Below are 115343 nucleotides of genomic sequence, written 5' to 3'. Positions count from 1 at the left end.
ACCTGGGCAGTCCAGGTGACCTTCTCGGAGGCCTCGGACGGCTTGGTGCCGACCTTGATGACCTGATCGACAGGCTGCTCGGTGATCTTCTCCTCCACGGTGGCCTCGCCATCCGGCTGGGAGTTGGTGACCTTCTGGGTCACCGTGGTGGTCTTCTTACCTGGCTTGCCCTCGGTCACAACCTCAGACGTACCGGCCGGCAAGTTCGGATCGAACTCGACCTTCACACCGAACGGAACCTCAGACGTAACTGTCTCGGTGGTAGTACCGGTGGTCTTGGTGCCCACACGAATGATCTGCTTGGTCGGCTCCTTGGTGCGCTCAGTCGTCACCGTCGGGTCACCAGAAGGTTTCCCGTCCACGATCTTCTGAATCGAGGTTTCAACCTCAGTACCAACTTCACCCTTCTGGTCAACAACCTGCTCGCCTGCCTCGAGAGTGTCGTCGAAGACAACCTTGGTCTCGAACGGAATTGGCTTCTCAGTCTTGGTCACCAGCTCGCTCGGAGCAAGGCCCGGGCCGTACTCTACGATCCTCTTGACAGGATCCTTGGTGGTCTCTTCCTTAGCGACCTGTGCCTCGGAGCCCGTGGCGGTGAACTTGGCGGTGTAGGTCTTCTCGCCGTTCTCGCCTTCCTGAACAACCCGGGTCTCGCCAGGTGCCAGGTCCGGGTTCTCGCGAACCTCGGTCGGGTACGGGATCGGGACCTTCCAAGTGACATCCTCGGCGGCCTCAGCGGGCTTCGTGCCGACGAGGACGACCTCGTTAATCGGTGCCTTGGTCTGTTTCCAAGTGCCATCCTCGTTCATCTTCTCCGAGCCCGGCTCGCCCTTGGTTTCAACCTTGTACTCGCCAGCAGGAATGGTGGGATCGTACTTGTACTCGACGTCGAACGGCATCTCACGCGTCGGCACGTCAACAACGTTCACTACTGCGTAAGCGGTGTCGGTAGAGCCGTCCTCGTAGGTCACGGTGACCGGAAGCTTGACCTGGTCGCCCGGCTTCGCATCCGCAGGTGCGGTTGCGGTGATCTGGCCATTGTCGTCGATGGTCACGGTCCAGCCATCGGGAATGGTGCCCAACTTGTAGGGGCTATCCTTTGCGACGTGGACGTTCTCCGGCTTTTCGAGAGTCACCGGCAACTTCGCGGTTCCACCCGGGTAAACCGTTTCCTTAGGATAGGTCGGATCGGCTTCCCAATTGTTGGTCAGGTTCACCACGGTGGTGACAGGCGCCAGCGGGGTGGAGCCGTCCGGCGTCGTCACAGTAACGTTGATGGTCTTCTTGTCACCCGGCTTGGCATCTGCTGGCGGGGTGGAAGAAACGACACCCGTGTTCGGGTCGACCGTGTACTTCCAGCCGTCGACTTCCTGTTCGGTGATCGGTGCGCCGTTCTCATCATTGCCGAAAGAGAACTTCGAACCCTTAGGGGCGTCCTGGACGTTGTGGTTCACAGCCTGATTCGGGCCGGTGGACTCAACGGAGTACGTCGGAGAGATGTCGCTCTTCAGAACAACGACGGTGCCCTTCACCTGCTGCGGCTTGTCAACGTTGTCGTAGTACGCGAGGACTGGGACGTCCAGGATGTAGCCCTCGGGTGCGGTCTTCGGAATGGTCGTGGAGATTTCACCAGTGTTCTCGTTGATCTTGACGGTCCACGTGCCGCTGTCATCCGTGTGGGTGTACTCCGTCTTGCCTTCCGGGAAGGTGTAACGCTTCGGAGCTTCATCGGCCGTGTTGCCGCTCAGGCCACGCTCGGGAATCGCGGGCTTGAGAGTGACCTTGGCGGTCGGCTTATTGGTGACGGTGTCGTAGTCAGGGATCTTAATGTCGACGATCGCCTGGAACTGGGTCTCGATCTCGTCCGTGGTCTTGTCCGGGTAGGTCGCCTTCACCTTCGGGGTGATGATGGTGCCCGGTGAAACGGTGTCGTCAGCCTTCGCGGTGACCTTGCCGGTCTCATCGACGGTGACGGTCCACCCTTCAGGAACAGTGGACGGGTCGATCTCAAACTTGGCTGGGTGGACTGGGGAATGCCCCTTCATGATGGGCTTCGTGCCCACCTGCGCGGTCAGGTCATCGCCAATCTTTCCCTTCGTCAGATCCGGGCGCACCAGGTCGGTGACCTGGGTGTTGTTCGGGTCGACAACGACGAGCAGTTCGAGCTTGTCTGTGGAGCCGTTGGAGTACTCCACTGTTACGACAGGGCGGGCGAAGGTGCCTGGGCGCGGAGTATCCGGAGCGGTGACGGTGACGTTGTAGTCCTCGTCCATCTCCACGGACCAGCCCTCGTAAACGTACTTCTCGTCGAGGGTCACCTCAGCTTCAAAGCCGCCCTCGCTCTTCTTCTTCGCCAGTTCCTTGATCAGATCTGGTACCTGGGTGAAGGTGACCTTCTGTGGCTCGGTAGCCAGCGGGCCGGTAGCACTATCGACGCCCGAGATGATCGAAGCGTCTGTTTTGTCGTACTTCGGATCGTGGTACTCGGTATCGTCCAGGGAGAACGCTTTTGAGTCGATGACGTTCGCCGTGTTGTAGCGCGTCAGCGAGTTCGAGCTGTCGAATGCGCGACCAAATTCGCTGTTGTGCGTAGCGGCTGTCTGGAGCTGGTCCACGGTACGTGGCTTCGCCAGAACGGAGAAATTCACGTTTTTGTCGGTAGCCAGGTCGGTACCGCGGTACTCTGGCCAGGTGAAGTAGATGTCACCGGTCGTTTCGTCGATACGCAGGAGCTGCTCACCACCGGACGCTGCTGGGTCTGAGGTGCCGATGAACTTGCGGTTGCCGTCATAGGCTTCTACGACCATGCGGGACAACGAGTCGTCCGTGGGCAACGAGTCCTCGTGGTTGCTCTTAGACAGCTTGGGGACGTTGACGGTGCCGACCTTCGTCTCCTCTCCAGGCACGATCACATGCTTCTCGAAAGACTCCCACGACACCGTGATGGGGTTACATTCGATGTTCTCGCTCGGCCACGGGTTGAACGAGACTGAAGCATCAGCCACATTGAAAATTTGCTTGTCTTTTACATCATTGTCCTCCGTATAGTAATCCTTCCAACCGTAGGACACACCACTCTCAGAAGCAGCTGCGGCGATGTCATCATCGTTTAAATCTGCTGCAATAGTTGCAGTTTTAGGTTGTCGCCCTGCTTTGTTAATAGACATCACTGACGAGGTCGAATCGGTGATGTTCTCACCGCCAACTTCATCGCCCGGCGCCATCGCAGCAACGTCATGAAGAGTCACCGGAGCTTTATTATTTGAGCCCGTAACTACAAAATCGGTCCAAGTTCTATCTTTAGAACTATCCATTTTGACGTTTACGCCGAATTCTCGCTTGTTAGGGGAAGTATTGCTCGGTTCCTGAACGGAGAAACTAAAGCCACCCTTGCTTCCTTGCTGGCCACTGAAACCGACCGTACAGCTGCCGGCACCGATATCGGAGGCTAACTGCTCCGCACGCTCGATGGCCCCGCTGCCATCGGTTCCTCGGATACCGCCGGTGAACTGCGCGTCCGCTACCTGCTGGATGTCTGAAACCTCAGCTTTGTTTCCTTGGCTGTACACGCCGGGAATAATGGCGGCGGTGCCCAACGCAACGGCGATCGCGGAGACCACTGCGATGCCGGATGTGGAGCGGTGACGGGCCGCGTCCTTCTGACGGTCTGATGCCATGTGAGAGAGTCCTTCCTGAATGGAATATGGGTGCACTGTGCCGTAATCCCTACTGAAATATCTGGCAAAAGTAGAGGTCAGAAGCTATTTTAGCCGCGAAGATCCACTTAACCAAACATGCATACAAGCAATGCCACGTAGTTGGGACACAGACAGCACTTAATTCACACCGACATTCTAGTGAAGTTCCCCCAAGGTTGCAGTCAGTTCGCGGGAAATCCCCATCCCCCCATACGCTGGAATTATACCTAATGTATAAACGGATAATTGTGCTATTTGTCGTTCACCAAGTCTGAACCACCAGACGAGTCGGAATCGCCCGATTCATTGAGGTTTTGCATAAGGTTGGCTTCCATCCAGGCACGAACGGCACCTTCGAAATCATCGGAGGCCTTGACTTCTTCGACCACTTCATCAAGGTCCTGTTCCGTCAGGAATTTAGTGAAAGAAGCGATTTCCAGCTTTTCGTCGCGGTTGAAGAGTCCATCTTGGTACACCACAACGTAATTTTGCGGCAGCTCTGGCCGCGCGTTAGGGCACCCCTGAGCACCGGCGGGCTCCACCACAGAGAGCTCCGGCGGAAGTGAGGCCATCAGAGCGATGTGAGAACGCTCCAGAAAATCCTCACCGGAAGGGTCACCTTCCTGGTCTGTGACATAGTCCTTGGACACCGCGCGGGCAGCCACGGGATCAAACGCGTCGAGAAAAACTCCGGTGCAGCCAACAAAGAAGTTTCCGCTCCGACTCATGCCATCGTCATGATCCCCATGCTGAACAAGCATTGGTTCTTGGGAAACAGTAGCGGCGCGGCCTTCGTCACGGAGCGTCTGCCGGTAGATTTCCGCCAACACACGCTGTTCGTGCGAGGTCGGATCAATCCTGATGGTGATAGGGGCTGAGGCTACTGGTTTCGGGTCCGGAGTTGGCTCGAACCCAGAGCAGGCGCTTATCGACGCCCCCATGACCACCGTCGCCATAACCCCACCGAAACGCGTGGCGGTGCGGGCAGAGGGCATAAGACGAGGCATCAAATCGAGGGCGTTCTTTCTATTCAACACTGTTTAAGCATGACGAGGCGTCGTGCTGAATCTTACACACTCGGTCAGCTGTAGCGGTGTAGCTCACCGATACAGCAGTTGATTAGACTGGGACGGGTTATGACTAGCGCAATTACTGAATCAGCAGTTCGCGACGCGCTCGGCCGCGTCGACGACCCCGAAATCGGCCGCCCCATCACTGAGCTCGGCATGGTCAAGGACGTCACCATTAATGGTGCGGACGTCGACATCGAGCTGTATCTCACCATCGCGGGTTGCCCTATGAAGAGCACTATTGAGTCCAATACTCGCGCGGCGGTAGCAGAGCTCGATGGCGTCGGTGATATTGCCATCTCTATGACGCCCATGAGTGATCAGCAGCGCCAGGAGCTCAAGCAGAAGCTACGCGGTGGCCAGGCCGAACCGGAGATTCCCTTCGCCAAGCCGGAGTCCACCACACGCGTCTTCGCCGTGGCCTCTGGTAAGGGCGGCGTGGGCAAGTCCTCCGTCACGGTGAACTTGGCAGCAGCCCTCGTGGAAAAGGGCCTCAAGGTCGGCATTGTGGACGCCGATATCTACGGACACTCCGTTCCCAGCCTGTTGGGCTCCACCGATGGCCCGACAGTGCTGGATGATGAAATGCTGCTCCCGCCCATTTCACATGGCATCAAGCACATTTCCATTGCCCAGTTCGTCGAGGGCAATGCACCCGTCGTCTGGCGCGGCCCCATGCTGCACCGCGCACTCCAGCAATTCCTCGCGGACGTCTTTTGGGGCGACCTCGATGTCCTCCTCCTTGACCTCCCGCCCGGCACCGGTGACGTGGCACTGTCTGTAGCCCAGCTCATCCCCAACGCCGAGCTACTCATCGTCACCACCCCGCAAGCTGCTGCCGCCGAGGTAGCCGAGCGCGCCGGTTCCATCTCTCAGCAAACTCGCCAGCGTGTCGCCGGCGTGATCGAGAACATGGGTGCCATGGTCTTGCCGGATGGCTCCACCATGGACATCTTCGGTGAGGGCGGCGGAAAGGTTGTCGCTGAACGCCTCAGCGTTCTTCTCGGCCACGACGTTCCCCTCATGGCAACTATCCCCCTCGATCCGGCCCTGCGCGCGGCTGGCGATGAAGGAACCCCCATCGTCATCAAGGCTCCCGAATCCCCTGCGACGAAGGCTATCAACTCCGTGGCAGAGTCAATCGCCGTGCGCTCCGATTCCCTTGTGGGCAAGAAGCTTGGCCTCGGCGTGACCCGCAAGGGCTAACTAGGTCACATCCTCCCACGACACGCTGCCCCCGCCGGTGGATGAATTCCCGCCGTGTGGGGGTTGCGTGTTTTCTGTGGTTTGGCCGGCCGACTCTGCCGTGGCGTGCCCCGGTGTCTGCCCTGTTGCCGGTTGTCCGGTTGCCGGTTGTGTGTGGTGCGCTGCCCCGACGGTGCCAGCGTTGGGGTCAGCGTAGATCTTCGAATAATCGAAGGTCGGTCGCCCCGGCTGCTGCTCCTGCGATGTTACTGGCGCCGCGGGCGCACCGGTCTGGTGTGGGCGCTGCCCCGGCTGCACCGCCGGGGTGGCCGTATCCTGCAATGAGGGGTCAGTGCTGTGTTTGATGTCCTCCGCCATCTTCTTGGGGTTGAAGTCATCCCAGGCTGAGTCGTCGCCGTCGAAAAGCGCCTTTGTAATCACCCCGCGCGGTCCTAAGCGCGACCACTGTGCTGCCTGGCTCAGCGGAACGCGGAGGTCATCGAACTCCGCACCCAACCCGGTCATTTCACCACTGAGCTCAGCCTTTGCGTTATTAATAGCCTTGCGTGCGGCATAGACCGCTGCGCGAACGTCCATAATAACGCCGGGAAGGCGCTCTGGGCCGATGATGACGAGGCCGAGGAGAACAATGACGAGGATCTCCAGCCAACCAATTGAGGAAAACACGAAACTATCTTAACCACGTCGTGGTCTCACTCGGGGGACGAGCGTGCCCCAACCTAGGAGCGCTGGTTGTGCTTGATGGCACGCACCACCATCTCCACCTTGTCCAAGAAATCCTGGCGTGGCTGATGCGCAGGCTCTTCCGCGTCCGGCCCCGGCCCAGCACCGTCGTGAGCGATTCCCGCCAACTTGGCCATGAGGGAATCAGGGGCCTTCACATGAGATTCCACACTGCATTCGCGAACCCACTCGGCGGCATTGCGTTGATGCTGAATCTCCGCGCGGCACTCGGCGCAGTGCACAAGATGAATACGAACACGGTGCGCATACTTTGCGGGCATCTCGCCATCAACAAAGGCTACAACGGCCTCAGGGCCCAAATGTCCAATGGTGTCCGCGCGCTGCGCGCGTGCTTTGGCCTTGTCACGGACTTTTGCTTGAGCTTCAGTAAAGATGCTGGTCAAAGTGAGAGGACGCCCGTGATTCTTATCATCTAAAGATCTCACAGCACATGCTCCTCTCACCTCAGTTCAGCGTGCACACCGCAATTCAGGCTCACACTCTTCCGGCCAGTCTAGCGCGTGCGGAGGAGGCTGCGAGCGTCCGCGTTGGTCTGCGCTTCCTTTTCCAGCGCGGCGCGCAGCTGGGAGCGGCCGCGGTGAATGCGGGAGCGAACAGTGCCCATCTTCACACCGAGGGTCTCCGCAATCTCGTCATAGGTCATGCCCACGACATCACACAGAACAACCGCGACACGGAAATCCGGTGCCAGATTATCCAGCGCGGACTGCAACGCCGGATCCAGGTTGGCCACGGAGTAGGCCTGCTCTGGGGTCATGTCCGTACCGGGCACCCGCTCATAGTCCTCGGGCAGAGCTTCCATACGAATCTTCGAGCGGTGGCGCACCATGTCCAAGAAGAGGTTAGTGGTGATGCGGTGCAGCCAGCCCTGGAAAGTGCCGGCCTGGTACTTGTCCAAGGAACGGAAGACGCGCATAAAGGTTTCCTGCGTCAGATCTTCGGCATCGTGCTGGTTACCAGAAAGGCGGTAGGCCAAGCGGTACACGCCATCGGCGTGCTCAGCCACGAGCTCGCCCCATGAAGGCATATCCGCTTCACCGGCATCGAAGGCAGCGGTACCGGTCAGCTCTTCAGTCTCAACGCCGTGTTCTTCCACGGCACTAATCTGATCCTCGGAGCTGAGCGGGGTAGTGTTCTCGCGCTGCTTTTTCGTCATGAAACACATCATTCTATAGACGGCAACAGATCTCCAGCCACAGCACTGTGAGCAGCCTGTGAATCCATCCCACCGCTTTCATGCGCTACTCACGCCACACAGGGCACGGCATCCGTGGGCTTCCCTCGCGATTCTTAACCCACGGCGGCGGTGATTTCACTATGGTTTTCTCTGTGACTACTACGGCTTATGACGCAATGCGATCCTTCATCGAATCCACCAGCGAGGCTTCCGAGGCTCTGACCAGTGCCCGTGCCCACGCTGAGGAGTACGGACTACCGGTCCCGGATGAATCCACCGGCCAGCTTCTGAGCACTCTGGCGGCGATCTCCTCCGGAACCTCCTCGCGCCCACAGGCGGTGGCGATTACCCCGGCAGCCTCCGTGGTGGGCCTGTACTTGCTCGCAGGCATGCCCGAGAACGGCATCCTCACCTGCATCGATCCGGAGGCCGAGCACCAAGCAAGCGCGAAGAACACCTTCCGTGAGGCCGGCTACTCCCCCAGCCGCGGCCGCTTCTTGCCCTCCCGTCCGCTTGACATTATGGGCCGCCTAGCCAATGACACCTACCAGGTAATCTATGCCGAGGTTCCGGCCCTCGACATGCCGGCGCTGGTGAAGGCCGCGTGGCCGTTGCTGCATCAGCACGGCACGCTGGTGCTGGCCAATTCTTTGCTGGACGGCACGGTGGCTGATGCCTCCCGTACCGACCGTGACACCGCCGCTGCGCGCGAGACCGACGAGCTTGCTCGTTCGCTGGAGGGCGCAGCCGTCACTCGCCTGCCCTATGGCGCGGGCCTCACGCTCATTACCAAGCTGTAGAAGCAACGCTGTAGAAAAGCCGGGCACCACAAATAAAAATCCCGGCTTCCTCACCCCCGGTGGGATGAAGGAGCCGGGATTTCCTGTCCTTGGAGTTCACTCGTGAGAGAAAACCGGGGGCGTTTTAGACCGTCTGATTCTTGCCCACGACCACGACGCCGCCATCGGAGACCTTAAAGCGCTGTTCATCGCGCTCACGGTCCACACCGATAATGGCGCCGTCGCTCACGACGACGTTCTTGTCCAAGATCGCGCGGCGCACCACGGCACCGCGTCCGATGCGAACGCCAGGCAGAATGACGGAGCCTTCCACCGTCGCACCATCGGCCACGTGAACATCCGAGGCCAACACGGAATTGCGGACCGTGCCGCCCGAAACGATGCAGCCTGGGGCCACCATCGAGGACTGGGCAATGCCGTTCTGCACAAACTTCGCCGGCGGGAAGTTGGAATCATCGGTGGAGTGAATTGGCCACGCACGATTGTAGAGGTTGAAAATCGGGTGCACCGAAATCATGTCCATGTGTGCTTCATAGAAGGAGTCGATGGTACCGACGTCACGCCAGTATCCGCGGTCACGCTCCGTGGCGCCAGGGACCTCATTGGCCATGAAGTCATAGACGTGTGCTTGCTGACGTTTGACGAAGTACGGGATGATGTCACCGCCCATGTCATGGTCCGAGTCCTCGTTCTTCTCATCCTGCAGGAGGGCCTCAATAAGTGCCTCGGTGGTGAAGACGTAGTTACCCATCGACGCATAGGTCATATTCGGGTCATCCGGGGTTGCTGGCGGGTCGGCTGGCTTCTCCACGAACTCGGTGATCGTGCCCATGCCATCAGCCTGGATGCAGCCAAAAGCGGAGGCTTCCGAGCGGGGAACGCGAATGCCAGCGACCGAGCAGTCGAGGCCGGTGGCGATGTGCTCCTCCACCATCTGGGCCGGATCCATGCGGTATACGTGGTCGGCGCCGAAGACGATGACGTAATCCGGCTTCTCGTCATAAATGAGGTTGAGGGACTGCACGATGGCATCGGCCGAGCCGTTGTACCAGCGCTTACCACGGCGTTGCTGAGCTGGGACAGAGGCGATGAACTGCGGAGTCGGGCCCGACAGGTTCCACGCCTGAGAAATGTGACGGTCCAGGGAGTGGGACTTGTACTGCGTCAGGACAGCAATCTTGAGGAAACCGGCATTAACGAGGTTGGACAACACGAAGTCGATGAGGCGGTAGGAACCACCAAATGGAACGGCGGGCTTAGCGCGATCTTCCGTCAGCGGAAAAAGACGCTTACCCTCGCCGCCGGCGAGGACAATGGCAAGGACATTAGGTAGGCTTCTCACGACACCTAATTTAACTTCTTTCTCGTCATTCCGCAGGGAAAACTTGCACGCTTTCACCCCCGTCACGCCCGCACCACCGCCGCCGTGCTCAACCTTCTGCGCGTGCGATGGAAGATACGTATTCTGGGCGAGTATGAGAGCCGGAATTTTTTCTAAGGAGTACCCGCCGGAGATTTACGGCGGAGCGGGCGTCCACGTTGCGGAGCTGACCCGCTTCATGCGCGAGATCATTGATGTGTCCGTTCACTGCACGGGGTCCCCACGCGATGAAAAGGATGTTTTCGTTCATGGTGTGGATCCGCAGCTGAAGGAGACCGAGGCCAACGCTGCACTGCAGACGCTGTCCACTGGCCTGCGCATGGCCAACGCGGCCTCTGATATCGACGTGGCCCACTCCCACACGTGGTACACCGGCCTCGGCGGCCACCTGGCTGGCCGCCTCTACGGCATCCCCCATGTCGTGACTGCCCACTCGCTGGAGCCGCACCGCCCATGGAAGCGTGAGCAGCTGGGCGGCGGCTATGACATTTCCTCGTGGTCAGAGAAAAACGCCATGGAATACGCCGATGCCGTCATTGCCGTATCTGCCGGTATGAAGGACTCTATCTTGGATGCGTACCCGCGCGTTGACGCCGACAAGGTCCATGTGGTCCTCAACGGCATTGACACCGAGGTCTGGCAACCGGGAGAGGCGCCGGTGCTGGACAAGCTGGGCGTCGACAAGCAGCGCCCCATCGCCGCTTTCGTCGGCCGCATCACCCGCCAGAAAGGTGTAAAGCACCTGCTCAAGGCCGCACAGAGCTTTGATGAGGACATTCAACTTGTGCTGTGTGCCGGCGCACCTGACACCCCGGAGATAGCCGCGGAAACCGAGGCGCTCGTGGAGGAGCTGCGCGCCCAGCGCGATGGCGTGTTCTGGGTTAAGGAAATGCTCTCCCGCGAGGAGATTAAGCAGGTCTATTCCGGCGCCGATGTGTTTGTGTGCCCGTCCATTTATGAGCCGCTGGGAATCGTCAACCTAGAAGCCATGGCCTGCAGTACCGCGGTGGTGGCCTCCGATGTCGGTGGCATTCCGGAGGTTGTCGTGGATGGTGAAACCGGCGTCCTCGTGCATTATGACGAGGACGATGAGGCCTCATTTGAGGCTGACCTTGCCGCTGCGGTCAACCGCGTGGCTGCGGACTCTGAACTGGCACAACGCTTCGGTACCGCCGGACGCGAACGCGCCATTAGTGAGTTCTCCTGGGCCACCATTGCGCAACAGACCGTGGACATTTACCGCTCGTTGATGTAGGAAGGACTGCCGTGACGCAATCCCAACAGCAACACCGACCAGAACTCCACTTCGTCCCCGAAACGGGTGTCCTCGACGCCCCAGCGGGCATCGTCCGTGACGGCGATACGTGGCACCTGTTCCATCAGTACCGCCCAGAGCCTGACCAACCGGCTCGCTGGGGACACAGCTACTCCGCGGAAACGCCGTTCGCGTGGCTCGACTGCGATGACGTCCTCGCGCCCGTGGGAGGCGAACTTTCGCTGCGCGCTGGCTCCGTGGCTGAGGGCAGGGACGCTCTCAACCTGTACTTCACCTCAGTAACGTCGGTCGGCACCAACGTCCGCTTGGCGCGCTACACCGACTTCGCCGACGAATGCGTTGTGTCGGATGACCCGAACGCGCTCGATCCTGATGTGGTCCGCTTTGGCGAGGCCGTGAGTGCCCATACCGACTTTGACCGTTTCCGCTCCCCGTCGGTGGTCCCCGACTGGGCTAAGGAAGACCGTGATGAGGGCCACGACGGCTGGCTCATGCTCGCGCTCACCGGGCACTCCGATGCCCCCGTGCCCGTCATCTTGGATAGCCCGGATGGTGAGACGTGGTCCGTCCTGGGCAAGCTGAGCTTTAACGGCGATCCCGGCTTCAACGAGGATGAGGTGCCCGCAACCTCCCCGATCCCACCAGTTGTCTCACCGCGCCTCGTACGCCTGCGCGATGAGGTGGATGAGGAGATCTACGACGTCCTCTTCGTCACCTTGGAGCGAGCCGGGCGCGATGTCTCCGGCTACATTGTGGGCCGCCTCGACGGCACGGAGTTCACCGTGTCCAAGGGTTTCCAGCTCGTGGACTTTGGCCATGATTTCTCCCGCCCGCGCAATACCAACACCACCACGGGAACCATTCCTCAGGAACACCGCTATGACCGCGCCGTCATCCTGGGCCTGCTCAACGGCAATGGCCGCGGCGATGACGCCACAAAGCACCCCACGTGGGAGGCCGAAGGATGGGCCAACAGCCTGTCGCTGCCACGTGCCGTCACGCTGCAGGGCGGGGTGCTGTACCAGACCCCGGCGCAGGGGTTGCCGGATGCGGTCAAGCTGTCTGATTATGCGCAGTCGTGGACCGGTGTACTCGAGGTTCCGGAGGGCTCCAGCGTCTCGGTGAGGCTGCTCGATGGCTCTGGTGATCCCGCAGCGGTCATCCGCCACACCGGTGAGGAGATCAGCCTGGACCGTTCCATGTCCAAGGCCTTCGATCACTACTTCAAGGACTCTGCGCCTGCCGTTGCCCCGCTGGCAGAAGGCGACTCAGACACGCTCACCATCATTCAGGATGGCGCCAGCGTGGAGGTATTCGTCGACGGCGGATTGGTCGCCATGAGCTCCCGCGTGTACTTCGAGGGCGGCTGCTCCGCCATCGAGGTCTCCACCGAGGGCGAGGCTGTCATCGAACAGTGCTGGAGCCGCACAGGCTCCAAGCGCTCCTGACGCTGAAGGACGACCGCACGGCTCAGCGCTCGGACGGTTCAGGGTTCGGACGCTGGAGCCGTGCGGGGAGACGCTGAGCGGTGTTTAGGACGCCGAACGCAGACGGTCAAGGCGCGCGTGTGCAGTCACGGTGAGCGCCTGCGGAAGGGAGGCCATGCGCTCGGCGAGCTCCTCGGCGCTGATGTGACGTGCCGAGGGGCTCATCCCCACCTGGGCGGCAATGGAGGCCTTATCCAGTGTGATGGGGAAAGAGATATCGACCGGCTCTGCGGCCTGCTCCAGGAAACCCTCGGCCTGGGCGTAGAGGCGTTCTACCTTGCCCTCTTCCACTCCGAGGATGCCGAGCGGCTCGCGCAACTCATCCAGGTGGCCTGCTTGCGGGGTCAAAACGATGACCTCGCCGCCGGGCGCCAACACGCGCTGGAACTCCGCCGGGTTACGTGGTGCAAAGACCACGGAAATGGCGTGAATAGAGTTATCACGAATGGGCAGGCGCTCCCACACGTCCGCTACCACGGCGCCGACGCGCTCATGGGACTTAGCCAGATGCTTGGCTGCGTGCGTAGAGATATCGAGACCCACGCCACGTGCCCCCTCGATGGAATCAAGGGTGTGGGCTAGATAATAGCCGGTACCAGCGCCAACCTCGAGGAGTGCCGGAGCAGTGTGCTCATCCAAGCCCGCAGCATGCTCAGCTGCATCCTGCGTTTCAAGGGCGTCCTGCACCGCGCCAGTCACCGCCTCCACAAAGGGCGCGAAGTGGCCCATAGCCAGGTAGGTCTCGCGCGCAGTGACCATGGAGGCGTCATCGCCCTGATGCTTCAGGCCTGCGCCGGCTGCCAGCGTGACATAGCCCTGCTTGGCCACATCATAGGAATGGCCGGTCTCCGACACGAGGCGAGCAAAGTCATCCGCGCCCTGCAGGGCGCTGCCATCGGCAGGATCGGCCAGAATATCGACGATATGTGAAAGCATGCTCCTAGACTAGCTAGAAACCTCAACAAGGAGTGAACCGAGCTGGGCTGCTTCCTCTTTACTGAGCTCGATGACGATACGGCCACCCCCGTCAGAAGGAATGCGCATCACGATCTTGCGGGACTCCTCTACTGCTTCCATTTCTCCACCCGTAGTGCGGGGCTTCATCGCTGCCATAGTGAGTCTCCTTCGACTATTTTTTAACTTCCTTCTAGTCTAGCCCTTTTTCGCCTTCAGCCGGCGCGCTATCACCAACCGGCACCGCGGCGCCGCCCTCCGGGGCGCTCATGCGACGTTCCACGGCGGCAATAAGCGCGTCCACCTGGTCCTGGCGGTAACCACGCGGGACGACGTCAAAGCGCAGGTCGTCGAAGCGCCCATCGTCAAGGGCGCGAAGGTTCTCTAAGTCGACGTCAACGGGCTCGTCAGGAGTATCCATGACGGTGCCACGGCCGACAATGCTGCCCCATGCCCACGTACCGATAATGACGAGAGCGATAAGCACGACGATGAGAAGAATCCAGGACATCATGCGCTAAATCCTACCCACGAATGGCGGACGTTGTGGCACCGGGCCACGTACCCCGGCGCGCGACAGGATGGTTTGTGCCACCACATCTGCCATGGGCGCCAGTTCGACAAGTGGGCGGTTGCGATGCGCACGGGTGCCCAGGTCCACCTCCGAGAGGGCGTGGGGGCCATAGCGCTTAGCGACGTCCACCAGCAGCCCCGCTTCCACCCCATAACCGTCCACGAATGGCAGTTCCAGCGCGGCCGCGCGGCGGAGCGCATATTCGCCGCCCAAGGGCTGGTCAATGTGCGCAAGCTCCGGGAAAAACTCGCGCAGCAGGGGCTTAGCGGTCAGTTCCGTCACGCGGCCGCCGCCAGTGGGCGTGCCCTTGTAGCTGCGCTGATAGCGTGCTTTCACCATCTGGATGTGGGGATCAACGAAGGGCTCGGTCAGGGCGTTCACCATGCCGGGGGCGGCGGATTCGAGGTCGGCGTCGATAAACACAACGATGTCACCCTCTGCCGCAGCCACGCCGCGCCAGAGAGATTCACCCTTGCCGGGCCGCGGCGCCTCCTCCAGGATTTCCCGCCAGTTCAGGACTGTCGCCCCAGCCGCCGCAGCTTCCGCTGCGGTTTCATCACTGGAATCGGCGTCGATGACGAGGACCTCGTGCGGCACATCGGCCAGACAGGAGCGCACCACATGCGCCACGGTGCGCTCTTCATTGAGCGCCGGAATGACGACGGAGACTCTCATGCCAACCCACGCGTTGTGGCCAGAGGCTGCATCTCCCCGCGGATCGCAGCGGTCATGCGGATGACATCCAGGGTGGGCCCAACCTCGTGCACACGGAAGGCCGCCACACCGCGCGCAGCCGACCACGCCGTAGCCGCCAAGGTGCCCGCTACGCGCTCATCCACCGCACGGTCGAGTGTCTCACCCACAAAGTCTTTATTCGACAAAGCCATGAGCACCGGCCACCCCGTAGCCACCACCTCGTCGATGCGGCGCAACAGCTCCAAGCCATGAAAGGTGTTCTTGCCAAAGTCGTGCGTGGGATCGATGAAGGTCAACTCCTCCGGGCATCCGAGGTCCGCGGCTTTCTCCGCCAGCCGTGTCGTTTCGGAGATAACGTCCGCCACCACGTCATCAAAGTGCACGCGGTGCGGGCGGGTACGCGGAACCACCCCGCCGGTGTGCGAGCACACATAGCCCACCTTCTTCTGCCCCGCGACTTCGATGAGCTCCGGGTCCCAGCCCGCCCACGTGTCGTTGACTAGGCGAGCACCGGCGTCAATCGCGGCCTCGGCAACCTCGGCACGCCACGTGTCCACGGAGATCAGCGCTTCCGGGTGGCGGCGGTGAAGCTGGGCGATGGTCGGCACCACACGCTCTATTTCTTCGGCAGCGTCGACGTGCTGGCCCGGGCCGGCCTTGACGCCGCCGATGTCGATGATGGAGGCGCCGTCGGCAAGCGCCTGCTCCCCTCGCTCCACTGCCGGATCAAGCTGAAAGGTAGCGCCCTGGTCATAAAAGGAATCTGGCGTGCGATTCACAATCGCCATAACCTGGGCAAGACCACGGTTTGGGCTCACTTGCCCTCCTGCTCCCGCACGCGCTTGTCCGACATCACCTTGTGCGCCGCCACGATGTGGGCTAGGGCCTCGTCCGGATCATCGGTCACTAGGAACAGATCCAAGTCCTCGGGGCTGATGAAGCCGCCCTCCGACAGGGTGTTCTTCATCCACTCAACCAGGCCGGACCAATACTCCGTACCCATGAGCACGATGGGATAGTTGGTCACCTTGCCGGTCTGGACCATGCACATGACCTCAAAGAATTCATCCATGGTGCCCATGCCGCCCGGCAGGCAGATAAAGGCCTGGGAGTACTTGAGGAACATGGTCTTGCGCGCGAAGAAGTAGCGGAAGTTGAGGCCCAGATCCACGTACGGGTTGAGGCCCTGCTCGTGAGGCAGTTCAATGCCCAGGCCTACCGAGAGCCCGCCGGCCTCGTGAGCGCCACGGTTGGCTGCTTCCATGATGCCGGGGCCACCGCCGGTAATAACGGCGTACTTTGCCTCCGCAAGGCGCTTGCCCACAGTGACACCGAGTTCGTAATTCGGGTCATCCTCCTTCGTGCGTGCCGAGCCAAAGACGGTGACGGCCTTGGGCAGCTTGGCCAGGGCATCGAAACCGTCGACAAATTCGCCCTGGATGCGCAGGACACGCCATGGATCTGCATGCTGCCACTCGTGGTCCGCGCCGGATTCAAGCAGGCGCTGGTCGAAGGTGGAGGACTGCTCACCGGCAGTCCGCACGAGAAGAGGTCCGCGCAGGGTACGCAGTTGCTCAGGAGTCATGGTGTGTTATCCCTTCAGGTAGTTCAAAAGTGCATGAGACACGGCGCTAATCTGCTCGACGGGGACTTGTTCATCTTTCTTGTGAGCAAAGCCCGGATCGCCGGAGCCAAAGTTGACGGCCGGGGTTCCCATCTCGGAGAAGCGGGCGACGTCGGTCCATCCGTATTTGGCGCGGACGTTGCCCCCGACGGCGTCGACAAGCGCACGCGCCGCCGCCTGCCCCAGCCCCGGCATGGCGGCACTGGCGATGTCATCGACCTCGATGCTGACGTTGTCATGCTCACCAATGACTTCCTTCATATGCGCCAGGGCCTCCTCAGAGGTGCGGTCAGGAGCAAAGCGGAAGTTGACGAACATCCACGCCTCATCCGGAATGGTATTGGTGGCCACCCCCGATTCAAGGTGGACGATGTTAAGGCCCTCCTTGTACGTGCAGCCATCAATCTCCACATCGCGCGGCTGGTAGTTCGCTACGTTGAGCATGACTGGGGCCAAGGTGTGGGCGGCGTTGGCGCCGAGCCAGGCGCGGGCAGAATGCGCGCGGGTGCCGTGTGCCGTGACGCGCAGGCGGATCGTGCCCTGGCAGCCAGCCTCAATCATCGCGCCAGAAGGTTCACCGAGGAGCGCAAGGTCTCCCTCCAGCCAGTCCGGATGGTCATTCTGCAGGTGTCCCAGGCCGTTAAATTCGGTGGCGACCTCCTCCCCCTCATAGGCGATGACCGTCAAATCGTGTTTCAACTCGTCCGAGTCATAAAGCTGCGCGAAGGCATTGAGATAAATGGCCATCCCGGACTTCATGTCCACGGTGCCGCAGCCATACATGGTGCAGCCATCCTCCGACATCGCGTGGGGCACATTATCCGCCAGCGGCACCGTATCGATATGGCCCGCCAGCACCACTCGGGTGTCAAAGCCACGGTTGGTGCGGGCACACACGGTGTTGCCGTAGCGCTGAACCTCCACCACGTTCGGGTCAAGGCTGCGCAGCGCGTCCTCAACGGCAGTGGCGATCTCCTCCTCATGATGGGAGGGGCTGGGGATGTCCACCAGCGCCTTGGTGAGATCGATGGGGTCGGCGAAAAGATTTAAAGTCACAACCCGCCATGCTAGCGTCCCCCGCCAGTTAGTGCATTGCGTAAAGTACATCCCATTGCAAACAATCAACGTTGCTGAAGGTGATGTCCCATGGCTGCGGCCACACAACTCAAAACCCGACACCTCACCATGATGGGGCTCGGCTCCGCAGTCGGTGCGGGGCTTTTTCTGGGGGTCGGCCTAGGAATCCAAATGTCCGGCACGTCCGTTCTCGTGTCCTACGCGGTAGCCGGCCTCCTTATCGCACTGGTGATGTGGATGCTGGGAGAGATGGCTTCCGCCCGGCCTTCTCTAGGTGCTTTCTCCACGTACGCCGGCCAGGCCTTCGGCCCCTGGGCCCGATTTACGCTGGGCTGGCTGTACTGGTTCATGCTGGTTATGGTGATGGGCGCGGAGATTACCGGCGCCGCGGCCATTATTTCCAGCTGGTGGGGCGTGGAACCGTGGATTCCCGCGTTCGTGGCCGTGGTGTTCTTCGCGGTGGTCAACCTTGCCGCCGTGGGTGGTTTCGGCGAGTTCGAATTCTGGTTCGCCATCATCAAGGTGGGCACCATCTTCGCCTTCCTAGGCGTCGGTGTGCTCATGGCTGTCGGCGTCTTGCCCGGCATGTCCCTGGAACAGGCGGGCACGAACTTCACCGATAACTTCCTGCCGCACGGCGGGCCAGGTTTTGCCGCTGGCCTGTTGGCGGTGGCCTTTGCCTTCGGCGGCATCGAGATGGTGACGATCGCCGCAGCCGAATCCGAGAATCCCGCCCGCAACGTGGCCACCGCAGTGCGCGCCATCATCGTGCGCATCATGATTTTCTACATCGGCTCCATCATCGTCATCACCATGGCGCTGCCTTTCAGCGCCATCCAAGACGCTGATGTAGCGGCCGATTCTCCGTTTACCTTGGTACTCAAAGCCGCGCAGATTCCTTTCGCGGCGGGCTTCATGGAAACCATCATTGCGCTAGCGCTGCTCTCAGCATTTAATGCGCAGATGTACGCCACCTCCCGCCTGGTTTATGACATGGCCAAGGACCACAGCGCCCACCATGTCTTCCTCAAGCTCAACACGTCAGGCGCCCCCATCTTTGCTGTGCTCCTGTCCATCATGTGCGCCTTTACGTCAGTCATCCTCCAGTACTGGAACCCGCCGGGGCTGCTGGCTTTTCTTTTCAACGCCGTGGGCGGTTGCCTCCTCGTCATTTGGTCTTTCATCGTGGCCTCCTTCATCAAGTTGCACCCCGAACTGAAAGCCAACGGTGAGCTCACCACTCTGCGCGTGCCCGGTTATCCGTGGTTGCCGTGGCTAACCGTGCTGGCCTTGGTGGGGCTGACGGTGCTGATGCTTTTCGACGCCTCCGCCCGCCAGCAAGTCTCCGCCGTCCTCATCATGACGGCTGGGCTGATTGTGATCTTCCACCTACTGCCCGGTAGGAAAAAGCGACACGTCGTTGAGTAGCTGCTAGGGTGTGACGCTATGACTACTGCTTCCGCACGCGGCCTGGCAACCATTACCCACGACGGCACCGTCCTGGATGTCTGGTTCCCCGCAGTCCACATCGATACCCCTGTAGACGCCAGCGGCACCCAACGCTTGGAGGAGGCTCCGCAGCAATTCGCTGCCCTTGTCGGCCCTGACGAGGAGCGCGGCGTAGCCCGCATCGCCGTGGAGACCTCCATCAAGGATCTGGATGAGGCACCGGCCGATACCTACGATGCCTACCTTCGCCTCCACTTGCTCTCCCACCGTGCGGTCAAGCCTCACGGCCTGAACGTCGAGGGCATCTTTGGCAAGCTGGCCAATGTCGTGTGGACCAACTACGGTCCCTGCGCTGTTGCTGACTTCCAGATGGTTCGTGGCCGCCTCGCCTCCCGCGGCCCGGTCGTGGTCTACTCCGTGGACAAGTTCCCGCGCATGGTGGACTACGTTGTCCCGTCCGGCGTGCGCATCGGTGATGCCGACCGTGTCCGCCTCGGCGCCCACCTGGCTGAGGGCACCACCGTCATGCACGAGGGCTTCGTCAACTTCAACGCCGGCACCCTGGGCGCCTCCATGGTGGAGGGCCGCATCTCGGCGGGCGTTGTCGTGGGCGATGGCTCCGATATCGGCGGCGGCGCATCCATCATGGGCACCCTCTCCGGTGGCGGCAAGGAGGTCATTTCCATCGGTGAGCGTTGCCTGCTCGGCGCAAACTCCGGCGTGGGCATTTCGCTTGGAGACGACGCCGTCGTCGAAGCCGGCCTCTACGTCACCGCAGGTACCAAGATCGCAGTCTTTGGCAAGATTGCGCAGGCCCTCGAGCTTTCCGAGGGCGACACCGTCAAGGGCTCCGAGCTCTCCGGTGTCTCCGGCGTGCTGCTGCGCCGCAACTCCACTACTGGTGCCGTTGAAGCCGTGGACTGGAAGTCCGATGCCGTGGCCCTCAACGAGGACCTGCACAACAACTAAGCGAGTTCGCTTCAGGCCTCCCGGGAATAAACCCGCGGAGGCTTTTTGTGTGCCGCGCGCTGCGGCTGCCTAGAATGCTAAAGGTGACTGCTCAAAACGATTCCTCTCCTCGCTCGCTCGGCAGCGGCCTCAAGGTCCGCCACCTCACCATGATGGGGCTCGGCTCCACCATTGGCGCGGGCCTCTTCCTAGGCACCGGTGTGGGCATCTCCGCAGCCGGTCCAGCTGTTCTTTTGGCTTATCTCATCGCCGGTTTCCTCGCCATCCTCGTCATGCAGATGCTGGGTGAAATGGGCACCGTCATCCCGGCCTCCGGCTCTTTCTCCGAGTACGCCGAACACGGCATCGGCCGCTGGGCCGGCTTTACCCAGGGCTGGATCTATTGGCTGGCCACCGTGGCTGTCCTCGGCGCCGAAATCACCGGCGCGGCCGGCTTCATCGGCGCGTGGTTCGACTGCCCGCCGTGGATCCCCGCCGCCATCTGTGTTGCGCTCTTCGGCGTCATCAACCTGCTGCGCGTGCGCATGTTTGGCGAGTTCGAGTACTGGTTCGCCTTCATCAAGGTCGCCGTCATCGTCCTCTTCCTCATCATCGGTGCTCTGCTGATCTTCGGCCTCTTGCCCGGCCACTCCTTCATCGGCACCTCGGTCTTCCTCGAGGACGGCTTCATGCCGAACGGTCTCGGCGGCGTCGCGGCCGGCCTGCTGGCCGTGGCTTTCGCCTTCGGCGGCATCGAGGTTGTCGCCATCGCCGCCGCCGAATCCGAGGACCCGGAGAAGTCCCTCGTCAACGCCGTGCGCACCACCATCACGCGTATCTCCGTGTTCTACTTGGGCTCCGTCCTCGTCATTACCTTCCTCCTGCCATACTCCTCTCTCGGCTCCGCGCAATCTGCTGCCGAGTCGCCGTTCACCATGGTGCTCGACCGCGCCGGCATCCCTGGCGCCGCCGTCATCATGGAGGTCGTCATCGTCCTGGCGTTGTTGTCTGCCTTCAATGCGCAGATTTACGCCTCCTCCCGCATGATGCACTCGCTGGCCTCTCGTGGTGAGGCGCCGAAGGTCTTCGCGTCCACCGACCGCCGCGGCGTCCCCACCGCTGCCATCGCGCTCTCTGTGGCGCTGTCCGTGGTCATGGTTATCCTCAACTACGCCGATACCGGCTGGCTGCTGTCCTTTATGCTCAACGCCGCTGGCGCATCACTGCTCATCGTGTGGGTCTTCATCGCTGTGAGCCAGCTGCGTCTGCGCCCACACCTCGAGGCCATTCACCCACTGCCCGTGCGCATGTGGGCCTACCCCTACCTCACGTGGTGTGCCCTGGCACTGTTCGCGGCTATTGCGGTGCTCATGCTTACCGACGCCTCCGCCCGCATCCAACTCATCTCAGCCGCCATCATGTTTGCTGTGCTTGCCGTAGCCGGCGTCATCAATGCCAAGGCGCGCGGCATCTCTCCCACGGCCCGCCTGCCGCTACCCACTGCCGCCGACCTCGAGACCCGCTAGCTTCCCGCTCCCGCTCGCACGCCCCGCCCCTCCTCACGCGCCGCCCCTCTTCTCACCCCGACCCTCCTCACGCCCTGCCCTTCGCGCTCACCGTGAACAGCTCACGCCACTGAAACCGCTCTCCCGTGAGCGCAAAAGGCTAGGCGGTAAGCGTGGCAGCTGTCTCCTGCCCTTCGCGCTCACTGGCGGAGGGCGGAGCGTCGTCAAGCAGCTGCCCGTGAGCGCGACGGGCGCGGTGCTTCAGTCCTTTTGGCCCCGCGCCCCTCCTCCTGCCCTACACCCCTCTTATTTCCTTCGCGCCACCTCCTTCCTTCGCATCTCTTCCTGCTCTTCGCGCCACCTCCTTCCTTCGCGCTCACCGTGGACAGCTCACGCCACTGAAGCCTTTCCCCAGTGAGCGCGAGAGGCTAGAGCTCATGCTCGGTAACCACAGCTTCCGGTCTGGCTCTCCCGCGTGAGCGCAAGAGGCTAGAAGGCTGCGTTGCAGCTGTCTCCTGCCCTTCGCGCTCACTGGCGGAGGGCGGAGCGTCGTCAAGCAGCTGCCCGTGAGCGCGAGGGGCGCGGTGCTGAAATCCTGCATGGCCCTGCGCCCCTCCTCCCTACGCGCTCACCCGCAATCTTCACTACCACAACGGCCCTTCCGCAGTGAGCGCTAAAGGTGGTTATCCACAGAAGACACTGATTCGGAGCCCTGGGGGCCGGTCACGATGGGAAGTTATCCACAGGCTGAGATGATGGTTGCGGCGGCGTCGTCACGCAGTGCTTATTTTCGGCGTTATGAGGGCATGGACGACCGCTGAACTCCGGGAACAAGGGATGAGCAAGGAAGCTATAAGACGCAAGCTTCGCGAGCGTCGTCTCTTCCGCGTGCATCGGGGAATTTATACCGATGAATGGACACCTCTCGCTGTAGCGCGGGCCCTGGCGCATGGGCTCAGCCGCATTCATTTCACAGGAAAGACTGCACGGGAGATTCACCTCGGGCGCGCATTGACGTTCCCATTGGAAGCGGAGGGGCCGCGAACGCTTAGGGGGAAAAAGTTTCGTGTCACGCATTCACGACTTTCAGCGACGACCAAGGTGAACGGCCTGCCCGTGGTGCAGGCCTTGTGGTCGGCTCGGCGGATAGCTAGTGCCTGCGGTGACTTGTTGGAGCATCATTATCGCGGTAAAGAAGGGCCTAGTCGCCTGGAGAAGGACCGCCAGAGGATGGGGCGCGTGCCGCGAAAGCTGAAAGAGGCGATTCGGAACACCCCCATCGGTACGGATAGCCAGTCCGAAAGGAAGCTCAGCAGGAGTTTGCGATCGCAGGGCATATTCCCGGATCACAACGTGCTCATCGCTGGGTATCGGTTCGACTTTTTGATAGGCAAGCTGATTATCGAAGTCGACGGCTGGGAGTACCACAAACGCAGCGAAATATTTCAGGCGGATAGATCGAAACAGAATGCGGCTGTCGCTCACGGTTACACAGTTTTGCGCTTTACTGCTGACGATATCCACTACCACCTCGACGATGCCCTCCGCCTTATTAAGGCGACGCTTGATCTGATTAAGGGGCGGGAGCCTACGCTGCCAGCGTGTGTGACGCAGCCGTATTGGACGTGGCACTTATGCCTGCAGAACTTGCTGTTTTGACAATTATTCTTTACACTTAGACATGTAAGGACGACAGACCGTAAAGGAGTATGAATGCCTGAGCAACCCAACATGGTCCGCAAATGGCGCCGCTGGCTTGAGCTATCCCAAACTGAGCTCGCTGAACGCGCAGGCGTCTCCCGTCAGACAATCGCCAATATCGAACGCGGCAATTACTCCCCGTCCGTACACCTCGCACTAGACATATGCCGCGAACTCGGAAAAACCGTCGAAGAAGTATTTGGAGATGAACAACATGATTAACGCCATTGCTAACTACGCCCTCAATGAAATCGAGCGCGCATCGCAGGATGAATTCGAACGTGAGACTTTTTACAAAGCGTATGCCATCAGCGCTACCCCGACCCGATTCCTCGAGATCGTCGCCGCAGCCATCCTCGCTTGGGTTCTTCCTGGGAATATGAGCATGCTGTGCTTTCTCGCCATTGCGCCGCCTATGATCGGCAATCTCTTCGGCACGGCGTGGCTGCGCAAGCGAGTCGCCACCCCACCTGTTGGCCGTATTTGGCCTGCAATGACCGTCTACCTCATCCCGCTCATTGTGATGTTCGCCGGAATTGCCCATAACGCTTACGCATCGGACTCCACCTCTTACTTGGTTGGCGCTGGGGCCGGCGTGACCGCCGCCATCATCTTCACACCGTTTCTCCGACGCCGCCAGCACCAACGCGACCAGGCCCGCCTCGACGCCGAACTCGACGACTAGACCACACTACCCGGCCTATCCCCATCCATCCCGCCCTTCGCGCTCACCGCGGATGGCGGGTTCGGCTTCTTACAGGCGCCGGTGAGCGCGAAGGGAGAATAAGGCGCCTACCGCGCTAACCCCCCAGCCATGCCCCCTCATCTACCGAGCCACTAGACCTACTGCACCGCTGGCACCGGTTCCGCCGGTACTGCCCTTTACGCTCACCGTGTGCGGGAACTAGCGATTCTTTTCGATGCCGGTGAGCGCGAAGGGCGGGTTTCCGGTTTCCATCCCTAAGCGCTCACCGGCACGATGGAGCGCTTCCACGCTAGGTTCTCGGTGAGCGCGAAGGGAACATTGCTTGCCGATGCCCCCTTCCCGCTCACCGCAGCATCGAAAAGACCCCGACGGCCGACGCCGGTGAGCGCGAAGGGTCGGCGGGAAGGGCCGCAATTAAGCTGGCTCGGAATGATGGACCACGACCGGCTTCTTAGGCGTCGAGCGGAAGGTCCACAATTTGTTGAACACGAAATTGATGGGCATGGCCACAACGATGGAAATGGCGTTAGCCCAGTAATACATCGTGCGGAAACCAGTGGTGTCGTCAAAGATGTGCGGTGGCAGCTGCAGCGGCGACGTCGGATTCATCAGCAAGTACTGGACCGCAAGTGTGACCAGGTAGGCGCCGATACCGGTGATGAGGAACGGGAAGAAGCCTCGCAACCAGGACACCTTGTTGACGGACTTGAACGTCCACATGCGGTTGAGCTGGTAGTTCCATGTGTTTGCCACGAGAAACGCGATCGTGGAAAAGAGCATGAACCAGCGGACATGGAACTGGGTGCCAAAGAGGTTAAACATTGCGTCATGCGGAGTAGCCCCGAACCACGCGAGGCCACACTTTGCTGCCACGATGGAGACTAGGATGTTGACCACCGCGCCTGAGCCGCCGACCAGGCCAAACTTAATGAACTGACCTAGATTCGAGGCAAAGCGAGCAACGCTCAGATCCGCCATGAACACGCCCCTCGTACAAAATTCTCAAGATTAATGAATAAAACTTCGTACGAGTTTAGTCCTTGGCCAAGCACGAACTAAAAACGCGCGCCGCAGAAGCACGCAAATTCACAGAGTGAACACACGTTCGTGGCTGGTGAGGGGGTCGTCAAACTGCATCGCTACGTGCGCGAGCTGCAGCGGAGCAGAGAAATCGTAGAGGTCTAGACCGCGGTCCACGGGATACGTGTCATCGCCCACAATCGGATGGCCGAGGTAGTTGAGGGCGACGCGAATTTGGTGAGTATGGCCGGTCAGTGGCCACACATTAACAATGGAGCCGTGCGCACTCAGGCGAGTGATCGTGGGTGTCCCAGCGGGGTCAACAATCACCTGACGCTGGCCGCGCACGCGGCGCATCCCCAGCCGCAGCGTGTCTTCAAACGTTAAGGGCGTGGTCACTGTTGCGCGATAGTGCTTGCTCACCGCTTGGTCTTGGAAAAGCCGCTGGTAGGCAGGTCGTGTGCGCGGATTGCGCGAGCATAACACCAGACCAGACGTGAGTCGGTCCAGGCGGTGCAAAGGAACAATGCCCTCCTCACCAAAGTCCACGCGCAGGCGAGTCTGCAGCGTCTCACGCACGATGCGCCCATTCGATGTCGTGGGCAAGAAATGCGGCTTGTCGGCGACTATGAGATCCCCGTCCTGATACACCACCCGATAATCAAACGGAATCGGCTCTTCATGAGGTACCGAGGGGTGATACCACGCCAACGTCGGACCAGGCAGCCGAGTGCCAGGTTCCAAACGAGTGCCGGGTGAAAACGCGGAATCGCCCGCCTGACCTGCCCAATAGGCAGGAGAAGCGGGCACGATGCCGGTGAGCATCACCTTGCGCGGGCTAATCCCCTCCCGCGCCGGTGGGCGGAAAGCCACTTAGGCAACCAACCGCGACACCGCCGCCGCGATGCGCTCATCGGTGCCGTTGAGACCAATGCGGACGAACTGCTCGCCGGCCGGACCATAGAAGTCACCTGGGGCAACGAGGATGCCGCGCTCTGCCAGCCAATCGACGGTCGCGCGACAGTTCTCGCCGCGCGTGGCCCACAGGTACATGCCGGCTTCCGAGTGCTCGATAGTGAAACCAGCTGACGTCAATGCGCGCATGAGCTCTGCACGGCGGGTGGCGTAGCGCTGACGCTGGAGGGCTTCGGAGGGGTCGTCGTCAAGCGCGGCGACCATCGCTGCCTGAATCGGACCCGGCACGATGAGGCCGGCGTGTTTGCGCAGCTCCAGTAGTTCGGCGATGAGCTTGCTATCGCCGGCAAAGAACCCAGCGCGGTAGGACGCCATGTTCGCGGTCTTGGACAGCGAATGCATGGCAATGAGCCCGGTGTTGTCACCGTCGGTGACGCGCGGATCCAAGATGGAAACCGGCGGGTTCTTATCGTCCCACCCCAGACTCATGTAGCATTCATCGGACGCCACAATGGCGCCCTTCTCACGGGCCCAGGCTACGATCTCGCGCAGCTTCTCGACGCCCAACACCTTGCCCGTCGGATTCGACGGCGAGTTGATGAACACCAGGGACGCATCCCCGAAGTCCTCGTCCGCGCGCAGTGGCTTGGCGCCTGCCAGCAGGGCACCAACCTCGTAGGTCGGGTACGCCACGGAAGGAAAGGCAACTGTTTCACCACGCATGCCCAGCAGGGTGGGCAGCCAGGCGATAGCTTCCTTAGTACCGATCACCGGTAGGACAGCATCCACCTGCATGTGGTAGCGGCGCTCCAAGGCCTTCGCGATGGCCTCGCGCAACTCCGGGGTGCCCTGAGTCTGCGGATAGCCCGGGGCTTCTGCGGCGGAAGAAAGCGCCAGCTGCACGCCGGGGGCCACCGGATCGGCCGGGTTGCCCACAGAAAGGTCCACAATCCCATCGGGGTGAGCTTGGGCCTTCTTCTTAGCACCAGCGAGGGAGTTCCACGGGAAATCCGGAAGCGTATCTCCTAGCGGCGTGCGGCTCATGTTTTACTCCTGGTTCTGGGGCGGGAGGGCCGCGATCATCGGGACATCGAAGTCCTGCGGGCCGAGGGCGGCTGCGCCTCCCGGGGAGCCGAGGTCATCGAAGAACGCGGCGTTGGCGTCGTTGTAGTCCAGCCACTCATCCGGGACGTCATCCTCGTAGAAGATGGCCTCAACCGGGCAGGCAGGCTCGCAGGCGCCACAGTCCACGCACTCGTCCGGGTGGATGTAGAGCATGCGCTTGCCCTCGTAAATGCAGTCAACAGGGCATTCCTCAACGCAGCTGCGGTCCATTATGTCAACGCAAGGCTGTGCGATGGTGTAAGTCATAAGACGTTCAAACTCCTGTGTGTCACGGGTTTTCTACGACTAACAGTATGCTACTCCTGCGTGAAAAATGGCCAAACGCTGCCTGCGATTCCCGCGACGAACAGGAGCAGGCTGAGAATATTATTGGCCAGCAGTGAACCATCACCAATAGCGCCTCCCAGCATGAACGCTAGAAATCCCGTGACCCACGCTAGCCCGGGAAGGCCCGCGATGTAGGGATTCTCACTCCACAACCGCGCTGTGCGAGTAAGCACCCCGTTGAACCAGAAGGCAATGAGAATGGTGATGGGAAAAGAGACGCTGGCCCCGTCGAACCACGGCAGGCGCGCGGTCAGGTAGACCACCTCGAGGGTCAACGAACACAGGGCGCCTAGCGCTAACCAGACCAAGCCACCAATTTGCTCGCCGCGGGAAAAGTCGGTGCGGATAACTCGCTCGCTCACTATTCCCCCACCAGGGTCTCGCTCGGCTCTCCCCTGCCGAGCTGATAGAACTCGTGGCGCAGCAGGGGCATGGTGAGCAGATTGGACAGCGCATAGGCAGCGGGCACCTCGGCGGGGTTGCTCAGGCCTGCCTGTGCGGCATGCGGGTTAACGGTGGTGAGGGAACCATCGGCCAGCCAAATCTGGGTGGCGTGGGCGAGCATGGCGGAGCGCTTGGCGGCGAGGGGGACGTCACCAAGCGCATAGGCCACGTCGTAGCCTTCAGTGGTGAAGTTGTCCAGGTAGTCCTTGTCCGGCAGGCTCCAGCCCTGCGGCGGGGTCACGGATTCCAGGGCGCGGTAGTGCGCGGCGCGCTCAAAGATCGCCCACCAAATGCGCTGCTCAGGAGCGGCAGCCGCATGAACAGCCTGGTGCACAGCGATGTGGTCTGGGTGGCCATAGCCGCCGTCGGGGCCGTAGGTCAACACCGCATGGGGCTCAAGCGCTACGAAATGCTCCTTGAGCAAGGATGCCGCTTCATCGACTCGGTTGACCAGCGCACTCGGGTTGTCGTGCGCTGGCGAGCCGGCCATACCGGAATCGCGGAAGTGTCCGAAACCACCCAGCTGAATGCCGCTGACCCCCAGGGCGTCGAGGGCACGCTTCAGCTCCCAGGCACGAAAGCCACCAAGGCGGTCACTTTCCGCCAGTCCTTGGTAAGGCGAACCGATGACTTCGCCTTCCTCCCCCAGCGTTGCGGTGATCACGGTGACCTCAGCGCCGCGGGCGGCCACATCCGCGAGCGTTCCGCCGGTGAAGAGCACCTCATCATCGGGGTGTGCATGCACGGCCACGACGCGGTAGCCGGTGAGATCTTTAGTCATCATCTTTCCTCCACTGTGGGGCACTGACCAGGCCCGAATCCCAGTCCGTAATACTTTGTCCGGGGCCCACGATACCCTTGCCTAAAGCATGGATGCGCACCTCGTTGAGCAGCGACACAAACAGCACTTGCTCGGAGTTGAGCTGGTGAACCTTGTCTCGAGCAGCCGCAGAATCCAAGGTTCCATCGAGGATATCGGCTGCTGTCTCCTCGGCATGCTCAGGGCAGAAACCATTGAGCTTAGCGGCTGGGCTGCCGGGAGTGGCACAAGTGAAGTAATTGGCCATGCTCAGTGAGTCCATGCCATTGTCATCCCAGGCCACGACGGCATCCACCTTGCCCGCTGGCAGTAGATCCGCGGTGATGGTGGTCAGGCGCTCGGTCACCACCGTGGCGTCGATAGCTTTGGACTGCAGGACATCAACAATCGTATGGGCGGCGGCAAGGGCCGTGGGGCTTTGTGGATCGACTGCAATCCGCAGCGGTTTATGCCCCGCACGCTCGCGCAACGGGGCCAGTTCCACAGGATCACCGAACGGATTGTGGGCAGGGTCCAGCTCGGAGGCCCTGCCGGTGGCGAGACGGGCAATCTGATCGGAATCCAACAGAGAGGCCAAAGCGCGGCGTTGCGGCTCTTCTGGAAGGGCCTCCTCCAGCGTGGATATCTCTAGGCGCAGCTGGCGCGAGCGTTTCACTACCCCGGTGTTGACGTCGCTGAGTAGGCTCAGCCGCTCGAGGGTGGTCTGCTGCGGGCTAAAGTCCGCAAACCCGATCTGTCGCGAGCGCAGCATGTTGACGGCCTGGGTGGTGTCACGGAGGGCGCGGAGCTGAATGACATCAATCATTGCGGGGTTTTCGCCCCAGAAGCGGTCGTTGCGGTTGAGCGTAATCACGCCGCGGCTGCGGTCCATACCCGCCACCAAGTAGCGTCCAGCCGAGGCCGGAATCCCCTCCGCGAGGGCGGATGAGAAATCCTGGTCCACGAGCAGGTGCGACGGCAGCAGGTGGGCAAAGAGCTTGCGCCAGTCCTCGACGCGGTGCTTAAAATCTACCGTGACAACGCGCCCGCTTCCCGACGTCCGCACCGCCGAAATCGCTTGATACCCCGAGGCCGCATTCGCCCCTGGTGTGCGGATGATCTGTGACCAGAGATAATTGAAGTCCGAACCGCTGATCGGTGTGCCATCAGACCATTGGGCCGGACTAGCAATGGTGTAGCGCACGCGCATGGCAATGCTGCCGGGGGCCTCGATTTCCTCCGCCGACTCGAGCACATCCGTATCCAACTCTTCACCGTGGAACGCGGAGGGCAGGACGAGCTCTGCAATCTGGCTAACCAGCTCGGAATTGTTAGCGCTTAAGTGTGGGTTAAGGCCTCCCCGCAGCGGATCGACGCCAATGGCCACCGTGCTGCGCTCCGGCAGTAGGTCCTCTTCCGGAACCACCTCCGGGGTGGGGCTTTCCGTGGTCGACTTGGTGGGTGACGCGCTCTGCTCTTCAGCCTCGACCACTGGCGGCGGGCCAGGGTTGGCCTGGCAGGCGCTCAACACACTCACTGCAGCGAGCGCTGCCAGCAGCTTGGAGAAACGGTCCACGCCATCACACCTTTGGAGCTCGGGGTACTTGTCGGCCTCATTTTAATACCCGCACCGGACAGAGCCCATTTCCAACCGCACCGCCTGTCCCATACATAACGAAAACGTTCCGCCCCCTCCAGCAGGATTGGGGCGGAACGTTGAAGATTACGTCAGGAAGCGCTGCTTACTTGTTGAGCTGCTTAGCGCGGGCAGCCGCACGCTTTCGGTCGGTGGCGGACAGCTCCACCTTGCGCACGCGCAGCACCTTGGGGCCCACCTCAACGCATTCGTCGTTGCCACAGAACTCCAGTGCCTCATCGAGGGATAGAGTCTTGGCCTTGGCCAAGGTGACGGTGGCATCCGCGGTGGCGGAGCGCATATTGGTGAGCTTCTTTTCCTTCGTGATGTTGATGTCCATATCCTCATCACGGTTGTTGGCACCCACAACCATGCCTTCGTAGGCCTCCATGCCCGGCTCCACGAAGAAGTCGCCACGGTCAGCAAGCTGCATAAGGGCGTAGGCCGTGATCTGGCCGGAGCGGTCAGCCACCAGGGAACCGGTGGCGCGAGCCTTGATCTCACCAGCCCAGACGTCCAGCCCGTCGGAGATGGAGTTCGCGATACCGGAGCCACGGGTCTCCGTCAGGAACTGGGTACGGAAGCCGATGAGACCGCGGGCCGGGATGCGGAAGACCATGCGAACCCAGTCGCCCTCGCGGACGTCCATGGACTGCATCTGGCCCTTACGGCTAGCCAGCAGCTGAGTAATAGCGCCCTGGTACTCCGACGGGGAATCGATGGTGAGCATCTCATAGGGCTCCATAGTCTTGCCGTCGATGACCTGGGTCACCACCTGTGGCTTACCCACGGTCAGCTCGAAGCCCTCGCGGCGCATGTTCTCAATGAGAACGGAGAGCGCCATCTCGCCACGGCCCTGAACTTCCCACGCATCCGGGCGCTCGGTTGGCAGAACCTTGATGGACACGTTACCGATGAGCTCTTGGTCCAGACGGGCCTTAACCATACGTGCGGTGAGCTTGTCACCGCCGCCCTGGCCTGCCATCGGCGAGGTGTTCACGCCAATGGTCATCGAGATAGCCGGCTCGTCCACCTTGATGCGCGGCAGCGGCTTCGGATCCTCAACATCAGCGATGGTGTCACCGATCATGATGTCGGAGATACCGGAGATGGCAACGATGTCACCGGCGATAGCCTCGGTATCCGGCTGACGCTGGAAGCCGACGGTACGCAGCAGCTCAGCCACCTTGACGGTCTTGGTGTGCATCTCGCCTTCATCGTCGTAGTGCATCCAGGCCACCTGCTGGCCCTTCTTGATGGTGCCGGAGTAGATGCGCAGCAGGGCAATACGTCCCAGGAAGTCATCGGAGTCGAGGTTGGTGACGTGCGCCTGGAGCGGGCCATCGACGGAGGCGGAAGGCTCGGGGAGGACGTCATAGATGACGTCGAAAAGCGCCTGCAGGTCCGCAGCGTCGGGGACGTTACCGTCACCCGGGTTCTCGGTGGAGGCCTTGCCCTCGCGGCCGGAAGCGTAGAGAACCGGCAGGTCCAGCAGCTCTTCGGCGGCAGCGGCGGCCTCCTCATCCTCAAGGCCGGCCGCGATTTCCAGCAGCAGGTCCTGCGCCTCGGTGACAACCTCGTCGATGCGGGCATCCGGACGGTCGGTCTTGTTGACACAGATGATGACCGGCAGCTTGGCTTCCAGAGCCTTGGTGAGGACGAAACGGGTCTGCGGGAGGGGGCCTTCGGAGGCGTCGACAAGCAGCACGACGCCATCCACCATGGAGATACCGCGCTCGACCTCGCCACCGAAGTCGGCGTGGCCCGGGGTATCAATAACGTTGATGATGAGGTCCTGGCCATCCTTGCCCAGACCCTTGCGGTGAATGGCGGTGTTCTTGGCCAGAATGGTGATGCCGCGCTCACGCTCCTGGTCATTGGAGTCCATGACGCGGTCCGAGTGTTCGCCATGGTCGCCGAAAGCGCCGGACTGCTCCAGCATGCCGTTGACGAGGGTGGTTTTACCGTGGTCAACGTGTGCGACGATGGCTACGTTACGGAACTCAGTAGTACTCACGTGTGGGGTGCTCCTTAAAGCATGATGCGTTAGCGGTGTGAACGGCCCTTAAATATACTCGCTCCCCCACATCCGTGCAGCATCGCGCCCGTGTGTAACGAAATGGTATCGAGCGCCGACATACCCCACAGTAGAACTCGTTTCGAGTTGACTACGCCGAAAAAGTGAATATTGTGACAGCAGATACTGTTGTGGCGCGTGTGACTAATGTTGTACACGCGCCGACCTACACACAAGGATGTCCATGGCTCTCGATGAACAGCACTCCACCGGCAGCGCCGCACACCGCGGCCTCGCCGGTATCACTGCTGCTGTGATGCTGGGCCTGCTCAGCGTCACCCCCGCACATGCCGACGCCCCCGATCTCTCCTCTTTGGTCACTGCCCAGCAGAGCAGCAACCCGCTCGACAACCTCGGCCGTCCCACCCCGGAGACTCAGGAACGCGTTCGCGCTTTCGCGGCACAGCCATGGATCCCGCAGGAAGCCCGAAACGCTATCCTCACTGCCCTCAACTTCACCAGCGGTGAGGACGGCGATGGTGGCGTGGCCATGCCGGAGGGAGATAACCCTTCCTTCCGCCAGTTCTACTGGCCCACGGTCTCCGCGCAGTGCATTGGCGGGCAGGGTGATTCGGTCGGCTCGGCTATCGCCGTACCCGGCCCCACCGAAATCCCTGCGCCAGGAGCCGGGGAAGGCGAAACCGTCTTCCTCTTCACCGCTCTCGGCACGCCAACCGCTGCTGAGCAGCAGGGCGCGATGCACGTTCAATGGTTCAACCTGGACACCTTCCAGTTTGGAACAACCCCGCTGTTCAACAACGGCATCAACACCGATGGCCCCACCACGGTCTCCGGCCGCGCTACCACCGGCAAAGGTACGGTCGTCGCGGTTCTGTCGGGCTCGGTCAACACTGCTGATTCCTCATGTTCCTTCCCACCCACCGCGGCCTTCCTCGAGGTGAACTAATGAGTACCGAACTGCACCCAGTCAAGCAAGAAACCTTTAATACGGCGGATAACATCAACGTGGATCCAAAAGGTTTCCTGCGGGAGGTAGACACCTACCGCGTCACCGACTTCGGCCTCTACATGGCCCGCGGCGCCAACCATCCGCGCTTTGGCTACCTCGAGTCGTGGCTGCTGCCAGATCTAGGTCTTCGCGCCAACATTTTCCACTTCCGCGAGGGCGTCGACGTCGAGCAGGATTTCTACTTCGATGTCGCCGATATCACCGTTGAAGGTGACGTGTGGACCACCCGCGATCTGTATATCGACCTCGTCTCTACCTCTGGCGAACCTGTTGATGTGCTCGACATCGACGAGCTCGCCGCCGCCACCTCCACCGGTCTCATCAGCGCCGAGGAGGCCGAGCGCGCCATGGAGCGTACCCTCACCGCTGTCGAAGGCATTACGCGCTACGGCGATGACGCCATGGCGTGGCTGCGCACGCTTGGGATGGAACTTACGTGGGCTGACACTGTGGAACTCGTCCCAGCCGAGTAACCTTGGAAGGGCAATTTTCCCCTACCGTGAAGGATGTGAGCAATGGCCGGTGGCTTGTTCGCCCTGCTTGACGACGTCGCCCTCATCGCCCGATCCGCCGCCTCCAGCATCGACGACGTGGCTGCCCTGGCAGGCAAAACGTCTATGAAATCCGTCGGTGTTGTTGTCGACGACGCCGCCGTCACCCCCCAGTTTGTTGATGGTGTAAAACCACAACGCGAGCTGCCCATGATCTGGCGCATCACCAAAGGCTCGCTCATCAACAAACTCATCATCATCCTGCCGATCGCGCTCATCCTCTCATGGATTGCACCGTGGGCGCTGACCCCCATCCTGATGTGCGGCGGTACCTACCTCTGCTTCGAAGGCGCGGAGAAAATTCTCCACTTCCTTTTCCACCGCGGTGAGGAGGAAAAGCAACCGGTCCGGGAAAAAGGTGCGGACGCCGAAGACTCATTGGTGCGTTCCGCTATCACGACCGACCTCATCCTGTCCGCGGAAATCATGGTCATTTCCCTCAACGAGGTCATCGACCAACCTTTTTGGATGCGCCTAGGCTCCCTCATTCTCGTCGGCATTATCCTCACCCTCGGCGTGTACGGCGCGGTTGCCGTACTGGTGAAGATGGATGACATCGGCATGGGTCTACTCAAGCGCAACGATGGCGACTCCGCCCTCGGTACCGCCCTGGTCAAGGGCATGCCCGTGGTCCTCGACATTATTGGCGTCATCGGCACCGCCGCGATGCTGTGGGTCGGCGGCCACATCGTTATCAAGGGCCTCCACGAATTCGGCGCTGAACAGCCCTATGGCTTCATCCACGGGGTCACCGAGAACATCAGCAACGGCGCACTGACCTGGCTGGCTGATACCGGTATGTCCATGGTCTTCGGCTTAATTCTGGGCACCGTCGTGGCCACCGTCATCATGGCGGTCAAGGCCACCGCTGAGCGCGTGAAGTAAACCCCCTCTTACATAAAGAGCATCAACGACACCGCCATAATGGCCATACCTGCGATGACACCATAGATGGCGAAGTGATGTTTGCCGGTCTCCTCCGCGGTGGGCAGCAGCTCATCGAGGGAGATGAAGACCATAATGCCAGCAATGGCGGCGAAGCTAATGCCCATCGTCACCGGCCCAATAAAAGGCATAAGGATGGCAAAGCCGATGAGCGCGCCCACCGGCTCCGCAAGCCCCGACACCGTGGCCCACCAGAAGGCTTTCGTGCGGGAGCCTGTCGCCGCCCGTAAGGGCACCGCCACGGCAATCCCCTCCGGAATGTTGTGAATGGCAATCGCCACTGCAATGGGAATGGCGATTTCTGGAGCTTCGAGCCCCGACAAGAACGTGGCGAAACCTTCTGGGAAATTGTGGAGCGCCAGGGCAAAGGCAGTGAACACGCCGGTCTTCATGAGCCTTTTGCGGCGCGCCTCCTCCTCCGTGGTTGCCGGCTCGTGCGGGTTAATCTCCGCCGGCACGGCGCGGTCAATAATGGCGATGAGGGCAATCCCCGCAAAGAAAGCGATAATGCCTGCCCACGTGGCGGACTTTTCGGTTCCGAAGGCTTTTCCTAGCTTGCTGATGCCCTCCGGGAGGATCTCCATAAAGGAGACATAGAGCATCACGCCCGCAGAAAGCCCCAAGGCGGCGGCCATGAATCCCGGCCCCGGCTCTTTCTTGCCCACGGCGAGGGCGCCTCCGATGGACGTCGATAAGCCGGAGAAGAGCACGAGGCTGAATGCGAACGCGACGGTGGTTAAATCCATAGTGGCAAACTATAGCGCGTCTGAATCATCCTCCGTGGATGTGGCCAATGACTCGCCATCTTTCACGGTGGGATCGTCGTCCGTGTACTCGCCGGTTTCGTAGTCATAGCCCACCGCATGGCCTTCTTCGTCCGTGCGGGCATACCACTCGGTGACCTCGGCAGCGGTGGAATCGAACTCCGCACCGGTGGCGTACTTGGAATCATCGTCCGTGGGTTGGATGGCGAGGGCGAAATTATCGCCATGCTCGCGCACGCCGTGGAGGATGGCGTTGGACACGGCTTGGTCCTCGTAGAACGTGCGAATGGCCGCCGGGTCATGGCGCAGCTCCCGGACAAGGGCGATACACATGAGCACGATGATGACCGCGAACGGCAAGGCCGTGACCGTAATGAGGTTCTGCAGGCCCTGCAGCGCATTACGGCCGCCCGCCAGCAGAATCACCACGGCGATACCGGCCATGCAGATGACCCAAAAGATGGTCACGGCCGGCTTCGGCGCCGGATTGCCGCGCTGCGTGAGCTGGGAATTGACCACGGAAGCAGAATCAGCCGTCGTGATGAAGAAGACAATGAGCATGACCAGAACCAACGGCGCCATGATCTGTGCGCCGGGAAGGTGGTCAAGAACGGTGAAGAAGATGTCCTCGGCCGGCGGCATGGAATCGATGGTGCCGTCAGGGGCAATGTCACCGTCGCGACGCTGCAGCCAAATCGTCGTGCCGCCCAAGATGGTGAAGGCGCACACGATGATGGCCGAAGGGATGAGCAGCACGCCGAGGATGTACTGGCGAATGGTGCGGCCGCGGGAAATCTTGGCCACGAACACGCCGACGAACGGCGCCCAGGACACCCACCAGGCCCAATAGAACGTGGTCCACGAGGACAGGAAGGAAACCATGTCCTCCCCCTGGCCCATGTTGGCGGAGAGCATGTTCGGCATCTCGTCCAGGTACTCAATGATGACCGAGGGCAGCATGTTGGCCAAAAAGGCCGTGGGGCCCACCACGAAGAAGAAGATAGCCAAGCCCAGTGCCAGGACCAGGTTAATGTTGGAGAGCCAACGGATGCCCCTGGATACACCGGAGACGGCGGAGAAGATTGTGGCGATGGACAGCACGATGATGATCACCATCGCCGCCGTATTACCCGTGGCGGACCAACCGCTGACAATCTCGACACCCCGCCCAATCTGTAGGGCGCCAATGCCTAGCGTGGCCGCCGTTCCACCCAGGTGACGGCCCTGCGTAAGATTGGGGAAGTCCATCCACTCCAACCAGACGCATGAGGTGACTTCACACAACTATGGCGCTCTACCCGCTAGCCCCCTCATACTTTGGTGTTGAGCACGTGGCCGTCCTTGACCACGTCAACCTCGGCACCGCGTTGAGCATCCCCGGGTTGGCCACGGCGCCTACGCTTATCGATGTCTCCCTCATCCCCGACCCCGCCAGCCGCGGCTGGCGCATTCGCTCACCCTTCGGCTTTATCGGCGCGCTCGATGCAGAGGAGTCCGCGGACTACCCCTCGCTCGCCCGCCTTCGCGCGGCCGGGCTTAGCCCCTCGACGCATGCCACGGTCGAGGTTGCTGAGGGCGATGTCGAGGTCGCCGTTGCCCTCGGCCTCGATCCCTGGATGATTCCCTCCACGAACCAGCCGGAAGGTTCTGCTCTTCTCGCAGGTGGGCATGGCGCGCTTGTCGACGTCTCCGCTGGCCAGCTCACCACACACCAATTGCGCGGCATGGGCACCCAACAACTCATCGTCTCCCTCGTCATCCTTGACAACACCGTCCTTGCTACCCATGGCGACCTCGTCCTTGGGCCCTGTGCCTCCCTCACAGACTCCCCTGTCCTCGCCTCAGCCATCGAGGCTGCCGCTTCCTCGGGAGTGGCCCTGGCTGCCCGCGCTTATGCCGCTGCTGGCCGCATCGCCGTGGACCTTCCCGACTCAGCTGACGCTCTCTTTTCGCCGGCCGTCCCGCCGCTACCGCTCTCGTCCGAGCACCCCGCCATTCCCCCAGCGCTTGACCTCACAGCGGATTGGGAGGTCACCACCGACGCCGCTCCGCTAGCCTCCCCGCTGACCACTGGCTCACGCACCTTCACCTCCCCTAGTTCGTAGCCTCAGCACTTTTCTGCCACGTCTTCCCCTACCCCAGGAAGCAAAGGCACCTTTTAACAAGTACCTTATGCACATATACTCATGCTTCGACCTGGGGTTTCTCCGGAACCACCCCACAGATGGTTCCCTTACTTTGGTTCCTTTGCTGTCCCTCTCGAGTTCAAGGCAATATCTCGCTGGCTAATGTAGAGTTACCCATCACATATATGCAGCCACTCGCCAGAAGCGATACGCCGATGGTGATTTTGCAATATGGGCTGAAGATTCATGGGGAAGCGACGACCCCGATGTCGGCGGCCGGCGTTCCGTTCACTCACACTCCGGCGGCCGCGTGCAGTCGAACCGTTCGCGTTACTGAATCTTGCACTCAGGCCACTTCGAGCGGCTCAATACTGTTGATTTCTTCGGCGATAGAGTCCTCAGCTACCTCGAGTTCGTATCTTCCTTGCAAGTTCAGCCAGAACTGCGGTTCTACCCCGAAATACTTTCCTAGCCGCAACGCAGTATCTGCGGTGATTCCGCGCTTGCCGTGGACAATCTCATTAATCCTGCGTGGCGGGACCCCAATGGCCATGGCCAGCTTATGTTGTGTGATCCCGAATGCCTTAATGAAATCCTCATTGAGCACTTCTCCGGGATGAATTGGCGGATACAGCTTGGTACTCATCTCGCTCCTTAGTGATAATCCTCTATCGCCACGTCTGCCGGACCTGCTTCAGTCCAGCGAAAAGTAATCCTCCATTGCTGATTGACACGAATGCTGTATGTTCCCCGTCGGTCGCCTTTCAAAGCTTCCAACCGGTTGCCCGGCGGTATTCGCAGCGATTGCAGGGAAACCGCCGCATCAAGCTGATGAAGTTTTCTATTTGCGGTCTTGTGGATTCTCGAATCGATCCGCGGTGACGCTCGGCGCAACCAGACAAGCTCGGTGTCTCGGTCAGCAAAGGACTGGATCATGACCTCAATCTACAAACCATAACGGAATCCGTCAATAACGATCTCCGTTAAGTTTCTGACACTGAATCCTGGAGAACTTTCTGGAGCTTAAGACTGCCTTGATTCCCCCATGACAATGATATTCTAGAAGGCACCTTTTAATTAGTACCTTATGCGCTTATCCTCATACGCTGACCTGGACTTTCTCCGACACCACCCCACAGATGGTTCCCTTACTTTGGTCCCTTTGCTCCTAGCACCGCGCTCGTTCATTTCGGCAGCCGCCCACTAGGACTTAGCGCACCGTTCGCTGCCCATCCACTAGGCGAGTCACTCCGATCGAGTCGAGGTGTTCCAAGAGCGGAATGGCAACACGGCGCGTCGTGCCCATTACTTTGCGCGCTGCCGAGAGCGTAAACGGCTGCTCCAGCTGGGCGACCAGCGCCTGCGCCTCGCGAGGCGCAGAAGGCAATAGCACGACTCCTCCCTGCAGCCGAAGCAGACGCCCGGCGCGCTCAGCGGCGGCTAGTTCTTTGGCCCCAAGGCCTAGCTCCTTCAGGTCCGCGGCCTCGGGTGCAGCGAAAGGCTCCTCACGCAGGCGCCGTTCAAGCTCTGCCACACCCTTTTCCGCCGGCCCCAAGTCCACGGTCTGGCCCGGCACGCGCAGCACACCATCGGCCGATTCAACCTTGGCCGCGGCCACCGCCAGGCCGAGCAGGGCGGGGTCATCAATTCCCAGCGAATCCATAGCGGCCGCGCGCGGCAGACCCGGTGAGAGCGGATTCGCCGCTGCGTGGTCCCTGACCGCTCGCAGCAGTCTCTCCTTCCATGTGACTATCTGGCTAGCGGCAATCCACCAGTCACGGAACTCGATGATCCCTGCGGGGACCTCCTCCACGGCGAATCCATCGCGCACCAGATTCTCCTGGCGGTCATAGCCACAGCGGCGCAACCACTCAGTTGGATTCAGGACATCGGTGTCCGCCAATTCTTCAGCGCGCTTCTGTGCATCGCCTCGGCGGGTGAGCTCCGCTGGGTGCATATCGACGATTTCTAAGCCCGCCGCAACGTGCCGGCCGCCGGGCGTGCGCACCACAAACTTATCGAGCAGGGTCAGTGGCAGCGGCTCCTCTAGTGTCAGCCGGGCGAAATCGCCTCCCAGCGGGCGCAGCCGCGCGCCTAGGCCTGCGGTGCCGATATGGACTACCAGATTCTGCGGCAGATCAGCCAGCTCGGTGCCGAAAGTGCGTCGCACGTCCACTGCCTCGAGGACACGCCACTTTCCAGGGCTGAGCAGTGCAGCTCCGCGATGTATCTGGTCCGCATCCACTCCACGCAAATTGACCGCCACGCGGGAGACCGGCCCTACCGATGGCGCACTGACGTTCTCGCTTTGTAGCCCCCGGACCGTGACCTTCTTCTCCCCCAGCACCAGCTCATCGCCCACCGCAAGTGTTCCTGCCGCCAGGGTTCCCGTCACTACGGTGCCGGCACCTTTCACGCTGAAGGCTCTGTCTACCCATAGCCGCACCCGCGCTGTCGCGTCGGGAGCGGGCATCCCCGCCAGCACAGCATCCAGCTCTGCGCGCAGTGCGTCCAAGCCCTCCCCGGTTATGGCGGAGACGGGGACGAGGGGGGCGTCGACAAGCACGGTTCCTGCCAGCTCCGCCCGTACCTGCGCGGCAACCTCCGCGCGGCGCGCATCATCCGCTCTATCGGCCCGGGTGAGTGCGACGATGCCGTGCCGCACGTCGAGCGCTCTTAAAGCATCGCGATGGTCAGTGGACTGCGCTTGCCAGCCTTCGTCGGCAGCAACGACAAAAAGCACCACCGGGGCTGGCCCCACCCCGGCGAGCATGTTACCCAGGAACTTCTCGTGGCCTGGCACGTCCACGAAGGCCACGTTTGCGCCCGAGTCCAGCATGGTCCACACGAATCCTAGGTCAATGGTGAGCCCGCGGCGCTGTTCTTCCTCCCAGCGGTCCGGCTCCATTCCAGTCAGAGCTTTGACCAAGCTGGATTTGCCGTGATCCACATGGCCCGCGGTGGCAACAACGTACACCTACATCACCGCCTGAATCGCTGCGATAAGCTCCGCATCCTGGTTCTCCGGAACGCAGCGCACGTCTACCAGGCAGCGTCCATTGCTCACCCGTGCCACAACGGGCGTAGACCCCTGCCGCAGCACACTCGCGATCCTTTCCGGCAGCGCCACCGCCCAACCCGGCAGCGGCACCTCCGGGGCGCCACCGCCGCCCACGCGGCCGTGATGCTCGACGACCTCGCCGCCCACTGCGAACGCTATGTGTTCGGTGCGCTGTTTATGACGTTCTGCCGACAGGTGCAATGCATCATGGACGGCGTTCGCTGAGGTGGAGATAGCCGCTTCCAGTGCGTTGAGCCGCAACTTGTCAATGCGCACTGCCCGCGCCAGAGGATGCTTCTTACATGCGGCAATGGCGTCCTTCGTTCCCACGAGCACGCCCGCTTGGGGTCCGCCCAGCAGTTTATCCCCGGAGAACAACACGATATCGGCGCCGTCGCGGAGTGCTTCGCTGGCAGAGGGCTCGTCCGGCAGCTGCGCATCCGGGGTGAGCAGGCCGGAGCCGATATCCACGATGAGCGGCAAATCCGTAAGCTGACGCAGCTGCGCCACCGACACCGAGGACGTGAAACCGCTGATGAGGAAGTTTGAGGGATGGACCTTGAGAATCGCGCCCGTCTCCTCCCCCAGGGCGCGTTCATAATCCGCCGCATGAGTGCGGTTGGTCGCGCCTACTTCGTGCAGGCGAGTAGCGGTCGACTCGATGAGCTCCGGCAGGCGGAAACCTGCACCAATCTCAATGAGCTCTCCGCGGGAGATGATGACTTCTTTACCGGGCGCCAACGCCGCAGTAGCCAGCAACAGCGCGGAAGCACCGTTGTTGACCACGAGCGCATCCTCCGCACCGGGGCACGCTGCTAGCACAGCGTCTACAGCCGCGCGCCCCCTATCGCGCGAGCGTAGGCCGCTCTCCAAATCCATCTCCACGTCCGTATAGGACGCCGCGGCTACCAATGCGTCCACCGCCGCTGGCGGCAAAGGTGCACGGCCCAAGTTCGTGTGGACAATAACGCCTGTGGCGTTGATGACAGGGCGCAGAGAATACGGACGGGTTCGATCCAAGCGTGCCGCCAGCTCTGCCTCAACGAGGGAGGGCGCGAGGGCGCCGGAGCGGGCGTCGGCCAGCACGGCGTCGATGACGGCGCGCACGCTATGGGGCGCTAGGCGTTCTTGTGCTGCGCGCACCGCCGGGTACTGGAGGATTTCATCCATCTTCGGGATAAAGCGGCGGGGATCTGTCATCGTGGTTCCTCCTAGCTGCGCGTATGGCGGAGACGGACAGGAATCGAACCTGCCAGACCGAGATGCTCGGCCTCACCGGTTTTGAAGACCGGGGCGCCCACCAGGACACGTACGCCTCCGCCTGCTCACCTTACACGTGGCTAAAGTAGTACTTATGACTGACATTAAACTAACGTCCTTTGCCGCCGGTGGCGGCTGTGCATGCAAGATTCCCCCGGGCGAACTCGAGTCTGCCGTGGAAGGACTCGTGGGCACCGCGGACCCCAACGTGTTGGTTGGGCTTGACGACGGCGACGATGCCTCCGCCGTGCGCATCCCAGATGGTCTCGCGGTCATCTCTACCGCGGACTTCTTCACGCCGATGCTCAACGATCCGTATGACTGGGGCCGCGTCGCCGCTGCCAATGCGCTTTCCGACGTCTACGCCATGGGCGGCACCCCCATCACCGCCATCAACCTCGTGGGCTGGCCGCGCGAAGTGCTTGGCCTCGACATTTTGCGCGAGGTTCTGCGCGGCGGCATGGATATCGCCAGTGAGGCCGGCATTTCCATTACTGGCGGTCACTCCATCACTGCTCCGGAACCCACCTATGGTTTGGCGGCCACGGGCATCGTCCACCCGGACAAAATCTTGCGCAACGACGCCGCCGAGGCCGGGCTTCCCATCACGCTGACCAAGCCGATTGGCGTGGGCATCCTCAACAATAAACACAAGGCCACCGGCGAGGTCTCCCAGGCCGCGGTGGACTCTATGACCACGCTTAACCGCGATGCGGCCGCTGCCGCGGTAGCAGCCGGGGTACGTGCCGCCACCGACGTCACCGGCTTCGGACTGTTGGGCCACCTCTATAAGATGTGCCGCGCCTCCGGAATCGGTGCGGAGCTAGACTTCTCCGCTGTTCCTGCCATTGAGGGCGCGAAGGAAGCCCTGGCAGAAGGGTTCATCCCGGGCGGCTCGCGCCGCAACCTCGACTGGGTACACCCCCACCTGAACGCCGACCTGAGTGAAGAAGACCTCGTCTTCCTTGCTGATGCCCAGACCTCCGGCGGCCTCCTCGTCATCGGTGAGGTTCCCGGCTATCCGGTCATTGGCCGAACCGTCCCAGGTGAGGCGCGGATTACTATCCGCTCGTAACCGTCGAGGTTCCGAGGCCTTCCGCACGGCGGCGGGCCTCCGCGCGGCGCTTTTGCGGTCCGATGGTGGTTGAGGGATCCTTGACGGCCTCGCGCCCGGCGTTGAGAACTCCGAAACGTGTGCAGGCTGAGCCCGCCATCAGTGCCAGCCCCGAGACCACCGACACCGCCCGTGACTTCGTCAGCGCTGCCACGACGGTACCCACGCCACCTGTGGCGATAAGTGCTTCGGAGGCCTTCATGAGCTTTCCGGGCACGCCCTCATGCAGCGGGCGCTTGGGCTCCGGCTCCATGTTTTCTTCCATGATGCGGGTCGCGGCGAGGTCGCTCGCTGCGGCCGCCATGCCCAAGGCGCGTGCAGGACCTGCGCTTTCCACGGGAGTGAACACCATCGCGGCACCTGATGCGGCTGCCGACGCCGACGATACGAAGACATACGGCAAGTGCTTCCTTGCGTCATTCCATGTCGGATTCGAGGTATTCGCTAGCAAGACGGCTGTGTATCCGGCCAGCGGACCGCCCAACACGCCGGCGACACCACCCGCTGGGCCAGCGGCCTTGTCAAGAAGAGCCCGAACGGGCGCAGGCACTACCCCGCCAACCAGCTCATCGGCTTCCACAAGAGCTGGCAGAGCTGCTGCGCCAGCGAAGCTACCCAAGATCCACGAACCAACGGACATCGGCGAGGTCACCTTGAACACTCGGAACATGTTGAGCAGGCGTTCCGGGCGGCCCAAGTCCAGCACGAGAAAAACTGATCCTACCGAGGCCGCCGAGAAGGCGGTCAAGCGCGTCGACCGCTTCAGCTCCCTATTGCCGGTCGCCTGCGCACCTGCGCCGAGCAGCGCCGAGCCACCAGCCAGACCACCGAGGAACAGGTAGCCGCCAATGGGCCACTCCCACGGCGGGGCTTTGACCACGGGCTTGCCGTAATAGGAAGAGAACTCAAAGTCCTCCGCCATGCGCTGCTCTTTGGAACCGTCTTGGGCACCCGCGCCTAGACGCTTGCGCTTCTTTCCACCCTTCTTGCCTCCGAAGCGCCTAGGCTCCTGCGGCGGGCGGTACTCATCAAATTCGCTCACTTGCGGCCTCCCATCACGAATGCTCCGGCAACCGCCAGCGCCATACCTCCAATAGCCTTCGCCGCGGTCTTGTACATCTGCGGCAAATCCGCCGTGGGCACGCGCGGATCCGGCGGCAAGCCGTAGACCTCAGGAGAGTCCAGAAGCAAGAAGATGGAGCCAGTGCCACCCACACCGTCCTCACGGTTCGCACCATACAGGCGAGCCTCAGTCAGGCCCTGCTCGTGCAAAACACGTACACGTTCCTGAGCTGCGGCCAGCATCTCTTCGTACGGACCAAACTGGATGGAGTCCGTGGGGCAGGTCTTGGCACAGGCCGGCTGCTCACCAATCTTGAGGCGGTCGTAGCACATGGTGCACTTCTGAGCCACGCCCAAGTTCTTGATGGGCATGGACTGTCCCGGCACATGATCTTGGCCTTGCGGCTTGAGCTGCTTAAGCTTGGCAAGCACGTTGATGCCCGCGTGGTCTGGGACTTCATAATCCACGGTCGCGGTCTTATCGGCTTTGAGCGTCACACCGCCATCGTCGCGGCGCTCAATGACGCCAAAGGGACAACCCGCCACACAGGTACCACAACCATTGCATACATCGTCTTGCACCACCACGGTGCCGTACTCCGAGCGGAACAACGCGCCCGTCGGGCACACATCGAGGCATCCCGCGTTGGTGCAGTGTTTGCACACATCGGAGGACATGAGCCAGCGGAAGTCATCGGTGTCGGGCGGCGTCGTGGACGGCTGAACAGTAGGCATACCCAGCGAAATGAGCTGTCGACCCTCTTCACGAGCGCGTTCAATGCGCTCGTTGTTTTGTTCAATGAAGGCCACATGGCGCCACGTGTTGGCGCCAAGCGAGCCGGTGTTGTCATAGGAGTTTCCAGTCACCGCATAGCCTTCAACCGGGTTGCGGTTCCACTCCTTACACGCCACCTCGCAGGCCTTACAACCGATACAAATGGAGGTATCGGTGAAGAACGCCATGCGCTGGTAGGACTCGTAGCCGTGCTTGTCGGCTTTCTCCGTCAATGCATTCGCCACGGTTATTAGCCCTCCTTGCCTTCATAATCAGCCACGTTGCCCGCTGTGGAGTCATTACCAGTGTTCTCGTCGGTGGCCTGAGCCTCCGTGGTGAACGCGTCGCTCACATCAAGAACTTGGTTTCCTGACTCCACCGTCAGCTTCGCGCGCTCCTGGTATTCACGCAGCAAATCCAGTCGAGCCTCACCGCGTGGGCGGCGTCCCGGCTGAATATCACACGCGCCCACCTTAGAGTTCTGGATGAACACGTTCGGCTCCAGCGTCAGACCCAGCAGGTCGTTCGCTCCATCGCCGGCCACATCGGTGGTTTCAGACTCGCCGTAGTGATACGGTAGACCGATCTGGTGGAACTCCTCGCCGTTGATGGTGAGCATCTCCATGCGGTCGGTCACCAAAACCTGGGCCTCGATAACGCCGCGCGGCGAGACAATGGTGGCCCACTCGCCGTTGACCAGCCCGCGCTTTTCCGCCAAGTCCTTATCCACCTCACAGAACAAGCCGGGTTGCAGCTCCGCCAGGAACGGCAGCCGGCGTGACATAGCACCTGAGGTATACATCTCCGTCAGGCGATAGGTGGAGAAGACAAACGGGAACACGTCCGCGCCGACCTCCCCTGGCTCGGGGCGGGAAAGGTTGTCCTCACGCTTAATGGTCAAGCGCGTTGGCGACTGCTGCTGCTTGTACAGCGCGTTCGTCACCGGAGACTCTTGTGGCTCGTAGTGGGTGGGCAGGGGGCCGTCGGAAAGCCCCTGCGGCGCAAAGAGCCAGCCCAGGCCGTCTGCCTGCATGATGAAGGGATCATCACCATCGAGGGCGTCTGGTCCCACGGCATCGACGGGCGCCACGTAATCCGGACGCTTCGTTGCTGGGAAGTCAGGCACGTCGTCACCGACCCACATGCCCTGGGATTCATCCCACCACACGTACTTCTTGCGCTCCGACCATGGAGTTCCATCGGGCTTTGCCGAGGCTCGGTTGTAGAGAATGCGGCGGTTAGCTGGCCATACCCAGCCCCAGTCCAAGGCAACCTCGTTCTGTTCCGAACCCGGCACCTTCTTTGCTGCATGGTTGATGCCGTCCTTGTAGATACCGGTGTAAATCCAGCAACCACCGGACGTCGTGCCATCCGCACGCATTTCCGTAAAGGCAGGCAGGAGCTGCCCTTTCTTTGGTCCGTCGAGGTAGTAGCCGTTGATTTCACGCAAGATCTCGTCTGAGCTCGGATCGCCATGCTCGTCCTCAGTGTAATCCCATGTTATGGACTTGATGGGGAGGTCACGTGGGTCAGTTGAATCAGCAAGACGCTCACGGATTTTCTTTCCCAGCTGGTAGAAGAACCATGCCTCACTGCGGGCTTGGCCCGGCGGCGGAACCGCCTGGAAGCGCCACTGCACCATGCGCTGGGTTTGAGTAAACGTGCCGGATTTCTCCACGTGGGTAGCTGCCGGCATAAGGAAGACTTCGGTGCCAATCTCTTCGGTCTTAAGCTCACCGTTCTTGATTTCCGGAGAGTCCTTCCAGAAGCTGGCGGTTTCAATCTCCTGGAAATCGCGCACAACCAGCCACTTCAGTGCCGCCAGGCCACGGCGTTGCATGCCGCCGTTGGACTGCGCCACCGCTGGGTTCTGGCCAAAGACGAAGTAGCCTTCAACCTCGTGGCGGAGCATTGCCAACAAGGTTTCATACGTTGAATGCGCGCCGGACAGGCGCGGCATGAGGTTGAATCCCCACTCATTCTCTTCGGTGGCGGCGTCACCCCAGTAAGACTTCATCAGTGAGACCGCATAGTTCTCACCCAACTGCCAGAAGCCCTTCTGGTCTTCCTTGCGGAAGGAGTTAAGGTACTCACTCCAGTTCGCCTGCTCCACGTGCGGCATGGGCAGGTACCCCGGCAGGGAGTTGAACAGCGTCGGGATATCCGTCGACCCCTGAATCGAGGCATGGCCGCGCAGGGCCATGATGCCGGAGCCAGGGCGGCCCACATTGCCCATGAGCAGCTGCAAGATCGCCGCCGTACGGATGAACTGTGCTCCTAGAGTGTGCTGGGTAAAGCCCAGTGCGTAGGCGAAGCAGGTAGTGCGGTCCGGCTTGGAATTATCCGCGATGGAATCCGCCAGGTAGTAGAAGTCCTCCTGTGAAATACCGCAGGTCTCCTCCACCATCTCAGGCGTATAGCGCGAGTAGTGGCGCTTGAGAATCTGGAACACCGTGTTCGGGTTCTCTAGGGTCGGATCCTTCTCCACGTTCCACGACGAGCCCTCAGGCTTGCGCACGTACTGCCACGAATCCGTGACGTACTTGCCCGTTTCCGCATCGTATCCCGAGAACAGGCCCTCGAGGTCCTCGGTGTCCTGGAAATCGGGCGAGATGATGGACGCAGCGTTCGTGTAATTCACCACGTAATCGTGGAAATACAGGTCATTGTCCAGCACGTACTTAATGATGGCGCCCAACAGCACCACATCCGTACCACCGCGAATGCCAATGTGGCGGTTCGCAAACGCGGACGTGCGTGTGTAGCGCGGATCAACGTGGATGATGCGTGCACCACGCTTCTTGGCTTCAACGACCCACTGGAAACCCACGGGGTGGCATTCCGCCATGTTAGAACCCTCAATGACGATGCAGTCCGCATTCGCCATATCCTGCAGCGGTTGGGTTGCGCCGCCGCGGCCAAACGAAGTTCCTAGACTAGGAACGGTGGCGGAGTGTCATATGCGCGCCTGGTTCTCAACCTGAATCGCACCGGTTGCCGTAAACAGCTTCTTAATGAGGTAATTCTCCTCATTGTCCAGTGTTGCACCACCCAATCCGGCGATGCCCATAGTGCGGTTGAGGGGACGCCCCTGCTTATCGACGTCCTCCCAATGCTTCTTACGCGACTCCACAAAGCGATCCGCGATCATGTTCATCGCGGTTTCTTCATCCAAGTCCTGCCACTCAGTGGCATAAGGTGCACGGTACTTAATTGTGGTGACGCGCGACGAGGAGTTAATGAGCTGCTCAGAGGCCGAGCCCTTGGGGCACAGGCGTCCGCGCGAAATCGGGGAATCCGGGTCACCCTCGATCTGGATGACGCGGTCATCCTTGACGTACACGCGCTGGGAGCAGCCCACCGCGCAATAGGGGCAGACGGATTGGACCACGCGGTCGGCGTCCACGGTGCGGCCACGCAGCTCCTCGCTCTTGGCCGACTGCGTAGACAAGTCACGGCCGAAGGCATCCTTATTGCGAATCTGGCGGACGACCGGCCAGTTCAGCGGACTAAAACGAGACATGCCTCAAATCTACTGCCTGGAGTCCATATTTTCTAGACCGACCGCACAGCGGCCTAAAAGGGGTAGAAAACAGCATCAAGGGCTTGGAGCCTTAAAGCTCCAAGCCCTTGCGTTTAGCCCGAATTACTTGCGGGTCTCAGTGATACCGTCGGTATCGATCTGCTCCTTGCGCAGCTCCTCGGTGTGGGTCTCGGTGTCCTGGATGGTCTCCTTGGACAGGTTGACCTTTTCAACCGGGACGGTCTTCTTGTCAACGTTCACGCGCTCCTCGTGCAGGGTGACGGAAGCCTCTGCGGTGTCGTTGTCACCGATGGTGCCGTTGAAGTTAGCGGCGTCAGCCTCGGAGATCGGGGTGCGCTCGACGCGAACCTCTTCGCGCTCAACCGGGACCTCAACGGTCTCGGTGTCGGTCACGACGTACTTGCGCAGACGTGCCTCGCCGGTAGCAACGCGCTCCTTGTTGACGTCCAGACGCTCCTCGGAACGGATGAGCTCGTTGTCGTTGTCGGTCAGGTTGTGACCAGCAGCGCGGTCGGTGGCAGCAGCGCGGTCGGTGGTTTCGGTGCGCTCGGTGGTCACGGTCTCATCGTTTGCGTGAGCGCCTGCGCCTGCACCGGCAACGCCAGCGCCTGCAGCACCTGCGCCAGCAACGCCAGCACCGGTGGTGGTGTCAGTGCGCTCGTCACGGTAGGTGGTGACGTCCTGGGCGTTCTCCAGGTTGTAGTGCTTGAAGATGTCAGACTGTGCCTCCGGGGTCAGCGGCTTATCGGAGTCGAAGTCCGGGGCGCCCTCAATACGATCCTTGGAGAAAGCCAGCTTGAGGTCATCACCATTGAAGTCGTGGCCGCGGAGCGGGACCAGGCTGGAGTTCATGCCGAACAGGCCGTGGTTGACCTCAACGAAGGTCGGCTGACCGGTCTGCTCATCAACGAAGACCTCCTTGACAGAGCCGAGCTTCTCGCCAGCGTTGTCGTAAGCGGTTGCGTCGAAAAGATCCTTGATGTTCTTGCCCATTGTTTCTCTGAACCTTCCTATAATTGGTCTATTTATCGGCGGCAAACAGTGAAACTCAGTCGCTACCCCCGAATCCAACGTTCAGGAGAGCGCGATTTGCTATTTCGTTTGCTCTGCCATCCACGATACGGACAAATCAACATCTCGCCACCACTGCGACCGCTTTTTTCAACTTTTCATGGCTTTGCCGCAGGTCACACAATCTATAACGATTGGGTAACGGAGCTGTCATTGCATCACACCGACCAGTTTCTTACCTCTCGGGTTTCAACTAGACCTCACCGAGGCCGCACAGTAGCCATCACAGGAGAAAGCTCTTTCCCCCCACCGGCAACCACGCCACATCACCCCACAGCGCGACTTTCCACGCAAACCCCTACACCCTCCACAGGAAATTCCAATCATGCCCCGCTACCCCCCCACACATCAGATCAAATCTGAATTGGTCTAGTGCACAGAGTATGTCCAAGCCACACCATCGGTACCCTCAACATCATGAGTACTCATAAACACTTCGAACTCAAGGTCCCGGGCGGCAAGCTTCTCGTCGTCGACATCGCCCTGGACGCGAACAACACCATCACCACCGCCAAGATCTCCGGTGATTTTTTCCTAGAGCCCGAGGAAGCCTACGACGCACTCGGTCCTGCTTTGACCGGCGTCACCACGGCCACCAGCACCTCCGATATCCAGTCCCGCCTCGATGCCGCGCTCGCCCGAATCGAGGAGGAAGAACCCGTCGCCCTCCATGGCTTCGACACCCATCACCTCGCCGTTACGGTCAAGCGCGCACTGTCCGACGGCACCGATTTCACTGATCACAGCTGGGAGATCCTGCGCCCAGGTATCCTCCCCACCCCGGTCAACGTCGCACTTGACGAGGTCCTCCTCAACGAAGTCGCGGAAGGACAGCGCGGCCCCACCCTGCGCTTCTGGGAGTGGGAGGACAAGGCAGTTGTCTTCGGCTCCTACCAGTCCTATGCCAATGAGTTGGATCAGGAGGGCGTCGACAAGCACGGCATTATTCCCGTGCGCCGCATCTCGGGCGGCGGCGCCATGTTCATGGAGGGCGGCAACTGCGTCACCTACTCCCTCTATGCCCCCGAGTCCCTCGTCGCCGGCTATTCCTATGAGGCCAGCTACGAATATCTTGACCAGTGGGTTCTCGCAGCACTGGGCAAACTCGGTGTTAACGCCTGGTATGTCCCTATTAATGACATTACTTCCGACGGCGGCAAGATCGGCGGCGCTGCACAGAAGCGCCGTAAAGGCGCGGTTTTGCACCACACGACAATGAGCTATGACATCGACGCCGACAAGATGATGGAAGTTCTGCGCATCGGCAAGGTTAAGGTCTCGTCCAAGGGTCTGGCCAGCGCGAAGAAGCGCGTCGATCCGCTGCGCCGCCAGACTGGTGTACCCCGCGAGGAGATCATCGACACGATGGCGCGTGAGTTCGCTACTCGCTACGGGGCCGTGGAGGCCGAGCTTTCCGACGCCACGCTTAGCCGCGCCCGCCACCTCGTCGACACCAAGTTCCTCACCGACGATTGGACGAAACGCATTCCCTAAACTTGCACGGGAATTTAAAGGCAGCGTACTGTGTTGTGGTCTTTAGTGAACCGATCGGTTCGCCCCTAGCGAACTGGCTGGTCTTTTTCTATACAACACTGTCTAGAAGGAATTACTCGTGTCTGACACCTCCTCCCGCACGCTGCCCTCATGGGCCACCGGCTTTGGCGCCCAAGTCATCGCCGGCCTCATCATTGGCCTCATCCTCGGATTCATTGCATCCGGCATGGAATCCACGTGGCTCGCCGATACCCTCACCGGCATCGGCGGCGCCTACGTTCAGCTACTCAAGATTATGGTGCCGCCGCTCATCTTTGCCGCGGTCGTCACTTCGGTGGCTAACCTGCGCAAAGTGGCAAACGCTGCTTCTCTCGCGATTTCGACTCTCGTGTGGTTCGCCATCACCGCTTTCTTCTCGGTTCTCGCAGGCATCCTCGTTGCACTCGTCATGAAGCCAGGAGTCGGCACGACTGTCGACGCCTCCACCGCCGCCGATCCCTCCCACGTCGGTTCGTGGACCGCCTTCCTCCAGCAGCTCGTCCCCTCAAATTTCTTTGGCCTCAATGCTTCCTTCAGCGACGACACTGTCTCCCTCAGCTTCGGCGCCCTTCAGCTGCTTGTTATTTCCCTGGCCTTGGGCATCGCCGCGGTCAAGGCTGGCAAGGCTGCCGATCCGTTCCTGCGCTTTACCGAATCCTTCTTGAAGGTTATTCAGGTTGTCTTGTGGTGGATCATCCGTCTCGCCCCCATCGGCACCGCAGCCCTCATCGGTAAGGCCGTAGCCACCTACGGCTGGGATGCCATGAGCTCTCTGGGCAAGTTCGTCCTTGCCATGTACGTTGGCCTCGCCCTCGTTATCCTCGTGGTCTACCCTGCCGCCCTCGTATTCAACCGCATTCCTGTCATGGGCTTCTACAAGCGTGTCTGGCCGGTCTTCTCTCTCGGCTTTGTCACCCGCTCCTCCATGGGTGTCATGCCCGTCACCGAACGCTTCACGGAGAAGGCAATGGGCGTCCCGCGCGAATACTCTTCCTTTGCCATCCCACTGGGCGCCACCACCAAGATGGACGGCTGCGCTTCCGTGTACCCCGCAATCGCCGCTATCTTCATCGCTCAGTTCTACGGCATTGACCTATCCTTCACCCAGTACCTGCTCATCATCTTCGTTTCCGTGATCGGCTCCGCAGCCACAGCAGGCACGACGGGCGCTACCGTCATGCTGACACTGACCCTGTCCACCCTGGGCCTGCCCCTCGCTGGCGTAGGCCTCCTCCTAGCCATCGAGCCCATCATCGACATGGGCCGCACCGCGGTCAACGTCACCGGCCAGTCCGTCTGCGCCACTATTGTGGCGAAGCGCGCGGGTATCCAAGACCAGGAGGTCTGGGACGCCGCCGAGGACGGTGTCACCCACATCATGAACGATGACGAAAAGAAGCATGTAGGCATCTCTGCCTAGCTTCCTCCCCCTCCACTAACCAGCCTCCCCAGCCCAGGAGCAATCGCCGAAGTCTTACCCCTGTAGCTCCCAGTAGGGAGGCTCTTCTCTGTCTCGAGTCCCCCACGTACCTGACCGCCGTCGTCTCAAACGACGATACCTTCATAATCCGTGGCCGCTACCTCTACTTCGTCGTTTTAAACGACGGAGTCCTGGTTCTTACGTTTCGTCGTGTGGGTCGACGGGGGTTGGTGGTTGGGGGTGTGGTTAGAAGGGAATATCTTCTGTGGTGTTGGCGTGTGATTCTGTTTCAGCTTGAGCTGTGGTTTGTTGTTCGGCGTGATAGTCATCGAGTTCTTGTTTGAGTTGTTGGGCTTGTTCGCGGGTGCGTTGGCGGGTGGTGGTGATGTGTTGGCCGATGGTTTGTGCCCAGCGTTTTTCGCGGGGTGCGAGGGGGCCTTGGGCTTCTGTTACGGCCCAGGTGCCGTTGTCGTAGAGCCAGATGATGTCGCCGGTGGCGGGGTCGAGCAAGTAGTAGGCGCTGCCATCGGTTTTGAGGTTGTGATGTTTTTGGCATAGGCAGGCCAGGTTGTCTGGGTGGGTTGCCCCACCGTCGGCGTAGTTGTGGCGGTGGTCGAGTTGTGAGTGGTAGGCCGGTTCATCACATCCGCTCATGCGGCAGGTGCCGTCGCGTCCTTCGACGTGTTTACGCATGATGATTCCTGGCCGGTAACCGTCGGTTTCTTTGACGGGGGTGGTCAAGTCGCGGTGGTGGTCGTAAGGCATATCTGCCAGCCGCCAGCCAAAGCCTTCGATGTAGGTCGGAGCGTTGTCGACATCGCAGGCTTTATAGGTGTGCAGGATGACGGTGGCTGGTGGGGTGATCTCACCGCTTAGTAGTTGTTTGATTGCATCGGTGATGCTGATGCCGTGACTGCTAGCGGTTCGGCGGATGAACGCATCGAGTTTGATGCCGGTGTCTTCATCAACTCCGAGCTCAAGCCAGGCTTTAGTTCCGTTGCTTGAGAAGGTATAGGAGTCTTGGGGGCGGGTGTCACGGTAGGCGATAGTGTCATCGAGGGTTTTACAGAGGTCGCGGACTTTGCGTCTGATTTGGCTACGGGTGGGAAAGACCTGGTTGGGTTTGGTGGGGGTGAAATACTCTGCCAAAAGGCAATCGATCACTGCGAGTGTGGCGGGGTTGTGGGTTGTGAGGGCGGCCATGGGTTGGTCGATAGCAATGAGAGATTCTATATCCAGCAGGCAGTGGGTATCTTGGAGGAGTTTGACGGCGGGTAGTTCATTCAGGCGGTGGATGGCGCGCAGGCCTGCTTTGATGTGGCCTTCAGTTAACGCCCAGGCGTTAACGAGGGATAGTGCGGTGGTGTCAATATCGGCTTCAAGATCAGGTGTTGCCGCTACCCAAGCGCTATAGGTTGCTTTCCGGGCAATGCTGCGGGCTACAGCATGGGGATTACCGGGGTTGGTGATGGCAAAGAAGGCAGCCGGAGATGGTGATGATGGTGGCGGTGGTGTGATGGTCATGATCGTCCCCGAGAAAATTAGCAATTAGAAGAAGTGTTCTAACTATGATTCTACCGGAAACCCACCTATAGGTCTATGGCCTGCACAAACAAAGCGGATACGGAAGGATGATCGGGGGTGTCAAGCCCATCTTTAGACTGTGTGTTTGACTCTTGTCGAACAGGTTGTATAACCGGGGCCTATCCACAACCACGGGGGTACAACGCACACAGGGCGGCCGGCATTCCAGCCGACCGCCCTTCTAAAAAGGAAGCTTTTACTCGTACCGCACGTCACCACGCGCGACGTCCTTGCGGCCATGCACAAAGAAGTACACAACCGAAGCCACGAGCATGAGCGCCGCCAATATCCAGTACATGGTGGTATATCCCGTGGCGGAGATAACCTGCCCCAGCAGGATTGGGCCGAAGCCGATTCCGATATCAAGGAGCAGGAAGAAGGTGGAAATACCGGCACCCATCTCGTGCAACGGAACCAGACGCACAGCGATTGCCTGGCCAGCTGGAAGAATGGAGCCATAGCCTAGGCCAACGAGCGCACCGGCCAGAATGACCTGCCAGTCGGACGAGGCCGAAGCTAACACGGCAAGACCCGCGATAAAGAAAACCAGCGACGTGTAAATAATGATGTTATCGCCACGGCGATCCTGCAACTTACCCAGAACAAAGCGCAAAATAAGGCTCACCACGGCATAGGCGAGGAAGAAGTAGCTTGCGCCTTGTTCGAGGCCCGCATCGGAAGAGTAACCGTTCAAGAAGGTGATGATTCCGGTGTAGGCAACACCCACGAACAGAATGAAGACACCGAAGGGTGCCACTGCTGGGTGGACGATGTTGCCTAAGGAGAAGGTCACGCTGCGCTGCTCCTGCGCCGGAGCCTTCACCACCAGTCCCAGCGCCAAAGCAACGACGGTCAGCGTCAGCGCCACAACAAAGACGGCGTTGTAGCCGGCATTATGCACGATGGCCAAGCCTGCGGCGGGGCCGAAAGCCGTCGCCAGCGTGGTTCCTAGCGCGAAGTAACCAGTGCCCTCAGCTCGGCGGTGATCAGGGATCACAGACTGCGCCACGGCCATCACTGCAGTCGAGGCGATCGCGTAGCCCAAACCGTGCAAGATTCGCACCACAAAGAGCAGCGGCAACGATTGTGCCGGGAAGTACAGTGCCATTGCAATGGCCACAGCAATGAGCGAGACCACGAGCGTGCGCTTTCGCCCCATTGCATCGACGATATAACCGGAGAAAAGTCGCGCGATTGTCGCACCCACCACGAAGGCACTCGATGCAAATCCGCCCGCTGTATCGGACGCCTGGAACTGCTCGATGGCGTACATCGCCATAATGGTGACAAGCAGGTAGAAGACCGTAAATTGTGCAAAGTTCACCAACCACGCAAAAACGAAGGTTGGAGTAATGAGGGGGGTGGATTTAGCAGACGTTTGAGACACCTTCTTCGATAGCGTTATGGAGTTAAGACTCCCAAACGCTACCAAAGATCAGAGATACTTTCGAATTCTGGATTATGCCTGCACCATGCTTGACGACGCCCCTATCCGAACAGTTTCCGCAGGTACGGAGAGCCGAACCGCCACTGTGGGTCCATCTTTTCGCGCAACTCGCAGAACTCGTTAAATCTTGCATAAAGTTGAGCAAAGTCTTCGCGGCCGAGCGTGTTCATCTTGCCCCAGTGCGGCCGGCCGCCGGCTGCGCGCAAGATGGGTTCGAGCTTTGGCATGTAATCCTGGGGATTTAAGAACCGCGGAATGTGGAAGGCAATGTACATCGATTCGCGTCCAGAAGCCGTGGACAGTGCGACGTCGTCAGCCGCTGTCGTGCGCAACTCCAAAGGGAAACCAATGCGCCAGTCACGATCCTCGATAAAGCGGCGTATTTCACGGACGGCGGCGGGGCCGGCGGCAAGCGGCACGGCGTACTCCATTTCGTGGAAACGCACCCGACGCGGACTCACGAACACCTCGTGGGCAGCGGCGCGATAGCGGTTATGGGAGATTACCGCAGTGGAGAAGCGATTAAGCGCTGGAATCGTTGCCGGGACCATCCGCCCCAGCGCGAGAGTGACTGCAAAGGCACCATTTCCCACCACTTCATCATCAATAAACTGCTTGATGCGTGAACGGTGCTCTCCATTCGGTGCGAGTCGCGTATTAGCTTTGACCATGGCGCGGTCCGTGTGCGGGAACCAATAGGACTCGAAGTGGTCGACGCTGCGAGACAGCTCCTCCCAGTTATCCATAAGCTCGTTGAAACCGATTCCCGTCTCTTCTGCCTGCAGGTCAAAGGCGTCAACGCACTGCATCTCCACCTCAACGACCACTCCGAGCGCCCCGATGCTCACCACGATGAGTCTGAGCAGGTCTGGATCCTCATCGAGAGAGTAGGTGCGGGTGTTGCCGTCGGCGTCGATAAGCGTGAGGCCCGTGACCGTGCCCGCAAAGCCTGTGTAATCGATGCCGGTGCCGTGCGTCGACGTCGAAATTGCGCCGGCGAGGGACTGTGGGTCTACGTCGCCCTGATTCGTCAGAGCCAGCCCGAAGGGGCGCAGAAGTCCCGGCACGTCACGGAGACGAGTGCCAGCCAGGAATCGGACGCGCTTGCGCTGCTTATCGACGCCCACCAGGCCACTCAGCTTATCCAGATTCATCATCGTCCCCTCCCCTGCTGCCACCGGCGAGAAGGAATGACCTGCTCCAACGGTGCGCACGCTTCGCGAACGCGTGATGATGTCAGGAATCTCGTCAATGCGGGAAGGCTGCAGAAACTCTGCAGGTTTCGTAGTGACCGACCCAGCCCAGTTGCTAAAAGTACTCATCGGAGTGTCCATCCTTGTCCTCTATACGTGTCCCAGTGCTCGACACAGCCCTCCCCCACAGCAAGGAGGCAATCGACGTTTTCTGTCATCTCTCCGGCCTTGGCGTGGCGAAACCACACTGGGTCCTCGACCTTCAGGGAGGCGCCGTGCAACGGAGTCTGCACTTCTCCGGCACCCTCGGTGGTGGAATAACTTAGCCCTTGCGGCCACACCGGAACCGGCACGCGATCTTTAGCGGGCGGGCCTGATGCAATCCACCCGCCGGAGTTGACCGTTGCCCACCCGGGCGCAGGCACGCGGGAGACCTGGCAGACGAAAAACGCCGCCGCCTTGTGATTGATGTCGGTGAAATCGTCGAAGATGGCCGGCGTGTAGAACCCAGAACCTGCGGCGAGTTCGGTCAATGTGCCTTCCGCCGCAGATTCCTGCAGGCTGCCGGTTCCACCGCCGTTGACAAACTCGATGTCAGCCACCTCCCGCGCAGCGGCCACACAGGCTCGGCGTCGCGGCGCGAGATCCACCATGGACCGGGATCGCAGCCAGCGCTTGACTGCCCCAACCGGGCCGGGAAGACCATCCGCCACGGACGCCACCTGACCTTCATAGGCCATGAGCCCCACGAGACGATGCCTTCGCCGCAGAATCTCCTGGGCCAGCACCGCCACCTGCTCCGGTTCCCGGATGGGCGAGCGACGCGGACCCACCACTACGCCAGGCAAGTGCAGAGTGCAGTCAATATCGATGGCCACACGCAGTGGACTGGGAAGCAGATCAAGCAACTCGATACTGTCCACCATCACCGTCACGGTGTCGCGCGCGGCCGCGGAGCTTGCCAGCTCTCGCAGTGCCTTTCGGTTCACACTCGGGTAGGCCACGACAATGTCCCGGAACCCTTCTGCAACGAGATGGAGCGCCTCCGGCACCGAATACGCAAGGATACCGTGGTAGCCGTCATGTTCCAGCGCGCGGCGCAACGCCGACACGCTGCGGACCGACTTGGAGGCGACCCGAATGGGCAATCCCCCGGCGCGTGTGGACATCTGCTGGGCGTTGTAGTCGAAAGCCGCAAGGTCAATAACCCCAACGGGTGCTGGATGCTCGCCGGAGCGCACGAGAGGTTCGATAGCCTCTCGCACCTTCGTTCGCGGGATGGTGGATAGGGTGGGCATAACGTAATCCTAGCCACCCGTAGTTAGGTTTGTGAGACAAATCTCAAAAAATGTGTAGCGGAGCCAAATATTTTTGGGACAATGGACGTCATGAAAACCTTTACTCAGACCCGTCTCCCCCACCGTGTGCAGAGTTTCCTGGACACCGATCCCGCCCACGACGTATGCGGCACCGGCGAGGAACACCATGCTCACGCGCCTTTTACCGGCGAGGAACTCTTTCGCTTCCCCGTTGCCACCGCCCACGATGTAGAACGCGCCGTTGAATATGCCCGCGTCGGCGTGGGTCAGGGGAATCGCGCGGCGATCTTGCTGCGCCTCCACGACCTCGTCCAGGACAACGAGGAGCTCATCCTCGACCTTATCCAGGCGGAGAACGGCAAGTCCCGCGCGCATGCCTATGACGAGCTCATGGATCTCTATAACTGCGCGCGCTTCTACGCGGTTAATATCCGCAAAGCCTTCGGCACGCAACGCCACCCCGGCGCGCTTCCTGTGCTGACAAAGACCCGCACGCAGCATTATCCGCTAGGCGTGGTGGGGCTTATTTCGCCTTGGAATTATCCGCTCTCGTTAGGCGTCGGCGATGTCTTGGCAGCGCTTTCTGCGGACAACGCTGTTGTGCACAAGCCGGACTCCCAGACCACGCTGACGGCCATCCTGCTCAGGCGTCTAGCCATTGAAGCAGGTCTTCCGGAGGCCGCCTGGCAACTTGTACCGGGAAACGGCGCGGAGGTGGGTGATGCCCTCATCCCGCTCGTGGACGGACTCTCCTTCACCGGCTCTACCCAGGCCGGTAAGTCCATCGCCGCGCAGGCTGCCGGGCGCCTCATCCCCACCATGCTGGAGCTGGGCGGCAAGAATCCAATGCTGGTGCTTGACGACGCCCCCTTGAAACCCACCGCCCAAGGCGCCGTGCGCACCGCGTTCTCCTCATCTGGCCAGCTGTGCATGTCTGCCGAGCGCGCGTATGTTCACGAGAGCATTGTTGAGGGGTTTCTCAAAGAACTCACAATGGCATTGGACCAGCAAGTACTCGGCGCGGCCTTCTCCGATGCCGCCACCATCGGCTCCCTTACCTCGCAGCGCCAACTCGATACGGTAGAAGCCCACGTCGAAGACGCAGTATCCAAAGGAGCCACTGTGGTCTACGGTGGGAAGGCCCGCCCAGACCTGGGGCCGTTTTTCTATGAACCCACCGTGCTGACCGGTGTTACCCCTGAGATGGATCTCTATGCCGCGGAGACCTTTGGACCTGTCCTAGCCGTGTACCCGGTGCACTCCGATGCGGAGGCCATTCAGCGCGCCAATGACACGAACTACGGTCTATCCGCCTCCGTGTGGTCCGGCAATTCGCGCCGCGCCTGGAAGGTTGCTTCTCAACTCGAGGCGGGCATGGTCAACATCAACGAAGGCTTCGCTGCCGCCTATGGTTCCATCGCCGCGCCCGGAGGTGGCGTCAAGGAGTCCGGACTGAACCACCGCCACGGCATTACCGGCATGCGTCTATGGGCCAACGAGCGCACCGTGGCTGAACAGCGACTGCACCCGCTCGCCCCCTCAGAGCACATCACACCGGAACGTTTTCGCCAGCTCGTGTCCACTGGCATGCGGCTGATGAAGACCTTCCGGCTTTAAAGGAGAAACCATGCACGAGCTATCCCGTGATGAACTCCTAGCGCACCGGCTCATTGCCCAAGGGCTAGCGCCGTCGGCCGCGCGGCCATCGCTCACCTCGGCGCTGGACGTCGCTGAGCATCTCCTTGCTCTACAGGGGCAGACCTACGATGCTGGTGTTCGTGCACTTTCCCTGCGCGCCGGGTGTGACGATGACAAGGTTCTGAAAGAGATAGAAAGCTACCGCGTGGTGCGCTGCTGGCCCCAGCGAGGGACGTTGCACTTCATGCCGGCTGCCGACGTCCGCTGGATGTCCTGCCTCCTCTATCCACGCATCGCCGCAAGCCAGAAGTCTCGGCGCCCCAGTCTAGGGCTCAGCGAAGAGATGTTTGAAGCGTGCTCAGAGGCCCTCCACAGCGCAGCCACCACACCATTAACCCGCGCGCAGGTCTATGAGCTTTTCGCCGAGACGGGCGTGGATCCCACAGAAGGTCGCGGCTCCCACTTACTGCGTGCCTTCGGCGGAGCAGGTGACCTCGTCCAAGGCCCCAAGGACGGCAACCAGGAAACCATTCTTCACGTTGATGCACTTCCCGTTGCCCAACACGAGCCAGCGCATCCCCTTCACGAACTTGGTCAACGGTATATCTCAGGTCATGGTCCGATCTCGGTAGAAGACCTCCAAGCGTGGTCAAAGCTCAGCAAGACTCAAGCCACCACAGCTTTGAAGTCGGCAGACGCTCGACGCACTCGCCACGATGGCCAAGACTTTTGGATGGCCACTTGGCAGGAAGATGTTTCTGCAGAGGAAATCCGTACTGCCCTAGAACTACGACTCGAGCTGCCTGCGTTCGACGAATACTTGCTGGGCTACGCCAACAAGGACTGGATTGTCCCCGATGAGATCCGCGTCAATGTCCTCACCAAGAACGGTCTGAGTTGGCCGTGGGTAATGGAAGGCGGACGCGGCGTGGCCAGCCTGCGCTAGCTACAAGCATTACGGCATGCGCAGGATGCGGCGATGAACCGTGCCGGCAGGTTCAACGTGGATGAAGACCTCAGCGCCGGGGAAAAGCTCATCGATGGCGTCCTCGATGCGGTCAGCGATGGTGTGCGAGTGCAGTACCGTCCACTGTCCGGGCACGTCCATGGTGAGGTAGACCAGCCGGTTGCGGCCGGAGGCTACGGTGCGGCGAGACGTAAACTCCACGTCGTGACGCTCTTCGAGTTCGTTGAGGAGGGTGTCGAGCTGCGCATGTTCTTCCTTGGGCAAAGACTCAGAGAGCAAAGAGCTCAGAGATTCCTTGAGCAGCTTGTACCCAGTCCACAAAATATTGAGGCCCACCGCAAACGCGATGACTGGGTCGAGCCACAACCAATCCGTGAGGCTGACCGCGCCGATGCCGAGGAGGACGCCGACGGACGTCCAGACGTCGGTAAGCAAGTGCTTTCCGTCCGCCTGCAAAGTAGCCGAACGGTGCTGCTTACCCGCGCGCACCAGCAAAAGGCCCACGCCTAGGTTGAGCAAGGAAGCCACGAGCGATAGGAGAAGACCTAGCCCAGGCTGCTCCAGCGGCTGCGGCTCCATGAGGCGGCGAATAGCGGTGTAGATGATCATCGCCGCGGCGACGAAAATCATTGCACCCTCCACCAGCGCCGAGACATACTCAGCCTTGCCGTGCCCGAACTGGTGGTTCGCATCCGCGGGTTTGGCTGCAATCTTGATAGCCACGAATCCCACGACAGCGGCAACAAGGTTGACGCCGGACTCGAGGGCGTCGGAAAGAAAGCCCACCGATCCCGTCACGGCAGCAGCAATAACCTTGAGAACAATGGTGGCCACCGCAGTGGCGATAGAGAGCTTCATGAAGCGTTCGAGCACCAACTGCTCGCTAGGAAGAGACATATCCCGACCTTCGTGGAGAGATTTTTTACAATCCCTCAGACTACCAAAGCCGGATGTGCACGCACTGTTCACTGAATGTTTACCGCGTGCGGTCGCGAAGTACATAACCCACCATTAGTTTGTACTTTATGTCCATAGACATACCTCGCCCAGTCCTACTCTTCGATTTTGACGGGACCGTCAGCCTTGGCCACGGTCCCGTGCTGGCCTATGCGCACCATATTGCTGAGAAGGCCGGGCACCCGTCCATTGCTCATGACGCTGAAGCGCTGCTGAACTCCAATGACGTCGGCTCAGCGCGCGACGGCTACCACCTCGTCCACACTCTCGCCGCCGAACTCGACGTGCCGGAGGAGACTTGCCAGGAGGCATACATGGCCTCGCGGGAGAACCTCGCCGACACCGGCATCAACGCCCCTGAGGGGCTTGCCGAGTTCCTTACTTCCTACCCCGGCCGCGCCATTCTGGCGACGAACTCTCCAGAGATTGGCCTCCGCGCTGCCCTTCATACGCTTGGCCTCAAAGAGTCCTTCGACGCCGTGTACACCGGGGTGGGTAAACCTCAAGGGCTCACCCGCATCCTGGACACCGATCTTGCCGGCACGGATCCGACTCGCCTCATCTCCTTCGGAGATATTTGGGAGTACGACCTTGCACCCGTGGCCGCCATGGGTGGACGCACCGTGCTCGTTGACTCCCCCTTCGCCGTCCCCTGTGAGGCTAACCCGACCTGGCGCGTCACCCGCGTCACCGACATCTTTCCCCAACTGACCTCTGCTCTTTAAACCACACGCACAGAAAGACACTCATCATGCGCCGTTTCACCGCTCTTGCCGCCACTGCTCTTACTCTGTCCCTCTCCCTTACCGCTTGCTCCTCTGACTCCGATAGCGGTTCTGACTCCGCTAAAGGCGCTGATGAGAAGCTCACCCTCGCACTCATCCCGAACGAAAAGGTCAATGATTTGGTGACCACTGCGAAGCCGTTGACTGATTACCTCTCTGAGGAGCTCGGCGTTGAGGTTGAGGGTGTTGTTACCAAGGACTACCAGGCCGCCGTCGAAGCCATCGGCTCCGGCCAGGCTGACATCGCTATCGCCTCTGCAGCACAGCTGGCCTCCGCTGAGGATATGTACGGCGCCCACGCTGTTCTGCAGGATGAGCGCTTCGGTGCAGATTCCTACGCCGGCCAGTTTGTCACCAACAATCCTGACAAGTACTGCGAGGATGAGCCAGTCAAGGCCACCTACGCAGCAAGCGGCGATGACTACCTCTACTGCAACGGCACCGCCACCGCAGACAAAAATGAGGGACAGGGCCCGAAGGGACTCGAGGCACTGAAGAAGATTGATGCCAAAACTACCGTCGCCATGCTCGGTGCTACCTCGCCGGCCGGCTACCAGCTGCCGGTCATGGCTATGGAGTCCCAAGGCATTGATGTTGATAGTCTCAAGAAGGTCCCTGTGACCTCTAACGATGCGTCCATCATGGCCGTCTACAACGGTGACGCCGAAGTGGGCTTCAGCTTCTGGGACGCACGCTCCACCATTGACTCATCAGAGGCTCCTGACTTGGCTGAGAAGCTTGTCGTCTTCGGTTATACCGACATGTACCCCAATGGCGGCGTCGTCATTTCTGATGATGTCCCAGAGGAGCGCCGCAAGGAAATCACCGACCTTATGGACGGCTTCTCTGAGGTGGACCCGGACACCATGTCCGCCATCTTCGACATCACCGACTGGGTTCCGGCTAAGAAAGAGTCCATCGACATGGCGCGCAAGGTCAACGAACGCTTCGCACAGTAGATTCGCACTCCTCCACTGCCCATTTCCCACTTAGAAAGGTTCCCCATGACGGAGGAGAAGGCGTGGGGCATTCGGTTCGAGAATGTCTCAGTGCGCTACCCCAACGGAACGTTGGCGCTTGACGACGTCTCCGTGGACATCGCCCCCGGCGAATTCGTCGCCATCGTCGGTCTTTCGGGCTCCGGTAAGTCCACCTTCATCCGCAGCATTAACGGGCTCGTGCAGCCGACCTCGGGAAAGATCTTCGTTGGTCCGCACGAAATATCCGCCGCGAAAGGTTCCCAACTGCGCACACTCCGTGGCCGCATCGGCATGATTTTCCAGGAGTTCAACCTGGCAGATCGCGCAAGTGTATTCGCTAACGTGCTCGTTGGCCGTTTCTCCCACAACCCAGGTTGGCGCACGTTGCTGGGCATCTCAACTTCGGCGGACAAAACGATTATCGCCGAAGCTTTGGAGTCCGTGGGCATCCTCGACAAGGCGTGGAACAAGGCCGGCGCTTTGTCTGGTGGCCAAAAGCAGCGCGTGGCCATTGCCCGCGCCCTCTCCCAGAAGCCCGCCATCATGTTGGCCGATGAACCCGTAGCGTCCCTCGACCCGCCTACCGCGCACTCTGTCATGAAGGATCTACGCCGCATCAATACCGAGCGTGACCTCACCACTTTGGTAAACCTGCACCTTGTGGACTTAGCCCAAGACTACGCGACCCGCATCATCGGCATTCGCCATGGAAAGATCGTCTTCGATGGCCCCGCGCAAGGGTCCTCTGTGGAGGATTTCGAGACCATCTACGGCCGCCGCATCCGAGAGGAAGACCAGCTGGGAAGTCAAGGGAGCACAGTATGACAGCCGTGCTTCCTCCCCGGCAGCGGAATTGGCCCGGCATTCTCGGTGGGCTGGCCGCGTTCATCGCGCTGACCATCGCCACGTGCATCCCCGCCTGGGGCGGTATCGAGATCGACTTGGGGCAGATTGCGCGCAATTGGCGCAACGGTGCCGACCGTTTAGCGCTGATGCTCAGCCCCGATTGGTCCATCCTTCCGCGCACGTGGCAACCTCTGCTCGAGACCCTAGCCATGGCCGTGGTGGGTGCCGCCATATCCGCGGTGATTGCCCTTCCGCTGTCGTTGTGGGCGGCACGCCCCACGAATCCCTCGACACCATGGCGCACGCTCGTACGCGGCGTCGTCAACGTTGTCCGCGCGGTGCCCGATCTCGTTTACGCCACCATTCTCGTCGCCATGCTCGGCGTCGGCGCCCTACCGGGCGTCGTTACGCTAGTGCTTTTCGATGTCGGCATCGTGGTCAAGCTAGTCTCTGAAGCAATTGACTCCGCTGATGACTCCTACATGGAGGCCGGCCGCGCCACTGGTGGTACGCAGACTCAAATCAATCGCGTGACTGCTCTCCCCCAAACCTGGCCCGCCTTTGCCAGCCAGGTCATCTACTCTCTTGAACTCAACGTCCGTATCTCCGCGGTCCTCGGCCTCGTGGGCGCGGGCGGCATCGGCTTGCTCATCGACGAAGTCCGCGGATTCTATCGCTACGATGCGCTCTCCGCCATCGTGCTGGAGCTGCTCGTCGTAGTCATTGCCCTTGAAATCGTATCCGTCAACCTGCGAAAGAGGCTGCGATGAGCACTGCACTTCCAGCAACTGCACCATCCGCACTGCCTTCACGTTCCCGCAGCTGGGGTGTCTGGGGTGCGTGGGCCGGAATTCTTGTCATCTTGGCCTTGTCCTTTGGGTACATCGATGTCAACCTCTCGGCGTTGAAAGATCTGCCCACCAACATTTGGCACTACCTCGTGCTCATGTTCTCCAACCCGGACTGGTCAAAACTAGGTGAAGCCCTCCTCCAAACCTGGCGCTCCGTGGCTATGGCCTGGATCGGCGCCATCCTCGGCGTGGTGCTCTCAACTATCTTGGGTGTGCTCGCCGCCAATACTGTCTCCCCCGGCTGGGTATTCCTTCCTTTACGTGCGCTCTTCGCCATCATCCGCGCAGTACCGGAGATCATTATTGCGATTATCATCCTGACAGTTACCGGTCTCACGCCCTTCACGGGCGCGTTGGCCCTTGCCATTGGCGGAATTGGAACGCATGCCAAATGGACCTATGAGGCCATCGAAACCGCGCCAACCGGCCCAGCTGAGGCAGTGAAGGCTTCGGGCGGCACTCTCGTGGAAACGGTGCGTTGGGGAACGTGGCCAATCGTCCAGCCTGAGTTAGCATCCCTAGCGCTCTATCGCTTTGAGATCAACGTGCGTACTTCCGCCGTCCTCGGTCTCATCGGAGTGGGTGGTATCGGCGACATGCTCACCGGCTATACGCAATACCGCCAGTGGGACGTTGTGGGCGTACTACTTATCGTCGTCATCGTCATTACTATGTCCATCGACGCCGTCTCCGGTGCCATCCGCCGCCGGATCGTGGCAGCTAAGTACGCCTAACCACATCCCCAGCCCCTATGACTGATACTGCCCCACCTTCTGCACACATCACTACACGCATGCCAAGCTTGCAGCCCATCGAGCAGCGCGTGGCTCAGGCCATCTTGGAGGACATGGACTTTGTCCTCCACGCCACCGCGGATCAGCTCGCGGCTAAAGTCGGTACCTCCCGCACCTCAGTCATCCGTACGGCGCAGGCGCTGGGCTACGACGGCTACCAGCAGTTGCGCGTAGCTCTCACGCAGGAGATTGCGCAACGCCCACGGCAGCTTCCCGGTGTCGATTCGACCTACGTCGGCCGCATGTCCGCCGAGATTGCCAGCTTCAGCAATTATCTACACGGACTCACCACGCTACTCAATGAGAAAGAACTGACAGCAACGGTTGAATCACTTGTGGGAGCGAAGCGCGTCCTCATCGTGGGCAACGGACTATCGGCTCCACTCGCCCAAACCATGGCGCTGCGCCTGACCAGTATCGGACGCCCTGCAGAGTTCGTGGGAGAGGCCACGGGCCAGCACATCGCAGCAACGCAACTGGATTCCGAGTGCGTATGCCTCGTGGTCTCTGGATCCGGCTCGACCACGCTCACGCTCAAAGCTGCGACCGCGGCCCACGCGTCGGGCGCGGCCATCATCGCATTGACGTCGTTTACCTCTTCGCCCTTGGCGGATCTTGCCACCTACACGCTGGTCATTCCCTCCCCCGATGGAACGTTCCGCGCTGAACTCGCGGATGCCTCCCGCGTGGCCTTCCTGCTGGTTTTAGAGGCACTCGTCACGCTGGTGGATTCCCACCTCGATGATTCCGCGGCGCGGCGCGCGGTGCTCACTGTGCTGCAATCGGCGATGGAGAATTAATTACCCAAGTACGCGTAGGCCGCGGCGATGAGCGCCAGGGTCGCGGTGATCAGCGTCGGCTGCAGCTCCGGCGCAAATCGCGGGTTGTGGTTGGGAATTGATGCGCCATCAGTTCGCCCGCCGAAGCCCCAGAAACAATAGGGAGCTCCGAAGGCATCGGGGATGCGAGAGAAATCTTCGGACGCCGTCCACGGCTCCATGTCGAGGACACTATCGCCACCAAGGACGTCGATAAGCTGCGCGCGCACTTTTTCGGTCGCTTCTTTATCGTTGACGGTGAGGGGGTAATTATCACTCTGTACAAACTGCGGCTCGCGCGGGGACATCGCTGCTTGGCACTCGGCCTCGACAATGCGGTGGATAGCGTCCACGATCTGTGCTCGAACGTTCTCGTCATAAGCACGAATGTTGATGCGCAGAGTGGCCGAATCCGGGATGATATTAGCCTTCGAACCTGCCTGCAGCGCGCCCACGGTCAGTACGGCGAACTGGTGCGGATCGACCTCGCGAGAGACAACGGTTTGTAGCCGCAGCACGATGGAGCTAGCCAGCACCACCGGATCAATACTCAGGTGCGGCATGGAGCCATGCGACCCGTGCCCATAGACCGTCACAGTGAGAGACGTCGCCGTAGACAGCACTGGGCCGGGCGCGATAAGCACGCTGCCGGCGGGGGCGTTCTTATCAATGAAGACGTGCTGGCCAAAGGCCACATCAGGGGTCGGAACCTTATCGGTGAGTCCCGCATCAACCATGGACTGTGCGCCCTCGGCGGTCTCCTCACCAGGCTGAAACAGCGCGATGAAGGTACCGGACCACGCGTCTCTAGCTTTCGCCAGCGCCTCCGTGGCACCCAACAAGGCGGTCACATGGGTGTCGTGGCCGCAGGCATGCATAGCGTCGCCCGTAGCGGCATAGCTTAGGTCAGTGTCCTCTTTAATGGGAAGACCGTCAAAATCGGCGCGCTCCAAGACGGTCGCTCCTTCACCGTTGCGGAGAATGCCGACGACTCCCCCGCCGAATTCCAGCACCTCCACCCCGCGAAACTCACGGAGCTTATCCGCGATAACCCCGCGAGTACGCTCCTCTTGCATGCTGAGCTCCGGGTGCTGATGCAAATCTTTGTACAGGGCTTCCTGCCACGTCGTGGCTTCCGCGGCGCGGTCAAGGATGTGGGCGATACTCATGCCCACATCCTACGCGGAGTGGCGGGACTATCCGCCGATCTTGAAGTCGCAGACGTCTCCGTCCTGCATGATGTATTCCTTGCCTTCTTGGCGGACCTTGCCCGCATTGCGAGCCTCAGCCATCGAGCCAGCGGCATCGAGATCATCGAAGGAAACGATTTCAGCCTTGATAAATTTCTTCTCAAAGTCTGTGTGGATGACGCCAGCAGCCTGGGGCGCAGCAGAGCCCTGCTTGATCGTCCACGCGCGGGCTTCCTTAGGCCCTGCAGTCAGGTAAGTCTGCAGGCCGAGGGTGGCGAAACCGGCCTTGGCTAACGTCGCCAAGCCCGGCTCCTCCTGCCCCACCGACTCCAGCAACTCGAGCGCCTCAGCCTCGTCAAGCTCAAGAAGCTCCGTCTCGGTCTGAGCATCGAGGAAGACGCACTCGGCTGGGGCAACGAGCTGACGTAGCTCATCCTTCTTGGCGTCATCAGTCAGCACGGACTCATCAGAGTTGAAGACATACAGGAAGGGCTTAGCGGTCATGAGGTGAAGCTCGCGCAGCAGGGCGAGATCAATCTCATTGCTCTTGGATGCAGCGAAGAGCGTGCGGTCATCCTCGAGGATGGCCTGAGCCTTCTTGGTCTCCTCAACGGTGTCCGTCAGCTCCTTGTTCTTCTTGGCCTCCTTCTCCAGACGCGGCAAGGCCTTCTCAATGGTCTGGAGATCAGCGAGGATGAGCTCGGTGTTGATCACCGAGATATCATGCGCCGGGTTAACCTCGCCGTCAACGTGAATAACGTTGTCATCAGCGAAGGCACGCACCACCTGGCAGATGGCATCTGCCTCGCGGATGTTGGCAAGGAAGGCGTTACCCATGCCCTCACCCTTGGAGGCGCCTTCGACAATGCCGGCGATGTCCACGAAGGACACGGTGGCCGGGAGGATGCGCTCGGAGCTAAAGATCTCAGCCAAGCGGTCCAGGCGGGAATCCGGAAGCTCAACGAGGCCGACATTCGGTTCGATGGTGGCGAACGGGTAGTTCGCTGCCAGAATATCGGAACGGGTCAGGGCATTAAACAACGTGGACTTGCCCACGTTGGGCAGGCCGACGATTCCTAGTGTAAGACTCACGGGGCCAATCCTAACGCACCCCGGATCTTTTAAGGCAAGATGGTAGGGTGAGTTCCGATCAGCCTAGCCCTCAGTCCTCCTCGCCCGAGCTCGCCGCCGCAGAGGCCGCGCTTGGCGGGCGCTTTGACGACTCAGTCGATGCTGCGTCCCTGGATGATGTTTCCCCGCACCCGCCGGGCAATCAGGTGGATCGCTCGGTGGTGGTCGGCGAAGTCATTAAGTCTGCGTCATTGTGGGCATTGCGCCTCACCATCATCGGACTCTTCCTTTATGCCACCTTCCGCATGTTGGGCAATTTTTGGCGCGGCATTCTTCCAGTCCTCATCGCGTTGATTATCTGCACCGTGCTGGCCCCCGTGGCCAGTGCCATGCGCCGTAATGGACTCCCGTCAGCACTCGCCGCAGCAATCACGATTTTGGTGTCCTTTACCGCAGTGGGCTCACTGTTCATGTTCATCGCACCGGACTTTGCGCGGCAATCCCAGACGCTCTATCTCCAGACGGCCGAAGGTATTCAGCGCCTCCAGTTGTGGGCCCAGGGCCCACCGTTGAATCTCGACCCGGATGAGATTGGCACGTATATCGACGAAATCGCTTTGTGGCTCCAACGCCAAGCCGGATCCATCGCAGGCTCCGTCTTCACAGGTATTGGTACGGCCACGTCCATTGTGGTGACTTTGTTCATCATCGTGGTGCTCACCTTCTTCTTCCTCAAAGACGGCCATAATTTCCTTCCCTGGTTGCGCGCCGCCACTGGCCGCCGCACCGGCTGGCACCTCACCGAGTTGCTCACCCGCATATGGACAACATTGGGTGGATTCGTGCGGGCACAGGCAGTGGTCTCAGCTGTCGATGCCGTCTTCATCGGCCTCGGCCTCGCCCTCATCGGTGTGCCGTTGGCCATGGCGCTCGCCATCATCACTTTCATCGCCGGTTTTATCCCGTTTGTGGGCGCCATCGTGGCTGGCGCACTGTCCGTCACGATCGCGCTGGTTTCTCTGGGCTTCACGAAGGCTCTGCTCGTCTTGGGACTTGTCCTCTTGGTCCAGCAGTTGGAGGGCAACGTGCTCTCCCCTTGGCTTCAGTCCAAGGCAATGAACCTTCACCCAGTCATCGTTCTGATCTCGGTGACGGTGGGATCCGCGCTTTTCGGCCTCGTGGGCGGCTTCCTTGCCGTGCCGGCAGCAGCCACCATTGCGGTGGGCTACCGCTACTTCCAGGACATGATGATGCTCCAATCCGGCGAACGGACCGCGGAGGATCTGCAGTTTTCCACCGTGGCAGGCTTCCTCATCGGGCGCTATACACAAGAGCAGGGTGACCGGAAACGCGAGCAATGGTTGTCCATCCCGGATCACGTTGCTCCCGAAGGCGCGGCTGAGGATGTTGCCACCGATGGCACAAGCGCCTTAGACCGCAAGGTCGACGTCGATGCCGACTTCACTGAGCGTGAAAACGGCGCCCGCGCCGGCATCAAGCGCGCAATCGGAGCTCTCGAACAAATGTTGCAGTCGAAGGATAAAGACTAAGCCGAGATGTCCACGGCGCATGCCATGATGTCAGGCATGACGTCTACTCTTCCCGTGCTGCTGCTTTTCCTCGGACTCATCATCGGCGCTGCCTTGGGGTGGCTGGCCCGCGCCTATTCCGCGCAGTCCTCCCAACCCTCAGAAGAACACCGAGCTCTCCAGGAATCCCAGCGCCGGCAAGCAGAGCTTGCGCCGCTGGAGAAGGCAATGGACAGGCTGGGACTACAGCTCCAAGAAATTGAGGAGGACCGTGCTACCTCACTGGCCGCACTGAGCAGCCAGGTCCAGGCAGTAACACGGACCTCCACCCGGCTGTCTGATCGCACGGACAAACTTGTTGGCGCGCTGCGCTCACCGAATGTTCGGGGGCGCTGGGGTGAGGTGCAACTTGAACGCGTTGTGGAGCTCGGCGGCATGCGCAAACATGTCGACTTTGATTCCCAGGTCACTGCCTACATCAACGGCGCTGCCGTGCGCCCAGATCTTGTCATTCGCCTGGCCGGTGGCCGCAGCATTGTCGTCGATGCCAAGGTCCCGCTCAGCGCCTACCTCGACGCCATGGAGAGTGAGGACCCCGAGGATCGGGCGGGCTTCCTTCGGCGCCACGCGCATCTCATGCGCTCCCATGTCCAGGCACTCTCCGGCAAGGACTACATTGAGGCTTTCTCCCCAACTCCGCAGTTTGTCATCCTCTTCGTCCCCGCCGACACGTTCGTCGACGCTGCACTGACGGTCGATGCTGAACTGCTCGAATTTGCCTTTGAGCGCAACATTGTCATCGCCACGCCGAGCACGCTCTTCGCCCTACTGCGCACCGTAGCGGTGAGCTGGCAGCACGAGGAGATATCCGATAAGGCCCGCGAAGTCCAGCGTTTAGGCCGCGAGCTGTATACGCGCCTTAATACTCTCAACGAGCATTATGACAAGGTGGGGCGAGGACTCGAGCGAGCCGTGGAGGCCTATAACGCGAGCCTGGCCAGCTTGGATTCACGGGTTGGGGTGACCGCCCGTCGGCTTACGGAATTGGATATTCCTGCCCGCGTGGATCGCACACCAGTCGAACCGCGCAGCGTGGAGTCGTGGCCGCGGCGCGCCCATAATGACTAACGTTTCACCCGAAAATCCCGGTAAACTCTCACGGCGTGTCAGTTGCCAAAAATCGTCGCCGCCCACCCCGTCGCGGAATGCCGCTCACCCGAGCACTTCTTGTTGCGCTCCTCGTGGCGCTCGTGGCCATGGCCGTGTCTGGTGTGCTCGGGCGTGTCGGACTGGCTTTCGCGCTGATTTTTGGCTTGGGTTCCCTCGCCGTGACTTGGCTCGTGGAAACCCGTGGCTTGTACATGACCGTGATTACTTTGCCCTTGCTGTACGCAGTCGGCGCAGTGGGGGCCGGATTTATCAACTCCGCTTCTGCGCTGCCAGAAGGCGCCTCGCCGTTTAGTAAGACGGCGCTGCTCACTTCGGCTTTCCCCCTTATCCAGCACTTCCCTGTCCTCATCGTGACAGTTTTGGCGTGCGCATTGCTGGCGGTACTTCGCGTGTGGCGCAGCAATAATCATGCTAAGAGCCAAGAGGCCAAGGCCCTCAAGAAGCGTCGCGCGGAGGTTGCTGCTGATGAGCGCAACCGTTCCGAACGCCTCTCTGTGGCTGAGCTCGTCGCGCGTGAGAACACCTCGCCCCGCCGGGTTCGTGAGCGCGATCGCGGGGAGCGCCGCCGCCTACAAGAAGAAGAACGCGAAAGGCGCCGTCAGGCTGCTCCTGACGCAGACGAACGTGAGGAGTTCCGCCGAGCCGCCGCCAGGTCTGCTGAAAACAGGCAGCGTGCGCCGCGTCCTCAGCAGAAGCTCGAGGAGAACCTCTACGAGGACTAGCGCAGTGCTCCGGGTCTCCAGGATTTCTAGGCGGTCGAGGTGCCCTAGGTTCTAGCGCTCAGTACGAGCCGGGCGCAGGTCACGCGGCAAGGAGAAAGTAATGGTCTCCGTGGAAGTCGTTACCTGTTCCACATCGCTATAGCCGCGCGCATCAAGGAACTCGAGTACCTCGCGCACGAGAAGCTCCGGTACCGAGGCACCACAGGTCACTCCAACGGTCGAAACTCCCTCCAGCCAGGCCTCATCAATCTCCGAGGCAAAGTCAACGAGGTACGACGCCGTGGAGCCTGCCTCCAGTGCTACTTCTACGAGGCGCTTCGAGTTCGAGGAGTTCTGGGAGCCCACAACAATCATCAGGTCACACTTCGGGGCGATAGCTTTGACCGACTCCTGACGGTTCTGGGTGGCGTAGCAAATATCATCTGACGGCGGGTTTTCCAGGTGTGGGAAGCGCTCACGCAGCTTGTTCACAATCTCGATGGTCTCATCCACCGACAGCGTGGTCTGAGAGAGCCAGATAAGCTTCTCATTCTGCAGGGAGTCCGGCAGCTTGTCGACGCCCTCCAGACCATCCACGAGGTGCGTCACCTCCGGAGCCTCACCGGCGGTGCCCTCCACTTCCTCGTGGCCCTCGTGACCAACGAGCAAAATCTGGTAGCCATCACGCTCGAAACGCTGTGCTTCCTTGTGCACCTTCGTCACCAGCGGGCACGTGGCATCGAGAGTGAGCTGCTTGCGCTCTTGTGCTTCCTTGCGCACGCTCGGAGCAATGCCGTGTGCGGAGAAAACCAGGTGTGCGCCCTCAGGAGCTTCGGAGGCTTCTTCGACAAAGATGACGCCACGTTTGGCTAGCGATTCCACGACGAAGCGGTTGTGCACAATCTGCTTGCGCACATAGATGGGTGCGCCGTACTTCTCCAGCGCCTTTTCTACTGTCTCAACAGCACGGTCCACGCCGGCACAGTAGCCGCGCGGAGCCGCCAGGAGCACCTTCTTGGCAGTTTCAGTCATGGCTCCCAGAGTATCGAATAACCGCCGCATACTGTAGTTACCGTTTAAGCTGCTGACTCGCCTTCCTCGCCCGCTGAGGGTGCATGTCCGAGCAACCTCCTAGACTGGACGCAGAACACAGCACGAAGAAAGGACTACGCGTGAACCAACCGGCTAATTCCGCGGAGGCACCGTGGCCCGTTGGCAAGGTCAATGACCAAGTCAAAGGCTGGATTGAGCGTCTCGGCTTCCTGTGGGTCGAAGGCCAGATTACGCAGCTCAATATGAAGCCATCATGGAAGCTGTCGTATATCACCCTGCGCGATGTGGAGCAGGAGAAGTCCGTGCAGTTGACCTGCAATACGTCGCTCATTCGGAATGCGCCCTCCCCGCTCAAGGACGGCGACCGCGTCGTGGTCTATGGCAAGCCAGCCTTTTACGCTGGCCGTGGCAGCTTCTCCCTCTGGGTCACCGAGATCCGCCACGTCGGCATCGGTGATCTGCTGGCACGCGTGGAGATGCTGCGCCAGCGCCTGCGCCAGGAGGGGCTTTGTGATCCTTCCCGCAAGCTGCCGCTGCCCTATTTGCCTCAGAAGATTGGCCTCATTACTGGACGTGGTTCCCACGCCGAGCGCGATGTCCTGTCCGTCGCACAGGACCGCTGGCCGGCCGTTCAATTCGAGGTCATCAACACCGCCGTGCAGGGCGCCACGGCCGTGACTCAGGTTGTTGATGCTCTGCGTACCCTTGACGCCGATCCGGAGGTCGACGTCATCATCATCGCCCGTGGAGGTGGTTCGGTGGAGGATCTTCTTCCCTTCTCCGAGGAGGCCCTGCAACGCGCTGTGGCTGAGGCCCGCACACCGGTGGTCTCCGCCATCGGACACGAGCCGGATCACCCGGTGCTTGATGACGTTGCCGATCTCCGCGCCGCCACTCCCACTGACGCCGCCAAGCGCGTTGTCCCTTCTGCTGCAGAGGAATATGCGCTCATTGCGGAGGCTCGTTCTCGCATGGCTGCTGCTCTGCGCGGGTGGGTGGAGCGCGAGCGGCGTGGCCTGGAAAATATCCGCTCTCGCCCGGTACTCGCGGACCCGATGGTGCCGATTACCGCTCGCCGCGAGGAACTTGACCGCCATGTCTCCCTGATCCGCCGCGTCATCACGCACCAGCTCGATCGGGAGAGCAACCAAGTCTCGTCGCTCCGTGCCCGCGTATCCGCCTTGGGCCCCTCAGCCACACTCGAGCGTGGCTATGCCATCGTGCAAGTTGTTCCGCGCGACGGCAGCGGGCCTGAGGTGGTCACCAGCTACGAGCAATCACCTCCTGGTTCACAGCTGCGCATCCGGGTGGGCGATGGCTCCATTACCGCCGCAGCGATGTCCTCCCACGCAGCGGACTAAGCACGATAGGTTTTAAAACGCTGACTTACCCCATAAAGATAGGATCCCTTTCATGACTGACACCATTGGCGCCGGACAGCCCGGCCAGGATGCTTTCCCACCCGTTGAGGAGCTCAGCTACGAGCAAGCCCGCGACGAACTCATTGAAACCGTCAAGATTCTCGAATTAGGCCAGATGGGTTTGGACGAATCGCTCAAATACTGGGAGCGCGGTGAGGCTTTGGCCAAGGCTTGTGAGGCGCACCTCGACGGCGCATCGAAACGCGTGGAGGAAGCCCTCCGCAAGAATGAGGAGGCTGAAGCCTAAATGAAGATCTATGCTTATCCGGGCGACCGCGTCGACTTCGTCTCCAAGTCCGGTGGAGCTGGTTCCATGGTCTTTGGGGATTCACGCCAACTCGCGGAAGAATTCTTCGGTGCCCCGCACACCGCTGAGGGCGAGGAAATCAGCTACTTCTCTGGCTCGATTGTCCTGCGTTTTGTAGAAGACAAGCTCACCAACATCACCCTCTTCCCCAGCAAGTCCGTCCACGAGAAGGTGGACGTCTACCTTGGCAAGACCCGCCTAAGCGGACTCGACCAGGAATCCCTTGCGCAGGCGGCGGGCAACGCCATCGATGTGGAGTGGGACGGAACGCTGCAGCGCGTCACTATTCGCTGACGACGTTGCCGTCTTCGCCAATTGTGAGCGGTTCAGCCTCTACGAAGGCGACCAGGGCCGTTTCATAATCAGCGTCAGAGGCAGAGCCAGTAAGGACGAGGCGGGCATCGCCCAAGTCAGTAATCCACAGTGGACGGACATCCCGATCATCACTGCTGAGGATTTCAACGTCGTGGCCTGCCACCTCACGCTTCTCGGAGTTGGCACGATAGTTGGAATCGTAAGCCGAGGGGACATCGCCAAGCGCCAGCTGCGTCTGTGCGGACTCAACATAGCCATCATTCGGGGTCAGCCAGCTCACAACGGAACCAACCTCAGAACCCATCTGCTTGCGGCGCGCAGCGTTAGGCTGCCACCCTTCCGGCAGAACAGGTTCGCGAATGACAGCTCCCGTGTTGCGCGCCTCCATCGCTAGGAAGGTCGAGGCGTCCACGTCCTGCACCGGACCCGATTTTTCAGGGTTCACGGAGCACAGTCCTGTCGCACCTACCGCGACGAACATCATGATGAGAATGACGCCAACGGTCAAGGTAATGTCACGCGCGCCCTCGAAAATTTTTGGTTTCTCTTCAGCAGCCACCCGCCTAGTATCGCACGCCCCATCCTGCGAACGCGACATCGACCACCTACCTGCAGTTTCCCGCACATTCACCCCCGATCCCACATCTGGGGGAGGCATTCGGGCTTAAGCCCACCATAAAAGTGGAAGAATAGAGGATGTATTCCGGGTAATTCTCCCACCCCGGGTCAAGCCACCTGATAAGAAAGGGACCACTTACTTATGTCCGACAACACGTCTTATATCCCTGACCGCAACCTAGCGATGGAGCTGGTGCGCGTCACCGAGGCCGCTGCACTGGCCTCGGGCCGCTGGGTGGGCCGTGGACAGAAGAATGAAGGCGACGGCGCTGCGGTGGATGCCATGCGTAAGCTCATCAACTCCGTAGAGATGAACGGTGTCGTTGTCATTGGTGAGGGCGAGAAGGATGAAGCCCCAATGCTCTTCAACGGCGAGGAGGTCGGCACCGGCGACGGCGCTGAGATGGATATCGCCGTCGACCCGGTGGACGGCACCCGTCTCATGGCTGAGGGCCGCCCGAACGCAATCTCCGTCATCGCCGCTGCTGAGCGCGGAACCATGTACGACCCCTCTGCGGTCTTCTACATGGAGAAGATTGCCGTGGGCCCAGATGGTGTCGGCTGCATCGACATCAACAAGCCCGTCGAGTGGAACGTAAAGTCCGTTGCCAAGGCAAAGGGCATCAAGCCAGCTGACCTGACCGTCGTTGTGCTCGACCGCCCGCGCCACGATGAACTCATCAAGGAGATCCGCCAGGCTGGTGCCAAGGTCCGCCTCATCATGGACGGCGACGTAGCCGGCGCCATTGCCACGTGCCAGGACACCAACTCCATCGACCTCATGATGGGCATCGGCGGCACCCCAGAGGGCATCATCACCGCTTGTGCCATGAAGTGCATGGGAGGCGAGATTCAGGGCAAGCTGTGGCCGAAGGACGAGGAAGAAGCTGAGAAGGCTCGCAAGGCTGGCCATGATTTGGATCGCGTGCTCACGACGAACGATCTGGTCTCTTCTGAGAACTGCTACTTCGCTGCTACGGGTGTCACCAACGGTGACATGCTGCGTGGTGTGTCCTACCGCAAGAACGGTGCGACGACCCGCTCCCTGGTCATGCGCTCCAAGTCCGGCACCATCCGCTACGTGGATTCCATTCACAAGCTGGCCAAGCTGCAGGAATACTCCGTGGTGGACTACACCAACCCGCACGATCAGGAAAGCTAATCCGCCTTCCACAGAACAGTGCTACGGTGGCCAACAGCGCCGTGCTACGGCACACATAAATCAATCAACAACGCACACTTCACAGAAAAGGTGACTTCATGACTGAATACCGCATTGAGCACGACACCATGGGCGAGGTCAAGGTTCCGGTCGACGCCCTGTGGCGCGCCCAGACCCAGCGTGCAGTAGAGAACTTCCCGATCTCCGGCCGTGGTCTCGAGTCCGCACAGATCCGCGCCCTCGGTCTGCTCAAGGCCGCCTGCGCACAGGTGAACAAGGACTCTGGCAAGCTGGACGCCGAGAAGGCTGATGCCATCATTGCTGCCGCCACCGAGATTGCAGAGGGCAAGCACGATGAGGCTTTCCCGATCGACGTCTTCCAGACCGGCTCCGGCACCTCCTCCAACATGAACACCAACGAGGTCATCGCCTCCATCGCCCACAACAATGGCGTGGAGATTCACCCGAATGACCACGTCAACATGGGCCAGTCCTCCAACGACACCTTCCCCACCGCTACTCATGTGGCGGCCACCGAAGCTGCTGTCAACGACCTCATCCCGGGCCTCAAGGTTCTGCACGAGTCCCTCGTCGCGAAGGCCAAAGAGTTCGCTGATGTGGTGAAGTCCGGCCGTACCCACCTCATGGACGCCACCCCGATCACCCTGGGCCAGGAGTTCGGCGGCTATGCCCGCCAGATCGAGCTTGGCATCGAGCGCATCGAGGCTACCCTCCCGCGTTTGGGTGAGCTGGCCATCGGCGGCACCGCCACCGGCACCGGCCTGAACACGTCCGCGGACTTCGGCGCCAAGGTCACCGAGGAGCTGAAGAAGCTCACCGGCGTCAAGGAGCTCTCTGAGGCGAAAAACCACTTCGAGGCGCAGGCTGCGCGCGACGCCCTCGTGGAGTTCTCCGGTGCTATGCGCACCGTCGCTGTTTCCCTCAACAAGATTGCCAACGACATCCGCCTCATGGGCTCCGGCCCGCTGACCGGTCTGTCCGAGATTCACCTCAAGGATCTGCAGCCGGGCTCCTCCATCATGCCGGGCAAGGTCAACCCAGTCCTGTGTGAGGCCGCCACCATGGTGGTCAGCCAGGTTATCGGCAACGACGCAGCTGTTGCTTTTGGTGGTTCCAATGGCCAGTTCGAGCTCAACGTCTACATCCCGATGATGGCCCGCAACGTCCTCGAGTCCTCTCGCCTTCTGGCTAACGTCTCCCGCGTCTTCGCTGAGAAGTGCATCGACGGCATTGAGGCTAACGAGGACCGCATGAAGAAGTTCGCGGAGTCCTCCACCTCCATCGTCACCCCGCTGAACTCTAAGATTGGCTACGAGAACGCTGCTAAGGCTGCCAAGCACGCACTGCATGAGAAGATCACCGTGCGCGAGGCTGTCATCGACCTCGGCTTCGTCGATGGCGAGAACCTCACCGAGGAGGAGCTTGACGAGCGCCTCAATGTTCTCACCATGACCAACCGCGACCGCGACGACTTCTAAAGCTCACGCTAAGAAGCCTCTCCACCGCTCTCCTTCGGGAGGGCGGTGTCGTCGTTTTACACAACCCTCAACGGCGTGGTGACCCGCGACATATTCTTCCAGACGTTTTCCTAAAATCACCGGCTTTGCACTTGGTGCAAACTTGCACTGAGTGTACTGTTGCACTCTGTGCAAGAAGAAATGTCATTACGCGAGCAGAAGCGCCTCAAGACGCGCCTGCGAATCGAGGACGCCGCCACCCACTTGGTGGATGAGCGTGGATTCGCCGACGTCACTGTTGAGGAGATTTGCGAGGCAGCCGGTATTTCTCGGCGCACCTTTTTCAACTATTTCGATTCCAAAGATTCTGCCGTCCTCGGCAACCCAAGCCGGGAGTTCTCGGAGGACCAAAAAAGCTATTTCCTTGAGACTCCTACGGACAGCGTTTTCAAGCTGGCGGTCGATCTCATTAAAGAACATCTCATTGGTCAACATTCCTCAGATGACATCGCTGAGCGACGCCGCCGGATTTCCCGCGACGCTGACGCGGCAGCGGCGTCGCTAAGCCGCAAACGCGCAAAGTCCAACGAAATTCTTGAGCTTCTTTCCCAGAGACTCGAGAAAGAACCCTCCCTGCGGCGCATGCCCTCCGTGTCACCTCAAACGGAGGCCATCCTTATTGCTGCTGCCATTCGGGAGGCTTTCTGGATTGCCACCTCCTCCCCTGATTTCAGCTGCGCTATTCCCTTTGAGCAACGCTTTGATTCGGCACTCACACTTATTAACGATTATTCGAAAGGACTGACATGGTAGATACCGCGACTGAGTCGACCACTCAGGCCGACAACGGCAAGCCGGATAACAACCTTGCCCTCGTTTTCTCCGCCCTCGTGCTCACCATGCTGATGAGCTCCTTGGGCCAGATGATCTTCTCCTCCGCGCTTCCCACCATCGTGGGTGAGCTCGGCGGCGTTGACCACATGAGCTGGGTCATCTCTGCCTTCCTTGTCACCATGACCATTGCTATGCCCATTTCCGGCAAGCTCGGTGACATGATGGGCCGCAAGTGGCTCTACATCGGCGGTATCGCCACGTTCGTTGTCGGTTCCACTCTGGGTGGCTTCGCGCACAGCATGAATCTGCTCATCATTGGCCGCGCAGTTCAGGGCTTTGGCGCTGGTTTCATGATGATTTCCTCCCAGTCCATCATTGCTGAGGTCACTTCGGCCCGTGAGCGCGGCAAATTCATGGGCATTATGGGCGGCGTGTTCGGCCTTTCCTCTGTTCTCGGCCCCGTCTTGGGCGGTTGGTTCACCGACGGCCCAGGCTGGCGTTGGGGCATGTGGATGAACATTCCGCTGGGCCTGCTCGCCATCACGGTCTGCACCTTGGTGCTCAACCTTCGCGTGGGCGATACAGATCTGCGCAAATTTGATGCCCTCGGCGCGACCTTCATCGCTATCACCACAGCCTCCCTCATCCTCATGACCACGTGGGGCGGCACCCAATACGAGTGGTCGGACCCGATCATCCTTGTGCTTGCTGCCATCGTCGTCGTAGGTGCCGTTATCTCCTTCATCGTTGAGAGCAAGGCCAAGGAGCCGCTCATACCGGTTCACCTATTCAAGAACCGCAACATGGTCCTCACCACTGCCGCCGGCATGGTCCTGGGCCTGGCAATGTTCGGCGTTCTGGGTTATATGCCAACCTATCTGCAGATGGTCCACACCTTGACCCCAACCAAGGCTGGTCTCATGATGATCCCGATGATGCTCGGCTTGATCGTCACGTCAACCGCCATCGGTTTCATCATTGCCCGCACCGGCCACTACAAGCACTACCCCATTATCGGTCTCGCCATCACCGCCGGCGCTCTGTTCTGGATGTCCAAGCTCACCGTCGATACTTCCCTTGTACAACTCGGCGCGGAGTTCCTCGTCTTCGGCATCGGTTTGGGCTTTGTCATGCAGGTGCTTGTCCTCATCGTGCAGAACTCCTTCCCCGTTGCGTTGGTGGGCACCGCGACCGCGGCCAACAACTTCTTCCGTCAGATTGGTTCCGCCATTGGTGCATCCCTGGTGGGTTCCCTTTTCATCCACAACATGCGCGATGAGATGGCCGCCAACATGCCAGGGGCTATTGCCTCCATGGGCAAGGCCGGAGCTCCGTTTGCGGAGAAGTTCGGTGCTAGCGGAGGCTCCTCTAACCTGACACCATCCATGGTGGCAGAGCTTCCTGACCCGATTAAGGATGTCATCCTCAACGCCTACAACGATGGCCTTACCCCCGTCATCCTGCTCATGGTGCCGATGGCTATCGTCGCCCTCCTGCTCATCCTTCCGGTTCGTGAGGAGCACCTCAAGGAGACCATCTCCTAACCTGACTTAGGTCATGGGTGGGTGAGTAAAGTCACTCTTGACACTGTTACCTGTTGGTTTTCGTCGGTGGGGAGGAATTTTTCCGCACTAAGTGGGTAGTGCCGGGGGTGTTCAGTAGTCTGATTTTTGTGAGTCCTTATATTCGCACCGTCAAGACCGCTTCTGGGGCGACGGCGGTGCAGGTGGTGTTCTCTGAACGCAAAGGTGCGAAAAGGATGAAGCATATCGGCTCAGCACATTCAGAGTCTGAGCTTGCGCTTTTAAGAGCTGAAGCTCAACGCATCGTCGATGGTGACCAACTCGCAATGGACTTCGGCGAGGTGAAACACATCCCACCGGCAACAGGCAGCGTTTCCAACCCGCTGCCGGTAGTCGGTCAGCGGGCCGGTTACTTGCTGGACTGTATCGATGCGTGTTTCAACGAGTTAGGCCTTGCTGCAGCAAGCGGTGATGATCCGGTGTTTCGCGATCTGGTGCGTGCCCGGATCATCCATCCCGGCTCAAAGCTGGATTCCATCGAGACTCTTGCCGAGGTTGGCATCACCAGCGCAAGCTACCGCACCATCCAGAGGCGTCTTTCCTCCTTCGCGACCGAATCATTCGGAGAGATACTAACCCAAGCGTTGGCTCATCATGCAGGTATTGGACCAGGCGCATTCATCTTGTACGACGTGACCACCTTGTACTTTGAAACCGATACTCCTGATGAGCTTCGCAAACCCGGGTTTTCCAAGGAACGCCGTGTAGAGCCACAAATCCTTGTCGGGCTGCTTACTGATGCCACCGGGTTTCCACTGCATGTGGGCGCGTTTGCTGGCAACTCGGCAGAAACCCACACGATGCTGCCGATGATCACACGGTTCCAAGAGGCCTACCAACTCGATGAAGTCACCGTCGTTGCTGATGCAGGGATGTTCTCCGCGGCGAACAAACAAGCACTCATTGACGCAGGTCTGCACTACATTTTGTCGGTGAAAACCCCCACCGTGCCTGAGGTGATCGAAACCTGGCGGCGGGAAAACCCCGGTGAAGACTACACCCACGGCCAGATCTGGACACAAGCCTCGGCAAGCGATGGGCGCAAACACACAACCCCGAATACGGTGACGCATTACCAGTACTCCCACGATCGGGCTAGGCGCAGCCTGCGCGGAATCAAAGAGCAAGTCGCAAAAGCTAAACGGGCTGTTGACGGCGATATCGCTATCAAGCGTAACCGCTATATCGATCTTTCCGCTCCGAACAAGAAGGTCAACTACGCTCTTGCTGCCAAACACCGAGCCCTAGCCGGAATTAAAGGCTATGAAACCGACCTGACCGCTCTTGACGCCCAGGAGGTTATCGGGCATTACCGCAGGTTATTCAACATTGAGAAATCGTTTCGGATGTCGAAATCAGACCTGAAAGCACGCCCAATCTACGCCAGGAAACAAGACTCGATCACAGCACATCTCAATATTGTGATGGCAGCACTAGCCGTGGCCCACCTGATGGAGACCCGCAGTGGTCAATCCATCAAACGCCTCGTGAGAACACTCAAGAAATACCGCAGCTTTCAACTCGTCATTGGTGACGAAACCATTCACGCCGCCGTACCACTCCCGCCCGACCTCACCGCCACCATCCAAGCAATCACCGGCCACGAACTTCCGCACTAAATTGGCCTAAGTCAGGACAACATGCGCGATGAGATGGCCGCCAACATGCCAGGGGCTATTGCCTCCATGGGCAAGGCCGGAGCTCCGTTTGCGGAGAAGTTCGGTGCTAGCGGAGGCTCCTCTAACCTGACACCATCCATGGTGGCAGAGCTTCCTGACCCGATTAAGGATGTCATCCTCAACGCCTACAACGATGGCCTTACCCCCGTCATCCTGCTCATGGTGCCGATGGCTATCGTCGCCCTCCTGCTCATCCTTCCGGTTCGTGAGGAGCACCTCAAGGAGACCATCTCCTAACGAGTCCCTCCCTACAAAGAAATCCTCGCTACACCTTCATGTAGCGAGGATTTATCATGTCGAGGGTTAGCGCAGGATTCCCAGCTGACGAGCCACCTGGGTCGCTACACCGATGAGTGCGAGCACACCAGAAATGATGCCGACAATGGTTCCAGCATCCATGCCGCCGGAGCTCAAGTCCCCGCCTAGGGACTTCTTGCGCACGGTCACCGTCTTGGTCACCTGGTTGTCCGACACCTGTGGCTGTCCATTGCGCAGTTCATACGTATTAAGCGTGATGGTTGCGGTACCCTCCGACTTGGCCTCATAGGTACCGTCTTCGTTAACATCGAGGACCTCCGGATCACTGGAGCTTGGCGACGCCGCCGGGATCCCCAGCTTTGCTCCCCAGAAACCATCGATACTCAATCCCAAACTGCCTGTGCTGCCGACGCTGGTGCCACCGGTAGTGATGAGATCAGGGTTCCTCACCGCGTCCTCTGGCACAGCGATAGGGAACGCATGGCGGCCCGACGCTAGGCGCTCTGGTTCAAATGGTGTGTCTTTATCCGAATAGAGGCCCGCCGTGACTTTCCCTACCTCGGCTTGGGCAAAATACACGAGCTCAGGGTTGAGAATGGAATGAAGGTGCCCATTACCCGTTGACCGCACGCCGTTTGCGCGAACGAGCTTCTCCCACTCACTGGGGCCTTCATTTCGATGCGTGGACCAAGAGAACACTGCGTCGTCCATTTTCGCGGAGGTCAGGTTCTCGGCCGGATAAGAACTGTCCAGGACTTCTGGTTTTTTAGCGCCAACGGCTCGTTGGTGGTCAAACAGGAAATTACACTCTGCAGCACGCTGCAGCGCGGCATGCTCGAGACCGCGATCCCATGCAATGCCATTCGCGTATTCCTCACGAGTGTTGAACCCGTTGGCACGCGCTGCTTGCTGCAGCGTACCGCCATTGAAAGGAAGATTCGCATCCCATGCCTTACCGCGGAGCTCACGCATCTGGCGAGTCACCAGATCAATCTCAGACTGCATGACGGGATCAGCAAAGGCATAGGCAAGAGCACCGTCGGGATGGTTTACGTCGAGCTCAGCTACCGGAACCGAGCCTGCAGAGGGAAAAGTTGCAGCCGCGGCGACGGGTGCAGCGAAAGCACCGGCCGTCACGGCTGCGGCGGTAGTAAGGGCAAGGACAGAAGTGCGGAAGGACATGGTTCACCCACGAAGGATAGAGAATAGATACATCCTCTACCCTAACGGCACCTATGCCTAGTTGGTGGAAGTATTGGCCTTCTTCTCCTCCGGCTTCGGCAGGAGCAACTCATACACATCGGTATCACGCCACTGGCCAGCGAGTTCACCGTAGGTCATCTTCGCCATGTGAGAGTAGGTGCCCACCTTGACGAATCCGCGGGACTTGTGGAGGCCTGCGGACCCTGCATTCTCCGGGAAGATCCATGAATGGATGGCCCATTTGTGCAGGTCTCGGCACACCTCAATGAGACGGTCCAACAGCGCGCCGCCGATGCCACGGCCTTGTGCCTCAGAGCTGAGATAAATGGAGTCTTCGACCACACCGTGGAACACGGTACGGGAGGATGCTGGTGCAGCACAGACCCAGCCAAGAACCTTCGAGTCATCATCCGCCTCAACAGCAACGAAGACTGACGGCATGATTTTGACGTTCTTAAATTCCTCGAAGGTCAACGATCGGGTCTCGTAAGTGGCGTGACCGGTGTTGAGGCCCTGCTCGTAGATCTCACGCATCTGCGGGTAGTCCGCTGCAGTGAAGGGGCGGATGCGGAAATCCTTCTTCTTGTCGTTCGCGTTTTCGCTCATGATCACAATTATTACTGACCTAGGGTCATCTCTGCCAAGCTAAGGTCACCTCGATCGCCATGCGCGAACGCGCTAATTCTCACCTTCGAGCAGATCGGTGACGAGCTCCGCAATTGCCGAGCGCTCCGAACGCTGCAGGGTGACGTGAGCAAACAATTCGTGACCCTTGAGCTTCTCAATAACCGCTTGGACGCCGTCGTGGCGGCCAACGCGAAGATTGTCGCGTTGCGCCACATCGTGGGTCAGCACCACACGCGAGCCGCGCCCCAGTCGGGACAAAACAGTGAGCAGCACGTTGCGCTCAAGGGACTGGGCTTCATCGACGATGACAAAAGAATCGTGGAGGCTGCGCCCACGAATGTGGGTAAGCGGGAGGACCTCCAGCAGGCCGCGATCCTGCACCTCATCCATGACATTTTCGGACACAAGGCCTTCGAGCGTGTCATACACAGCCTGTGCCCACGGGTTCATCTTTTCGCTCTCAGACCCCGGAAGGTAGCCCAGGGACTGGCCACCCACCGCATACATCGGACGGAAGACCACGATACGGCGGTGCTCACCGCGCTCAAGAACGGCTTCGAGGCCTGCACAGAGGGCCAGCGCGGATTTACCAGTACCAGCGCGACCACCGATGGACATGATGCCCACGGAAGGATCTAGCAGCAGCTCTAGTGCCACGCGCTGCTCGGCTGAGCGGCCTTGGAGACCAAAGACGTTGGCATCGCCACGCACAAGGCGCACGGCGCCTTCCGGAGTTACACGACCAAGCGCTGACTGCGCACCGGCTTGAAGTGTGACTCCACAATGCACAGGCAGATCCTCGACGCGAGTGCCTGTGGTGGTCACGGAGCCATCGATAAGCACCTCGCCTTCGCTGTACAACTCGTCAATGACTTCCGCGGCGGTGTGAATAGTAGCCATACCCGTGTAACCGGTGAGAACGACATCCTGGGCGTGGTATTCATCAGCCTGGAGGCCTACCGCACCGGCCTTCACGCGCAGAGGCACATCCTTGGTCACGAGGACAGTGTCCTTGCCCTCATGCTGGAGGTTGAGCGCGCAGGCCAGAATGCGGTGGTCCCCCTCAGGGCCGCGGAAAGCCGCCGGCAGCAGCGATTGATCCTGGTGGTTGAGTTCCACGCGCAGCGTGCCGCCCTCCGCGTTCACCGGAACTGGATGGTCCAATGCCTCATAGGTGCCGCGAAGATCCTCCAAAAAGCGAAGAGCTTGGCGGGCAAACCAGCCAAGCTCTGGGTGATGACGTTTTCCTTCCAACTCAGAAATCACAACGATGGGCAGCACCACATCGTGCTCGGCGAACTTGCGCAACGCCCAGGGATCGGAGAGAAGGACGGAGGTATCGATGACGTAGGTCTTGGTAGCCACGGCGGCCTCGTTCGGCTGCTCGGTGAGGACGGAAGGATTGGTCATAACGGCAGGGTTCTCCCTTGTGACGCCGCCCCAACTCATCGACCTGGGACGGCGTTGTGAAGCTGGTGATTTTCGAACTATCCAGAAAGCCTGTGGGAGCCTCCGGACACTCCCCAAGCTAGAGGCCGAAGGTTGAAATTACATGGGTGCAAGATGAACAGTATTGAAACGACAATCCCCGGCGCCACACCTTTCCCACGAGTCAACGTGGGTGGCATGGCGCCGGGGAAAGCTAGTAAGAACGAGGAAAGTCTTACTTACTGAATTTACTTGATGGTGGCCTCGTACTTGCCAGACTCACCCTTCATCCAGGAAATGGTGCCGTTGGTGAACTCCTGGATCCAGCCGTTACCCTCGGCCTTCTCCGGGCCAGTCGGCAGCCCGATCTCGCTGTCCACGCCGCCCTCTGCAGCCCAGGTCTCAGCAATCTTACCGATAACCGGCTGTGCACCAGCTTCCTCGCTGAAGGCGAGCAGCTTGTCCTTAGCGAAGGTAGCGACGTTGCCTTCAGCGGAGGTCTCGATGGACTCCGGGTCGCCCCACTCGGCAGCCTTGTCCTTAATAGCCTTGGCAAAGTCGGAAGCAACCTGAACCTCACCGTTGGCGGTCTCGACGCCTTCCATGCCGCCCTCGGAGTCGGAGGACTCGGAAGCGTCTGCGGAGTCGGAGGAATCAGCAGAAGCGGAGGAATCTGCAGAATCAGAAGCGTCTGCGTCCTCGGAGCCCTCAGCGCCCTCGGAAGCCTCAGCCTCGTCGGAACCGTTGACAGAGTCCTTAGCCTCGTTTACTGCGGAACCAGCAGTATCGGTAGCGTCGGCAGCGGCAGACTGTGCAGCGTCGCCAGCGTCCTTAGCGGCATCCTCAGCATCGGAGCAGGCTACAACACCCAGAGACAGGGTGGCAGCGGCGAAACCAGCAGCGAAACGACGGGTCATCTTCTTCATTGTTTATTCCTTTCTCAGTAACTTTCGTTGAGAACGGAGTCCACCGTAGATATCCAAATCTTTTTTGGCCACTATGCGACCCTGTGATTTGACAACAAAAGGGACACCTTAACGGCGTTTGCGCTGATGAGAGCCCTTATATCGTTTCGATAACGGTTTTGAATGTGACGTTCCTTGTGACTTTCTGCGCGCCTGCTTGGCCTTAGCTTTGTCTCGTGCGCTGCGCTTCTGCGCGGTATTGCGGGACGTATTCCGCGTCCGCCCTTTGGCCACGCCGACGAAGTCCTGAATCTCATCGCAGTCATCTTCTTTGCGCCAGACCAGCGCGATCTCAGTCAGAGGAATGGTGGAGTCCGAAAACCCAAGGGCTACTACTTGTTTCTTGCTCAGCACTTTGAGAAGCGGACGGGGAGCAATGGCCACACCCACATTAGCGGCGACGACCTGGAGGGCGGTGCGGACGGAGGGGACGTCGACAAGCGCGTCGGCCCCAATTTTGTAATTAAGAATCTCGTCGGCAATATCCTCCGCGGTGAGCTCCTCCCCCACCTCCGCATAGACAGAGTCCTTGGGCACGGCAATGCCGAGCGCTTCCTCATAAAGTCGCACGACATGGAAGCCGTCATCAATGCGCGGGTCCGGTAAGCGAGTCAGCGCCAGGTCAGCCTCGCCTGCCAACAACGCCGCCATCGAATCATCCGCATCGAACGTCACCAGAGACTCTGGCGAGTGCGAATCGCGGTAGCGGTGGAACCATTTGCCAGGTTCGGTACCAGTGGAAAAGACAAGGCGCAGCATGCACCTCATCCTACGGTGCTGCTACCGTGGTGACCGTGACTGATACCCCTAATATTGATAATGCGACCGAACCTTCCGGCACCGCCATGCGCGCGCAGACCGCCGCAAAGAAGCTGGGCATTTTCCTTCCCGCTACCCCGGAAGAGTTTCAGGCTAACGCTGTAACCCACGCGCAGCTGCGAGATCTCCAGGAGAACCCGCCCGAGTGGCTGGCCACCTTGCGTCGTGAGGGACCGCACCCACGCCCCGTCGTGGCGCAAAAGTTGGGCATCTCCGTGACCGCTCTGAAAAAGAACGATATGGACCGCCCGCTGACCACCGCAGAGATCAAAGAACTCCTCGGCGCAATGCCCGAGTGGCTTGAAGCCGCTCGTAAAGCCCACGCCGAGGAGCGCTCGGAGAATGACAGCGAAGCCTAAACCAGCTTCCACTCCTCAAGGCCGTCATACAGCGGGAAGTCCGCGGCGACCTTCTCAACGCGGGCGCGCAGCTTGGCGACGTCCGCGTTCTTACCGTTAGCCAGTGCCGTACCGATTACGTCGGCGACCTCAGTGAACGCGGCGGCATCCAGGCCGCGGGTAGCCAGGGCCGGAGTACCGATGCGCAGGCCCGAGGTGACCATTGGCGGACGCGGGTCATTCGGCACTGCGTTGCGGTTGACGGTGATGCCGACCTCGTGGAGGAGGTCCTCTGCCTGCTGGCCGTCGAGCTCAGAGTTGCGCAGGTCAACGAGGACGAGGTGTACATCGGTGCCGCCGGTGAGCACGTCCACGCCAGCCTTGGTGCAGTCCTCAGCGGTGAGGCGCTCAGCAAGAATCCGTGCACCTTCGAGGGTGCGTTCCTGGCGCTCCTTGAACTCCTCGGTAGCAGCAATCTTCAGCGCGATAGCCTTCGCTGCCACAACGTGCATGAGCGGACCGCCCTGCTGGCCTGGGAAGACGTTGGAGTTGATCTTCTTCGCGAAATCCTGCTTGGCCAAGATGAGGCCGGAACGCGGGCCGCCTAAGGTCTTGTGCACGGTGGAGGACACAACGTCGGAATGCGGGACTGGGGACGGGTGCAAGCCCGCAGCGACGAGACCGGCAAAGTGTGCCATATCCGTCCACAGGTAGGCCCCCACCTCATCGGCAATGGAACGGAAAGCCTCGAAATCGATGGTGCGCGGGTAGGCTGACCAGCCGGCGATGATGACCTGCGGCTTCTCAGCCAGGGCTTGCTCACGGACCTTGTCCATGTCCAGACGCATGGTCTCCGGATCCACCTCGTAAGCTGCAACCTCGTAAAGTTTGCCGGAGAAGTTGAGCTTCATACCGTGGGTAAGGTGTCCGCCGTGGGCAAGGGACAGGCCCATGATCTTGTCGCCCGGATTGATCAAGGAACCGAGAACAGCGGCGTTGGCCTGGGCTCCGGAGTGCGGCTGAACGTTGGCGAACTCAGCGCCGAAAAGGGACTTAGCGCGGTCACGGGCCAAGTCTTCGACGATGTCCACGTGCTCGCAGCCACCGTAGTAACGGCGGCCCGGGTAGCCCTCCGCGTACTTGTTGGTGAGGACGGAGCCCTGCGCCTGCAACACCGCTCGCGGGACGAAGTTCTCGGAAGCGATCATCTCGAGGGTGCCGCGCTGGCGTGCAATCTCACCGTTGATGGCGTCAAAGACCTCGGGGTCGAGCTCGCGCATCTCTTGGTAGCGCAGGTCAGCAGAATTCGGAGTGGTCATGGAAACGTAAAGTCCCTTCTTAAAGATGGTCCTGAGAAATATCGCCGAAGCTTGTTCTACATCCTAATGCCCGCCTCCCCCGCGCGGGGGACTTTTCATTCGCACCAATTTGCACACCCGGGATACGCGAGTGGAACAATGGTCGGCATGGCGCGAATGACCGATGCGAGCCCGTACCTCGATTTTGACCGCGATACGTGGCGCGCCCTGCGAAAATCCATGCCGCAGGTGTTGACGGAAACTGAGGTAGAGAAGCTACGCGGCATCGGTGACCGCATCGACCTCACGGAGGTGGCCGAGGTTTATCTTCCCCTGTCTCGTCTCATCCACATGCAGGTCAAGGCCCGCCAGGAGCTCACTGCTGCTACCGAAGGCTTCTTAGGCAATCCGCCCACGCACGTACCCTTCGTCATCGCGGTGGCCGGTTCTGTCGCTGTAGGTAAGTCCACGACGGCGCGTCTTCTCCAAGTCTTGCTGCAGCGTTGGGACTCCCACCCCAAGGTGGATCTCGTCACCACGGATGGCTTCCTCTACCCCACTGCTTATCTCAAAGAGCACGGTCTGATGCAGCGCAAAGGATATCCGGAATCCTATGATCGACGGGCGCTGATGCGTTTTGTCACCGATGTGAAGTCCGGCAAGCCTCTGGTGAAAGCACCGCTGTACTCGCACGTGTCCTATGACATCGTTCCGGATGAGTATCAAGAGGTTCATCAGCCGGACATCCTCATTCTTGAAGGACTTAACGTGTTGCAGACCGGGCCAACACTCATGGTCTCCGATCTCTTTGACTTTTCTGTCTACGTTGACGCCCGCGTCGACGATATTGAGCACTGGTACATTGAGCGCTTCCTCAAGCTCCGCCATACCGCCTTCCGCGAGCCCGGCGCACACTTCGCGTCTTTCGCCGACATGACAGATGACGAAGCTTATGAGCAGGCACGTGAAATTTGGCAGTCCATTAACCTGCCCAACCTCATTGAAAACATCCTGCCCACCCGCGTACGTGCGTCGCTTGTGCTATGCAAGGGTTCCCACCACTTGGTGGACCGGGTGCGAATGCGAAAGCTTTAGCGTCCGAAGCGGCGCGAGCGCTGCGAATAATCGCGTAGGGCGCGCAGGAAATCGACGCGCCTGAAGGCAGGCCAATACGTATCAGTGAACCAGATTTCGGAGTAGGCAGCCTGCCACAACAGGAAGCCTGACAGGCGCTGCTCACCGGACGTGCGAATCACCAGATCCGGATCTGGCAGCCCCTTGGTGTAGAGGTTCCCGGTGATGGCCTCCGCGGTCACCGTATCCGCAATTTCCTCCGCGCTCAGCCCCTTCTGGGCTTCGCTGCGGATGAGGTTTTGGACGGCGTCGACAATCTCCTGACGCCCGCCGTAGCCCACGGCGATGTTAACGATGACGCCCTTATGGTCCTCCGTAGCCTCAGCGGCGCAGCGCATCTTCTCGGTGACCTTCTCGGGGAGCAGATCTAGGTGGCCTACGAGGCGAATCTGGCAGTCCAGGTCTCCCTGGGATAGGTGAGTAACCACATCAGAAATAATGTCGAAAAGCAGCTGCACTTCCTGCTGGCTACGCTTCAGGTTCTCGGTGGAGAGCAAGTAAATGGTAACGACTTCGATGTCGGTGCCGTGGCACCACGAAATCATCTCACTAATCTTTCGCGCGCCTTGCCTGTGGCCGTGACTAATGTCCGTGAAGCCGGCCTCGCGCGCCCACCGGCGGTTACCATCCGCCATGATGGCTACGTGGCGCGGTTGCGGCTTGCCCTTAATCTCGCGCGTCAGGCGCGCCTCGTAGAGAGGGTAAAGCGCTTGGTTAAGGATATTCACGGTCTCGCCCTCCGCTTTAGAAGATGGACTTCTTACTGGTATCGAGGATGCCGGCTTCCTTCATGGCGGCATCAACAGCCTCGTCATCGAAGGGATCAATGCCGTGGTCCTGTGCAAACATGGTGCGACGGCGGAAGCGCGAATAGCGGCGGTGGAAGTTCCAACCAGCAAACAGTACTGCCACGCCCATAAGTGCAAGGATGAGCAGACCGATGGGCGAGGCCTTACCAAACTCCGGGCCCACAGGCCCGCTCTGTGCTCCCTGGGCGAGCAGGGCGACGTCGTGTGCCGCGAAGTACAAAGCGTTCATGCTTTAAGACTCCCCTACTTCCGGGATTCCCGCAAATAAATCATTTTCGGGCAGCTCTGTGGACACACGCGTCTTAGCCAGCTCGAATTCCTCCGTGGGCCAGTACTGTTGCTGAATATCGACAGGAGTGGCCAGGAAGGCTCCTGCAGGATCGATCTGGGTGGCGTGAGCACGCAATGCATCCTCACGGTTCTGGAAATAATCGGCGCACTCCACCTGCGTGGTGACGCGCGCCATGATGTCACCGAAGGTGGTGTCCCACCGCGCGAGCATCGGCTCATAAGGGCTGGTCTTGCCTTCCTCAATGAGGAGGTCATGGAAGATCTTCATGCGCTGGTACACAAACCCGTGGCTGTAGTAGAGCTTCTTGGGCTCCCACGGCTGGCCGAGTTCGGGGTGGTAGGTCTCATCCCCAGCCTTGTCCCACGCGATGATGGAGGAGCGGTACACCATGAGGTGATCCGGGTGCGGGTAGCCACCGTTCTCGTCATAGGTGATGATGACCTGGGGCTTGAACTCGCGAATAATCTCCACGAGTTCCTGAGCCACCTCATCATCCTCCTTGAGCGCGAAGCAGCCCTCCGGGAGCATCTTCTTGATGTTGGGGTCCAGCGGATTGCCCGGAAGACCGGAATCGACGTGGCCAAGCCAGCGGTGCTGAATACCTAACGCCGCGGCCGCCTCAGCCATCTCCTCTCGGCGAATGCTCCCGATGTTTTCCAGCACGCCAGGGCGATCCATCGCGGGGTTAATGATGTCTCCGCGCTCACCACCAGTACAGGTGACCACGAGGACCTCTGCACCTTCTGCCGCATATTTTGCGGTAGTGGCGGCGCCCTTCGACGATTCATCGTCCGGGTGCGCGTGAATAGCTAGCAGGCGCTTAGTGCTCACTGGGTGATACATCTCCCTCAATATTCGTCTTAAACAAGGGCCTAGTCTAGTGGATAGTTTGTTATTGACGAAGGTTGGTTAGAATCAGACTCATGTCTTCTGCCGGTTCTGCTCGCCCTGCCTCCCGTTCCCAATCCCGCTACGGTTCCGCACCAAAGAACAAGGGCTCGTGGACAAACCGGGCACTCGTCCTCATTTTTGCAGCGACGTTTATCGCTCTCATCGTCTTCGGCATACGGTATTTCCAGACACAGCAGAAGGTCAACGCACACATTTCCTATGTTTCGCACGAAATCATCTCTGACGATACCGCCCGCGTCTGGGTTGATATCACCCGTAACCGCGTTGAAGAACCTGCCTACTGCATTGTCCAGGCCTTCGATTACTCCAAGGCTGAAGTCGGCCGCCGCGAAATAGCGGTCCCTGCCGGCGGTGACGACGCACAGCGCATCGCTATCGATATCCCCACAAACCATCGCGCCGTCGCCGGTGGCGCCTACGGCTGCTCCGGCAATATTCCTTCGTACTTGGACATCGATTCGATGGACAACGTCACTTTCGAGGGTGCGGCAACCCATAGCTAAAAGCCCAGCTATGCTAGTATGTTGAGCGTTCTGAATGGGCTGCACCACCTGCGCTTTTGCGCCCATTCGTTGAAAAAATTACCCGTAGACGGAAGGTTGCACCATGGCTGAGCAGCAGAAGCAGTATATTACCCCGGAAACCAAGGCCAAGCTCGAGGCCGAGCTGCAGGCCCTCATCGACCACCGACCGGTCGTCGCCGCTGAAATTAACGAGCGCCGCGAGGAGGGCGACCTCAAGGAGAACGCCGGCTACGACGCCGCGCGTGAGATGCAGGACCAGGAAGAGGCCCGCATTAAGCAGATCTCCGAGGTTCTGGCTAACTCCACCACCGAGCGTGCCGCTATGCAGGAGGGCGTTGCTGACATCGGCTCCGTTGTCCACGTCTACTACAACGGCGACGAAGAGGACCGCGAGACCTTCCTCATCGGTACCCGCGCCGCCGCTTCCGACAACAAGGATCTGGAGACCTACTCCGAGCAGTCCCCGCTGGGTGCTGCACTGCTTGGCGCGTCTGAAGGCGAGACCCGCGAGTACACCGCACCGAATGGCAAGACCATTTCAGTGACCGTGGTTTCTGCTGCACCGTATGATTCTGCAAAGGCCGCCACGCCGCGCCAGTCCTAATTTATACTGCTCTACGTCACTGTATTTCTGAGAAAGAGTTACACCCATGAAGAAGTTCACTCGTTTCGCAGCCGCTGGTGTGGCTGTTACTGCTGGTCTCACTCTCGCCGCGTGCCACCCGCCGAGCCAGCAAGATTCCTCCGAGAAGGTTGAAACCGCCGCTACTTTCGAGGGCGAGGCCCCGGGAGCCGGCGCAGCCGAATCCTCCGAGTCTGCAGATGCCACCGACGTCGTTGGCACCGAAGCTGCCACCGAGACCGCGGTAGCTCCGGCTGAATACACCACTGCCCCGGTTCAGCAGTAAGCTCAACGGCATCTTAAAGCGAGAGCGGCGCCCCGAATAATCCGGCGCCGCTTTTAGCGTTTTGAGGGCACTTCCCCTCCACCGCCTTACACCTAGTTTTCTTCGCGGGCCCAATCCCCAATAACCCCTGGCAGCACCGCAGGGGCTTCGCCTAATAGGTCGCGGCGGTTGGGATCGCGCTCTACCTGCGTGGTAACGGATTTGATTCGCCGTTCACCATCGCCGCCACGTGCCATCCCACCCATCAACGGCATCATGCGCATCCCCGCACCACGGGAATTGCCAACACCCGGCTTCGCACCGTGCGCTCCGCCGGCAGCACCCACGACACCACCGGCGTTGCCGACGGCACCAGGACCGGCCACGCCGCCCATGCCACCCACACCAACGGCACCACTGCCTGCATTACCGCCCAGGAGGCCATTGCCGCTTAGCGACGCCCGCCCCTCCCGCTGCTGACCAGCCCCTGTTACGGCCCCGGGAAGTCCACCGAGTACCGGATGCGTTCCGGTCTGCAGCCCGCCGAAGGAGGAATTCAAGCCGCCCAAGCCCGCCGCGGAAGTGGTTGGATTCGCTGATGCCTCCGGCAAACGACCATTGAGTCCCGCAATTCCTCCGAGAAGCTGGAAGGATACCACGCATGAGGAATTAAAAACCTTAACCTGAGGCTCCTCCCCGCCGCTGCGGGGAGGACCTGATAAAAACTGGCTGGAACCGAATGGTTGAGGGGGCTATCCCCGCGCCTGCTGTGTGGGGTGGGTCTTTAACGGAAATCGAGTGGCGCGTGTCGTGGGTTAGCCTGTCAGGTTGGGAAGGAAAGATACCAGTTCAGGGAAGACAATCAAGATGGCAACGACCGCAATGTCAGCCAGGATAAATGGGACAATACCCTTAAATACGGTGACGAGACCTGCTTCCGGGACGGCCCCGGAGTAGACAAAGGCGTTCATGCCCACAGGTGGGGTAATCAGTGCCATCTCAGCAACCTTGACGATCAAGATGCCTAGCCATACACCCTCGAAACCGTAACCAGTCAAAATAGGGTGCAGCAGTGGTGCGGCAATCAAAACCATGGAGATGCCATCGAGAAACATTCCCAGTGGAATCAGCAGGAGCAGGCACAGCACTAAGACCAGGTAGGGCGGGAAATCTGCCTCTACAACGTTCGAGACCAGTGTGCTAGAGGCACCGGACAGTGCCAGGAAGTAGGTAAATACTCCCGCCCCGGCCATGAGCAAGAACGTCATCGCAGTCAGGCCGACGGCTTCGGTGGCTGTTTCTTTCAGCTGCGCGAGCCATTGCGGTGGTTTGGTGCGCAGGAAGAAGATGATAAATGCGACAATCGCGCCAAAGGAGGCTGCCTCGGTCGGGGTGGCCACGCCGAGGTAGATGGTTCCGATTGAGGCTAAGAAGATAACCGCGAGGTAGCCCACGCCGAGTAGGTCAAGCTTCGGGGAGGTCAGGGCGTTCTCGGCTTTGTCGTTGGTAGCGTCGAGGACGGTGGTGTCTGGGTTTTTCTCGAAGTGGGCCACCAGGATAGCGATGATGCTGTAGGCGGCGATGGTGATAAGTCCAGGGATAATTCCGGCAATAAGCAGGTCGCCGATGGATTCGTTGGTGACGACTCCGTAGAGGACGAGGACGATTGATGGTGGGATAAGAACGCCGAGAGTGCCGCCTGCTGAGACCACGCCTGCGGCGAGTTTGATGGAGTGCCCAGCCGAGACGATGGCGTTAGTTGAGATGCGGGCCATGGTGGCCACGGTGGCCACACTTGAGCCGGTGACGGCTGCGAATAGACCCGAACCAGCGATTGAGGCTAGTGCAGTGCCGCCGGGTAGGCGGGTGAGCAATTTCGAGGCGAGGTTAAAGGCCGCATCGGCTAGTCCTGCGTTCACGGCAAGGATCCCCATGAGGATAAACAGCGGGATGATAGTTAGCGCGTAGTCGGCGGCGACGGAAAATGGCGCGTTGGAGGCTGTTCCCACCGCTGCATCCAGGCTGCGTAGTAGAGCTGTACCGACGAGCCCGGCTACGGTAAGCGAGAGTGCAACGTGGAGCCGGATTGCTAGTAGGACCAGGAAGAGGATAACTACTCCGGCGACAATGAGAATTACTTCGGTTGTCACGACACGTCCTCCTTAGCAGTCGGTATGGTGGTGTTGGTCAGGAAGCCGATTTCTTTGCCTATCGCGGAGATAAAGAACAGGCCGAATGAGATTAAGATGACGGCTTTAGCTGGCCAGGTGTGCAGCCGCAGGAGGTCGTTGGTGGTGTCGTTACGCTCAAACGCACTAAACGCCTCGCCCAGCATCCCGTACAGCAGGAGTACGGCCAGAACTGTGATGATGGCCAGGCGGATGATGGAGAAGATTTTTCGGGTACGTGAGCTACGGCTGGCTTCTACGAGGTCAACTGAGACATGTGTGCCGGACAGTTCGGCTCTCGATAGGCCAAGAAATGCGATGCCCACCAGGGTCAGCGTCGTGATCTCGTATACGCCAAGGATCGAGCCGTTGCCAGTGGTGCGGCTTATTACATCTGCCACGGTCAGGGCACCGGAAATGAGGATGGCAACGCCGGCAATCATGCTCAGGAGGCCAGAGATTTTCTCAATTAAGGGCATGAACTTATTCATGTGTGTTCACCTCATTGTCGATACACTGGTCGAGTGCGTCTTTGTAGGTGGAGTTGTCTTCTTCTTCGGACAAGATTCGCCGGTAGTCGTCGATGACGGTGCGCGCGTTGTAGCCGCGTGACTCGTTGCGTGAGATCCATTCGTCGACGACGGTGCTGGCTTCTTCGAGTGCGGCCATTTCGTCTTCGGGCCAGCGGATAAATTCTGTACCTACGTCCTTTGCGAGGGCGCAGGCTAGAGTGCCCTCTTTATCGAGCTCTTTGAGGCCAATGTTGATGGCTTCTTCTGAGGCTTGGAGTAGGGCTTGTTGGTAGTTCTCCGGCATTTTGTCGAAGAGGTCTTCGCTCATGCCCACCAGTGAGGAGCCGTAAAGGCCGACTCCTGGGTTGGAGATGTAGTTGGTGTTTTCTGCCAGGCCAAAGGTGGGCATGTTGGACATTCCCAGAGAGGTGTAGCCGTCGATGATGCCACGTTCCATGGATTCGTAGACATCGGTGGCGGTCATGGCCACGGGGTTGGCCCCGCCTTGCTGCATGACCTGGGCGACAAGGCCGCCGGAGCGGATGTTTTTATTGGTCAGGTCATCGCTGCCGGTGACTTGTGTGGTGGTGCCGAGGACGGCTACGCCGACGGGGAGTGGGAAGAGTTGGCGGGTGCCGCGTTTGTCGAAATCTTCGCGGTATTCTGCGCTTTCTTCGTACATGCGTTGAACAGCTCGCATGTGAGCGTGTGGGTTTTGGGTTTCAAAGGGTAGTTCCGCTACGGTGTACATGGGAAGATCGGAGGCAGAGTAGAGGGAGGCGACTTGGGCGATGTCGGCGCGGCCATCGACGATGGCGTTGGCGGCTTCATCTGCTCCAATGAGGCTCTGGGAATAGTGAAAGCGCACGGTTACTGCCCCGCCGGTGAGTTCTTCTACTCGTTTGGCCCAGGCTTGGACGGTTTTGGATTGGTCGGAGACTGAGTTGGAGTAGGTGGCGTAGTGCAGCTCGTAGGTGTCTTGGTTGTCTGCGCACGCGCTTAGCCCTAGTGACAGTGTTACTGCTGTCAGGGTGGCTAGGAGCGTGCGGGCTGGCTTTTTAGGCATTGGTGCCTGCCTTGACGCTAAACCTCCGTAGGTGGATGGCGGGGTTGGTGGTGCGGGCAGCATTAACCTCTGCCATGTTGATGGTGGTCTGGGCAGTACCTGGGGTAGGACCGAGGGAGGTTAGGGGGACACCGGAGGGGCTGATGATGGTGCTGTGGCCGACTCCGTGGGGTTGGGTTTGGTCGGCGGCGATGACGAAGACGGTGTTTTCGATGGCGCGGGCGCGTAGCAGGGTTTCCCAGTGGTATTCCTTTTGCGGGCCGGGCGCCCATTCTGCGGGCAGGGCGATGGTGTTTGCACCTGCGTCGAGGAGTCGGCGACTGATTTCTGGGAAGCGCAGGTCGTAGCAGGTTTGCAGGCCAATGATCAGGTCGCCAACGGTGAACAGTTGGGGTTCTTCGATGGCGCCTGGTTCGACGACAGCGGATTCGGTAACTCCAAATGCATCGTAGAGGTGGATTTTGCGGTAGACAGCTTGTATTTCGCCGTTGTTGATGCCTAGGAGGGTATTGTGGATTTTTTCTTTGTCCTCAACTTTTTCGTTCATGCCGAAGATGATGGCGATGCCTAGGTCAGCGCTTAGGGCGGTGATGGTTTTTACGGCGTTGCCGTCGAGTGGTTCGGCGTTGTCGATGAATGTGTGGTCAACGATTGGGTTGGTGAATATGGAGTATTCAGGAAAGACTACGAGATCTGCGCCGTTGGTTTTGGCTTCGGTGGCCAAGGTGGTGATGGTGTCGAGGTTGGTGGTGGTGTCGGTGGTGGGGCCGAATTGGGCGACTGCGACTGTGGTCATGGTGGGTGCTCCTGGTTAGTTGTTGTTGGCGTTGATGATGTCGGTGGTTTGTTGTGCGGCTTGTTCGAATCCACTGAGAAGTACTCCGAACTGCATGGTGGCGATGATGGTGTGTGCGCCGTGTTGTACTGCGAGTTTCTTTTCTTGTTCAGACCAGGCTGGCAGTATCCAGGGCTTGTTGGCATTGTTGGCGGCCTGAGCGATGGTTGCTACGTCGTCGAGGGCTTGACCTTGGGGCTCGTATGCGCCGTGACCCCGTGACATAGACAGATCGGAGGGGCCGATGAATACGCCGTCTACGGTGCCGAGAGCGAGGATGTCGTCGATTTCGTCAAATGCGGTGGCATCTTCGATCATGGCGTAGCACTTGGTATTGGTGTCTTGGTCTGTGACCCAGGCGTTGGTGAAGCCGACGTAGGAGGAGGTACGTCCACCTGCGAATGAGCGTTGGCCGAGTGGGGGGAATTTGGCGTAGGCGGTGATGGCGCGGGCGTGGTCGGCGGATTCGATGTGTGGGATTGCTACTGCGTCGGCTCCGAGATCGAGGGCTTGTTGGATGGCTTCACGGTTAGGGCCGGTGACTTTGACAATGGAGGTCATGTCGTTGGCGTTGATTAGTGGGAGCATCCAGTCGAGTGCATGAAGAGAGTAGGGGCCATGCTCTACATCCAGGACGATGGTGTCGTAGCCTGCGATTTTCGCGATTTCGATTGCGGCGGCTGAGGGTTCGGTGAGCCAGACGGCGGTGTTTGGGGCATGGGTCATAATTCCTCCAAAGTGTGCGGTATACTTCGTGTATACATCGATTGTGTCGTGGGTCATAGACTAGAAGTGTTATAGAATCTTGTCAACCACCAAAGGAAAAAACGTGAGCCAACCAGCACCTAGAATCTCCGCAGCCAACAAAGCCTTTAATCTCATTAGCCAGAACATCCTCGCAGGTAAATACCTGCCCGGCATGATCCTCGAAGAGCAATTCCTGGTCGCCGAAACGGGTGTCTCCCGCACCCCCATCAGAGAGGCGCTTTTCCGACTTCAAGCAGACAGCTACGTCGAACTGGAGGCCCGACGCGGCGCACAAGTTAAGAAAATCACCGTTGTTGATCTGCGCGAAGTCTACGAAACCCGCCTCGTCATCGAATCAGCCGCCATGCGGCGCATCTGCGACCACTGCCTGCCCATCCCACCAACCGCCGATGCTATCTCGCGCCAGCAGCAAGCAGCCAAAGAAGACGACGACTGGGTAGCCTTTGGTGGCCTGGACCAGGAGTTTCACGCAGAAATCGTCAAAGCCGCCGGCAACACAACCCTCTATAACCTCTATCAATCCCTGCGCTCACTCCATGTGCGCATCGCCATTAGAGCCATCCAAGAATCCCCCGCCCGCGCGGCCACGATTAACCAAGAGCACCACAAAATCCTTACCTCCCTGCGTGAGCGCGACATAGATGCCGCGTTGACCTGCCTGAAAGAACACCTCATGGATGTCCCCGAAGTCATCAACGCACTCAGCACGGGCTAACTACTCCCCCACCCCACCTGGCCGCGTGATGCTACCAAGAACCGGCGGTCAGGCAGTGCACGGCCTGGGCGGTGATATTGCTGCACGTCAATGCCAGATTATCTTTACCACCTGACTCTTCGACAGTACCTGGGTTAATAGCTACCCAGCCATCATCGACGCGCAGCCAGACTAGGTGCGGTTGATCAAGGGTGCCAGCTTCCAGGTGCACCATGAGCGCAACAGCGCTGCGTTCACTTCCATCGTCCTCGCCTGTCCAGGTTGCGGACAATTCCACCTAGGGGTCTTTATCGTCCAGGGTGTCGAGGAGTTCTTCTACGTCCGTCGCACTTGGGAGTGCCACAGCCTGCGATAGGGTCGAGGGGAGCTAAGAGCTTGGCCTCAGTACGCGGTGCGGCATCACCGACATTTGGCTCGTCGGCAGCGCGCTGGCTACCACTACCTTGCCCCGGTGTCTTGGGCCTCGTCCTCGGGGTCAGCAAGGTCACTACTGGGCCAGGGGCATGATCAACGCAACCCAGTTGAGTTACTGCCAGCGAATGCTCACCACTCATTTTCACCGCAGCCCAACGTCCCCAATGGCGCAAAAATCGAACATTCAGCCCATTACCACCAACCCATCCCCTGGTTGTGCAAGCATAACTAACCTCACAGCCATCCACGTCGCACGGGAGCGATGACTATCAACCACCACAAGATCGATACACAATCAATCACTACTTACTATGAACATGTGTGCCAACCATTGCAGTTGCTGCAATATCTTCCCTCCAAATCAGGGATTCCGCTGCGCTCAACAAAAGGGGCTCGTCGTCCAAAAGAAACCGGTGGCCGGCACCACAATCTTTGTGGTTCCGGCCACCGGTTCGCAATAGCGTTATGAGACTGATTAGTCCCTAAAGTAGCTCAGCAGACGGAGAATCTCGGTGTAGAGCCAGACCAAGGTCACAGCCAGACCAAGAGCGATACCCCAGGCGTACTGAGCCGGAGCGCCCTGACGGATAAGGCGATCAGCTTGGTCAAAGTCCGTCATGAAGGACAGCGAAGCCAAGACGATGCAGACAAGGGAGAAGATGATGGCGAGCATGCCGCCATCACGCAGCGGGTTGAAGCCGAAGAAAATAGCACCCAGCATGTTACCCAGCGCCAACACTGCCACACCGGCAATAAGGCCGAACATGATCTTGTTGAACTTCGGGGTGACCTTGACCGCACCGGTCTTGTAGACCATCAGCATGCCGATGAATACACCTACAGTGCCCATGATGGCCTGACCGATAAGCGCCATACCATCGGAGTTACCGAAGGATACGCCAGCGAACATGAGCGAGAAGCCGCCCACGAAAAGGCCCTCAAACACGGCGTAAATCAACGTCGCCGCAGCGGAACCAAACTTCTTGCCAAACGTTGAGACGAGAACAGTAATGAAACCGCCCAGCGCACCAACCAAGGTAAGAATCATCGCAATACCCGGGTTGATCAACTCGCCGATGGCGAAGTTGATCACGGCCATGGCGATAACGACGCCAAGAGTAATGCCAGTCTTGGTCACCACGTCATCGACGGTCAACGGACGATCAGTGGTGCGGTTTCCCTGGCCAAATGGGTTGTCGCTCTGACCGTATGGATTACCCTGGACCTGGCTTTGGCTGGACGAGAGAGAATTCATCACAGGGTTGCTAGAACGCACGCGAATCCCGATTCCTTTCACAGTCTTTCTCAAAAGCGGCCTTCCAAGCCGCCTTGTTTGTTGTTTCATTGGGATCAACGTTCCCCATTGCTCGGAAGTTCCCAAGAATCTCAAAACTCGCAAAACTATCTACACTTAACAGTGATGCGCCGACAAACACTGGCTTGGCTGATAGACGCAGCAATAGTGGGTGCCTGTAGCTATCAGTCTTAGATTTGCTCCTCGCACACCAACTGGAACGACCTACGCTTCACGCAGATGACCTTTTCTCTTGAAAGAGGACAACCCGCTTGAAAAAGCTTCCTTTTGTGTTTACCACTATTGCACTATCCAGAGCGGATAAAGCATTGACCCGAACCCACCCCAATTAGCACCAACATCACGAGCACCACCGAAGAATCCTCGAGTGCTAAAGCTACACGAACAACTGACTCCGCCGAACCATCAGTCTTGCCCGAAGAACCTCGACCTGAACCAGGCCTTTCTGAAATCGAAAAAGCCATAGCCGAGCGGGTCCTGTCTGAGCCGGTCCTATCTGAGCCGGTCCCAATCGGGCCCCGTTGTTGAATGCCTTAAGGGGCATACCTGGTCTGCACGATGGTCTAACAGCACCGTCGGCTATTCCCAGTGGTGCTACGATACCTGAGACGGAGAGGCCCTTCAAAGCCAGCGGAGTGCCGACCTTATCTCCACGGGGCAACAGCATCTTAAGCAGTCTATCCTATGGATACAATTGGGCTAATTGCCTTGAAGCCGGCCACGGGGGTTCACCTGCGGGTTTACCTATTTTCCCAGGTGGCTTATAACTATATCCCTGTAGATCTATATCCCTAACTGATCAGTCGACAAAACGGCATTTTGTGGGTTACGGTTTATACTCCCGCCTCGCCTGACGGCTCGTTGGGCTGCCGCCCAAATCAGAGATTTGGCTGCCACTAATTAGTCCTTGTTGAGGGCGCGTCGTGAAAGAATCAACAACTAAGACTTACCTACCCATCTTAGAAAGCCATGACCACACCACAATCACTGATTACTCGCCTGGCGGCTCCAGACGCCACTGGGCGCACTGAAGCCGATATTCAGTCCGACATCAAGACCCTACTGATCACTGCCGACTTCGACCTGGATACCCCGCGGTTGGAAGAGCAGATCGGTGACGGCTCTCGTCGGCGAATCGATATCGCTACCGGCGCTACTGTCATCGAAGTGAAAAAACGACTCACCAACGAGATCGCCGATGCTGACTACATCAATCAACTCGCTGGCTACGTCACCACCCGTATGAGTCAAGATGGTTCCCGCTATAACGGAATCCTCACCGACGGGAAAACCTGGTGGTTGTTCGAGCAGTCCCCCGCCGATGGCTCCTTTGCTCGGCGCAGTACCTTCGAACTCTCCTCCGGAGCCACCGAGGTCGGTCTTGTCGAATGGCTCCAAGCCGTGCTAGCTACTCGTAGCAACATCACCCCCACCCACGCCAATATTGAAAGCCTGCTTGGAGCCTCCTCCCCCGCCTACAGCCAGGACGTGGCCTATCTGTTGGATTTGTACGCCCAAGTCCGCACCAACCCAACTGTGGGATTAAAACGCGACCTGTGGGCACGCCTGCTGCGTAGTGCGCTGGGTACCGGCTTCGATACGGACAACAACAAACTGTTCATCGATCACACTCTGCTAGTGGTTGAAGCCTCTGTGATCGGTCACGCGGTGATGGGGCTTCCCCTTGACGACTTGCTCCAGCACCCTGAGCGCCTGCTTAGTGGTGACGAGTTCCGGCAAGCCGGAATTTACAACGTTATTGAGTCCGGCTTCTTCGACTGGATTCTTCTTGCCGAGGGAGGACAAAAGTACCTCTCTCGCATCGTGAAACGCATTCAAATGTTCGATTGGTCAGACATTGACCACGATGCGCTGAAAATCCTCTACGAGTCGGTCATCAACGCCGATGTGCGCAAAGGCATGGGCGAGTACTACACCCCCGATTGGTTAGCCGAAGGGGTCACTGCCAAGGTTCTGGATAAACCGTTGGAACAATCCGCCCTCGACCCAGCCTGCGGCTCAGGCACGTTTCTCTTCCAAGCAATCCGGCGGATCATCACCGCCGCCGAAGCCGCTGGGTGGGACTCTCCAACAATCGTCGAACACGTTCAAAGCCACGTTTTCGGCCTCGACATCCACCCCGTGTCCGTGCTTTTGGCTCGTGTGACCTACTTGCTCGCGCTCGGCGAGCACCTCCACGACCGCGGGGACGTGTGGGTACCGGTGCACCTGGGGGACTCCATGCAGTGGTACCAACCCGGCGACCATGAGGAAAACGTCTTTACCATTAACACCGAAGGTGTTGACCTGGCCGATGTTCAAAACGCCACCTTGTTCTCCATCGCCCGCACCCTGGCCTTCCCGCTGAACTCGCTAGGCGATACGGACACGTTCGACCAGCTGGTCACTGCCATGACCGACCGGGCCAAGGAACACACTGACCCCACGGCCCCGCGCCCGGAGGTTGACTCCGTGCTCAAGAGGTTCGGGATCGCCCCGAGCACCGCGGACTACACCCTCCTGGCGGATACTTTCGCCACCCTGTGCGACCTCAATGCTGAAGGCCGTGACAGTATCTGGGGCTTTTACATTCGCAACCAGGTTCGCCCCCTTTGGCTGTCCATGCCCGGCAGGCGAGTCGATGTACTCATCGGCAACCCGCCGTGGGTGGCTTATCGGTACATGACCCCCGATCTTCAGGAGAAATACCGAGCCTTCGCCAACCGCTACAACCTATGGCACGGTGGCGCGGTCGCCACCCAACAAGACCTGGTGGGACTGTTCATCACCCGAAGTGTGGCCAAGTACCTCAACGACGGCGGAACCTTCGGCTTCGTCACCCCACTGGCCGTCTTGTCGCGGAAAGCCTACGAAGGCTTCCGGGCCGGGCGATGGGGGACGTACCTGCGCGGTGAGTTCACCGAAACATGGGACCTGGACAAGATGCGCCCGCGCGGGTTCTTCCCCGTCCCCTCAGCAGTGGTGTTCGGCACGAGGCATACCTTCCATGACCCCACCAAGAGCAGCGAGGAACCCGCCTGTGGGTTCCCGCCCACCAAGAAGGTGCTGTCAGGCCTGCGCGTCCGAAACGACTGGCCGGCCACCTACGAGGCGTTGACAATCACCGAGGCGAAAAACGTCGAACTGGGCACCGATGCTGGCGACCGCTCCCCCTACAACGAGGTCGTCGTCAACGGAGCGACGATCTTCCCCCGGATGCTGTTTTTCGTCGAGGAGCAGACTCAAACCACCTCCCGACTAGGCAGAACACAAGGAACCACCACAGTGGAGTCCTACCGCACCTCGCTGGAAAAAGAACCGTGGAAGTCCCAACCATCCTGGTCAGCAACTCTGCCCAGTAGGTACATCTTCGACGTTCACCTTGGCTCCACACTTGTCCCTTTCGGACTATTGGAGCCGTGGCGGGCGGTGCTGCCCATTGAGCGCCAGCAGTTGATGGACGAGCAACAGATCGACAACGCGGATAACAGTGTGCGGGACTGGTGGCGTGACGTCTCCCAGCGCTGGGAGGACAACAAGACCAAACAATCCAAGCTGTCCTTGATGGGTAACTTGGATTACCAGCGCAAGCTATCGAAGCAGCTCAACGCTGTAAAGCATCGTGTGCTCTACAGCGCATCCGGAAACACTGTCGCTGCTGCTCGAATCGCTGACCCCCGAGCAGTAATCGAGCACAAGCTGTACTGGATGCCAGCTAACGGTAAAGAAGAAGCGAGGTACCTTACCGCGATTCTTAACGCGCCGGTAACAACCGAGATGGTGGCGGTATATCAGTCCCGTGGCTTGTTCGGTGGACGTGATTTCGACAAGAACGTGTGGCGGTTGCCGATCCCGAAGTTCAACCCAGCTGACCCACTACACATGCGGTTGGTTAATCTCGCGACGAAAGCCGAGGAAGTCGCAGCTGGAGTGGACGCGGGTGCCTATGGTTTCCAGAAACACCGTCGACTCGTGCGCGACGCGCTCACCAAGGCCGGGATCACCGAGCCAATGAACGTCGCCGTGAAAAACCTTCTGGGCGAGGACGACTAGAAAGTGGGGGTGAGTAGTAAAGAAAAGCGCAATGCCGGGGTACTATAAAATTCTCTCATCCCTGTTCTCTCAAGGAGATTTCTCATGAAAAAGCGAGCACTCGTCGCTGCTCTATGCTGCCTCTCTACCGCCTCGACAACAGCTGTTGCTGCCCCAGTTGCTACGGCTCAGACCGCCACCGCGAACAAGACCATGGCTGACCAATACGAGGTTGAATTTGGCACAATCCCTCAACCTTTTAAAAGCGTTTACGGCATAGAGACTTCTACTCGCCTTCGGTACTCAGGATTACCGAGCGGAGCGAAGCTCACCATTCTGGGCCCTAATGGTGGAGATACGGATACTGAAAACGGCCTTTATGTAGCCATCCAGAATGACCGGGAACTATGGCTTCAGATATTTCCACGGAGTCTGCCTCGTGCGGCATCCACCTCGAATACCGTCAAGTTTTTAGTTGTATATCCTGATGGTTCCACAGAAGTAGTCGATCACACTTTCACCGTATATCCTCTACAAAAGCTTATATACTCACCTAGGATTGACGCCCCAATGGTTCAAGAAGGTGTCGATACCAATCTAACAATCGAAGATCTCCCAAAGGGGGCGCAGGTTCAGATTGTGGATGCTCCTGCGGGTTGGAAAACTAGTATCAGGGGGAATGTCCTCACGGTCAATGCTTCTCAAACTGGAAGTGGGAGCGTGGTTACTTATATAACGTTTGCAGATGGAAGTAACCTTCCAGTGACGTTTGAAATCACTGCTGAGCCAAAGTCGACCACTTCGAAGGAGACGGAAAAGCCCCAACTACCTGGGGAGAGTACCGAAACGGATGCAGCTGACGATAAGCAGTCTAACCCTGCTATTAGTGGTGGTTCTTCCACCGCTGGGACCATTGCCGGTGTTATTGGCGCAGTACTCGCTATTGCACTGTCCATTGGCGGCGCTGCCTTCGCGGGTCTTATTCCTGGCCTCAAACTCCCCTTCTAAAAAGAACAAATAAGGGCGCCCCACAGGTGGGAGCGCCCTTTCTTTTCATTCGGTGACCGTTGCCCAGGCGGAGAAAGTGCAGGCAAAACCACACGCTAGCGAGACCTCACGGGCGCACGGGCCCGACCCCCGGAAAGTAGACACATCGGGGTCAGGCCCACTGGTCTAAAAGGTCTAGCGCGACACCAATCGCCTAAGCTGCATGAGCGATCGGGCACTGCGACTAAATAAACAGGCGCATGGCTGTCGATTCGGGGTAGTTGGTACCGCGAGTCCGCGTAGTTGGAGTCTCCGGAACACCGGTACCAAAAACCCGCATCCGACATGCCTCACGTCGATACTCAGGCGTGTATTTCTTGCACTGAATATCCTCCCCTCCGGAGACAAGATCCGCACAAAAGGGTTTCTACTAAACGAAGGCAACCTCACCTAGGTCTGAACGGCAGTGCATTTTGAGTAGCTTCCAACCAGCCATTCGCGTAAACAGAAATCTGCGAAGACCTCACAATTTCGATAAATGAGCTTATCGTTTAAACCAATAAGCTTGGACTCGCTCAAGATGCGTCAATTTCGTCTAGCGATTTACCTTTTCAAAGGTATCCAAGGACTCAAGCTCATCGGAAGTAGGATAGCCCTCCCAATCACCGCTCGATAGACAAGCGAAAGCGCCAATTTTGACTCCGAGCTCAAGCGCATCTTGAACAGTTTGGTTAGACAATCTTGCCGATAGATAACCCGCCGCAAATCCGTCTCCAGCGCCCACTGAATCGATGACCTCGACCTTTTTTGCAGGCAAATGAATAATTTCATCGCCGTCAAATGCCCAAGCACCACGAACCCCTTCCTTAATCACCGGTTCCTTTGCCCCCATCTCCCGCAAAGCACCTAGAAGTCGATGAACTTCCGACTCGCTACAATCCCCAGGAACTAGGTCTCCGTCGATTGCCAACGCCGCCTCAGAAACCCCTGCAAATAGATAATCGACTTGAGGAACTACCCCGCGGAAGGACTTGGATGCTTGAGATTCCCCCCAGAGCTTGCTACGAAAATTCATATCAAATGAGACCTGAGCTCCTGACTCACGCGCAATTTCAAGTGCATGAAGCGACGTAGCGCGCGACGAGTCTGACAGTGCCAGAGAAATCCCAGTGAAATGTAAGAGCTCAGCTTCCTTAATAATATCAACTGGAATATCCTCTGGAGCTGTGTGAGCAGCAGCTCCTTCTTTTCGAAAGTATATTACATTTAGCCTGTCGCCATAGGGACGCGTCTTGATCATCAATCCCGTCGGAAACGGCTTTTCAATGGCATAAACATTGATGCCTTCTCCTAGCAATCCTTTCTTGATCATCTCGGCAAAGTCATCGTTACCAACTCCGCCAATCCAGGAAACACTATTCCCCAAACGGGCAAGTGCAACTGCACAATTAGCTTCAGCACCGCCAAAACCTGCAACCATTGTGGATTTAGAAGCCAAGCGCTCAACATTTGTGGAGGTAATCAGCCCCATTGTTTCGCCGAGTGACACAATTTTCGCCAACGCAACCCCTACCTATTCATGTTCGATCGCAGAAACGAAATCGCGCGCTTTCACACGAAGCGCGTTTAAATCATGATCTTCGAAAACACTTCCAATAAGCGGTCCCCCAACGCTGACCGCAAAAGCTCCGCGTCTAAGCCATTCACGGGCACCGTCAAGGTCGATACCTCCCGACGGAATAGCCTTCAGCTCTGGAAATGGACCTTTCAAGTGACTCAAGTATTCAGCTCCGACTGTCTGCGCCGGAAAAACCTTGACGGCAGAAGCCCCAAGACTGATCGCACGCTGAACCTCAGTCGGCGTCAGCGCACCAGCGTACATTGGGATGCCTTTTTGAACCGCAAACCGAACGACTTCCTCTTCGACATTCGGCGAGACTAGAAACTTTGCTCCACCTTCGAAAGCCCTCTGAGCATCGCGTTTGGAGAGAACGGTACCTACTCCAACAGACACATCCTTGCCGAAATACTCAACAAGTTTTGGCAACTCGTCCAATGTATTTGGAGTAGTCAAGGTAAGTTCGAGAGCTGTAATGCCTTCCGAAATCAAAACCTCCATCACTTCTCGATAATCACTGGCATCGTTTGCTCTGAGAACCGCGATTATTTTCGGATTACTTTTCAATCTTTTTCCCCTCAATCATTTGGTAAGTAAACAGATAACCCCGGAACCATATGCTTTTTCGCGACCGATTGAAGCATGATCCCGAGTTCCTTTGCACGCGACGACGTGAACCGTTGCGCTGGAACAGTCAGGCTAACGGCAGCAATTGGAACCCTATTCCGAACTACCGCAACGGCTACACAACAAATTCCGGGCTCATTTTCCTCGCGCTCAATTGCATATCCGAGCTCTCGAGCGTTTTCAACTTCTATTCGTGCGCTACCTTGAAACTCCTCCGGGATGCCAGCACCCGACAGCTCGGCGGCCGTAAGTACCCTGCCGAGCGAAGTTGAAATCTTCGAGCTCTTCACGCCGATAGTTGACCAAACTCGAATTGAACGATCCGGCTCAATCTTGTCGATATACCGAACAAAGCGACCTTCAGGCACGCCGACATGAGCTAGCTCCTTTGCACAGGTTGAAGCTTCAAGCGCGATTTCATGCAGGATTAAGCGAAGAGAATCTTCGCCCAAAAATACATCCGATAATGAAAGCGCAGCTTGTCCCAAACGATAATTGCCACTCGAATCGAGCTGTTCAGCATAGTCTCGTTGCTTAAGCGTAGAGAGCAGTCTATGGACTACAGCCTTATCAAGGGCAAGCTCCTTGGAAATTGTTCCCAAGGGTTTGCCTTCCATGCCGGACTGAGCCAGGTAGTCCAGCACACGCAGCGCGCGGTCAACACCGTTGAGAATATTACCCATTTTGCCAATTCACTCTCACTTATTTATTTGACATTGCGATTCAAATTGTAGGCAGTACCGTCTTCGCCGTGGACGGCATCAGAATCTATCGACATATCCCGGTCCAACGTCTCAGGCACAAACCAGCTGGTAACAAATGTGCACAACATCGTGAAAGAAATGTAAATCGCAATTGGAATCCAATTTCCAAAATTGATGAGTAACCAAGCGCAGATCATGGGGGCGATTCCACCGCCAATAAGTGCCGAAATCTCACGTGCAATCGTAACTCCGGAATATCGATACCGCGTACCAAAAAGCTCTGGGAAATACGACATTTGGACACCAACATTACCATAGGCAGCGAATACGTAGCCAAGAATCACAGCAACCCCAACCATCAAGGCGGTTCCCTGTCCGAGTAAGTTGAAATAGACAAATGGAAGAACTGCGGCAATTCCCGAAATTAGGAGGTAAATCGGTTTCCGCCCAAACTTGTCAGACAGATATCCCCAAGTGAAAGCTGACACCATACCTACTATCGCCCCGACCAGCTGAATATCAGTAATCGTTGAGCGCGGAAACAGATCATTGGTTCCACTAAGCATTACATGCGCAGTGACATAAGTTACAAAGAATGTTTGAACCGTATACGAGTTCGTATTGGGACCCCAATTCATGAGGGCAACTTGAGCAATCCGCTTCCATCCAAATTTCATAGCTTGAACAACTGGAGCCGAATTTTCGTGATACTCATTGGTTGACGCCTTCAATTCGACAAACACCGGCGATTCGGCCAAGTGGCGACGGATCCGCCAAGCTACGACCGTAATTAGAATTGAAATCCAAAAGACGATGCGCCAGCCCCAAGCCATAAATGCTTCTTCACTCATCACCCATTGCAGAAGAGAAAAGACAAAGGTGCCCAAGACTGTTCCCCCGGCCGCACCCACCATCACGGTAGAGGAGAGCCTTCCCCTGATTCCCGGTCTCGCAGTTTCAGTTAGCAGAGTTGCAGAGCCAGATTGTTCGGCCCCAGCCCCAAGCCCCTGAAGTAGGCGCAAGACAAACAATGAAATTGGAGCGGCAATACCAATTGCGGCATATGAAGGTACCAACCCGATAAGGAAGGTTGCAGCCCCCATCAGTGCCAACGTCGAAACTAAGACCCACTTGCGCCCAAGCTTTTCACCAAAGTGTGCAAATACAAGCCCACCGAGAGGGCGAGCCAAGAAGCCGACCGCAAATCCCGCAAACGACATCAGTGAGCCTGCAAGCGGATCGGACTCCGGAAAAAACACGCTCGGAAATACTAGCGCGGCCGCCAACCCATAGATCGCAAAATCAAATTGCTCAAGCATCGTCCCAACTCCGCCAGCTAATGCAGCCGTACGAAGGTTTTTGCGCGAACGTGCCTCTGAGTACGCCTTCTCGATTTCAGCCGACGAGAGAACAGCTTCCCCTGAATTCAAACCCGATGCCTCCTTCAAATCAAACCCTATTGCGTTGGTCGCAATGGTCATTGTCTTACACGCAACACACTATCGGATTGACTGTTCTTTTTCAGGCAGATTTCCGCGTTCGCCATACAATACCCCCATACGGGGGACTGCCCCACACAAGAGGAGCTGAATAGTTCCGCATGCTCAGCGGGCCGATCAAAATATTTCTACGACCGCGATCTGCTTCTAGGAAGCTATATCCGGCCTGGTTGCTGTCATAAGCATGGCCGAGTGGAGCGTCCTCGGTTTAGTTCCTACCTCAGCTAAGGAAGGATTGAATTATGCCTAGAAAGAATTCCGTCGAGTTCTAGGAGAAGACAGTCCATCAGATCATCGAAATGGTCCGCTCGGGGTCTTGCTCACTGCAACGCGCCTACACGGAGGTCGGTGAGCTGCTTGGAGTACCTCACCACACGTTGCAGGCTTGGTAGCGTGACAGTGATAATTCTGATGCGCTAGGCGGCGAAACAATGGAAGTAGAACTTAGGGCATAACAAACTTAGGGCGTGACTGCAGGACGAATCCATGGAAACCAGCTGATTCACCATAGCGATCGGGGCAGTCAATACGTGTCACTGAAGTATTCCACCGCACTAGCAAAATCCGATATCCGGCCGAGCGTCGCAACGGTCGGAGATTCTTATGACAACGCTCTCGCCGAGACAGTCAACGGACTCTACAAGGCTGAACTCATTCACGCCCAAGGCCCGTGGACGTCAGTGGGAGAAGTTGAGTTGGCGACCTTGCGGTGGGTGCATTGGTGGAACACTAAGCGACTTCACGAAGCATTGAACTACGCCCCCACAAGAAACAGAAACCGAGCACTATCTCATCTAGCCCATCAACACCGGGCCGTAAAAGAAGCGGAACTAAACCCAGGACGCTTCAGGACGCCAAAGAGAAGAAGCAGCACGCAAAGGCGAAAGAAGAACTTAAACGACGCGGCCACCCAGACAGCCGACCAGCCGCATACGACGCCCACATCGACAACGAATGGAACCCCAGCTTAGGCATAAGAAAAGGCTGGGCCGGGCGCTCCTAAATCCACTCGAAATGTCCCCTTAACCCAAAATAACCGCCAGCGGGGGCAACTCAAAAAATCTCGAGACACCGACCGGAACGATGTCTCGAGACATCACATGGTGCCCCCACTGGGACTCGAACCCAGACTGAATCGATTTTAAGTCGACTGCCTCTGCCGATTGGGCTATGGGGGCCAAACCGTGCCTAACTATTTTAGGACACGGGTAATGCCGAAAAGAAAATAGGGTCAGGCTGCAGCGAGCCCTGCGATGATGCCGTCGAGAATGTCCTTCTCACTGATGAAGAAGGAACGGGCGCTGCTGTTACGTTCAATCATCGTCATGATGCCCTCGACAGCCACGCAGCCGCCGCCGATCACGTCGGCGCGGCCTGGGTGGATGACGGGGTTGAGGGCTCGCACGTCTGAGGCCAGACCAATCATCTGCCGCGTCAGCACACGCAGGGCGTCAAAACGAAGCTCAGAGCCATGGATGGAATCCGCGTCATAGCGCTCCATGCCCTGTGCCAAGGCAGACAAGGTTGTGAAGGTGCCAGCGCAACCTACGAAGGTAACGGCCTTGTCAATGGGCACAATCTTTTCAACGTCAGCCATGCGTTCGGCAACATAATCGGAGGCGATCTCCACTTCCGCCTCGGTAGGTGGATCGCTGCGCATCATGCGTTCCGTCAGGCGAACGCAGCCCATTTGTGCGGAATGAGAGCCAAGGATTTCGCCATCGATAGTGCCGACGACGAATTCGGTCGACCCACCGCCCAAATCGATGACGCAGTACGGCCCCTTCTCGGAGCTAAGATCGGCCACCGCACCCGTGAAGGACAGCAAGGCTTCCTCCTCGCCGGAAATAACTTCTGCGCGAGCACCGGGTTGAATCTGTCCCAGAAGCTCAGCGGTCATGTCGAAAAATTCACGGTGGTTTTTGGCATCACGCGTGGCGGAGGTGGCCACCATGCGGACACGTTCAACCTTCTCAAACTTCATCTGCTTGACGTATTCCTCAAGCGCAGCTCTGGTACGCGCGAGTGCCGCTGGGTCAAACTCACCAGTGGCATCGACGCCTTGGCCAAGACGAACGATTTCCATGGTGCGAGAGATGTCTCGAATCTTTCCATCCTCCTGAATCTCACTGATGAGAAGGCGAATGGAGTTAGTGCCGCAGTCGACAGCAGCAACGCGAGTCATACGTTAAGCCTTTCTTTTAACCGGCGTTTGAAAAATCGAACTGAGCCATGTCAATGCCCAACTCCCCCACGGTGGGCCAATCCTCCGGGATGGCGCTGCCTCGGAGTTTACCGTGTTCTGCCGCCATGGCTACGGCTTCCGTTCCGAAGCGAACGCGGCCAGGCCCTTCGGCCAGAGCGTAGGCGATGAGAACATGGAGGCACTTGACACGCTCAGGCATTCCTCCACCGGAAAAATCTGTACCTAGGTCCTCCATCTCATTACGAGTGGAAAGATAGTGGTCATGGGCAGCACGGTAGTCCTCCTGCAAAGCCTCGTCCTCGGCGAGACGCTGTTCCATCCACTTCATCACGTGGGCCACCTCGAGACGAGAAGCCTCTGCGGTCAGACGCGGGTCAGTGAGGTAGTAGAGGGTGGGGAACGGGGTGCCGTCGGGAAGCTTAGGCGCAGTCTTAATCACTGCGGGAGCTCCGTCGGGAGTGCGGTAGGCAATGTCCACGACGCCGCGCGGGGTGCGGCCTAGTTGTTCGCGGACGACGTCGAGATCAGCATCGGTCACGGTCATGGAGACCATTGTGACACGAGGACGTGGATCAGTCCTATTCAGTAGGGTTGTCGGTCTCTGTGTTCGGCTCCACCGCAACGCCGCCGTCGGCGTTCTCCCCTACTTGTGTTTCTGTTTCAGCTTCCTGAGCTACGGAGTCCCAGAGGACTGCGTACCATTCGCGGTCATCGGTCACCTCGCGGTGCTCCGACGTGACGGTATCTCCAGAGTCCATGCGAGGATCCATGATGCGGAAAGCCGTCTCTCCCTCATCCATGACGCCGAAACGGCGACGTGCTTCCTGCTTGATGTACTCGTCCGACTGGTACTTGTCGATTTCAGTGAGGAGCTGGTCCTTGCGCTCCTGCTTCGCTGCAATTGAGCTTTCAAGGCGCGCGATCTCTGACTGGCCATGGTAGTAATTGCGCAGCGGGACGGCGATGGTCAGCAGAACAACGAGCACGACAGCGATGATGACGCCGACACCGAGAATGTCGAGGCCCTTCGGCTGCTTCGGGCGCTTCGTGGTTTTGTGTGCGTCCCGGGCACGCGTATGTACCGGAACGGTGTTCCGGCGTTTAGTTCGAAGAGAGGTAGTGCGTGCCATCGGGAAGTTAGTCTAGCTCCCGAGAAGCAGGCTGCGGGTCAGCGCGCGAGCGAGTCACAAAAATAACAGGTGTCACAGGAAAAGGTGCCACAGATTCCTGCGGCACCTTTAAGGATTATCCCGCGATTGCGGGTCAATTCTTAACTTCGAGGGAGTTTAGCCCTGGAAGCGCGGGAAGGCGGAACGGCCAGCGTAGACAGCGGCGGTATCCAGCTCCTGCTCGATGCGCAGCAGCTGGTTGTACTTAGCCACGCGCTCGGAACGAGCCGGGGCACCGGTCTTGATCTGGCCACAGTTCAGAGCAACGGCCAGATCCGCAATGGTGGTGTCCTCAGTTTCACCGGAACGGTG

The 115343-nt window shown here is 59.4% G+C and carries 109 protein-coding genes, 2 tRNA genes and 3 pseudogenes (2 of these 114 only partly in view); 47 read left to right on the top strand and 67 right to left on the bottom strand.

Going from position 1 to position 115343, the window contains the following annotated elements; genetic code table 11:
- Positions 1–3677, bottom strand: the 5' portion of a protein-coding gene (locus CSING_RS13895; protein ID WP_236684046.1) for a G5 domain-containing protein. 139 nt of this gene lie to the left of the window's left edge; only the first 3677 of its 3816 coding nucleotides appear in the window; the start codon lies at positions 3675–3677; the stop codon falls past the left edge of the window.
- A gap of 272 nt (positions 3678–3949) precedes the next feature.
- Positions 3950–4735, bottom strand: coding sequence for a hypothetical protein (locus CSING_RS05345; RefSeq protein WP_236684045.1), 786 nt, complete (start codon positions 4733–4735; stop codon positions 3950–3952).
- Between the two features lie 99 nt (positions 4736–4834).
- Here CSING_RS05345 and CSING_RS05340 point away from each other — a divergent pair, with 99 nt between their 5' ends.
- On the top strand, positions 4835–5974 hold the full coding sequence (locus tag CSING_RS05340; protein WP_042530364.1) for an Mrp/NBP35 family ATP-binding protein: 1140 nt from the start codon (positions 4835–4837) through the stop codon (positions 5972–5974).
- Here CSING_RS05340 and CSING_RS05335 read toward each other — a convergent pair whose 3' ends face one another.
- The 3 genes from CSING_RS05335 to sigE all read right to left on the bottom strand — a co-directional run bounded on the left by CSING_RS05335 (position 5975) and on the right by sigE (position 7874).
- The gene (locus CSING_RS05335) at positions 5975–6640 is read right to left on the bottom strand and encodes a Sec-independent protein translocase family protein (protein WP_042530362.1); all 666 of its coding nucleotides are present in this window, start codon (positions 6638–6640) and stop codon (positions 5975–5977) included. It abuts the gene before it with no gap.
- 53 nt (positions 6641–6693) lie between these two features.
- Entirely contained in the window at positions 6694–7143 is a 450-nt protein-coding gene (locus CSING_RS05330; RefSeq protein ID WP_042530360.1) for an anti-sigma factor family protein, read from the bottom strand.
- A gap of 68 nt (positions 7144–7211) precedes the next feature.
- Positions 7212–7874, bottom strand: a complete 663-nt coding sequence (sigE, locus tag CSING_RS05325) for an RNA polymerase sigma factor SigE (RefSeq protein ID WP_042530358.1) — start codon at positions 7872–7874, stop codon at positions 7212–7214.
- A gap of 173 nt (positions 7875–8047) precedes the next feature.
- On the opposite strand from sigE, the gene CSING_RS05320 reads away from it, so the two are divergent.
- Positions 8048–8695, top strand: a complete 648-nt coding sequence (locus CSING_RS05320; protein ID WP_042530356.1) for an O-methyltransferase — start codon at positions 8048–8050, stop codon at positions 8693–8695.
- A gap of 124 nt (positions 8696–8819) precedes the next feature.
- Here the strand turns inward: CSING_RS05320 and glgC are convergent, their stop codons facing one another.
- Complete coding sequence (glgC, locus tag CSING_RS05315; RefSeq protein ID WP_042533190.1) at positions 8820–10037, bottom strand: glucose-1-phosphate adenylyltransferase; 1218 nt, start codon at positions 10035–10037, stop codon at positions 8820–8822.
- Between the two features lie 133 nt (positions 10038–10170).
- Between glgC and glgA the strand changes: the two genes are divergently transcribed.
- Together glgA and CSING_RS05305 are read left to right on the top strand one after the other, a co-directional pair.
- A complete protein-coding gene (gene glgA / locus CSING_RS05310; RefSeq protein WP_042530354.1) occupies positions 10171–11331 on the top strand; it encodes a glycogen synthase in 1161 nt (386 codons plus the stop codon).
- Between the two features lie 11 nt (positions 11332–11342).
- Positions 11343–12800, top strand: coding sequence for a GH32 C-terminal domain-containing protein (locus CSING_RS05305; RefSeq protein WP_042530352.1), 1458 nt, complete (start codon positions 11343–11345; stop codon positions 12798–12800).
- 84 nt (positions 12801–12884) lie between these two features.
- Here the strand turns inward: CSING_RS05305 and CSING_RS05300 are convergent, their stop codons facing one another.
- The 7 genes from CSING_RS05300 to dapE are packed head-to-tail and all read right to left on the bottom strand — an operon-like array spanning position 12885 to position 17794.
- The gene (locus CSING_RS05300) at positions 12885–13775 is read right to left on the bottom strand and encodes a methyltransferase domain-containing protein (RefSeq protein ID WP_042530350.1); all 891 of its coding nucleotides are present in this window, start codon (positions 13773–13775) and stop codon (positions 12885–12887) included.
- A 9-nt stretch (positions 13776–13784) separates the two neighbouring features.
- Positions 13785–13952: a DUF3117 domain-containing protein gene (locus CSING_RS13280; RefSeq protein ID WP_070537056.1), complete on the bottom strand. Its 168-nt coding sequence runs from the start codon at positions 13950–13952 to the stop codon at positions 13785–13787.
- 34 nt (positions 13953–13986) lie between these two features.
- Positions 13987–14307 carry a DivIVA domain-containing protein gene (locus CSING_RS05295; protein ID WP_141741457.1) on the bottom strand — a complete coding sequence of 107 codons (321 nt, stop codon included), beginning with the start codon at positions 14305–14307 and terminating at the stop codon, positions 13987–13989.
- Positions 14308–14310: 3 nt separating this feature from the next.
- Positions 14311–15042: a glucosyl-3-phosphoglycerate synthase gene (locus CSING_RS05290; RefSeq protein ID WP_042530348.1), complete on the bottom strand. Its 732-nt coding sequence runs from the start codon at positions 15040–15042 to the stop codon at positions 14311–14313.
- A complete protein-coding gene (gene folP / locus CSING_RS05285; protein ID WP_201773988.1) occupies positions 15039–15851 on the bottom strand; it encodes a dihydropteroate synthase in 813 nt (270 codons plus the stop codon). Before folP ends, CSING_RS05290 begins: the two co-directional genes overlap by 4 nt.
- Before the next feature lie 26 nt (positions 15852–15877).
- A complete protein-coding gene (locus CSING_RS05280) occupies positions 15878–16648 on the bottom strand; it encodes an LOG family protein (protein ID WP_042530344.1) in 771 nt (256 codons plus the stop codon).
- Between the two features lie 6 nt (positions 16649–16654).
- Positions 16655–17794, bottom strand: coding sequence for a succinyl-diaminopimelate desuccinylase (dapE, locus tag CSING_RS05275; protein ID WP_201773970.1), 1140 nt, complete (start codon positions 17792–17794; stop codon positions 16655–16657).
- A 39-nt stretch (positions 17795–17833) separates the two neighbouring features.
- On the opposite strand from dapE, the gene CSING_RS05270 reads away from it, so the two are divergent.
- The 6 genes from CSING_RS05270 to CSING_RS05245 all read left to right on the top strand — a co-directional run bounded on the left by CSING_RS05270 (position 17834) and on the right by CSING_RS05245 (position 24052).
- Entirely contained in the window at positions 17834–19192 is a 1359-nt protein-coding gene (locus tag CSING_RS05270) for an amino acid permease (RefSeq protein WP_042530340.1), read from the top strand.
- Between the two features lie 18 nt (positions 19193–19210).
- Complete coding sequence (gene dapD, locus CSING_RS05265; protein WP_042530338.1) at positions 19211–20182, top strand: 2,3,4,5-tetrahydropyridine-2,6-dicarboxylate N-succinyltransferase; 972 nt, start codon at positions 19211–19213, stop codon at positions 20180–20182.
- Between the two features lie 74 nt (positions 20183–20256).
- Positions 20257–21687 carry an amino acid permease gene (locus CSING_RS05260; RefSeq protein ID WP_042530336.1) on the top strand — a complete coding sequence of 477 codons (1431 nt, stop codon included), beginning with the start codon at positions 20257–20259 and terminating at the stop codon, positions 21685–21687.
- Positions 21688–22503: 816 nt separating this feature from the next.
- Positions 22504–23325 (top strand): endonuclease domain-containing protein, encoded by an 822-nt coding sequence (locus CSING_RS05255; RefSeq protein ID WP_236684044.1) that lies wholly within the window; start codon positions 22504–22506, stop codon positions 23323–23325.
- Positions 23326–23379: 54 nt separating this feature from the next.
- Positions 23380–23589 carry a helix-turn-helix transcriptional regulator gene (locus CSING_RS13890; RefSeq protein ID WP_042530334.1) on the top strand — a complete coding sequence of 70 codons (210 nt, stop codon included), beginning with the start codon at positions 23380–23382 and terminating at the stop codon, positions 23587–23589.
- Positions 23573–24052, top strand: a complete 480-nt coding sequence (locus CSING_RS05245; RefSeq protein ID WP_236684043.1) for a transcriptional regulator — start codon at positions 23573–23575, stop codon at positions 24050–24052. The genes CSING_RS13890 and CSING_RS05245 overlap by 17 nt, the downstream gene beginning before the upstream one ends.
- A 435-nt stretch (positions 24053–24487) precedes the next feature.
- On the opposite strand, the gene CSING_RS05240 is transcribed toward CSING_RS05245, so the two are convergent.
- The 8 genes from CSING_RS05240 to typA form a co-directional block, all read right to left on the bottom strand.
- Positions 24488–25051, bottom strand: a complete 564-nt coding sequence (locus tag CSING_RS05240) for a GtrA family protein (RefSeq protein WP_042530329.1) — start codon at positions 25049–25051, stop codon at positions 24488–24490.
- A 108-nt stretch (positions 25052–25159) separates the two neighbouring features.
- Positions 25160–25966 carry a pseudouridine synthase gene (locus tag CSING_RS05235; protein ID WP_042530327.1) on the bottom strand — a complete coding sequence of 269 codons (807 nt, stop codon included), beginning with the start codon at positions 25964–25966 and terminating at the stop codon, positions 25160–25162.
- Entirely contained in the window at positions 25967–27052 is a 1086-nt protein-coding gene (gene dapC, locus CSING_RS05230) for a succinyldiaminopimelate transaminase (protein ID WP_042530325.1), read from the bottom strand. It lies immediately after the preceding gene.
- A 3-nt stretch (positions 27053–27055) separates the two neighbouring features.
- On the bottom strand, positions 27056–27379 hold the full coding sequence (fdxA, locus tag CSING_RS05225) for a ferredoxin (protein WP_005323553.1): 324 nt from the start codon (positions 27377–27379) through the stop codon (positions 27056–27058).
- A 50-nt stretch (positions 27380–27429) separates the two neighbouring features.
- The gene (locus CSING_RS05220; RefSeq protein WP_042530323.1) at positions 27430–27822 is read right to left on the bottom strand and encodes a hypothetical protein; all 393 of its coding nucleotides are present in this window, start codon (positions 27820–27822) and stop codon (positions 27430–27432) included.
- Positions 27822–28688, bottom strand: coding sequence for a PIG-L family deacetylase (locus CSING_RS05215; protein ID WP_042530321.1), 867 nt, complete (start codon positions 28686–28688; stop codon positions 27822–27824). The genes CSING_RS05220 and CSING_RS05215 overlap by 1 nt, the downstream gene beginning before the upstream one ends.
- A complete protein-coding gene (locus CSING_RS05210) occupies positions 28678–30279 on the bottom strand; it encodes an ABC transporter family substrate-binding protein (protein WP_042530319.1) in 1602 nt (533 codons plus the stop codon). The genes CSING_RS05215 and CSING_RS05210 overlap by 11 nt, the downstream gene beginning before the upstream one ends.
- A gap of 166 nt (positions 30280–30445) precedes the next feature.
- Positions 30446–32356, bottom strand: coding sequence for a translational GTPase TypA (gene typA / locus CSING_RS05205; RefSeq protein ID WP_042530317.1), 1911 nt, complete (start codon positions 32354–32356; stop codon positions 30446–30448).
- A gap of 244 nt (positions 32357–32600) precedes the next feature.
- Here typA and CSING_RS05200 point away from each other — a divergent pair, with 244 nt between their 5' ends.
- From CSING_RS05200 to CSING_RS05190, 3 genes are read left to right on the top strand one after another with little or no spacing between them, the layout of a single operon-like run.
- Entirely contained in the window at positions 32601–33323 is a 723-nt protein-coding gene (locus tag CSING_RS05200; RefSeq protein WP_042530315.1) for an Rv1157c family protein, read from the top strand.
- Positions 33323–33859, top strand: a complete 537-nt coding sequence (locus CSING_RS05195) for a DUF402 domain-containing protein (protein WP_042530313.1) — start codon at positions 33323–33325, stop codon at positions 33857–33859. The genes CSING_RS05200 and CSING_RS05195 overlap by 1 nt, the downstream gene beginning before the upstream one ends.
- Positions 33860–33901: 42 nt before the next feature.
- Positions 33902–34822, top strand: coding sequence for a DUF808 domain-containing protein (locus CSING_RS05190; protein ID WP_042530311.1), 921 nt, complete (start codon positions 33902–33904; stop codon positions 34820–34822).
- Positions 34823–34830: 8 nt separating this feature from the next.
- On the opposite strand, the gene zupT is transcribed toward CSING_RS05190, so the two are convergent.
- Together zupT and CSING_RS05180 are read right to left on the bottom strand one after the other, a co-directional pair.
- On the bottom strand, positions 34831–35628 hold the full coding sequence (zupT, locus tag CSING_RS05185) for a zinc transporter ZupT (RefSeq protein ID WP_042530309.1): 798 nt from the start codon (positions 35626–35628) through the stop codon (positions 34831–34833).
- A gap of 9 nt (positions 35629–35637) precedes the next feature.
- Positions 35638–36861 (bottom strand): annotated as a pseudogene (locus CSING_RS05180) (BCCT family transporter); the annotation flags it as partial.
- A 71-nt stretch (positions 36862–36932) separates the two neighbouring features.
- Between CSING_RS05180 and CSING_RS05175 the strand changes: the two are divergent.
- Positions 36933–37751 (top strand): hypothetical protein, encoded by an 819-nt coding sequence (locus tag CSING_RS05175; protein ID WP_042530307.1) that lies wholly within the window; start codon positions 36933–36935, stop codon positions 37749–37751.
- A gap of 367 nt (positions 37752–38118) precedes the next feature.
- Here CSING_RS05175 and CSING_RS05170 read toward each other — a convergent pair whose 3' ends face one another.
- From CSING_RS05170 to CSING_RS05155, 5 genes are all read right to left on the bottom strand, one after another.
- Positions 38119–38418: a HigA family addiction module antitoxin gene (locus CSING_RS05170; protein WP_042530305.1), complete on the bottom strand. Its 300-nt coding sequence runs from the start codon at positions 38416–38418 to the stop codon at positions 38119–38121.
- Positions 38419–38426: 8 nt separating this feature from the next.
- Positions 38427–38708 carry a type II toxin-antitoxin system RelE/ParE family toxin gene (locus tag CSING_RS13275; protein ID WP_084226171.1) on the bottom strand — a complete coding sequence of 94 codons (282 nt, stop codon included), beginning with the start codon at positions 38706–38708 and terminating at the stop codon, positions 38427–38429.
- Positions 38709–38982: 274 nt separating this feature from the next.
- On the bottom strand, positions 38983–40749 hold the full coding sequence (selB, locus tag CSING_RS05165; protein ID WP_042530303.1) for a selenocysteine-specific translation elongation factor: 1767 nt from the start codon (positions 40747–40749) through the stop codon (positions 38983–38985).
- Positions 40750–42033, bottom strand: coding sequence for an L-seryl-tRNA(Sec) selenium transferase (selA, locus tag CSING_RS05160; protein ID WP_042530301.1), 1284 nt, complete (start codon positions 42031–42033; stop codon positions 40750–40752).
- Positions 42034–42057: 24 nt separating this feature from the next.
- Positions 42058–42152: transfer RNA gene (locus tag CSING_RS05155), tRNA-Sec, on the bottom strand.
- 35 nt (positions 42153–42187) lie between these two features.
- On the opposite strand from CSING_RS05155, the gene selD reads away from it, so the two are divergent.
- Positions 42188–43168 carry a selenide, water dikinase SelD gene (gene selD, locus CSING_RS05150; protein WP_042530299.1) on the top strand — a complete coding sequence of 327 codons (981 nt, stop codon included), beginning with the start codon at positions 42188–42190 and terminating at the stop codon, positions 43166–43168.
- Here selD and nrfD read toward each other — a convergent pair.
- From nrfD to CSING_RS05125, 4 genes are all read right to left on the bottom strand, one after another.
- The gene (gene nrfD / locus CSING_RS05145) at positions 43155–44249 is read right to left on the bottom strand and encodes an NrfD/PsrC family molybdoenzyme membrane anchor subunit (protein WP_042530297.1); all 1095 of its coding nucleotides are present in this window, start codon (positions 44247–44249) and stop codon (positions 43155–43157) included. The genes selD and nrfD overlap by 14 nt on opposite strands.
- Complete coding sequence (locus CSING_RS05140) at positions 44246–45289, bottom strand: 4Fe-4S dicluster domain-containing protein (protein ID WP_042530295.1); 1044 nt, start codon at positions 45287–45289, stop codon at positions 44246–44248. Before CSING_RS05140 ends, nrfD begins: the two co-directional genes overlap by 4 nt.
- A gap of 5 nt (positions 45290–45294) precedes the next feature.
- Complete coding sequence (gene fdnG / locus CSING_RS05135) at positions 45295–48567, bottom strand: formate dehydrogenase-N subunit alpha (RefSeq protein WP_236684042.1); 3273 nt, start codon at positions 48565–48567, stop codon at positions 45295–45297.
- A gap of 123 nt (positions 48568–48690) precedes the next feature.
- Entirely contained in the window at positions 48691–49581 is an 891-nt protein-coding gene (locus tag CSING_RS05125; RefSeq protein WP_042530289.1) for a PRC and DUF2382 domain-containing protein, read from the bottom strand.
- 495 nt (positions 49582–50076) lie between these two features.
- Here CSING_RS05125 and CSING_RS05120 point away from each other — a divergent pair, with 495 nt between their 5' ends.
- Positions 50077–51153: a lipoate--protein ligase family protein gene (locus tag CSING_RS05120; protein ID WP_042530287.1), complete on the top strand. Its 1077-nt coding sequence runs from the start codon at positions 50077–50079 to the stop codon at positions 51151–51153.
- A 118-nt stretch (positions 51154–51271) separates the two neighbouring features.
- A complete protein-coding gene (locus CSING_RS05115; RefSeq protein ID WP_042530285.1) occupies positions 51272–52612 on the top strand; it encodes a dicarboxylate/amino acid:cation symporter in 1341 nt (446 codons plus the stop codon).
- Positions 52613–52858: 246 nt separating this feature from the next.
- On the opposite strand, the gene CSING_RS05110 is transcribed toward CSING_RS05115, so the two are convergent.
- The 4 genes from CSING_RS05110 to CSING_RS05095 form a co-directional block, all read right to left on the bottom strand.
- Positions 52859–54136, bottom strand: a complete 1278-nt coding sequence (locus tag CSING_RS05110) for an HNH endonuclease signature motif containing protein (protein ID WP_042530283.1) — start codon at positions 54134–54136, stop codon at positions 52859–52861.
- A 256-nt stretch (positions 54137–54392) separates the two neighbouring features.
- Positions 54393–55583, bottom strand: coding sequence for an MFS transporter (locus CSING_RS05105; RefSeq protein ID WP_042530281.1), 1191 nt, complete (start codon positions 55581–55583; stop codon positions 54393–54395).
- Between the two features lie 101 nt (positions 55584–55684).
- A complete protein-coding gene (locus CSING_RS05100) occupies positions 55685–56977 on the bottom strand; it encodes an FAD-binding oxidoreductase (protein WP_456062133.1) in 1293 nt (430 codons plus the stop codon).
- The gene (locus CSING_RS05095) at positions 56962–58134 is read right to left on the bottom strand and encodes an alanine racemase (RefSeq protein ID WP_042530276.1); all 1173 of its coding nucleotides are present in this window, start codon (positions 58132–58134) and stop codon (positions 56962–56964) included. Before CSING_RS05095 ends, CSING_RS05100 begins: the two co-directional genes overlap by 16 nt.
- Before the next feature lie 90 nt (positions 58135–58224).
- Here CSING_RS05095 and CSING_RS05090 point away from each other — a divergent pair, with 90 nt between their 5' ends.
- Both CSING_RS05090 and CSING_RS05085 read left to right on the top strand, forming a co-directional pair.
- Positions 58225–59772: a succinic semialdehyde dehydrogenase gene (locus CSING_RS05090; protein ID WP_042533182.1), complete on the top strand. Its 1548-nt coding sequence runs from the start codon at positions 58225–58227 to the stop codon at positions 59770–59772.
- Between the two features lie 10 nt (positions 59773–59782).
- Complete coding sequence (locus CSING_RS05085; protein ID WP_042530274.1) at positions 59783–60739, top strand: DNA glycosylase AlkZ-like family protein; 957 nt, start codon at positions 59783–59785, stop codon at positions 60737–60739.
- A 9-nt stretch (positions 60740–60748) separates the two neighbouring features.
- Here CSING_RS05085 and CSING_RS05080 read toward each other — a convergent pair whose 3' ends face one another.
- Complete coding sequence (locus tag CSING_RS05080) at positions 60749–61657, bottom strand: cation diffusion facilitator family transporter (protein ID WP_042530272.1); 909 nt, start codon at positions 61655–61657, stop codon at positions 60749–60751.
- Between the two features lie 128 nt (positions 61658–61785).
- Between CSING_RS05080 and CSING_RS05075 the strand changes: the two genes are divergently transcribed.
- Genes CSING_RS05075 through CSING_RS05050 form a run of 6 tightly spaced genes read left to right on the top strand, consistent with a single transcriptional unit; the run spans position 61786 to position 66773 of the window.
- Positions 61786–62442, top strand: a complete 657-nt coding sequence (locus CSING_RS05075) for an HAD family hydrolase (RefSeq protein ID WP_052471388.1) — start codon at positions 61786–61788, stop codon at positions 62440–62442.
- Between the two features lie 26 nt (positions 62443–62468).
- Positions 62469–63461, top strand: a complete 993-nt coding sequence (locus CSING_RS05070; RefSeq protein WP_042530270.1) for a phosphate/phosphite/phosphonate ABC transporter substrate-binding protein — start codon at positions 62469–62471, stop codon at positions 63459–63461.
- A 45-nt stretch (positions 63462–63506) separates the two neighbouring features.
- Positions 63507–64307, top strand: a complete 801-nt coding sequence (gene phnC / locus CSING_RS05065; protein ID WP_042530268.1) for a phosphonate ABC transporter ATP-binding protein — start codon at positions 63507–63509, stop codon at positions 64305–64307.
- Complete coding sequence (gene phnE, locus CSING_RS05060; protein ID WP_042530266.1) at positions 64304–65098, top strand: phosphonate ABC transporter, permease protein PhnE; 795 nt, start codon at positions 64304–64306, stop codon at positions 65096–65098. The genes phnC and phnE (CSING_RS05060) overlap by 4 nt, the downstream gene beginning before the upstream one ends.
- Positions 65095–65913: a phosphonate ABC transporter, permease protein PhnE gene (phnE, locus tag CSING_RS05055; protein WP_042530264.1), complete on the top strand. Its 819-nt coding sequence runs from the start codon at positions 65095–65097 to the stop codon at positions 65911–65913. The genes phnE (CSING_RS05060) and phnE (CSING_RS05055) overlap by 4 nt, the downstream gene beginning before the upstream one ends.
- Positions 65914–65972: 59 nt before the next feature.
- Positions 65973–66773, top strand: coding sequence for a MurR/RpiR family transcriptional regulator (locus CSING_RS05050; protein WP_158407797.1), 801 nt, complete (start codon positions 65973–65975; stop codon positions 66771–66773).
- Here the strand turns inward: CSING_RS05050 and CSING_RS05045 are convergent.
- A complete protein-coding gene (locus tag CSING_RS05045) occupies positions 66770–67960 on the bottom strand; it encodes an amidohydrolase (protein ID WP_042530260.1) in 1191 nt (396 codons plus the stop codon). The two genes, CSING_RS05050 and CSING_RS05045, sit on opposite strands and share 4 nt — an antisense overlap.
- A gap of 27 nt (positions 67961–67987) precedes the next feature.
- The gene (gene ychF / locus CSING_RS05040) at positions 67988–69073 is read right to left on the bottom strand and encodes a redox-regulated ATPase YchF (protein WP_042530257.1); all 1086 of its coding nucleotides are present in this window, start codon (positions 69071–69073) and stop codon (positions 67988–67990) included.
- Between the two features lie 47 nt (positions 69074–69120).
- On the opposite strand from ychF, the gene CSING_RS05035 reads away from it, so the two are divergent.
- The 3 genes from CSING_RS05035 to CSING_RS05025 are packed head-to-tail and all read left to right on the top strand — an operon-like array spanning position 69121 to position 72473.
- On the top strand, positions 69121–70602 hold the full coding sequence (locus CSING_RS05035) for an AI-2E family transporter (RefSeq protein WP_042530255.1): 1482 nt from the start codon (positions 69121–69123) through the stop codon (positions 70600–70602).
- A gap of 6 nt (positions 70603–70608) precedes the next feature.
- A complete protein-coding gene (locus CSING_RS05030) occupies positions 70609–71709 on the top strand; it encodes a DNA recombination protein RmuC (RefSeq protein ID WP_371440956.1) in 1101 nt (366 codons plus the stop codon).
- A gap of 35 nt (positions 71710–71744) precedes the next feature.
- On the top strand, positions 71745–72473 hold the full coding sequence (locus tag CSING_RS05025) for a DUF6542 domain-containing protein (RefSeq protein WP_236684041.1): 729 nt from the start codon (positions 71745–71747) through the stop codon (positions 72471–72473).
- Positions 72474–72524: 51 nt separating this feature from the next.
- Here the strand turns inward: CSING_RS05025 and CSING_RS05020 are convergent, their stop codons facing one another.
- Positions 72525–73484 carry a 4-hydroxy-3-methylbut-2-enyl diphosphate reductase gene (locus tag CSING_RS05020; protein ID WP_201773969.1) on the bottom strand — a complete coding sequence of 320 codons (960 nt, stop codon included), beginning with the start codon at positions 73482–73484 and terminating at the stop codon, positions 72525–72527.
- A gap of 140 nt (positions 73485–73624) precedes the next feature.
- Here CSING_RS05020 and xseA point away from each other — a divergent pair, with 140 nt between their 5' ends.
- From xseA to CSING_RS05005, 3 genes are read left to right on the top strand one after another with little or no spacing between them, the layout of a single operon-like run.
- Positions 73625–74866: an exodeoxyribonuclease VII large subunit gene (xseA, locus tag CSING_RS05015; RefSeq protein ID WP_042530250.1), complete on the top strand. Its 1242-nt coding sequence runs from the start codon at positions 73625–73627 to the stop codon at positions 74864–74866.
- A gap of 52 nt (positions 74867–74918) precedes the next feature.
- Positions 74919–75173 carry an exodeoxyribonuclease VII small subunit gene (locus CSING_RS05010; RefSeq protein ID WP_042530249.1) on the top strand — a complete coding sequence of 85 codons (255 nt, stop codon included), beginning with the start codon at positions 74919–74921 and terminating at the stop codon, positions 75171–75173.
- Positions 75174–75527 carry a hypothetical protein gene (locus tag CSING_RS05005; protein ID WP_042530247.1) on the top strand — a complete coding sequence of 118 codons (354 nt, stop codon included), beginning with the start codon at positions 75174–75176 and terminating at the stop codon, positions 75525–75527.
- Here the strand turns inward: CSING_RS05005 and CSING_RS05000 are convergent.
- Positions 75517–76146: a DUF4245 domain-containing protein gene (locus CSING_RS05000; protein WP_236684040.1), complete on the bottom strand. Its 630-nt coding sequence runs from the start codon at positions 76144–76146 to the stop codon at positions 75517–75519. The genes CSING_RS05005 and CSING_RS05000 overlap by 11 nt on opposite strands.
- A 162-nt stretch (positions 76147–76308) precedes the next feature.
- Here CSING_RS05000 and glpX point away from each other — a divergent pair, with 162 nt between their 5' ends.
- The 6 genes from glpX to CSING_RS04970 all read left to right on the top strand — a co-directional run bounded on the left by glpX (position 76309) and on the right by CSING_RS04970 (position 83139).
- A complete protein-coding gene (glpX, locus tag CSING_RS04995; protein ID WP_042530243.1) occupies positions 76309–77328 on the top strand; it encodes a class II fructose-bisphosphatase in 1020 nt (339 codons plus the stop codon).
- A gap of 98 nt (positions 77329–77426) precedes the next feature.
- A complete protein-coding gene (locus tag CSING_RS04990; RefSeq protein WP_042530241.1) occupies positions 77427–78827 on the top strand; it encodes a class II fumarate hydratase in 1401 nt (466 codons plus the stop codon).
- A 180-nt stretch (positions 78828–79007) separates the two neighbouring features.
- Complete coding sequence (locus CSING_RS04985) at positions 79008–79619, top strand: TetR family transcriptional regulator (protein ID WP_186302131.1); 612 nt, start codon at positions 79008–79010, stop codon at positions 79617–79619.
- Entirely contained in the window at positions 79613–81184 is a 1572-nt protein-coding gene (locus CSING_RS04980) for an MDR family MFS transporter (RefSeq protein WP_042530238.1), read from the top strand. The genes CSING_RS04985 and CSING_RS04980 overlap by 7 nt, the downstream gene beginning before the upstream one ends.
- 128 nt (positions 81185–81312) lie before the next feature.
- The gene (locus tag CSING_RS04975; protein ID WP_042533176.1) at positions 81313–82842 is read left to right on the top strand and encodes an IS1634 family transposase; all 1530 of its coding nucleotides are present in this window, start codon (positions 81313–81315) and stop codon (positions 82840–82842) included.
- Positions 82843–82863: 21 nt separating this feature from the next.
- A complete protein-coding gene (locus tag CSING_RS04970) occupies positions 82864–83139 on the top strand; it encodes a hypothetical protein (RefSeq protein ID WP_042530236.1) in 276 nt (91 codons plus the stop codon).
- A 66-nt stretch (positions 83140–83205) separates the two neighbouring features.
- Here the strand turns inward: CSING_RS04970 and CSING_RS04965 are convergent, their stop codons facing one another.
- The 5 genes from CSING_RS04965 to CSING_RS04945 all read right to left on the bottom strand — a co-directional run bounded on the left by CSING_RS04965 (position 83206) and on the right by CSING_RS04945 (position 88142).
- On the bottom strand, positions 83206–84342 hold the full coding sequence (locus tag CSING_RS04965) for a hypothetical protein (RefSeq protein ID WP_042530234.1): 1137 nt from the start codon (positions 84340–84342) through the stop codon (positions 83206–83208).
- 57 nt (positions 84343–84399) lie between these two features.
- A complete protein-coding gene (locus CSING_RS04960; RefSeq protein WP_042533174.1) occupies positions 84400–84969 on the bottom strand; it encodes a GNAT family N-acetyltransferase in 570 nt (189 codons plus the stop codon).
- 72 nt (positions 84970–85041) lie between these two features.
- Positions 85042–86400, bottom strand: coding sequence for a PhoH family protein (locus tag CSING_RS04955; RefSeq protein ID WP_042530232.1), 1359 nt, complete (start codon positions 86398–86400; stop codon positions 85042–85044).
- Between the two features lie 266 nt (positions 86401–86666).
- Complete coding sequence (locus tag CSING_RS04950; RefSeq protein ID WP_042530230.1) at positions 86667–87344, bottom strand: LGFP repeat-containing protein; 678 nt, start codon at positions 87342–87344, stop codon at positions 86667–86669.
- A gap of 108 nt (positions 87345–87452) precedes the next feature.
- Entirely contained in the window at positions 87453–88142 is a 690-nt protein-coding gene (locus CSING_RS04945; protein ID WP_042530228.1) for a LysR family transcriptional regulator substrate-binding protein, read from the bottom strand.
- Between the two features lie 86 nt (positions 88143–88228).
- Between CSING_RS04945 and CSING_RS04940 the strand changes: the two genes are divergently transcribed.
- Positions 88229–88561 carry a DUF5997 family protein gene (locus CSING_RS04940; RefSeq protein WP_141741459.1) on the top strand — a complete coding sequence of 111 codons (333 nt, stop codon included), beginning with the start codon at positions 88229–88231 and terminating at the stop codon, positions 88559–88561.
- On the opposite strand, the gene glyA is transcribed toward CSING_RS04940, so the two are convergent.
- Positions 88558–89859 (bottom strand): serine hydroxymethyltransferase, encoded by a 1302-nt coding sequence (gene glyA, locus CSING_RS04935; RefSeq protein ID WP_042530224.1) that lies wholly within the window; start codon positions 89857–89859, stop codon positions 88558–88560. The genes CSING_RS04940 and glyA overlap by 4 nt on opposite strands.
- 147 nt (positions 89860–90006) lie before the next feature.
- Between glyA and coaA the strand changes: the two genes are divergently transcribed.
- Positions 90007–90933 carry a type I pantothenate kinase gene (gene coaA, locus CSING_RS04930; RefSeq protein ID WP_042533172.1) on the top strand — a complete coding sequence of 309 codons (927 nt, stop codon included), beginning with the start codon at positions 90007–90009 and terminating at the stop codon, positions 90931–90933.
- On the opposite strand, the gene CSING_RS04925 is transcribed toward coaA, so the two are convergent.
- Genes CSING_RS04925 through mca form a run of 3 tightly spaced genes read right to left on the bottom strand, consistent with a single transcriptional unit; the run spans position 90930 to position 92904 of the window.
- On the bottom strand, positions 90930–91700 hold the full coding sequence (locus CSING_RS04925; RefSeq protein ID WP_042530221.1) for an isoprenyl transferase: 771 nt from the start codon (positions 91698–91700) through the stop codon (positions 90930–90932). The genes coaA and CSING_RS04925 overlap by 4 nt on opposite strands.
- Positions 91701–91716: 16 nt before the next feature.
- Complete coding sequence (locus CSING_RS04920; protein ID WP_042530219.1) at positions 91717–92010, bottom strand: hypothetical protein; 294 nt, start codon at positions 92008–92010, stop codon at positions 91717–91719.
- A 3-nt stretch (positions 92011–92013) separates the two neighbouring features.
- Complete coding sequence (mca, locus tag CSING_RS04915) at positions 92014–92904, bottom strand: mycothiol conjugate amidase Mca (protein ID WP_042530218.1); 891 nt, start codon at positions 92902–92904, stop codon at positions 92014–92016.
- Positions 92905–92996: 92 nt separating this feature from the next.
- Here mca and CSING_RS04910 point away from each other — a divergent pair, with 92 nt between their 5' ends.
- The 3 genes from CSING_RS04910 (at position 92997) to CSING_RS04900 (ending at position 94417) form a co-directional block, all read left to right on the top strand.
- Positions 92997–93488: a DUF4307 domain-containing protein gene (locus CSING_RS04910; RefSeq protein WP_042530216.1), complete on the top strand. Its 492-nt coding sequence runs from the start codon at positions 92997–92999 to the stop codon at positions 93486–93488.
- 103 nt (positions 93489–93591) lie between these two features.
- Positions 93592–94113, top strand: a complete 522-nt coding sequence (greA, locus tag CSING_RS04905) for a transcription elongation factor GreA (RefSeq protein WP_042530214.1) — start codon at positions 93592–93594, stop codon at positions 94111–94113.
- Positions 94114–94159: 46 nt separating this feature from the next.
- Complete coding sequence (locus tag CSING_RS04900) at positions 94160–94417, top strand: hypothetical protein (RefSeq protein ID WP_042530212.1); 258 nt, start codon at positions 94160–94162, stop codon at positions 94415–94417.
- Positions 94418–94509: 92 nt separating this feature from the next.
- On the opposite strand, the gene CSING_RS04895 is transcribed toward CSING_RS04900, so the two are convergent.
- The 6 genes from CSING_RS04895 to CSING_RS04870 form a co-directional block, all read right to left on the bottom strand.
- Entirely contained in the window at positions 94510–95055 is a 546-nt protein-coding gene (locus tag CSING_RS04895; protein WP_236684039.1) for a hypothetical protein, read from the bottom strand.
- Between the two features lie 156 nt (positions 95056–95211).
- On the bottom strand, positions 95212–96546 hold the full coding sequence (locus tag CSING_RS04890; protein WP_042530209.1) for a TRAP transporter large permease: 1335 nt from the start codon (positions 96544–96546) through the stop codon (positions 95212–95214).
- Positions 96543–97055 carry a TRAP transporter small permease subunit gene (locus tag CSING_RS04885; RefSeq protein WP_042530207.1) on the bottom strand — a complete coding sequence of 171 codons (513 nt, stop codon included), beginning with the start codon at positions 97053–97055 and terminating at the stop codon, positions 96543–96545. Before CSING_RS04885 ends, CSING_RS04890 begins: the two co-directional genes overlap by 4 nt.
- Positions 97048–98142, bottom strand: coding sequence for a TRAP transporter substrate-binding protein DctP (gene dctP / locus CSING_RS04880; RefSeq protein WP_201773968.1), 1095 nt, complete (start codon positions 98140–98142; stop codon positions 97048–97050). The genes CSING_RS04885 and dctP overlap by 8 nt, the downstream gene beginning before the upstream one ends.
- On the bottom strand, positions 98135–98938 hold the full coding sequence (locus CSING_RS04875; protein ID WP_042530203.1) for a carbon-nitrogen hydrolase family protein: 804 nt from the start codon (positions 98936–98938) through the stop codon (positions 98135–98137). Before CSING_RS04875 ends, dctP begins: the two co-directional genes overlap by 8 nt.
- Positions 98939–98953: 15 nt before the next feature.
- Complete coding sequence (locus tag CSING_RS04870) at positions 98954–99760, bottom strand: HpcH/HpaI aldolase family protein (RefSeq protein WP_236684038.1); 807 nt, start codon at positions 99758–99760, stop codon at positions 98954–98956.
- Between the two features lie 46 nt (positions 99761–99806).
- Here CSING_RS04870 and CSING_RS04865 point away from each other — a divergent pair, with 46 nt between their 5' ends.
- On the top strand, positions 99807–100460 hold the full coding sequence (locus tag CSING_RS04865; protein ID WP_052471387.1) for a GntR family transcriptional regulator: 654 nt from the start codon (positions 99807–99809) through the stop codon (positions 100458–100460).
- A gap of 31 nt (positions 100461–100491) precedes the next feature.
- Here CSING_RS04865 and CSING_RS04860 read toward each other — a convergent pair whose 3' ends face one another.
- Both CSING_RS04860 and CSING_RS04855 read right to left on the bottom strand, forming a co-directional pair.
- A complete protein-coding gene (locus CSING_RS04860) occupies positions 100492–100737 on the bottom strand; it encodes a hypothetical protein (RefSeq protein ID WP_042530196.1) in 246 nt (81 codons plus the stop codon).
- Positions 100738–101349: 612 nt separating this feature from the next.
- Entirely contained in the window at positions 101350–102150 is an 801-nt protein-coding gene (locus tag CSING_RS04855; protein WP_042530194.1) for a Bax inhibitor-1/YccA family protein, read from the bottom strand.
- Between the two features lie 1008 nt (positions 102151–103158).
- Between CSING_RS04855 and CSING_RS04850 the strand changes: the two genes are divergently transcribed.
- Positions 103159–106242, top strand: a complete 3084-nt coding sequence (locus CSING_RS04850; protein WP_052471386.1) for an N-6 DNA methylase — start codon at positions 103159–103161, stop codon at positions 106240–106242.
- Positions 106243–106326: 84 nt separating this feature from the next.
- Complete coding sequence (locus CSING_RS13590; RefSeq protein WP_144403115.1) at positions 106327–107229, top strand: hypothetical protein; 903 nt, start codon at positions 106327–106329, stop codon at positions 107227–107229.
- A 574-nt stretch (positions 107230–107803) separates the two neighbouring features.
- On the opposite strand, the gene CSING_RS04840 is transcribed toward CSING_RS13590, so the two are convergent.
- From CSING_RS04840 to CSING_RS04825, 4 genes are read right to left on the bottom strand one after another with little or no spacing between them, the layout of a single operon-like run.
- Positions 107804–108769: a sugar kinase gene (locus CSING_RS04840; protein ID WP_052471385.1), complete on the bottom strand. Its 966-nt coding sequence runs from the start codon at positions 108767–108769 to the stop codon at positions 107804–107806.
- A gap of 12 nt (positions 108770–108781) precedes the next feature.
- On the bottom strand, positions 108782–109393 hold the full coding sequence (locus tag CSING_RS04835) for a bifunctional 4-hydroxy-2-oxoglutarate aldolase/2-dehydro-3-deoxy-phosphogluconate aldolase (protein WP_201773967.1): 612 nt from the start codon (positions 109391–109393) through the stop codon (positions 108782–108784).
- An 11-nt stretch (positions 109394–109404) separates the two neighbouring features.
- Positions 109405–110136 (bottom strand): IclR family transcriptional regulator, encoded by a 732-nt coding sequence (locus tag CSING_RS04830; RefSeq protein WP_052471384.1) that lies wholly within the window; start codon positions 110134–110136, stop codon positions 109405–109407.
- A 23-nt stretch (positions 110137–110159) separates the two neighbouring features.
- Positions 110160–111638, bottom strand: a complete 1479-nt coding sequence (locus CSING_RS04825; protein ID WP_201773966.1) for an MFS transporter — start codon at positions 111636–111638, stop codon at positions 110160–110162.
- A gap of 509 nt (positions 111639–112147) precedes the next feature.
- On the opposite strand from CSING_RS04825, the pseudogene CSING_RS14040 reads away from it, so the two are divergent.
- Positions 112148–112454, top strand: a pseudogene (locus CSING_RS14040) (integrase core domain-containing protein); the annotation flags it as partial.
- 76 nt (positions 112455–112530) lie between these two features.
- Positions 112531–112659, top strand: a pseudogene (locus CSING_RS13580) (IS256-like element ISCau1 family transposase); the annotation flags it as partial.
- 98 nt (positions 112660–112757) lie between these two features.
- Here CSING_RS13580 and CSING_RS04820 read toward each other — a convergent pair.
- The 5 genes from CSING_RS04820 to eno form a co-directional block, all read right to left on the bottom strand.
- Positions 112758–112834, bottom strand: a tRNA-Leu gene (locus CSING_RS04820).
- A gap of 53 nt (positions 112835–112887) precedes the next feature.
- Entirely contained in the window at positions 112888–113841 is a 954-nt protein-coding gene (locus CSING_RS04815) for a Ppx/GppA phosphatase family protein (RefSeq protein WP_042530188.1), read from the bottom strand.
- Positions 113842–113857: 16 nt separating this feature from the next.
- On the bottom strand, positions 113858–114406 hold the full coding sequence (locus tag CSING_RS04810) for a DUF501 domain-containing protein (RefSeq protein ID WP_042533160.1): 549 nt from the start codon (positions 114404–114406) through the stop codon (positions 113858–113860).
- A 34-nt stretch (positions 114407–114440) separates the two neighbouring features.
- Positions 114441–114992, bottom strand: a complete 552-nt coding sequence (locus CSING_RS04805) for a septum formation initiator family protein (RefSeq protein ID WP_042530186.1) — start codon at positions 114990–114992, stop codon at positions 114441–114443.
- Positions 114993–115148: 156 nt separating this feature from the next.
- Positions 115149–115343 carry the final stretch of a phosphopyruvate hydratase gene (gene eno / locus CSING_RS04800; RefSeq protein ID WP_042530184.1) on the bottom strand. The gene runs 1083 nt beyond the window's last position, so only the last 195 of its 1278 coding nucleotides appear in the window; its start codon lies off the right edge, out of view — the gene reads right to left on this strand; the stop codon is at positions 115149–115151.

This window comes from Corynebacterium singulare (genome assembly GCF_000833575.1).
In the GTDB taxonomy this organism is placed as follows: domain Bacteria; phylum Actinomycetota; class Actinomycetes; order Mycobacteriales; family Mycobacteriaceae; genus Corynebacterium; species Corynebacterium singulare.
The sequence above is the reverse complement of the archived record's forward strand: the minus strand, read 5'-3'. Positions and strand labels throughout refer to the sequence as shown.

What these genes read in the sequence shown, in the direction of transcription:
- CSING_RS05270 (WP_042530340.1), top strand. Translation starts at nt 17,834, where the DNA reads ATGGCTGCGGCCACACAACTCAAAACCCGACACCTCACCATGATGGGG.
- CSING_RS04950 (WP_042530230.1), bottom strand. Translation starts at nt 87,344, where the DNA reads ATGAAGAAGATGACCCGTCGTTTCGCTGCTGGTTTCGCCGCTGCCACC.
- CSING_RS05095 (WP_042530276.1), bottom strand. Translation starts at nt 58,134, where the DNA reads ATGCCCACCCTATCCACCATCCCGCGAACGAAGGTGCGAGAGGCTATC.
- CSING_RS05070 (WP_042530270.1), top strand. Translation starts at nt 62,469, where the DNA reads ATGCGCCGTTTCACCGCTCTTGCCGCCACTGCTCTTACTCTGTCCCTC.
- CSING_RS05255 (WP_236684044.1), top strand. Translation starts at nt 22,504, where the DNA reads ATGAGCAAGGAAGCTATAAGACGCAAGCTTCGCGAGCGTCGTCTCTTC.
- dctP (WP_201773968.1), bottom strand. Translation starts at nt 98,142, where the DNA reads ATGCCTAAAAAGCCAGCCCGCACGCTCCTAGCCACCCTGACAGCAGTA.
- CSING_RS05100 (WP_456062133.1), bottom strand. Translation starts at nt 56,977, where the DNA reads ATGGACACTCCGATGAGTACTTTTAGCAACTGGGCTGGGTCGGTCACT.
- CSING_RS05170 (WP_042530305.1), bottom strand. Translation starts at nt 38,418, where the DNA reads ATGAGTACCAAGCTGTATCCGCCAATTCATCCCGGAGAAGTGCTCAAT.
- CSING_RS13590 (WP_144403115.1), top strand. Translation starts at nt 106,327, where the DNA reads ATGAAAAAGCGAGCACTCGTCGCTGCTCTATGCTGCCTCTCTACCGCC.
- dapE (WP_201773970.1), bottom strand. Translation starts at nt 17,794, where the DNA reads ATGTACTTTACGCAATGCACTAACTGGCGGGGGACGCTAGCATGGCGG.
- CSING_RS13890 (WP_042530334.1), top strand. Translation starts at nt 23,380, where the DNA reads ATGCCTGAGCAACCCAACATGGTCCGCAAATGGCGCCGCTGGCTTGAG.
- CSING_RS13275 (WP_084226171.1), bottom strand. Translation starts at nt 38,708, where the DNA reads ATGATCCAGTCCTTTGCTGACCGAGACACCGAGCTTGTCTGGTTGCGC.
- CSING_RS05045 (WP_042530260.1), bottom strand. Translation starts at nt 67,960, where the DNA reads ATGAGTATCGCCCACATCCTTGACCGCGCCGCGGAAGCCACGACGTGG.
- CSING_RS04875 (WP_042530203.1), bottom strand. Translation starts at nt 98,938, where the DNA reads ATGACCACAGTCGCAGTCGCCCAATTCGGCCCCACCACCGACACCACC.
- CSING_RS04870 (WP_236684038.1), bottom strand. Translation starts at nt 99,760, where the DNA reads ATGACCCACGACACAATCGATGTATACACGAAGTATACCGCACACTTT.
- CSING_RS05240 (WP_042530329.1), bottom strand. Translation starts at nt 25,051, where the DNA reads ATGGCGGATCTGAGCGTTGCTCGCTTTGCCTCGAATCTAGGTCAGTTC.
- CSING_RS05125 (WP_042530289.1), bottom strand. Translation starts at nt 49,581, where the DNA reads ATGGGCAAGAACATCAAGGATCTTTTCGACGCAACCGCTTACGACAAC.
- CSING_RS05300 (WP_042530350.1), bottom strand. Translation starts at nt 13,775, where the DNA reads ATGCTTTCACATATCGTCGATATTCTGGCCGATCCTGCCGATGGCAGC.
- sigE (WP_042530358.1), bottom strand. Translation starts at nt 7,874, where the DNA reads ATGACGAAAAAGCAGCGCGAGAACACTACCCCGCTCAGCTCCGAGGAT.
- CSING_RS04970 (WP_042530236.1), top strand. Translation starts at nt 82,864, where the DNA reads ATGCGCGATGAGATGGCCGCCAACATGCCAGGGGCTATTGCCTCCATG.
- CSING_RS05215 (WP_042530321.1), bottom strand. Translation starts at nt 28,688, where the DNA reads ATGATGACTAAAGATCTCACCGGCTACCGCGTCGTGGCCGTGCATGCA.
- CSING_RS05200 (WP_042530315.1), top strand. Translation starts at nt 32,601, where the DNA reads ATGGCTCTCGATGAACAGCACTCCACCGGCAGCGCCGCACACCGCGGC.
- CSING_RS04815 (WP_042530188.1), bottom strand. Translation starts at nt 113,841, where the DNA reads ATGACTCGCGTTGCTGCTGTCGACTGCGGCACTAACTCCATTCGCCTT.
- folP (WP_201773988.1), bottom strand. Translation starts at nt 15,851, where the DNA reads ATGGCGATTGTGAATCGCACGCCAGATTCCTTTTATGACCAGGGCGCT.
- CSING_RS05260 (WP_042530336.1), top strand. Translation starts at nt 20,257, where the DNA reads ATGCTAAAGGTGACTGCTCAAAACGATTCCTCTCCTCGCTCGCTCGGC.
- CSING_RS05085 (WP_042530274.1), top strand. Translation starts at nt 59,783, where the DNA reads ATGCACGAGCTATCCCGTGATGAACTCCTAGCGCACCGGCTCATTGCC.
- CSING_RS05020 (WP_201773969.1), bottom strand. Translation starts at nt 73,484, where the DNA reads ATGACTGAAACTGCCAAGAAGGTGCTCCTGGCGGCTCCGCGCGGCTAC.
- CSING_RS04960 (WP_042533174.1), bottom strand. Translation starts at nt 84,969, where the DNA reads ATGAGCGAAAACGCGAACGACAAGAAGAAGGATTTCCGCATCCGCCCC.
- selD (WP_042530299.1), top strand. Translation starts at nt 42,188, where the DNA reads ATGACTGACATTAAACTAACGTCCTTTGCCGCCGGTGGCGGCTGTGCA.
- glpX (WP_042530243.1), top strand. Translation starts at nt 76,309, where the DNA reads ATGTCCGACAACACGTCTTATATCCCTGACCGCAACCTAGCGATGGAG.
- CSING_RS05075 (WP_052471388.1), top strand. Translation starts at nt 61,786, where the DNA reads ATGTCCATAGACATACCTCGCCCAGTCCTACTCTTCGATTTTGACGGG.
- CSING_RS04810 (WP_042533160.1), bottom strand. Translation starts at nt 114,406, where the DNA reads ATGACCGTGACCGATGCTGATCTCGACGTCGTCCGCGAACAACTAGGC.
- zupT (WP_042530309.1), bottom strand. Translation starts at nt 35,628, where the DNA reads ATGGATTTAACCACCGTCGCGTTCGCATTCAGCCTCGTGCTCTTCTCC.
- CSING_RS05050 (WP_158407797.1), top strand. Translation starts at nt 65,973, where the DNA reads ATGCCAAGCTTGCAGCCCATCGAGCAGCGCGTGGCTCAGGCCATCTTG.
- CSING_RS04985 (WP_186302131.1), top strand. Translation starts at nt 79,008, where the DNA reads ATGTCATTACGCGAGCAGAAGCGCCTCAAGACGCGCCTGCGAATCGAG.
- selA (WP_042530301.1), bottom strand. Translation starts at nt 42,033, where the DNA reads ATGACAGATCCCCGCCGCTTTATCCCGAAGATGGATGAAATCCTCCAG.
- CSING_RS04920 (WP_042530219.1), bottom strand. Translation starts at nt 92,010, where the DNA reads ATGAACGCTTTGTACTTCGCGGCACACGACGTCGCCCTGCTCGCCCAG.
- CSING_RS05340 (WP_042530364.1), top strand. Translation starts at nt 4,835, where the DNA reads ATGACTAGCGCAATTACTGAATCAGCAGTTCGCGACGCGCTCGGCCGC.
- CSING_RS04825 (WP_201773966.1), bottom strand. Translation starts at nt 111,638, where the DNA reads ATGACCATTGCGACCAACGCAATAGGGTTTGATTTGAAGGAGGCATCG.
- dapD (WP_042530338.1), top strand. Translation starts at nt 19,211, where the DNA reads ATGACTACTGCTTCCGCACGCGGCCTGGCAACCATTACCCACGACGGC.
- CSING_RS05080 (WP_042530272.1), bottom strand. Translation starts at nt 61,657, where the DNA reads ATGTCTCTTCCTAGCGAGCAGTTGGTGCTCGAACGCTTCATGAAGCTC.
- CSING_RS04965 (WP_042530234.1), bottom strand. Translation starts at nt 84,342, where the DNA reads ATGTCCTTCCGCACTTCTGTCCTTGCCCTTACTACCGCCGCAGCCGTG.
- greA (WP_042530214.1), top strand. Translation starts at nt 93,592, where the DNA reads ATGGCTGAGCAGCAGAAGCAGTATATTACCCCGGAAACCAAGGCCAAG.
- CSING_RS05290 (WP_042530348.1), bottom strand. Translation starts at nt 15,042, where the DNA reads ATGAGAGTCTCCGTCGTCATTCCGGCGCTCAATGAAGAGCGCACCGTG.
- CSING_RS05295 (WP_141741457.1), bottom strand. Translation starts at nt 14,307, where the DNA reads ATGATGTCCTGGATTCTTCTCATCGTCGTGCTTATCGCTCTCGTCATT.
- CSING_RS05110 (WP_042530283.1), bottom strand. Translation starts at nt 54,136, where the DNA reads ATGACCATCACACCACCGCCACCATCATCACCATCTCCGGCTGCCTTC.
- CSING_RS05245 (WP_236684043.1), top strand. Translation starts at nt 23,573, where the DNA reads ATGAACAACATGATTAACGCCATTGCTAACTACGCCCTCAATGAAATC.
- CSING_RS13280 (WP_070537056.1), bottom strand. Translation starts at nt 13,952, where the DNA reads ATGGCAGCGATGAAGCCCCGCACTACGGGTGGAGAAATGGAAGCAGTA.
- CSING_RS05030 (WP_371440956.1), top strand. Translation starts at nt 70,609, where the DNA reads ATGTCCACGGCGCATGCCATGATGTCAGGCATGACGTCTACTCTTCCC.
- glgA (WP_042530354.1), top strand. Translation starts at nt 10,171, where the DNA reads ATGAGAGCCGGAATTTTTTCTAAGGAGTACCCGCCGGAGATTTACGGC.
- CSING_RS05175 (WP_042530307.1), top strand. Translation starts at nt 36,933, where the DNA reads ATGGCGCTCTACCCGCTAGCCCCCTCATACTTTGGTGTTGAGCACGTG.
- CSING_RS04945 (WP_042530228.1), bottom strand. Translation starts at nt 88,142, where the DNA reads ATGCTGCGCCTTGTCTTTTCCACTGGTACCGAACCTGGCAAATGGTTC.
- CSING_RS04805 (WP_042530186.1), bottom strand. Translation starts at nt 114,992, where the DNA reads ATGGCACGCACTACCTCTCTTCGAACTAAACGCCGGAACACCGTTCCG.
- CSING_RS05010 (WP_042530249.1), top strand. Translation starts at nt 74,919, where the DNA reads ATGACTGACACCATTGGCGCCGGACAGCCCGGCCAGGATGCTTTCCCA.
- CSING_RS05190 (WP_042530311.1), top strand. Translation starts at nt 33,902, where the DNA reads ATGGCCGGTGGCTTGTTCGCCCTGCTTGACGACGTCGCCCTCATCGCC.
- fdxA (WP_005323553.1), bottom strand. Translation starts at nt 27,379, where the DNA reads ATGACTTACACCATCGCACAGCCTTGCGTTGACATAATGGACCGCAGC.
- CSING_RS05000 (WP_236684040.1), bottom strand. Translation starts at nt 76,146, where the DNA reads ATGTCGCGTTCGCAGGATGGGGCGTGCGATACTAGGCGGGTGGCTGCT.
- CSING_RS05280 (WP_042530344.1), bottom strand. Translation starts at nt 16,648, where the DNA reads ATGACTCCTGAGCAACTGCGTACCCTGCGCGGACCTCTTCTCGTGCGG.
- CSING_RS05120 (WP_042530287.1), top strand. Translation starts at nt 50,077, where the DNA reads ATGAGTACTCATAAACACTTCGAACTCAAGGTCCCGGGCGGCAAGCTT.
- CSING_RS05090 (WP_042533182.1), top strand. Translation starts at nt 58,225, where the DNA reads ATGAAAACCTTTACTCAGACCCGTCTCCCCCACCGTGTGCAGAGTTTC.
- CSING_RS04885 (WP_042530207.1), bottom strand. Translation starts at nt 97,055, where the DNA reads ATGAATAAGTTCATGCCCTTAATTGAGAAAATCTCTGGCCTCCTGAGC.
- phnC (WP_042530268.1), top strand. Translation starts at nt 63,507, where the DNA reads ATGACGGAGGAGAAGGCGTGGGGCATTCGGTTCGAGAATGTCTCAGTG.
- CSING_RS04900 (WP_042530212.1), top strand. Translation starts at nt 94,160, where the DNA reads ATGAAGAAGTTCACTCGTTTCGCAGCCGCTGGTGTGGCTGTTACTGCT.
- CSING_RS04830 (WP_052471384.1), bottom strand. Translation starts at nt 110,136, where the DNA reads ATGGGTAATATTCTCAACGGTGTTGACCGCGCGCTGCGTGTGCTGGAC.
- glyA (WP_042530224.1), bottom strand. Translation starts at nt 89,859, where the DNA reads ATGACCACTCCGAATTCTGCTGACCTGCGCTACCAAGAGATGCGCGAG.
- phnE (WP_042530266.1), top strand. Translation starts at nt 64,304, where the DNA reads ATGACAGCCGTGCTTCCTCCCCGGCAGCGGAATTGGCCCGGCATTCTC.
- phnE (WP_042530264.1), top strand. Translation starts at nt 65,095, where the DNA reads ATGAGCACTGCACTTCCAGCAACTGCACCATCCGCACTGCCTTCACGT.
- CSING_RS05195 (WP_042530313.1), top strand. Translation starts at nt 33,323, where the DNA reads ATGAGTACCGAACTGCACCCAGTCAAGCAAGAAACCTTTAATACGGCG.
- CSING_RS04940 (WP_141741459.1), top strand. Translation starts at nt 88,229, where the DNA reads ATGCGCGCGCAGACCGCCGCAAAGAAGCTGGGCATTTTCCTTCCCGCT.
- CSING_RS04990 (WP_042530241.1), top strand. Translation starts at nt 77,427, where the DNA reads ATGACTGAATACCGCATTGAGCACGACACCATGGGCGAGGTCAAGGTT.
- CSING_RS04850 (WP_052471386.1), top strand. Translation starts at nt 103,159, where the DNA reads ATGACCACACCACAATCACTGATTACTCGCCTGGCGGCTCCAGACGCC.
- dapC (WP_042530325.1), bottom strand. Translation starts at nt 27,052, where the DNA reads ATGAGCCGCACGCCGCTAGGAGATACGCTTCCGGATTTCCCGTGGAAC.
- CSING_RS04955 (WP_042530232.1), bottom strand. Translation starts at nt 86,400, where the DNA reads ATGACCAATCCTTCCGTCCTCACCGAGCAGCCGAACGAGGCCGCCGTG.
- CSING_RS04910 (WP_042530216.1), top strand. Translation starts at nt 92,997, where the DNA reads ATGTCTTCTGCCGGTTCTGCTCGCCCTGCCTCCCGTTCCCAATCCCGC.
- CSING_RS05005 (WP_042530247.1), top strand. Translation starts at nt 75,174, where the DNA reads ATGAAGATCTATGCTTATCCGGGCGACCGCGTCGACTTCGTCTCCAAG.
- coaA (WP_042533172.1), top strand. Translation starts at nt 90,007, where the DNA reads ATGGCGCGAATGACCGATGCGAGCCCGTACCTCGATTTTGACCGCGAT.
- CSING_RS04980 (WP_042530238.1), top strand. Translation starts at nt 79,613, where the DNA reads ATGGTAGATACCGCGACTGAGTCGACCACTCAGGCCGACAACGGCAAG.